Raw genomic sequence first — 115343 nt, 5'->3', positions numbered from 1 at the left:
GCCGCCGCCGGTTACGGCGTTCCCGCCGACCCCGAGGGCGACGCGGGTGCCTATCTCTCCATCAAGGGGGTCAGGGACGGTACGTTCGGCCTCGTGGGGCTCGCGCTGCTGGCCTTCGCCGGCGCGCAGGCCGAGGCCTGGTTCATGCTCAGCGTGGCACTCGTGCCGCTCGGGGACACGCTGATAGTGCTGCGCAACGGCGGGGCGCGCGCCGTCGCGTTCGGGATCCACTTCGCCACCGCGGTCACCGTGCTGATCAGTGCCGCGTTGCTCTTCCTCGTCTGAACCGCGCATCCATCAACAGGGGGCAGTGAAATGTCGTTGTTCGTGCCGAAGTTCGACGATTCCGTGATCGTGCGGGAGGCCGACGCCGAGGTCGTCGGCGGTGACCCGACCCGCGTCCGGCTGCTCGCCGACAGCAGGGCCAGCGGTGGCGCGCTCTCCACCGTGCGCGTCACCCTCGGGAAGGGCGCCGACGGTGCCGTACCGCATCTGCACCGCAACTCCGCCGAGCTGTTCTACCTGCTCGACGGCGCCGCCGAACTGCTCTCCGGCGACGACGTCGTCACCGCCGAGCGCGGCGACCTGGTCATCGTCCCGCCCGGGAAGCCGCACGCCTTCGCCGCCGTTCCCGGCAGCACCGCGGACATCCTGATCGTCATCACACCGGGCGTGGAACGCTTCGAGTACTTCCGCCACCTCCAGCGCCTGCGCCTCGGCGAGGCCACCCTGGAGAGCCTCCTGGAGGTGCAGGAGCTGTACGACAACCACTACCTGCGGAGCGAGGCCTGGGACACCCGTCACTGAAACCGTTTAACGGCTACCCGCCCCCGCCCCATAGGATTGGCTCCAAACCACACACACTCACCCCAGAGGAACGCTGCATGCCTGGCATCACGCGCGAGGAGGTCGCCCACCTCGCCCGGCTGGCGCGTCTGGAGCTGAAGCCCGAAGAACTCGAACACTTCGCCGGCCAGCTCGACGACATCATCGGCGCGGTCGCCCGCGTCAGCGAGGTCGCCGACCAAGACGTACCGCCGACCTCGCACCCGCTGCCGCTGACGAACGTCATGCGCGCGGACGAGGTCCGTCCCTCGCTCACCCCCGCGCAGGCGCTCTCCGGCGCCCCGGCCCAGGAGCAGCAGCGTTTCAAGGTGCCGCAGATCCTGGGGGAGGACTAGACAGCCATGACGGACATCATCAAGCTCACGGCCGCCGAGACCGCCGCGAAGATCGCCTCCGGTGAGCTCACCGCGGTGCAGGTCGCCGAGGCCCACCTCGCCCGGATCGAGGCCGTCGACGAGAAGGTGCACGCCTTCCTGCACGTCGACCGCGAGGGTGCCCTGGCGCAGGCGCGCGCCGTCGACGAGAAGCGGGCCAAGGGCGAGAAGCTCGGTCCGCTGGCCGGCGTCCCGCTCGCGCTCAAGGACATCTTCACCACCGAGGGCATCCCGACCACGGTCGGCTCGAAGATCCTCGAAGGCTGGATCCCGCCGTACGACGCCACGCTCACCAAGCGGCTGAAGGCCGCCGACGTGGTCATCCTCGGCAAGACCAACATGGACGAGTTCGCCATGGGGTCCAGCACCGAGAACAGCGCCTACGGGCCGACCGGCAACCCCTGGGACCTGACCAAGATCCCCGGTGGCTCCGGTGGTGGCTCCTCCGCCGCCCTCGCCTCCTTCCAGGCGCCGCTCGCCATCGGCACCGACACCGGCGGCTCCATCCGCCAGCCGGCCGCCGTCACCGGCACGGTGGGCGTCAAGCCGACGTACGGGGCCGTGTCCCGGTACGGCATGGTCGCCTTCTCCAGCTCCCTGGACCAGGGCGGCCCGTGCGCCCGTACGGTCCTGGACGCGGCCCTCCTCCACGAGGTCATCGCCGGGCACGACCCGCTGGACTCCACCTCCATCGACACGCCGGTGCCGCCGGTCGTCGAGGCCGCCCGCAACGGCAGCGTCGAGGGCATGCGCGTCGGTGTCGTCAAGCAGTTCCGCGGCGAGGGCTACCAGGCCGGCGTCCTCCAGCGCTTCGACGAGTCCGTCGCCCTCCTCAAGGACCTGGGCGCCGAGATCGTCGAGCTGGACTGCCCGTCCTTCGACCTCGCGCTGTCGGCGTACTACCTCATCGCGCCCAGCGAGTGTTCCAGCAACCTCGCCCGCTTCGACGGCCTGCGCTACGGCCTGCGGACCGGCGACGACGGCTCGCACTCGGCCGAGGAGGTCACCTCCCTCACCCGTGAGGCGGGCTTCGGCCCCGAGGTGAAGCGCCGCATCATGCTCGGCACCTACGCGCTGTCCAGCGGGTACTACGACGCGTACTACGGCTCCGCCCAGAAGGTCCGCACGCTCATCACGCGGGACTTCGAGAAGGCCTTCGAGCAGGTGGACGTCATCGTGTCGCCCACGACGCCGACCACGGCCTTCCCGATCGGCGAGCGCGCCGACGACCCGATGGCGATGTACCTGGCCGACCTGTGCACCATCCCGACGAACCTCGCGGGCAACGCGGCCATGTCGCTGCCCTGCGGTCTCGCCCCGGAGGACAACCTCCCGGTGGGCCTGCAGATCATCGCCCCGGCGCTGAAGGACGACCGGCTTTACAAGGTCGGCGCCGCCGTCGAGGCCGCCTTCGTGGAAAGGTGGGGCCACCCGCTCCTGGAGGAGGCTCCGTCGCTGTGAGCAACGCACTGTCGAAGGCCAAGGGCTTCAAGAAGTCGAAGTCCGGCACGTACCTGTCCATGGCCACCACCGCCTTCGGTGCGGTCGGTGTCGCCAAGCAGATCAAGAAGGCCCGGTCCGAGCACGACACGCTCCGCCTGATCGACGCCACCGTGTCCGCCGTCGCCATCGTCACCGGCCTCGCCATCCTCTACCGCGAGCTGAAGCGGCTGGGCGACGACGACGTCCTGCTGGGCTGAGAGGGAAGTTTCACCGTGACCACCACGACCGACCTGGTGTCGTACGAGGACGCGCTGGCGTCGTACGACCCCGTCATGGGCCTCGAGGTCCATGTCGAACTCGGCACCAAGACCAAGATGTTCTGCGGGTGTTCGACCGAGCTGGGCGCCGAGCCCAACTCGCAGACCTGCCCGACCTGCCTCGGCCTGCCGGGCGCGCTCCCGGTCGTCAACGCGACCGGCGTCGAGTCCGCGATCAAGATCGGTCTCGCGCTGAACTGCGAGATCGCCGAGTGGTGCCGCTTCGCCCGGAAGAACTACTTCTATCCGGACATGCCGAAGAACTTCCAGACCTCCCAGTACGACGAGCCGATCGCCTTCAACGGCTACCTCGACGTGCAGCTGGAGGACGGCGAGTCCTTCCGCGTTCAGATCGAGCGCGCCCACATGGAGGAGGACACCGGCAAGTCCACCCATGTGGGCGGCGCGACGGGCCGTATCCACGGCGCCTCGCACTCGCTGCTCGACTACAACCGCGCGGGCATCCCGCTCATCGAGATCGTCACCAAGCCGATCGAGGGTGCGGGCGAGCGCGCTCCCGAGGTCGCGCGGGCGTACGTCCGTGAGCTGCGCGAGGTCATCCGGGCGCTCGGCGTGTCCGAGGCCCGCATGGAGATGGGCCAGATGCGCTGCGACGTGAACCTGTCGCTGCGCCCGAACGGCACCGAGAAGTTCGGCACCCGCTCCGAGACCAAGAACGTGAACTCGCTGCGGTCCGTGGAGCGTGCGGCCCGTTTCGAGATCATGCGGCACGCGGCCGTGCTGAACGGCGGCGGGACGATCATCCAGGAGACCCGGCACTTCCACGAGGACACCGGGTCGACGACCTCGGGCCGCGTGAAGGAGGAGGCCGAGGACTACCGGTACTTCCCGGAGCCCGACCTGGTCCCCGTGGCGCCCTCGCGCGCGTGGGTCGAGGAGATCCGCACGGCGCTTCCGGAGATGCCGCTGGCCCGCCGTACCCGGCTGCTCGCCGAGTGGGGCATCTCGGCGGTCGAGATGCAGGCGATCCAGAACGCCGGTGCGCTGGACCTGATCGTCGCCACCCTCGACGCCGGGGCCGACGCGGCCTCCGCCCGCAAGTGGTGGATGGGCGAACTGGCCCGCAGCGCCAACGAGTCGGGCACCTCGCTCGACGAGCTGGCGATCACCCCGGCGCAGGTCGCCCGGGTCACCGAGCTGGTCTCGAAGGGTGACCTCAACGACAAGCTGGCCCGTCAGGTCATCGAGGGCGTCCTCGCGGGCGAGGGCACCCCGGACGAGGTCGTCGAGAAGCGCGGTCTGAAGGTCGTCTCGGACGAGGGCGCGCTGACCACGGCCGTCGAGGAGGCCATCGCCGGCAACCCGGGCGTCGCGGACAAGATCCGCGGCGGCAAGGTGGCCGCGGCCGGCGCCCTGGTCGGCGCGGTCATGAAGGCGACCCGCGGCCAGGCCGACGCGGCCCGCGTCAAGGAGCTGATCCTGGAGAGGCTGGGCGTCAGCGAGGGCTGAGCGGCAGCATGCACCTGGTACGGCCCCGGAGGCGCTGCCTCCGGGGCCGTACCGCGTCACAGGCGGCGGCCCACGATCCGGGCGAAGCCGAGCAGCTGCCCCCGGTCCGCCTTCACCAGCTCCACCGACTCCCGGGCCATCCGGGCCATCTCCGGGTCCGGGCTCTCCGCGGCGCACACCTCGCTCCACAGCAGCCAGTCGCGCCAGCCGTCCTCCAGCCAGTCGGCGGCCTCGACCTGTACGGCCCCGCTGCGCGTCCAGTGGCGGTGCCACCAGCCGGCGGAGTGGAACGCCCAGAAGCCGGGGTCCCAGTGCGCCCTCAGGTGCTCGGGCGGCTCGGCGCCGTCCAGTTCCTCGCTTACTGCGGGCACGACGATCCCGATCCGCCCGCCGGGCTTCAGCAGCCGGGTGAGCGTGGGCAGATAGAGGTCGGCGGTGCCGAAGTACTGGTACGCGTCGACCGAGACGATCGCGTCGAAGCTGCCCTCGGCGAAGGGCAGGTCGTGCGCTTCCACGTGCACCGGCTGCACGCGGTCGGCGAACCCCGCCTCGGCGATGCGCCCGGCGTTGTCGTCGGGCTTGACCCACAGGTCGGCCGCGGTGACCTGGGCGTGGAACTCCCTGGCCAGGAAGATCGAGGTCATCGCCCGGCCGCAGCCCAGGTCGAGCACGCGCGCGCAGGGGCGCAGCGCGCCCAGGCCGAGGGCGGGGGCCAGCCATTCCAGCAGCCACAGGGCGTGCGGGCCCATCTGGTTCTCGACGGCCCAGCGGGCGTCGTAGGTGCTGCTGAGCGGGTAGCGGGGAAGGTTCAGACGGTCGGTGAGAGAGGAGTCATTCGACGGTGCGGGAGAGACGGCGTCGGACATGACTGAACGGGCTCCTTGTGATCTTCGTAGTGGAAGGCGATGCGTAGGAGCTCGGTCGAACCGTCAAACAATGCACCCGCTTCGGTCGTCGGCGAGGGGCCGGTCAGGGCTGACCAGCGGAAGCTAGCAGTTGTCCACCTGGCTCGCAGCCGGTTTTCTCAGGTGCGGGTACTACGCTCGCCCGCCATGACCGCGCACGCCGAATCCGACACCGAACCGGAGATAACCGAGGTGGAGGCCGCGGACGACGAGGACCTCTACGAGGACGCCCGTCGGGCCCGCTGGACCGCCACCGTGACCGGGGCGCTGCTGGCCCTGATGGGGGTCACCGCCGCGCTGATGAGACTGAGCGGGGTGCCCGCGCTGGTACCGGCCGCCTATGGCTCCGGAGCCGCCGTCTGCGTGGCCGCGTCGGCGCTGGGGGCCCGGGGCCGTACCCGCTGGGCCCTCTGGCTGATGATCCTGGGCACCATGGTGATGGCGCTCGGGGACCAGTTCGACTGATGCGGCCGAGGTGCCGGGCCGGTGCGGGAACGGGAGAAGGAGGGCGGGACGATGTATGTGACATCCCTGGGTGACGGTGCCGAGCTGCGGCCCCTGGAGGTCTGGCACGCCGGGGAGCTGCTGGCCAACATCGACCGGGGGCGCGAGTTCATCGGCCGGCACATCGGGCTGCCGGACGTGATCGGGGACCTGGAGCAGGCCCGCGCCTATCTGCGGTCCTACGCCGAGAAGCGTGCCGTCGACGGCGGCAGCCTGCACGGGGTGTGGCTGGACGGGAAGCTGGCCGGCGGCCTGCTGTTCCGGGTCTGGGACACGCCCACCGGGGTCTGCGAGGCCGGCTGCTGGCTGGAGCCCGCGGCCGCCGGGCGGGGACTTGTGACGCGTGGGATGCGTGTGCTTCTGGACTGGGCGTTTGACGAGCGTGGCATGCACCGTGTGGAGTGGCATGCGTCGTCGGCCAACGAGGCCAGTGTCAACGTGGCCCGGCGGCTGGGCATGACCCGCGAGGGCGTGATGCGGGAGAACTACCCCCACCGGGGTGTGCGCACGGACACCGAGGTCTGGTCGGTGCTCGCCCCCGAGTGGCACGCGGTACGCGCCCGTACCGCCGAGCACGATCATTAAGAGACCTCTCAGACAGCGTCCGTACGGTGCGAGGTATGGGAACGAAGACTGTGGACGGAGCCGGGACCGGCGCCGAGGCGAAGAACGACGAGACGGCTACCGAGGAGACGGCGGTGAATGTCACCAAGGCCTCCGACGAGGCCGGTGAGCCGGAGACGGCCGAGGCGTCCGAGGCGGCGGCGTCCGCCGAGGCGAGCGACGAGCTCGCCGACGACGAACCGGCCGACGGCGAGGAAGCGCTGCTGCTGGACGAGGAGCCGGAGGGTCCCTCCGGTGTCGGCCAGGGCGCCGCTGCCGTCGTCTCCGTCGTGCTCGGCCTGGTCTCCCTCACGGGTGGCTGGATCGGCACGGTGGCCGCGGCCCGCGAGACCCTCATCGGCCAGCTCCAGACCTCGTCGACCGCGAGCGTCGCCAAGCAGGTCAAGGAGGTGTACGGCGACGCGTGGCAGACCACCGCGCTGTGGGCCGGCCTGTTCGCGCTGGTCGCGTTGATCACCGGGGTCGCGGTGCTCGCCCGGCCCGCCTTCGGCGCGCCCGGCAAGGCGCAGGCGCCGTGGATCAAGTCGGTCGCCTGGGCCGGTGTCGCGCTCGGCGTCATCGGACTGCTGCTGGCGGTCCTCAAGTACTCCGACGCACTCCTCGGGCTGCCCTCGACCAGCTGAGACAGCGCAGGTCAGAAGGGGCCTTAGGGCGTCCGTAAGCACCTTACGGACGACCTAAGGCCCCTTACGCGTGTCCGGGGTCCGGCGGCCGCCCGAAGATGCGGAACTCTCCCGATGTGGCGCACCCCCCTGGGAGACGAGAGTGGAGACATCGCAGAAAGCGAAGCCCAACCACCCTCTCTCACAAGGGAAACACCATGTTCGAGTTCGAACTCCACCAGATCCGTTCCGCCGAGCTGCGCCGGCAGGCCGAGCAGGACCGGCTCGTCCGCGAGGCCGTCCGCTCCCGCCGCGCCGCCCGCCGCGAGGAGGCGGCCCGGCAGGCCGCCGTACCGGCGGAGCCGCATACCGGCCGTCGCGGCCGGCGCCGGCTCCCGCGCGCCGCGTGACAGGGCGGCCGGGCGGCGCCGGCCGCCCGGAGACCGAAGACGCGCAAGCCGGTGGCCGTACGGGGGTCGGTCACCGGCTTGCGCCACGACAGTCGGAAGGTACGACATCGGTGCGTATGACAAGCGCACCGGCACTGTGGAAAACCGCTGCCCTGTGCGACGGGCCGCGTGCGATGCTCTGGCCTGTGGAAACCAGGTCCGTGAGTCCCGTGTTCGTAGGCCGCAGCGACGAGTTGGACACACTGAACAGGGCGCTCGACCGCGCCGAGGCGGGGGAGCCGCAGGCACTGGTGGTCGGCGGGGAGGCCGGGGTCGGCAAGACCCGGCTGGTCGAGGAGTTCGCCACGGCCGCCTGCCGCCGGGGCGCGGTCGTCGCCCTGGGCGGCTGTGTGGAGATCGGCGCCGACGGGCTGCCGTTCGCCCCGTTCTCCACCGCGCTGCGCGCGCTGCGGGCCGCCCTGCCGGAGGAGCTGGCCACGGCCGCCGCCGGTCAGGAGGACGAGCTGGCCCGGCTGCTGCCCGAACTCGGCGAGGCCACCGCCGGCCGCCACGACGAACAGGGCATGGCCCGCCTCTTCGAACTCACCGCACGGCTGCTGGAACGGGTCGCCGCCGAGCGCACGGTGGTCGTCGCCCTGGAGGACCTGCACTGGGCCGACGCCTCCACCCGCCACCTCCTCGCCTACCTGCTGCGCACCCTGCGCACCGGCCGCCTCGTGGTCCTCGGCACCTACCGCGCCGACGACATCCACCGGCGCCATCCGCTGCGCCCCCTGCTCGCCGAACTCGACCGGCTGCGCACCGTCCGCCGGCTGGAACTCGCCCGGTTCAACCGCGAGGAGGTCGGCCGCCAGATCGCCGGCATCCTGGCCGCCGAACCCGACCCCGCCCAGGTCGACGACATCTTCGAACGCTCCGACGGCAACGCCTTCTTCGTCGAGGAACTCGCCGTCGCCGCCACCGAGGGCTGCTGCGCCGGACTCACCGACTCCCTGCGCGACCTCCTCCTGGTCCGGGTGGAGGCGCTGCCCGAGAGCGCCCAGCGGGTCGCCCGGATCGTCGCCGAGGGCGGCTCCACCGTCGAGTACCGGCTGCTGGAGGCCGTCGCCCAGCTCGCCGAGGACGACCTCATCGAGGCGCTGCGGTCCGCCGTCGGCGCCAACATCCTCAACCCCACCCCGGCCGGCGACGGCTACCGCTTCCGGCACTCCCTGGTCCGCGAGGCCGTCGCCGACGACCTGCTCCCCGGCGAACGCTCCCGGCTCAACCGGCGCTACGCCGAAGCCCTGGAGAGCGACCCGACGCTGGTGCCGGCCGACGCCCGCGTCACCCGACTGGCCAGCTACTGGTACCAGGCCCACGACCCCGCCAAGGCCCTGCCCGCCGTCCTCGACGCCTCCGTGGTGGCCCGCGGCCGGCACGCCTACAGCGAGCAACTGCGGCTCCTGGAGCGGGCGATGGAGCTGTGGGACACCACCCCCGAGGAGATCCGCGCGGCCCTGCGGCCCGTCGACTACACCGACGTCTACCCGCCCTGCGGCTGTGATCCCGCCACCACTCCGCTGCGCTACCTCGACCTGATGGCGGAGGCGGCGGTCGCGGGCCGCTTCTGCGGAGAGCGCGAACGCGCCCTGAAGATCACCAAGAAGGCGCTGCGGCTCATCGAGGAGGAGGGCGACCCTCCCCCTGGCTCTCAACTGCGTTCGAGCCGGGGGGACCCCCAGCGCGCCGCCTGGTTCTGGGTGCAGCGCTCCCGACTGGTCCAGGCCCTGGCCCGGGGGGACGGCTGGCAGGAACTCGGCACCGCCCAGGACCTGGTGCGCGGCCTGCCGCCCTCGGAGGTGCACGCCGACGTGCTGGCCAACGCGGCCGCCTGGTCCATGCTCCACGAACCCGGTCCCGGTGCCTTCGCCGCCGCCGAGCGGGCCGTGGAGTACGCACGGATGGTGGGCGCCCGCGAGATCGAGCTCAACGCGCGCATCACCCTCGGCAGCCTCATGGTCAACGCCGGTGACGTCGAGAAGGGCCTGGCGGAGCTGCACCGGGTCAAGGACACCGCCCTCCAGGAGGGCGTGACCCATGTCGCGGGCCGTGCCTATGTGAACCTCCCCTCCGAGCTGGACTCGGTCGGCCGCTCCCGGGAGTCCGTGCCGATCCTGCGGGAGGGCCTCGTCTTCGCCCGCCGGTACGGCCTGCTGGACTCCGAGGTGTGGATCTGGGGCAACCTCTCCGAGTCGCTCTACGCGCTCGGCCAGTGGGACGAGGCCGCCGAAGCCGCGGCGGGTGCCCTCGGCTCCGCGGCCAGCGCCAAGCCCCGGGGCGCCGGCGCCCTGCGCCTCGCCCATATCGCCCTGGCCCGGGGCGACGCCGCCGAGGCCGCCCGCCAACTGGCCATCTCCGCGGCCCACTACGGCACCCACGACCCGATGCCCCAGGCCCAGCTGCCCGTGGCCCGGATCGCCATCGGTGTCGCGGCCGAGGAGGGCCGGCTCCTCGACGCCCGCGCCGAGCTGGACCGCGCCCTGGCGGCCGGGTTCCCGCCCGGCACCCAGCGCTACGGCTGGCCCCTGCTGCTGGCCGCCGCCACCGCCGAGGCCGACGCCCGCGCCCTGCCCGTGGCGGCCGACGGCCGCGCCGACGTCCTCGACCGGCTCGCCGAAGCGGTCCGCAGGCTCACCACCGGCGCCCCCGTCTGGCAGGCGTACGAGCGCTGGACCCGCGCCGAACTGCACCGCGCCCGGGGCACCGACACGGCCGAGCTCTGGTCGGACGTGGTCACCGACTTCGAGCGCCTGGACCGCCCCTACGACCTCGCCCGGGTCCGGCGCCGCCTGGCCCAGGTCCTGCTCGAAGAGGCGTCGGGCGACGACGACCGCGACCGCGCCACCGAACTCCTGCGGCTGTCCGGGGCGGTCGCCGAGCACCTGGGCGCCCGTCCGCTCGCGGACGCCGTCGCCCTGCTCGCCCAGCGCGCCCGCCTCACCCTCACCGCCACCGCCCCGCGCCAGGCCCTCGACCCGGCCGAGAACCTCGGCCTGACCAGCCGCGAGCGGGACGTTCTGCGCCTGGTCTCGGCCGGCCGCACCAACCGTCAGATAGCCGAGGAGCTGTTCATCTCCCCGAAGACCGCGAGCGTGCACGTCTCCAACATCCTCGGCAAGCTCGGCGTCTCGGGCCGCGGCGAGGCGGCGGCGGTGGCGCACCGTCTGGAGCTGTTCCCGCCCGGCCGCGGCGCCGCCGCCGGGCGGTGAGGCGCCGCTACCGGACCTGAAGCTCCAGGATCCTGTCGTCCCCCGACTTCGGCCTGCCCCGCCCGTCCGTGTTGCTGGTCACCAGCCACACCTTGTCGCCGCCCGCCGCCACGACCGTGCGCAGCCGGCCGTACTCACCCGTGAGGAAGGCCTGGGGCGCGGCCGCGGCGGTCGTGCCGTCCAGCGGGATGCGCCACAGCCGCCGGCCCTTCAGACCCGCCATCCAGATCACGCCGTCGACATACGCGATGCCGCTGGGGGACGCGTCGTCGGTGTGCCACTGGGCGATCGGGTTCACGTACTTGGCGTCGGCCGACTTCCCCTCCGCCTCCGGCCAGCCGTAGTCGGCGCCGGGCTTGATGGCGTTCAGCTCGTCCCAGGTGTCCTGGCCGAACTCCGAGGCGAACAGCCGCTGCTTGTCGTCCCAGGCCAGGCCCTGCACATTGCGGTGGCCGTACGAGTAGACCGGGGAGTCGGGGAAGGGGTTCCCGGGGGCCGGCTCGCCCTCCGGGGTCAGCCGCAGGACCTTCCCGCCGAGCGACTTCTTGTCCTGGGCCAGACCGCGCTGTCCGCTCTCGCCGGTGCCGGCGTAGAGCATGCCGTCCGGGCCGAAGGCGATCCGGCCGCCGTTGTGGATGAACCCCTTGGGAATCCCCTTGAAGATCGTGTCGGGAGCGCCCAGCTGCTCCCCGGCCGGCTTGCTCTCGTCCCAGAGCAGGCGCACGATCCGGTTGTCGGAGGCCGAGGTGAAGTACGCGTAGATCATGTGGTCCGAGGCGAAGTCGGGGGAGAGCGCGATCCCCAGCAGACCCCCCTCACCGGCCGCGGACACCCCGGACACAACCCCCAGCTCGGTGATCTTCCCCGTCTTCTCGTCCACCTTCACGATCGTCCCGTCGTCCCGGTCCGACACCAGCAGCCCGGCCCCACCCGGCAACGGCGCCAGCCCCCACGGCGACTTCAGCCCCGTGGCGACCGTCCGCACCACCTTGACCGACCCCTTGGCGGGAGCAGCGGACTCACCGACCGAGGCAGAGGAACCGCCGGAGGCACTCCCGGCCCACGACGGCGTGGGCAGCCCCTCCCCACCACCCCCGGACGAACACCCCACCACCACCAGGATCCCGACCGCGACCAACACAGCGGGAACAACTCGACGTTGCACGATCATGACCCCTTCGACGGCCCCTCCTTGCCGACGTTAGTACAGCGCCCCGCCAGGGGCACGGGGCTGTATCGATGTGCGGCTCCGCCGCGTGGGCGCGACCAGCCACGACGGCGCCGTACCCATCCGACGACAGGCCGCGCCACCTCCCCACCCACTCAGTCCCACGACCCGAGCGCGGCAGGCAGCTGCCCCAGCTCCGCCAGATCCTCCGCGCTCAGCCCCACATCCACCGAGCCGGCGTTCTCCGCCACCCACCGGCACTGCTTCGCCCCCGGCACCGGCACCACGTGCCGCCCCTGCGCCAGCACCCACGCCAGCGCCACCTGAGCCGCGGTGACCTCGTCCCCCTGTCGGCGGGCAACCCTCCGCAGCCCCGCCACGATCGGCTGGTTCGCCGCCATCATCTCCGCCGTGAACCGCGGATGCCGCGCCCGCAGATCGTCCGGCTCGAACCCCTCACCCGGCGTGAGCGTGCCCGTCAGGAACCCGTTGCCCAGCGGCATCGCCGCCAGGAACCCCACGCCCCGCGCCTCGCACCACGGCAGCAGCGCCTCCAGCGCCTCCGGCGACCACACCGACAGCTCGGCCTCCACCGCACTGACCGGAAACACCTGCTGCACCCGCTGCAACTGCCGAAGGGTCGCGTCGTGCAACCGCGCGCCGGACCTGCGCCCCCCGCGCGCCCCCACGGCGCACAACCCCAGCGCCCGCACCTTCCCCGCCTGCACCAGTTCCGCCATCGCGCCCCAGGTCTCCTCGACCGGTACCTCGGGGTCGGCGCGGTGCAACTGGTAGAGGTCGATCACATCGGTCTGCAGCCGGCGCAGCGACGCGTCGCACGCCCGCTTCACATAGCCGGGCCGGCCGTTCGCCACGATGTGCTGGTCGCCGACGAGCAGCCCCACCTTCGTCGACACGAACGCCTCGGCACGCCGCTCCTTGAGCACCCGCCCCAGCAGCAGCTCGTTCGTGAACGGCCCGTACATGTCCGCCGTGTCAAGCAGCGTCACGCCCAGGTCCAGCGCCCGGTGCACCGCCCTCACCGACTCGTCACCCCGTTGCCGCGACCCGCTGTACGCCCAGCTCATCGGCATGCACCCGAGTCCGACGGCCCCCATCGCGAGCGCCCCCGCGCCGATCGTCCTGCGCTCCACCAGCCCGTGAACCTCCTTCTCCGGACCCCAACCTAACCCGCTCGCCGCCATACCCCTGACATAGCCTCCTGACCATGACCCACGACGCATGGCTCCCCATCCCGCTCGACGAGTTCACGGACCTGCCCGAAGGGCTCAATTACCTCTTCTGGGACGGTGACCAGGACTTCCCCGGCGACCCCGCCGACTGTGCCGTCTACGTCGTCCCCTACATGAAGCGGCAGAACGTGAAGGCGCGGCCGCTGCCGGAGATGCGGAACGTCCGGCTCATCCAGACCCTCACCGCCGGTGTCGACGACATGATCGCGGCCCGTGACCTCATCGTCCCCGGGGTGCCCCTCTGCAACGCGCGCGGCGTGCACGACGCGAGCACCGCCGAACTCGCGCTCACCCTGACGCTGGCGTCCCTGCGCGGCATCCCGGGGTTCGTGCGGGCCCAGCGGCAGGAGCACTGGGAGAGCGGCTTCCACCCCGCCCTCGCCGACAAGTCCGTCCTCATCGTCGGCTACGGAGCGATCGGTTCCGCCATCGAGGACCGGCTCGTGCCCTTCGAGGTTGCGCGGGTGGCGCGCGTCGCGCGCTCCAGGCGCGCCTCGGCGCGCGGTCCCGTGCATCCGCTCACCGAACTGCCGAATCTGCTTCCGGAAGCCGATGTCGTCATCCTCTCCACGCCCCTCACGGACACCACGCGTGGCCTGGTCAACGCCGAGTTCCTCGCACGGATGAAGGACGGCGCACTGCTCGTGAACATCGCGCGCGGGCCCGTCGTGGACACCAAGGCGCTCCTCGCCGAACTGGAGAGCGGCCGCCTCACCGCCGCCCTGGACGTCACCGACCCCGAGCCGCTGCCGGCCGGACACCCCTTGTGGCAGGCGCCCGGCGTGCTGATCAGCCCTCATGTCGGCGGCCCCACCTCGGCCTTCCTGCCGCGCGCCAAGCGCGTCGTCGTCGAGCAGTTGAACCGCTTCGTGAACCGGGAGCCGTTGCGAAACGTGATCCTTACGACGGGATCCACCGACAACTGACAATCCCCGCAACACGCGTGTAATCCGCTTCCGGTACGGTCCGCGACCTTCCGGGTGCGGTGCGTGCGCGTATTGCCGCTGGTCGTCACGGAGCGTAGAGAAGCTATGTCCCTGAGTGACGAGACTGGTGTATCGTCCCGACAGGGGCTGCGCCGCGCACCGTTCGGCGCCGGGGATGGACATTTCAGATTTGTGAGGGGGGCGACGGGCGATGCACGGCCTATGGACGAACGATCCGACGCGGCGGAGCCGCCGGCGGCGACCCTGGCGCACAGCTGCGCGCAGACGCGGCCACCACACCAGCCATCACCACCACCGCAGGCACAGCGGGCGCGGGCGGCACCCTCACCCGGCGCACCGGGATCCGAGGGACCCGGGAACGGCGCGGGCCGGGAGCATCCGGTGACAGCGCCGACCTCTGTGACGACCACACTCCCCGGAGCGCTGCGGGCACAGCCTCCGGCGGGGATGCCGCACCCCCGGCCGCCGGTCACGGGCGGCGGGACCGGCGTGGTCCGCCAACTCGTCCTGGCCCTGGTCTGCGCGGGATACGCCGTCGGTTCCGCGTTCGACTGGGGCTCGAACCAAGTGGCCCTGTTCATGGGTGACTTCGGTCTGACCGCGGCCGCCGGCACCGCCGCCGTGTCGTGCCTCTTCTACGCCCGCTCCCCGCGGGTCCGCTTTCGACCTGCCTGGCTGCTGTTCGCCCTCTCCTCGGCGATGGCGGCCCTCGGCAACGCGGTCTGGGGGTGGTACGAGGTCGTGCTCCAGCGGCCGGTGCCCAGCCCCAGCTACGCCGACCTGTTCTTCCTGTGCTTCGCGCCGCCCGCCATCGTCGGCCTGCTGGTGCTGGCCAAGCGGCCGGTGAGCAAGGCCGGCTGGATCTGCCTGGGCCTGGACGCCTGGCTGATCGGCGGCTCGCTGCTCACCCTGTCGTGGAGCCTCGCGCTCGCCCAGGCCGCCCGGTTCGACGGGCCCAGCGTCGCGCACACCGCGCTCTCGCTGGCGTACCCGCTGCTGGACATCGCCCTGGTCAGCATGGTGCTCGCGCTGCACTTCCGGCGCTCGCCGGGCAACCGCACCGCGGTGAACACCGCGATCGGCGCGCTCGCCCTGACCGTGATGTGCGACGCCCTGTTCACCTCGCCGCTGCTGCACAGCAGCTACCGCTCCGGGCAACTGCTCGACGCGGGCTGGTTCGCCGGTTCGCTGCTGCTGGCGTACGCCCCATGGGCCGCGCCCCGGTCGCAGGGCGCCCTGGAGTCCGACGGGCACACCCGCGTGGTCCACGAGCACGTGCCCGGCGCCCGGGCCACGGCGCCCAGGCAGGCGCCCGCGCCCACCCCGGGAGGTGATCACAGCCGGTACCCCTCGGGCCGCCCGCTGACCGGCTCCCTGGCCGCGCTCACCCCGTACCTGGCCGCCGCCGTGTGCACCCTGGGCATCCTCTACAACGTCCTCAACGGCCGCAGCCCCGACCACGTCGTCCTGATCACCGCCGGCTGCGTCGTGCTCGCGCTGGTCGTGCGCCAGGGCATCATGCTGCTCGACAACATCACCCTCACCCAGGAACTGGCGCACCAGGAGAACCACTTCCGTTCCCTGGTGCAGGGCTCCAGCGACGTCATCATGATCGCCGCGCCCAGCGGCGTCCTGCGGTACGTCTCCCCGGCCGCCGCCGGGGTCTACGGACGGCCCGCCGACGACCTGGTGGGCTCGGAACTGGCCAGCCTCATCCACCCGGAGGACCTGGGCTGCGTGGTGCACGAGGTGCGCCGCTTCCTCGCCGCCCGCCCCCAGGAGGAACCCACCACCCGTATCGAGTGCCGATTCCGGTCCGGCGAGGGCGGCTGGCTCAATGTCGAGTCCACCGTCAACCGGCACCACGGCGGCCTCATCTTCAACAGCCGGGACGTGACCGAAAGGGTGCGGCTGCAGGCGCAGCTCCAGCACAACGCCGAGCACGACCCGCTCACCGACCTGCCCAACCGCGCCCTGTTCACCCGGCGCGTCCAGCAGGCCCTGTCCGGCCGCCGCTCCTCCGACCGGGGTCCCGCCCTCAGGAACACGGCGGTGCTCTTCATCGACCTGGACGGGTTCAAGGCCGTCAACGACACGATCGGGCACCAGGCCGGGGACGAACTGCTCGTCCAGGCCGCGCGCAGACTCCAGGACGCGGTCCGCCAGGGCGACACCGCCTCCCGGCTGGGCGGCGACGAGTTCGCGGCGCTGATCGTCGGAGACGGCACCCGTGACCGCAGTGCCCGGGAGCGGCACATCCTGGAGCTCGCCGACCGCCTCAGGGTGACCCTCTCCCAGCCGTATCTCATTGACGGCAACGATGTCCGTGTCAACGCGTCCATCGGTGTCGCCTTCGCCGAACCGGGTCTCGGCGCGGGCGAGTTGCTGCGCAACGCCGACCTGGCGATGTACCGCGCCAAGTCGGCCGGAAAGGGCCGCGTCGAGCTGTACAAGCCACAGATGCAGCAGGACGTCGTACGCAAGGCGGAACTGGCCACCCGGCTGCGGGCCGCTCTGCACGACGGCGAGTTCGCGCTGCTGCACCAGCCCGCGGTGTGCCTGGAGAGCGGCCGGATCGAATTGGTCTCCGCACAGGCGCGCTGGCGCTCGTCCCAGGGGGTGCTGTTCACCCCGGCCGAGTTCCTGCGGGTGGCCGAGGACAGTGACAAGACCGCCGAACTGGACCGGTGGATCTTCCAGGAGGCGGTCGAACAGGCCGCCGAGCGGGCCGCCAACGGGCTGGTGGTGCCGATCGCCGTCCGCACCAGTGCCCGGCGGCTGCTCGACCGGTCCTCGCCGCTGGGCTCCGTGGAGTCCCTGCTCGCCCGGCACGGACTGCCCTCCGGGGCGCTGGTCCTGGAACTGTCCGACACCGACCCCAGAATCCCGCTGGACGAGCTGGAGCGGCGCCTGACCGCGCTCAACCGGCACGGTGTCCGGATCGCGCTGGACGGCTTCGGCAGCGGCTTCGCGGCGATCACGGCCCTCAGGAAGCTCCCCGTCGACGTGCTCAAGCTCGACCGCAGCCTGGTCGAGGGCGTCGTCGAGTCGCCCCGGCTGCACAAGATCACCAGCGGGCTGCTGCGGATCGCCGGCGACCTGGGCCTCCAGTCGGTGGCCGAGGGTGTCGACCTGCCCGAGCAGGTCACGGCGCTGCGCACGATGGGCTGCACCCACGGGATGGGCATGGCCTTCTCCGGCCCGGTGGACGAGTACCGGCTGCGCCGGGCGCTCGGATCCGGCCACTACCCGGTTCCGCACGCATCGGCCGAGCCGGCGTTCGCGGGCAGTGGTGCGGGCGGCGGCGCGGGGGTGTACACCAGTGGTGTGCCCGCGGTGCTCGGAGGCGGTAGTGCCCTTCGCTCACATAATGAGACTCCCGTCCCACCCACTTGACACGTGGTGCGCGTCGGAGGGAGGGTCAGTCCCATGCGCACCCGAATTCTCGTACTTGGACAGCGCGTCGGCTGAGCTGGGACCCACCGGAGATGGCTCCGGAAACCCCAGCGACCACACCGGCGCGCTCCCCTCGCTTGCCTTTTGGCACGAGGGGTTTTTTGTTGCACCAGCACCACTCGTACAGCATGCGTACGGCAGCAGAAATCCGTACGAACCTCGCAAAAACCCTCAGCATCGAGAAGAGAATGCCGATGACCGAGCAGAGCGCCGCGGCCCACCATCCGCAGCCGCGGCCCCGTTCCGGAGGACAGCAGCCCGCCCCCGTCGAGCACGTCACGGGTGCGAAGTCCCTCATCCGCTCCCTTGAGGAGGTCGGCGCTGACACGGTATTCGGCATCCCCGGCGGCGCGATCCTGCCCGCCTACGACCCGCTGATGGACTCCACCCGGGTGCGCCACGTCCTGTGCCGGCACGAGCAGGGCGCCGGCCACGCGGCCACCGGCTACGCGCAGGCCACCGGCAAGGTCGGCGTCTGCATGGCGACCTCGGGCCCCGGTGCCACCAACCTGGTGACGCCGATCGCGGACGCGCACATGGACTCGGTGCCGCTCGTGGCGATCACCGGGCAGGTCGCGTCCTCCTCGATCGGCACGGACGCCTTCCAGGAGGCGGACATCGTCGGCATCACCATGCCGATCACCAAGCACAACTTCCTGGTCACCAAGGCCGAGGACATCCCCCGGGTGATCGCCCAGGCGTTCCACATCGCCTCCACCGGCCGCCCCGGCCCGGTCCTCGTCGACATCGCCAAGGACGCCCTCCAGGCGAAGACCACCTTCTCCTGGCCGCCGGTCATGGACCTGCCCGGCTACCGCCCGGTGACCAAGCCGCACGCCAAGCAGATCCGCGAGGCCGCCAAGCTGATCACCTCCGCGAAGCGGCCCGTCCTGTACGTCGGCGGCGGTGTCATCAAGTCGCACGCCACCGCCGAGCTCAAGGTCCTCGCCGAGCTCACCGGAGCGCCCGTCACCACCACCCTGATGGCGCTCGGCGCGTTCCCCGACAGCCACCCGCTGCACGTGGGAATGCCGGGCATGCACGGTGCGGTCACCGCCGTCACCGCGCTGCAGAAGGCCGACCTGATCGTCGCCCTCGGAGCCCGCTTCGACGACCGCGTCACCGGCAAGCTGGACAGCTTCGCGCCGTACGCCAAGATCGTCCACGCCGATATCGACCCCGCGGAGATCGGCAAGAACCGCGCCGCCGACGTGCCGATCGTCGGTGACGCCCGCGAGGTCATCGCCGACCTGATCCAGGCGGTCCAGAAGGAGCACAGCGAGGGAAACCAGGGCGACTACACCGCCTGGTGGAAGGACCTGAGCCGCTGGCGCGAGACCTACCCGCTGGGCTACGACCTGCCCGACAACGGCTCGCTCTCCCCGCAGCAGGTCATCGAGCGCATCGGGCAGCTCGCCCCGGAGGACACGATCTTCGCGGCGGGCGTCGGCCAGCACCAGATGTGGGCCGCGCACTACGTCCAGTACGAGAAGCCCGCCACCTGGCTGAACTCCGGCGGCGCCGGAACCATGGGCTACGCGGTCCCGGCCGCCATGGGCGCCAAGGCCGGCCGGCCCGGGCGGACCGTCTGGGCGATCGACGGCGACGGCTGCTTCCAGATGACCAACCAGGAGCTCACCACCTGCGCCCTGAACAACATCCCGATCAAGGTCGCCATCATCAACAACGGCGCCCTCGGGATGGTCCGCCAGTGGCAGACCCTGTTCTACAACCAGCGGTACTCCAACACCGTCCTGCACTCCGGCCCCGACGACGTCAACCCGGACGCCCGCGGCACCCGGGTCCCCGACTTCGTCAAGCTGTCGGAGGCCATGGGCTGCCACGCGATCCGCTGCGAGTCCCCGGACGACCTCGACAAGGTCATCGAAGAGGCGAACTCCATCAACGACCGCCCGGTCGTCATCGACTTCATCGTCCACGAGGACGCCATGGTGTGGCCGATGGTCGCCGCCGGCACCTCCAACGACGAGATCCTGGCCGCCCGGGACGTCCGCCCCGACTTCGGCGACAACGAAGACGACTGAGCGAGAGAGACGCAGAAGAAAATGTCCAAGCACACGCTCTCCGTCCTGGTGGAGAACAAGCCGGGCATCCTCGCCCGGATCGCCGCGCTGTTCTCCCGCCGCGGCTTCAACATCGACTCGCTCGCCGTCGGGGTCACCGAGCACGCCGACATCTCCCGCATCACGATCGTGGTGAGCGTCGAGGCGCTGCCGCTGGAGCAGGTCACCAAGCAGCTCAACAAGCTCGTCGAGGTGCTGAAGATCGTCGAGCTGGAGCCGGGTTCGGCCGTTCAGCGGGAACTCGTTCTGGTGAAGGTGCGCGCCGACAACGAGACGCGCTCCCAGATCGTCGAGATCGTCCAGCTGTTCCGCGCCAAGACCGTCGACGTCTCCCCGGAGGCCGTCACCATCGAGGCCACCGGCAGCAGCGACAAGCTGACCGCCATGCTCAAGATGCTGGAGCCCTTCGGCATCAAGGAGCTGGTGCAGTCCGGCACCATCGCGATCGGCCGCGGCGCCCGCTCGATCACCGACCGGTCGCTGCGCGCGCTCGACCGTTCTGCGTAAGGCTTGACACGGGCGGCCGAGGATCCGGTCCGGCTCACCGGCCGCCCGTATACCGAGACCCCGAGACTTCCCTTCCGCCCGCCGTCATACGGTGGGACGCACCATCTGCACACCAAGGAGAGAACCCAAAGTGGCCGAGCTGTTCTACGACGCCGACGCCGACCTGTCCATCATCCAGGGCCGCAAGGTCGCGGTCATCGGCTACGGCAGCCAGGGCCACGCGCACGCCCTGTCGCTGCGCGACTCCGGTGTCGACGTCCGTGTCGGTCTGCACGAGGGCTCCAAGTCCAAGGCGAAGGCCGAGGAGCAGGGCCTGCGCGTGGTCACCCCGGCGGAGGCCGCCGCCGAGGCCGACGTCATCATGATCCTCGTCCCGGACCCGATCCAGGCCCAGGTCTACGAGGAGCACATCGCCCCCAACCTGAACGACGGCGACGCGCTGTTCTTCGGCCACGGCCTGAACATCCGCTTCGGCTTCATCAAGCCCCCGGCCGGCGTCGACGTCTGCATGGTCGCCCCCAAGGGCCCGGGCCACCTGGTGCGCCGTCAGTACGAGGAGGGCCGCGGCGTTCCCTGCATCGTGGCCGTCGAGCAGGACGCCACGGGCAACGGCTTCGCGCTCGCCCTGTCGTACGCGAAGGGCATCGGCGGCACCCGCGCCGGCGTCATCAAGACGACCTTCACCGAGGAGACCGAGACCGACCTGTTCGGCGAGCAGGCCGTCCTCTGCGGTGGTACCTCCGCCCTGGTCAAGGCCGGTTTCGAGACTCTGGTCGAGGCCGGATACCAGCCGGAGATCGCCTACTTCGAGTGCCTGCACGAGCTGAAGCTGATCGTCGACCTCATGTACGAGGGCGGCCTGGAGAAGATGCGCTGGTCGGTCTCCGAGACCGCCGAGTGGGGCGACTACGTCACCGGCCCGCGGATCATCACCGACGCCACCAAGGCCGAGATGAAGAAGGTCCTCGCCGAGATCCAGGACGGCACCTTCGCCAACAACTGGATGGCCGAGTACCACGGCGGTCTGAAGAAGTACAACGAGTACAAGACCGCGGACTCCGAGCACCTCCTGGAGACCACCGGCAAGCAGCTCCGCAAGCTGATGAGCTGGGTGAACGAGGAGGCGTAAGCCTCAGCCGACGGGGCCGGAGCGCACTGCTCCGGCCCCGTTGTCCACCCTGTCGAATCTCGGACGGGTGATCCTTCCGCAGAGGCGCAGGACGACTCCTGCCGCGCCACTACACTGCCGTACTACATACGCGTCAGGCCCACAGCGTCGTGCGTCTCCACGCGGCTAGCCAACCTCCACCGCCTGCGGCCGTCGGGACGGCCGTCCGCATTGGACCTGTGAGGACTCACGTGAGCTCGAAACCTGTCGTACTCATCGCTGAAGAGCTGTCGCCCGCCACCGTCGACGCGCTGGGCCCGGACTTCGAGATCCGGCACACCAACGGAGCAGACCGGGCCGAGCTGCTCCCCGCCATCGCCGACGTGGACGCGATCCTGATCCGCTCCGCCACCAAGGTCGACACCGAGGCCATCGCCGCGGCCAAGAAGCTGAAGGTCGTCGCACGAGCCGGCGTCGGCCTGGACAACGTCGACGTCTCCTCCGCCACCAAGGCCGGCGTGATGGTCGTCAACGCCCCGACCTCCAACATCGTGACCGCCGCCGAACTGGCCTGCGGTCTCCTCGTCTCCAGCGCCCGCCACATCCCGCAGGCCAACGCCGCGCTGAAGAACGGCGAGTGGAAGCGCAGCAAGTACACCGGCGTCGAGCTCGCCGAGAAGACCCTCGGTGTCGTCGGCCTCGGCCGCATCGGCGCCCTGGTCGCGCAGCGCATGTCCGCCTTCGGCATGAAGATCGTCGCCTACGACCCCTACATCCAGCCCGCCCGCGCCGCCCAGATGGGCGTGAAGGTGCTGTCGCTGGACGAGCTGCTCGAGGTCGCCGACTTCATCACCGTGCACCTCCCGAAGACCCCCGAGACGGTCGGCCTGATCGGCGAGGAGGCGCTGCGCAAGGTCAAGCCGTCCGTGCGCATCGTCAACGCCGCGCGCGGCGGCATCGTCGACGAGGAGGCGCTGTACGCGGCGCTGAAGGAGGGCCGGGTCGCCGGCGCCGGCCTCGACGTGTACGCGAAGGAGCCCTGCACCGACTCCCCGCTCTTCGAGCTGGACCAGGTCGTCTGCACCCCGCACCTCGGCGCCTCCACCGACGAGGCCCAGGAGAAGGCCGGTATCGCGGTCGCCAGGTCCGTCCGCCTCGCCCTCGCCGGCGAGCTGGTCCCGGACGCGGTCAACGTCCAGGGCGGTGTCATCGCCGAGGACGTCAAGCCGGGCCTGCCGCTCGCCGAGCGCCTCGGCCGCATCTTCACCGCGCTCGCGGGCGAGGTCGCGGTCCGTCTCGACGTCGAGGTCTACGGCGAGATCACCCAGCACGACGTGAAGGTGCTGGAGCTCTCCGCGCTCAAGGGCGTCTTCGAGGACGTCGTCGACGAGACGGTGTCGTACGTCAACGCGCCGCTGTTCGCGCAGGAGCGGGGTGTCGAGGTCCGCCTCACCACCAGCTCCGAGGCGAGCGAGCACCGCAACGTGGTGACCGTGCGCGGCACGCTCGCGGACGGCGAGGAGGTGTCGGTCTCCGGCACGCTGGCCGGCCCGAAGCACCTCCAGAAGATCGTCGCGGTCGGCGACTACGACGTCGACCTCGCCATCGCCGACCACCTGCTGGTGCTGCGCTACGAGGACCGTCCGGGCGTCGTCGGCACCGTCGGCCGCATCCTCGGCGAGGCGGGCATCAACATCGCCGGTATGCAGGTGGCCCGTGCGGTCGCCGGCGGCGAGGCGCTGGCCGTGCTGACCGTCGACGACTCGGTCCCCGCCGGTGTGCTGGCCGAGGTCGCCGAGGAGATCGGGGCCACCTCGGCCCGTGCGGTCAACCTCGTCTGACCCCGAGATCCACAGACGCCGGCCGGGCTGAGAGTCCTCAGCCCGGCCGGCGTTCTGCTGTCTATGCGCTCTTCCGCAGCGTCACCCCCGCCCCCACCGCCGCCAGCACCAGCAGCACCGCCCCCGCGATCGCCGCCCCCTGCATCCCGCTGGTGAACGCCTCCCGCGCGGTCCGGACCAGGGCTTCTCCCGTGTGCCCCGGCAGCCGGCCCGCCGTGGCCAGCGCGCCGCCCAGCGTCTCCCGGGCCGGTGCCGGAGCCGTGGCCGGCATCTCGTGGCGGTAGACCGCCGTACCGATCGACCCCAGCACCGCCATCCCCAGCGCGCCGCCGAACTCCGCGCCGGTCTCCAGCAGCGAGGAGGCCGTGCCCGCCCGTTCCACCGGCGCTCCGCCCATCGCGAGGTCGGTCAGCTGGGACATGATCGCGACCATTCCGCAGGCGAGGACGCCGGCCCCGGTCAGCACCAGCCACAGCGAGTCGGTGCCGACGAGGGCGAGCAGCACGAACCCGGCCGCCATGGCCGCGAAGCCGCCCGCCACCACGTAACCCCGGTCGGCGCCCCGCTGGACCAGCTGGGCCGTGACCGGTCCGGCGACCCCGATGAACACCGAGGGCAGCAGGCTCCACAGCGCCGCCGCGAGCGGGCTCATCCCGAGGACCGACTGCAGGTACTGCGTGGTGAAGATGGCCGAGCCCATCATGGCGAGCGAGGCGACGAGGGTGAGGACCAGCGCCGGGGTGAAGCCGCGGCCCTTCAGCAGGGCCGGCGGGATCAGCGGGGAGCCGGTGGTGCGCTGGCGGTGGACGAAGAGGGCGGCGAAGAGCAGGCCGACGGTGACCGAGACGACGTACAGCGGGTGCCAGCCCTCGGAGGGGATCTCCTTCAGGCCGTAGATCACCGGGAGCACGGCGGCCAGCGAGAGCGGGACGCTCAGCCAGTCGAAGCGGCCGGGGGAGGGGTCGCGGGACTCCGGGAGCAGGAACGGGCCGAGGAGCAGGAGCAGCGCCATCGCCGGGAGGTTGACCAGGAAGACCGAGCCCCACCAGAAGTGCTCGACGAGGATCCCGCTCATCACCGAGCCGAGCGCGATCCCGCCCGTCATCACCCCGGACCACAGGCCGATCGCCTTCGCGCGCTGGCCGGGGTCGGTGAACATCGTGCGCAGCAGGGCCATCGTCGACGGCATCAGGGTCGCGCCGCCGAGGCCGAGCACCGCGCGGGCGGCGATCAGGGTCCCGGCGCTGTCCGCGTACGCGGCGAGCAGCGAGGCGCCGCCGAAGGCGGCGGCGCCGAACAGCAGCAGGCGACGGCGGCCGATGCGGTCGCCCAGCGCGCCCATGGTCATCAGCAGACCGGCCAGGACGAAGCCGTAGATGTCCAGGATCCACAGCTGCTGGGTGCCGCTCGGACGGAGGTCCGCGCCGATCGCCGGGAGGGCGAAGTAGAGGACCGAGACATCCATCGAGACCAGCAGCAGCGGCAGCATCAGCACGCCGAGCGCGGTCCATTCGCGGCGCCCCGCAAGGGAGTTGGTCCCACATGGGGTGGTGGTCGTGCTCGTCGGGTTCGTCATGCCAAGGAATGTACGGGCGTCTTAAACGCTTGTCTAGAACGAATGTATAAGTCAATCGTCTAGGACGGTTGTATGGATCTCGGGGTAGGCTGGCCCGCATGGGACACCGTGAGGATCTGCTGGAAGGCGCCAAGCGCTGCCTGCTGGAGAAGGGGTTCGCGCGGACGACGGCGCGCGACATCGTCAGGGAGTCGGGGACCAACCTCGCCTCGATCGGCTACCACTACGGCTCCAAGGACGCGCTGCTCGCGCAGGCCTACATCGCGCTGGTGGAGGAGCTGTCCTTCGACGGCGGCGACAGCGGGCTGACCGGCGCGCCCGGCTCCCTCGAGCGGTTCCGCGAGGTGTGGTCGAACATCGTCGGCAGCATGCGCGAGCCCGGCACGATGTGGCGGCTCAGCGTGGAGATCATGGCGATGGGCGATCAGATGCCGGAGGTGCGCGACCAGTTGGCCCGCGCCCAGCGCGAGGGCGGCCGTGGGCTGACCTCGCTGATGATGGGCGTACCGGAGGAGGAGGTCTCCGACGAGACCGCCGACACCCTCGGCCGTTTCTACATGACCCTCATGTCCGGCCTGATCTCGGCATGGACCTTCGACCCGAAGACCGCGCCCGACGGCGACGCGCTCACCGAGGGGCTGCGCCAGATCGTCGAGGCCGCCACCCGCACCTGATCGCGGGGACCGGCCGGGTGCCTCATCGGGCAGCCGACGCTGCCCCGGAGGATCTGGACCTTCGCCGGCGCCGGCGGCTATCGACGTCAGGAGAACCGTTTCTGATCCCGGCGGAAGGTACCCCATGCACGCCCACGGCCGCACCGGTGCGCGAGAGACCCGGAGGGAGCGTCCGCCGGTGCGGCCGACGGTCCGTCAGGAGCGGTCGCCGTCACCGGGGTTGCTGGGCATGATGAGCACCGCAGGCAACGCCGCCGTGGCGGAGATGTTCCGCCGCTCCGGGCAGTCCGCCGGGCCGTCCGGCCCGTCCGTGCAGCGCCAGACCGACGGGGACGGGAAGCAGCTGGTCATCCAGGGCGACGACGGCCCGGTGACGGTCCGTTCCGCGTCCGATCTGCTGGTGTGGCTGATGAGCCATCCGACCCGCCCGGCGCCCGCGAACTACGCCGAACCCGACGTCCTGCGCCGGGTCCTGGCCCGGCTGGAGGGGGCCGGGGGTGCCGTCGGCCCGGGGGCGGTGTGGGCCGCGGTGCGCGCGGTCGTCACCCGGGTGGCGACGACCGCCGGCACCAGCAGCGAGAGCGACAGCGACGACGAGGGCGGGTTCTTCCGCACCGCCCCGGCCCGGCGGAACACCGACAGCAGCAGCGACGAGGAGTCCGAGACGGCTTCCGAGACCGCCTCCGAGACCGGCGAGGACTGGGACGCGGGGCACTGGGACACCGACGAGTTCGGGGCGCCCGAGGCGGCCGAGTTCCGGCGGGAGATGCCCGAGGGCGACATCGCCGAACAGCAGCGGACGCTGAGCGCGTCGCTGTCCGGCTACCGGTTCGTGGGCTTCCACGGCACCAACGCGGAGAACGTCGGCGGTCTGATCGTCGACGGCCCGGACGTGGCCCGGATCGCCTCCGGCCACGGCATCGGCAAGGGGCGCGGCTTCTACGTCGCCCCGGTCGTCGGCCCGCCCGGCGCGAAGGCCCCGGGCACCGCCGCCGCCAAGAAGGAGGCCAGGCTGTGGGGGCGGTTCCTGGTCGCGGTCTATGTCGCCGACGACGTCACGGTGGGGCACCACGCCGACGAGTCCGACGGCGGGGTCGAGTTCGAGGGCGGCGGTGCGTCGGGCAGCGGGCCGGAGATGGCCTACCACGGCTCCGACGAACTCGTCGTCCCCGAGGAGCTGTTCGGCAAGATCAAGCTGGTCCGCAACGTGGACGACGTGACCATGCTGACCGCCTCCCGGCAGGCCGGCGCGGTCCCCTACGAGGACGGCGTCAGCAACTACCGGAAGACCGCGAAGGGGAAGGGGCGGAAGTAGGCCCACCGCTGGAAGGAGCCGTACAGCCCGGAAACGGCCTACAGGCGCGCCCCCTTCAGCGCCATGTGCAGGAGCAGTCGGTCCTCGCCGTCGTCCAGGTCGAGGCCTGTGAGCTGTTCGACGCGGGAGAGGCGGTAGTAGAGGGTCTGTCGGTGGATGCCGAGGGCGGCCGCCGTGCGGCCCGCCTGACCCGCGCAGTCGAGGTAGGCCTCGGCGGTGCGGGCCAGTTCGCGGTGGGCCGGGGTGAGCAGCGGGCTCACGGCCCGGTCGTGGGAGGCCTCCGGTCCCAGCGCGGTGAGCAGCCGGTACGGGCCGATGTGGGCCCACTCCGCGACCGGCCCGAACCGGGGCTCGGCCAGCGCGGCGCGGGTCGCCGCGGCGGCCTCCTGCCAGATCGCGCCCAGGCCGGCGAGGCCGGTCCGGGCCTCGCCCACCCCCGCGGCACACCCCGGGGCCACCGGGGCAGTCGTCCCCGCGAATCCCGCGGCCACGGCGGCGGCCGTCCGCGCCCCGGCCCCGCGTGCCGCCGCCGAGCGGGCCTCCTCCGCCTCCCTGAGCAGCCGGGCGGCGGCCGTCAGGGCGGGGGTGACCAAGTCGGTGCTGCGCAGCCGGACCAGTACGGCCAGGCTGTGCCCCGCCGTGCCCCAGGGCAGCGTGCACAGCGCGGTGGCGTGCGGGACCGTCCGCGGGGAGGGGGCGTCGTCCGGGTCGGCGGAGGGCCAGGGGGCGACGCAGACCAGGGTGTGCGGGACGTCCGCGCGAGCGCCGAGGGCGGTCCGCAGCTCGGCCACCGCCGCGTCCCGCTGCCAGCCGGGCTCCGCCGTGAGCACCGCCCGCAGCTCCCGGCCCAGCCCCGCCCCCGCCTGCGCCTCGTCCGCGAGCAGCGCGCCGATCCGCCCGGCCACCCCCATGGCCGCGACCAGCTGGGCGTCCGTCGGGCCCGGATCGTCGTCGAGCAGCCACACATAGCCGAGGACGACGCCCCGATGGCGTACCGGCAGACAGATCCGTCCCCGGTACACCCCCGCCTCCGGGGTCGGCGGGATGCGGACCGGTCCGGTCGCCCGGGTGATGCCGAAGCCCTCGAACCAGGCACGGACCGCCGACGTGGAGCGCCGGGTCAGGATCGAGCGGGTGCGGACCGGGTCCAGCGCCGACGGATCCAGGTCGCCCTCACTGTCGTACGCCCCGAAGGCGATCAGCTCGAAGTCGCGGTTCTCCAGGGTCGCCGGGACGCCGAGGAGCTCCGAGATCTCGTCGACCAGCTCCTGGTAGTCACCCTTGAATTCCGACGTCACCCGGGCATTCTCCCGCAATTCACGGACGCCTTCATACATCTGTCTGAGATCCGTGGCACGGATGCGTGACAGCTGTCGATGGCCCACGATCGAAGGGATCCTTAACTTTCACGGTGGTTCCCCGTGCCGTATCCAAATCGTCGGATCGCGGCCGTTACGGCATGTGTTGTGGAGGTGCCCCGTGCTGGGTCCCGTGATTCTCGCCGCGTCGCGCAGCGACCGGATGCGCCGTCTGATCTCGGCGGCCCCGGTGACGAAGCAGGTCGTCGACCGCTTCATCCCCGGTGAGACGGTCGCCGACATCGTCCCGATCATCGAGGAGCTCACCGGCCGCGGCCTGGAGCTGACCATGGACGTCGTCGGCGAGGACATCACCACCCCCGAGCAGGCCGCCGCCGCCCGGGACGCCTACCTCGAGCTCGTCGAGCGGCTGAAGGACCTCGGCCTCGGCGAGCGCGTCGAGATGTCGGTGAAGCTGTCCATGTTCGGCCAGGCCCTCCCGTCGCCCACCACCGCCCTGTTCGAAGGGCCCTCCGGGCCCGCCCCCACATTCCACGGCGGCCACGAACTGGCCCTCGCCAACGTCCGCCCGGTCGTCGAGGCCGCCGCCGCCATCGGCACGACCGTCACCCTCGACGCCGAGGACCACACCACCCTCGACTCGATGTTCGCCATCCACGAGGAACTGCGCCGGGACTTCCCGCAGACCGGCTGCGTCATCCAGGCCTACCTCTTCCGCACCGAGGCCGACGCCCGCCGCCTCGCCGCGGCCGGCAGCCGGGTCCGCCTGGTCAAGGGCGCCTACAAGGAGCCCGCCGAGGTCGCCTACCAGCAGAAGAACGAGATCGACAAGGCGTACGTCCGGATCCTGCGGACTCTGATGGAGGGCGAGGGGTACCCGATGGTCGGGTCCCACGACCCGCGCCTGATCTCCATCGCCCAGGAACTCGCCCGGCGCGCCGGGCGCAAGCCCGACGAGTACGAGTTCCAGATGCTGTACGGCATCCGCAGCGACGAGCACCTGCGGCTCGCCGCCGAAGGCCACCGGATGCGCGTCTACACCGCCTACGGCACCGACTGGTACGGGTACTTCATGCGCCGGCTCGCGGAGAAGCCGGCGAACCTGCGATTTTTCGTCCGCTCGATGATCAGCAAGAGCTGAGCCCCACCTGAGCCCCACCAGGCCCCCCCACGAAGCCGCGACAAGCCTCACCACCCGCTCAAGTTCAAGGAGTACGGATCTCATGGACGCTGTGACCCAGGTCCCCACGCCCGTCAACGAGCCGGTGCACGGCTACGCCCCCGGCTCGCCCGAGCGCGTCCGGCTGGAGGCCAAGCTCAAGGAGCTGGCCGAGAACCCGATCGAGCTGCCGATGACCATCGGCGGCGAGCGGCGCCTCGGCGGCGGCGAGCCCTTCCAGGTCGTGCAGCCGCACCACCACAAGGCCGTCATCGGCACCGGGCACCACGCCACCCAGCAGGACGCCCAGGACGCGATCGACGCGGCCCTCGCCGCCGCGCCCGCCTGGCGCGCGATGTCCTTCGACGACCGCGCGGCCATCATCCTGCGCGCCGCCGAGCTGCTCTCCGGCCCGTGGCGCGAGACCATCGCCGCCTCCACCATGCTCGGCCAGTCCAAGACCGCCCAGCAGGCCGAGATCGACTCGCCCTGCGAGCTGATCGACTTCTGGCGCTTCAACGTCCACTACGCCCGCCAGATCCTGAGCGAGCAGCCCCCGGCCAACTCCCCGGGCGTCTGGAACCGCATGGACCACCGTCCGCTTGAGGGCTTCGTCTACGCGATCACGCCGTTCAACTTCAGCGCGATCGCGGGCAACCTGCCGACCGCCCCCGCCCTCATGGGCAACGTGGTCGTCTGGAAGCCGTCCCCGACCCAGACCCACGCCGCCGTGCTGCTGATGCAGCTGCTGGAGGAGGCCGGTCTGCCCAAGGGCGTCATCAACCTCGTCACCGGTGACGGCATCGAGGTGTCCAAGGTCGCCCTTGAGCACCGGGACCTGGCCGGCATCCACTTCACCGGCTCCACCAAGACCTTCCAGTACCTGTGGAAGACGGTCGGCAACAACATCGAGAAGTACCGCTCGTACCCGCGTCTGGTCGGCGAGACCGGCGGCAAGGACTTCCTGGTCGCCCACCCGAGCGCCGACCGTGCCGTCCTCAAGACGGCGCTCACCCGCGGTGCCTTCGAGTACCAGGGCCAGAAGTGCTCCGCCACCTCCCGCGCCTACCTCCCGGCGTCCATCTGGAACGACGGCTTCCGCGAGGAGTTCGCCGCCGAGGTCGACTACCTGACCATGGGTGACGTCACCGACCTGTCGAACTTCATCGGCGCCGTCATCGACGACCGCGCGTTCGCCAAGAACAAGGCCGCGATCGACCGCGCGAAGACCGACCCGGCCTGCGAGATCGTCGCGGGCGGCTCCTACGACGACTCGGTCGGCTACTTCGTCCGCCCGACGGTCGTCGTGTGCGACGACCCGGAGAACGAGGTCTTCCGCACCGAGTACTTCGGCCCGTTCCTCGCCGTGTACGTCTACGAGGACGACCAGTACGACGAGATGCTGACCCAGATGGAGTCGGTGTCCGACTACGCGCTGACGGGCTCGGTCATCTCCAACGACCGCGCCGCCGCCGCGTACACGATGGAGAAGCTGCGCTACGCGGCCGGCAACTTCTACATCAACGACAAGTCGACCGGCGCCGTCGTCGGCCAGCAGCCCTTCGGCGGCGGCCGTGCCTCCGGCACCAACGACAAGGCGGGCGCCCCGCAGAACCTCCTGCGCTGGACGCTGACCCGCGCGATCAAGGAGACCCTGGTCCCGCCGACCGACTACGCCTACCCGCACATGGGCTGACCGCACCCCGCGGCCCACCGAGCACGGGCCGGGAAGCCTGACCCACGAGCAGGCTTCCCGGCCCGTTCCCATGGGGTGAGGGGGAGGGTCGGCAGATCGGGGGCGTCCGGTACGTCGGAGGGTTCCGGCAGGTCGGGCATGCTGCCATTGGAGTCGGTCACCGGCGGGCCGCGCAGGGGTCTTTCAGGTCCTCCGCGCGGTCAGGGCGTCCTTGAACCGTGAGGCGGCCGCGCTGCCCGGTGCCGCCGACAGGATCACGATCTTCAGCTCCGAGTCGCCGTCCGTCAGGACGTCGCAGTCGATCTCCACCGGCCCGACCCTCGGATGCTCGACCGTCTTGCGGTCCTCGCGGTGGGCCGCGACCGTGCCGCCGGCCCACATCCGGGCGAACCGCTCGTTGCCCTCGGTCAGCTCCCGGACCAGCTCGGCCAGCCGGGCGTCCCGCGGGAAGCGGCCGGTCGCGCGGCGCAGGTCGGAGACGACGGTCAGGTCCGAGTGGTCGGGGTCGTCGACGCGCACCGGCCACCCCGTGACCCGGGCCGCCCCGGCGCCCACCGGGAACCGTTCGCGGGCGAAGTTGCGCAGCTCCGTCGGCGTCGCCGCCGGATCGCCGAGGAGCGCGGCCCAGCCGGCGTTCCACCAGAGCAGCTGCCAGTGCGCGGTGAACACGGCGACGGCCACGTCCCCGAGCCGGTCCAGCACCCGGCGCACGCCCGGCGGAAGGGTGTCCGGGACCGGGCCGCCGTCCGGCGGGACCAGCCCGGCCATGCGGTGGAGGTGCTCGCGCTCGGCGCCGGTCAGCCGCAGGGCGCGGGACAGCGCGGCGACCACCTGCCCGGAGGGCGCCGTCGCCCGCCCCTGCTCCAGGCGGACCACGTAGTCGACCGACAGCCCGGCCAGCTCGGCGAGTTCCTCGCGGCGCAGCCCGGTCGCGCGACGCGTCCGGCCGGTCACCGGCAGCCCCAGGTCCGACGGCGACAGCCGCTCCCGCCAGACGCGGATCGTCGGCCCCAGCTCGGTCCCCTCTTTCCCGTCTCTCCCGGTCATGCCCCCATCCTGCCTCCTCGGCGATCCTGGTACCGCCGTTCCTACGGTCGAGGCGTCCCTGGCAGCGGGCCCGCGCCGGGCAGACGATCGACGCATGACCATCACCTTCATCACCGGGGCCAACAAGGGCCTCGGCCGCGAGACCGCCCGCCGTCTCACCGGGCTCGGCCACACCGTGCTCGTCGGCGCCCGCGACCCGGAGCAGGGCGCCGCGGCCGCCGCCGCGCTCGGCGCGCGGTTCGTCCGGATCGACGTCACCGACGACGCCTCCGTGGCGGCCGCGGCCGCCGACGTCGCCGCCCACGAGGGCCGGATCGACGTACTGATCAACAACGCCGGTGTCTCCGGCCCGCACGGCGACCCGGCCGAGCTCACCGCCGCGGACGCGTTCGGCGTCTTCGACGTCAACGTCTTCGGCGCCATCCGCACGACGACCGCCTTCCTCCCGCTCCTGCGCCGCTCGCCGGACCCCGTCATCGTCAACGTCAGCAGCGGCATGGGGTCGTTCGCGCTCACCCACGACCCGGAGCGCGTCGAGTCCTCCGTCGTCGCGCCCCTCTACACCGCCTCCAAGTCGGCCCTGACCATGCTCACCACCCAGTACGCCAAGGCCCTGAAGGACATCCGCGTCGACGCCGTCGACCCCGGCTACACGGCGACCGACCTCAACGCGCACAGCGGTCCGCAGACCGTCACCGAGGGCACCGACGCGATCGTCCGTCTCGCCACCGAGCCGCCCGGGGCCGGCACGGGCCGCTTCGTCGACCGAAACGGACCCGTCAACTGGTAGCTCCCGATACTGGGTTCATGTCACTTCGTATCGCGCACACCGCCGACCTCGACCCCGCCGAGCTCCGGGCCGCCCGTGACCTCCTGCACGGGGCCTTCGGCGGGGACTTCGAGGACAGCGACTGGGATCACGGGCTGGGCGGCCTGCACGCCCTCGTCCATGACGACGCCGGACTCGCGGCCCACGGCTCGGTCGTGCTGCGCCGCGCCCGGTACCGCGACCGCTGGCTGCGCGTCGGGTACGTGGAGGCGGTCGGCGTCCGGTCCGACGCCCGCCGCAGAGGACTGGGCGGGCAGGTGATGGCGGCCCTGGAGAGAATCGTCGACCGGGCGTACGACCTCGGTGCGCTCGGCGCCAGCGACGACGGCGCCCGTCTCTACACCGCCCGGGGCTGGCAGCTCTGGCCCGGCCGGATCTGCGCCCTGTCCCCGGACCGGGGCATCGTGCGCCTGCCGGAGGAGGAGGGCTGTGTGTTCGTGCGTCCTGCCCTCGCGGGCGCCCTGGACCCGGCCCACGAGCTGGTCTTCGACTGGCGCGACGGGGATGTCATGTAGTCCGTTGATCCGACTGCAGCAGTCGCCCCATCTATCAAAACCCCAGTTCACAGCCGTGTGACTCACTCCACCGTCTCAGATAGTAGGAAGTCCGAGTAATTGTGCAGACAGATGCGGGCGGCTCCCTTACTTTTGTAGGAGCCGAACGTCTCGCTCGATCAAGCGAATGGCGGTCGTGAGCCGGGCCCCGTGCAGGCAACCCCTGCGGCACCGCTCCCCGCCCCTTCCGGCGTCTCGTAACCCCCCTGCCGTACTCCACGTATGTGCTGAAGGAGTCGATTCCCATGGCCGAGACGACCGTCCGCCGCCGAGTCCGCCACGTGTCCCGCACGAGCGAGTCCGACCGCAAGAACGCCGCCGCCGCCCTGCAGCGCGCCCTCGACCGCCGCGACAACGGCGGCGAGACCGGCCACTGAGCCGGACCGCCCCTCAGATCGGGAGCCGCACCCGCACGGGGTACGGCGCGGCCGGGACAGCCGCGCCGTACCCTGCGGATCACTGCCCGCGCCGTACCTCGAAGTGGTCGATCCGCGCACCGCTCTGCGCGAGCGCCGACACCTTCAGCCTCGGGGCCGTACCGGTCTCCGCCTCGACCTTGAGGAAGGAGAAGCCGGTGTACCGCACCCGGGACCACTCCACCGTCTCCGCCACGCTGTGCTGCCCCTTCGTCCAGTGGGAGCTGTCCACCGCGCCGTGCCGGGTGACGTGCCCCTCGTAGCTGTCCTTGACCCCCGAGGGGAACCCGTACAGGCCGCGTCCGCCGCCGCCCGCGGTGACGTGGACGATGCCGTCCCGGGTCGGGTCGGTCGAGCCGCCGATCGGGACCGCGCGGCCGACCTCGCCGCCCCGCACCGCGTCCGTGCGTTCGTAGACGTGGTTGTGCCCGTTGATGACCAGGTCCACCTGGTACCGGGTGAACAGCGGCAGCCAGGCCGCCCGGATCCCGCCGTCGGAGGCGTGCGAGGACGTCGAGTACGCGCAGTGGTGGAAGAAGACGACCACGAAGTCCACGCCCGGCGCCGCCCGCAGCTCCTTCAGCTTCCTCTCCAGCCACCGGGTCTGCCGGCCGCCGCTGTAGCCGAGGTTGGCGGGGATCTCGTACGACACGTCGTTCGCGTCCAGCGCCACGAAGCCGACGTTACCGTAGGTGAACGCGTACACGCCCGGTGCCCCGTGCGGGTCGAAGCCGTTGTCCGGGAGGGCGAAGCGGGCGTACTGGCCGCCGTAGCCGTCGGGGGAGTACCAGGCCTCCATGTCGTGGTTGCCGGTCGTCACCATCCACGGGACCGAGCGGGCCACCGGGTCGTTCTGCTTCAGGAACCGGTCCCATTCGCGGGCGTCGTAGCCGTCCGAGGTCTTCCCGGCGCCGTTGCCGTCCGCGTAGCAGATGTCGCCGGCGTGCAGGTGGAAGGCCGGTTTCTGCTTCAGCAGCGCGCTGTCACTGGCGCGGCCGGCCTGGCTGACCCCCTGGTCGCCGAAGGCCGTGAACACGAACCGCTCCGGACGCGCGGGCGCGGTGCGGAAGGAGGCGATGGCGGAGCGGTGGGCCGGGGCGGCCGGGTCCCAGCCCTCGTGGCCGACGCCGTAGTAGTACGTCGTGCCGGGCGTGAGGTCGTCCAGGGCCGCGTGCACGTAGTACTGCTCGACCACCGGGCGCACCCCCTGCACCCCGGGCGTGTGCAGATGCCGGATCTCCGCCGCGACCTTCTGGCCCAGGGCGTCCGGCCGCGACCCGATGCGCACGAACGGCTTCCGCACCGCGAACGGCACCTGCCAGGAGACCCGCATCCGCGTCCGCGGGTCGGAGCCGAAGGCGAGATGGCGGCCGAACGGCACGACCGCCGCGCCGCGGACCGCCGAGGTCGCCGGAGCCGGGTCCGCCGACTTCGCCGTCCGCGCGCAGCCGGCCAGCAGGCCACCGCCCGCCAGAGTGCCCGCCATCGCACCCGCCGACACCAGCGTGCGGCGGCTCACCAGCCGCGTGCGCAGATACTCGTACTGCTCGGCCATGCTCATCCGGGCGGCGAGCCGCGGCGGAATGCCGAAGTCGGGGATGTCCATACCGGGGACGATGCCCAGCGCGGGCCAACACCGGTCACACGTACGGGTGAACGCCGGGCGACGGAACGACGCGCCATGTCCGTATGACGGACAGCGTGTGTCATCCCATGGGACGAGGAGTAGGGTGCCGACATGTCTCGCAGCATCAATCTCGCAGTGATCCCCGGTGACGGCATCGGGCAGGAAGTCGTGGCCGAAGGCCTCAAGGTCCTCTCCGCCGTCCTCCCCGAGGACGTGAAGCTGGAGACCCAGGAGTACGACTTCGGCGCCAAGCGCTACCACGCCACCGGTGAGACCCTCACCGACGCCGACCTCGACGCGCTGAAGAAGCACGACGTCATCCTGCTGGGCGCGATCGGCGACCCGAGTGTCCCCTCCGGCGTCCTGGAGCGCGGCTTCCTGCTCAAGCTCCGCTTCGCCTTCGACCACCACGTCAACCTGCGCCCGTCGAAGCTCCTGCCGGGTGTCGCCACCCCGCTGGCCGGCGAGCCGGAGATCGACTTCGTCGTGGTCCGCGAGGGCACCGAGGGCCCGTACACCGGCAACGGCGGCACCATCCGCAAGGGCACCGAGCACGAGGTCGCCACCGAGGTCTCCGTCAACACGGCGTTCGGTGTCGAGCGGGTCGTCCGGGACGCCTTCGCCCGCGCCCAGGCCCGCCCGCGCAAGAAGCTCACGCTGGTCCACAAGAACAACGTGCTGACCTTCGCCGGGCACCTGTGGACGAACATCTTCAACAAGGTGGCCGCGGAGTTCCCCGAGGTCACCACGGACTACATCCACGTCGACGCGGCGACCATCTACCTGGTCACCGACCCCGGCCGGTTCGACGTCATCGTCACCGACAACCTCTTCGGCGACATCATCACCGACCTCGCCGCGGCCGTCTCCGGCGGCATCGGCGTCGCGGCGAGCGGGAACATCAACCCGAGCGGCGCGTACCCGTCCATGTTCGAGCCGGTCCACGGTTCCGCGCCCGACATCGCCGGCCAGGGCAAGGCCGACCCCACCGCCACGGTCCTGTCCGTCGCCCTGCTGCTGCGCCACCTCGGCTACGAGGCCGAGGCCGCGCGCGTCGAGGAGGCCGTCACTGCCGACCTCACCGAGCGCCAGGGCAAGCCCGCCCGCTCCACCTCGGAGATCGGCGACGCGCTCGCCGTACGAGTAGCCGGCTGACCCGAGCCACTCGAAGCACGACTTCGAAGCCGCCGGGTCGCACACGTGCCCGGCGGCTTCCCCATGCCTGCCGCCGGGTGTCACCATCTACCCCGGTCCGCTTTCACCCCGATTCCATCCATCCCGGCCCCCGCGCGATAATCGAACGCGGAGCCGCGGTATGAGGGAATGCTCGGACGTCCTACGAGACAAGGGTGTGAGCGCGGCCCATCACTACAACCGGTGAAGGACTACCACTCATGACGACGCCCACGATCGAGCTCAAGCCGTCCGCGCACCCGACCGCCACCGCCGAGCGCGAGGCGATCCTGGCCAGCCCCGGATTCGGCCGCCACTTCACCGACCACATGGTGACGATCAAGTGGACCGAGGGCCGCGGCTGGCACGACGGCCAGCTCGTTCCGTACGCGCCGATCCCCCTCGACCCGGCCACCAACGTCCTGCACTACGCCCAGGAGATCTTCGAGGGTCTGAAGGCCTACCGCCGCCCCGACGGCACGGTGGCCACCTTCCGCCCCGACCAGAACGCCAAGCGCTTCCAGCGTTCCGCCCGTCGGCTCGCCATGCCCGAGCTGCCGGTGGAGACCTTCATCGAGGCCTGTGACGTGCTGGTCCAGCAGGACAAGGACTGGGTCCCGGCGCACGGCGGCGAGGAGTCCCTCTACCTGCGCCCCTTCATGATCGCCACCGAGGTCGGCCTGGGCGTCAAGCCGGCCAACGAGTACCTCTTCCTGGTCATCGCCTCCCCGGCCGGCGCCTACTTCCCCGGCGGGGTCAAGCCGGTCTCCATCTGGGCCTCCGAGGACCGCGTCCGCGCCGTCCCCGGCGGCATGGGCGACGCCAAGACCGGCGGCAACTACGCGGCCTCCCTGCTCGCCCAGGCCGAGGCGGCGGCCCAGGGCTGCGACCAGGTCTGCTACCTCGACGCGGTCGAGCACAAGTGGGTCGAGGAACTCGGCGGCATGAACCTGTACTTCGTGTACGGCGACAAGATCGTCACCCCCACCCTCACCGGCTCCATCCTGGAGGGCGTCACCCGTGACTCCCTCCTGACCGTCGCCCGCGACCTCGGCTACGAGTCCGAGGAGGCCCGCGTCTCCATCGAGCAGTGGCAGCGCGACTCCGAGAACGGCACCCTCACCGAGGTCTTCGCCTGCGGCACCGCCGCCGTCATCACCCCGGTCGGCACGGTCAAGCGCACGAACGCCGAGTGGCAGCAGTCGGGCGGCGAGCCCGGCGCGGTCACCCTCCGGCTCCGCGAGGCGCTGCTCGACATCCAGCGCGGCACGGCCGAGGACAAGCACGGCTGGATGCACCAGCTCGGCTGACCGATCTTCGGCTGTCCGTTCGACGCGTATCACCTCCCCCGTACGGGTATCTCCTGATTCCACACGGGGGAGGGAACACGCGTGAGCGGACGATCGCCGATGCCACGACTGCGCTGGCTGATGCGCACGTTACGCACACCGCGCCGCCCGCAGAGCCTCACCGTGCTCGCCCTGCTCACCGCCGTCGCGGGTCTGCTGCTGTGGCGGGCCTCGACGATGGACAACTACGGGCAGAACCTCGCCCTCAACCTCGGCACCGACATCGTCGGCGTGGTCGTCACCGTGTTCGTCATCGGCCCGCTGATATCCCGGGCGCAGGAGGGCCGGGTCCGCGAGCACACCCGGCTGGACTACGAGTGGTTCGCCGCACAGGTGTACGGCTCCACGTCCAACGTGAAGGTCCTGGACACCTTCTCCAACCTGTTCGGCCCGCAGTTCTCCGAGCGGCTCTTCCGGGGCGTCAGATCCGCCACCGCGAGCGGCACCCGCGTCCAGATCCTGCTCCTGGACCCCGACTCGCTGGCCGTCATCCTGCGCGGCCGTGAACTGGGCGAGCAGAGCGCCGACATCCGCCGCGACATCATGCGCAACCTGCGCACGCTCGACGAGTTCGCGCGCCGTCTGGACGCCACCTCCCGGCAGCTGCTCGAGGTACGGCTGTGCGCCACCTCCCCCGGTGTCACCCTCTACCGCTGGGACGAACGCTGTCTGGTCTCCTTCCTCACCGTCGGCCGGCTCTCCGGCGAGGGCGTCCAGCTGGAGGTCGCGGTCCGCTCCCCGCTCGGCACCTTCGTGGAGCAGCGTTTCGACGAACTCTGGCAGCAGGGCAAGCCGATGGAACGCTTCACCCACCTCCCCGTCACGCTCGTCGACGCCACCGACGGGCGACGGGAGTTCACCTGCCGCTTCGTCTTCCTGGAGGACCGGCTGTACGTCGCCGCCCCCGACCTCGTCACCTACCTGGCCCGCCGCCGGCTCGACCAACTCAGCGCGTACAGCGCGGCGCTGGACGCCACCGGGGCGCACGAAGTGATCGTCGTCGACGACGAGAGCGAGCTGCACCGGCGGCTCATCCACCACTTCGGGGAGAAGTACGATGCGCACGCGGCCGCCTTCGTGGAGTTGCGGCCGTCCACGGTCCTGGTCACGGAATAGAGGGCCCCCGCACCATGAGTTCAGCGCACCACCCCCGCTTTCGCGCCTTCACGCCCCGTGACCTGGACGGTCTGCTGCGGCGTGTGACCCTGACGGACGATCAGCGACTGGCGCTGCGGGCCGTCTCCTCGGTCCTGCCGTTCCGTACGAACGCGTATGTCGTCGAGGAGTTGATCGACTGGTCGGCCGTACCCGAGGACCCGGTCTTCCGGCTGACCTTCCCGCAGGCCGCGATGCTGCCCGCCGCCGACGTCCGCCGGATGGCCGGGCTGCTGGCCGGGGAGGCGCCCAAGGCCGAGGTCCTGCGCGCCGCGCACGAGATCCGGATGCGGCTCAACCCGCACCCCTCGGGCCAGCTCGACGCCAACGTCCCCGTGCACGAGGGCCGCCGGCTCACCGGACTGCAGCACAAGTACCCGGAGACGGTGCTGGTCTTCCCGCGCCAGGGCCAGACCTGTCACGCCTACTGCACCTACTGCTTCCGCTGGCCGCAGTTCGTCGGCGAGGCCGACCTGCGCATCGCGACCGACGACATCGACGCCACCACCGGCTATCTCCATGCCCACCCCGAGGTGAGCAGCGCGCTGATCACGGGCGGCGACCCGCTGGTGATGAGCACGGAGGTGCTGCGCCGCTATGTCGAGCCGCTCCTCGCGATCGACACGATCCGCTCGGTCCGCATCGGCACCAAGTCGCTCGCCTTCTGGCCGTACCGCTTCACCGCCGACCGGGACGCCGACGACCTGCTCCGGCTCTTCGAACAGGTCGTGGCGAGCGGCCGCCATCTCGCGCTGATGGCCCACTTCACCCACCCGCAGGAACTCCGCCCGCCGGTCGTCCGGGAGGCGATGCGCCGGGTCCGCGACACCGGGGCCGTGATCCGCTGCCAGGGTCCGCTGGTGGCCGGGATCAACGACAGCGCGGACGCCTGGGCCGAGCTGTGGGAGCAGACCACCACGCTCGGCGCCGTGCCGTACTACCAGTTCGTCGAGCGGGACACCGGCCCCCAGGGCTACTTCGGCGTCCCCCTCGCCCGCGGCCACGCGATCTTCCGGGACGCCTACGCCCGCGTCTCCGGCCTCGCCCGCACCGTCCGCGGCCCGGTCATGTCGGCGATGCCCGGCAAGGTCTGCGTGGACGGCGTCGCAGAGGTGGCCGGCGAGAAGGTCTTCGTCCTCCACCTGATCCAGGCCCGTGACCCGGCGCTGGTCGACCGCCCCTTCTTCGCCGCGTACGACGAGGGCGCGACGTGGTTCACGGACCTCAAGCCGGCGTTCGGCGCGACGTCGTTCCTGCCGGGGCTGGAGCCGGGGTGACGGTGCTCACACGCCGGACGAGCTGGTCAGTGGTGCGGACCGGCTTTCGTCCTCGTGGTCGATACCCGTCCGGCGCGTGGTGAGCAGCAGGTAGACCGCCCCGCCCACGGCTCCCGACAGCAGGAAGCTGCAGTCCACCCCGCCCGTCAGCGACAGCAGCGGGCCCTCGTACGACGGGAGGGAGACCGCCAGGAGGCCGACGCCCGCGCCGATCGCCCAGGATGCCGTCGCCTGGATGTTCCAGCCGGACCGGTACCAGTAGATCCCGCCCCGCGAGCGGCGGTTGAAGACCTGGAGGGCGTCCGCGTCGTAGACGCCCCGGCAGCGGGCGAAGCCGATCAGGGTGATGACCGCCCACGGGGTGCCGATGGCGGTGAGCAGGAGGACGAAGGACGTCATCGCGGACTGGGCGTTCCAGGCGATGGGGGTCCCCCCGGGCGCGAGCGAAGCCGAGCGTTTGGGGGAGGCCGACGAAGACGCAGGCGGTGGCGACGAGGGCGACCGTGCAGGTGGCGCGGGCGCGGGACGCGCGGGGCAGGATCGCGTCCAGGTCGAGGCCCATGGAGTAGAGCATCAGGCCGGCGTTGCCGACCGAGCCGGCGGAGGCGGAGAGGAGCAGGGGGACCAGGTACCAGGTGGGGGAGGTCGAGACCAGGGGGCCGGCGTAGTCCGTCGCCGCCCGGGCCGCGTACGCGGTGAAGGTGCCGAAGAGCTGGGGGACCCGGAGGCCGAGAACCAGGCCCAGCCAGGTGCCGTGCAGGACCCGGCGGGAGGAGTGGCGGGCGGGGGAGATGTAGCGGGTGTAGTCGCCGAGGAGGGTGATGAAGGCGACCGGGCCGGTGAGGCCGGCGGCCACGGCCGCCAGGCACCACGTCGGCCAGAAGCCGCCCAGGAGGTAGCCGCCGGCCTCCGGGAGCGCGGAGGTGGTGAAGTGCGGGGCGTAGGCGAGGACGCCGAGGAGCAGGAGGGCGGTCATGCCGACGGCGAGGACCTTGGACATGGCGAGCAGCACCCGGTAGCCGTAGACCGCGCCCGCCACCGTCGCCGCCGCGAGCACCGTGTAGACGACGGCGTACGACCCGCCGTTCGCCGGGAGACCGAACAGCCGGCCCAGCACGCTCACCATCACGTCGCCGCCGATCCAGACGGTGAGCGCGGTGTAGCCGAGGGCGAGGAGCAGGCCCACCACCGAGCCGACCAGCCGTCCGCGCACCCCGAACTGGGCGCCGGAGGAGGTGGAGAGGTTGGTCGCGGTGCGCAGGGAGACCAGCGCGAGCGGCGCGGTGAACACCGTGCCGACCAGCGTGCCCGCCACGATCGCGCTCACCGACGACCACCAGCCGAGCCCGAAGGACGGCGGCAGCCAGCCGAAGATGATCACGCCGAGGCAGAGGTTGGAGCCGAGCAGGATCGAGACCAGGTCCTTGGGGCCGCTGGTGCTCCCCCACGCTCTCAACTGCGTTCGAGCGCGGGAGGTACCCCCATCCCGTCCGGGATGGTGTCGACTCCGCGTTGTTCTATCGGCATGGCTGGCTCCCTCGGATCACACTGCGTTTAGAACGGCATTCAATGTGGGTCTGACGTGCCGGTCGTCAAGGCTTTCCCTCGGCGAAGTCTTTGATTAGAGTGGCGTTCCAAATGAAGGGAACGAGATGCGGCTGACCCCCACGGAACGTGACCGGCTGCTGCTCTTCGGAGCCGCCGAGCTGGCCCGTGCCCGCCGTGCCCGGGGCCTGAGGCTCAACGTGCCGGAGGCCACCGCGCTGATCGCGGACACCGTCTGCGAGGCCGCCCGGGACGGCAGGCGGCTCGCCGAGGCGATCGAGGCGGCCCGCTCCGTCCTCGGCCCGGCCGACGTGCTGCCCGGCGTCGCCGACATCGTCACCGAGGTGCATGTCGAGGCCGTCTTCGACGACGGGTCGAGGCTCGCGGTCGTCACCGACCCGATCGGGGGCGGCGGACTGGGGGAGGAGGGTCCGGGCGCGCTGCTGCCGGGGCCCGAGCACGCCGACCCGGAGGCGGTCGTACGGCTGACCGTCACCAACACCGCGTCCGTCCCCGTCTCCGTCACCTCGCACTTCCACTTCTTCGAGGCCAACCCGCGCCTCGACTTCGACCGCGGCGCGGCCTACGGTCTGCGGCTCGCCGTGCCCGCCGGGTCGTCCGTGCGGTTCGGGCCGGGGGAGTCGCTGGAGGTCGGTCTGGTGCCGATCGGCGGCGCCCGGGTCGCCATCGGTTTCGCCGGGCTCGTCGACGGACCGCTGGACGCCCCCGGCGCCCGCGAGGAGGCCCTGCGCCGGGCGGCCGCCTGCGGATACCTGGGCATTCGAGAGCAGGAGACCGAGCGATGAGCCGCCCCGGAGGCCACCCCGCCGAGGCCCGCCGCCTCACCCCGCACGAGTACGCGGCCACCCACGGCCCCCGGGCCGGTGACCGGATCCGGCTCGGCGACTCGGGGCTCGTGATCCGCGTCGAGGACGACTCCCAGCGCTACGGCGACGAGTTCCTGGCCGGTTTCGGCAAGACGGCCAGGGACGGGCTGCACCTCAAGGCCGCCGCCGTCCGGGAGACCTGTGACCTCGTCGTCAGCAACGTCGTCGTGATCGACGCCGTGCTGGGGATCCGGAAGGTGTCCATCGGCATCCGCGAGGGGCGGATCTGCGCGATCGGACGGGCCGGGAACCCCGACACCCTCGACGGGGTGGACGTCGTGGTCGGCACTGGGACGTCCATCGTGTCGGGGGAGGGGCTGATCGCCACCGCGGGGGCCGTCGACACCCACGTCCATCTGCTGTCGCCGCGGATCATGGAGGCCTCGCTGGCCTCCGGTGTCACGACGATCATCGGGCAGGAGTTCGGGCCGGTGTGGGGCGTCGGGGTCAACTCGCCCTGGGCGCTGCGGCACGCGTTCGGCGCCTTCGACGCCTGGCCGGTCAACATCGGCTTCCTCGGGCGGGGTTCGTCCTCGCACGCGGCCCCGCTGGTCGAGGCCCTCGCCGAGGGGGGCGCCTCCGGCTTCAAGGTGCACGAGGACATGGGCGCCCACACCCGCGCCCTGGACACGGCCCTGCGGGTCGCCGAGGAGCACGACGTCCAGGTCGCCCTGCACAGCGACGGGCTGAACGAGTGCCTCTCGGTGGAGGACACCCTGCGGGTGCTGGAAGGCCGCACCATCCACGCCTTCCACATCGAGGGCTGCGGCGGCGGCCATGTGCCCAACGTGCTGAAGATGGCCGGAGTGCCGAACGTCATCGGCTCCTCCACCAATCCCACCCTGCCTTTCGGCCGGGACGCGGTCGCCGAGCACTACGGGATGATCGTCTCCGTCCACGACCTGAAGACGGACCTGCCCGGCGACGCCGCCATGGCCCGCGACCGCATCCGCGCCGGGACCATGGGCGCCGAGGACGTGCTGCACGACCTGGGCGCGATCGGCATCACCTCGTCCGACGCGCAGGGCATGGGCCGGGCGGGGGAGACCGTCCGCCGTACCTTCGCCATGGCCGGGAAGATGAAGGCCGAGCTGGGCGCCCCGGACGACGGGCACGACAACGAGCGCGTACTGCGCTACATGGCCAAGCTGACCATCAACCCCGCGATCGCCCACGGGCTCTCGCACGAGGTCGGCTCGATCGAGGTCGGCAAGCTGGCGGACATCGTGCTGTGGAGCCCCGAGTACTTCGGCGCCAAGCCACAGCTCGTCCTCAAGTCCGGCTTCCCCGCGTACGGCGTGACCGGCGACCCGAACGCGGCCACCGACACCTGCGAACCCCTCGTCCTGGGGCCGCAGTTCGGCGCCCACGGCGCGACCCCCGCCGAGATCTCGGTGGCCTTCGTCGCCCAGGCCGCCCTCGACCAGGGCCACGACACGATGCCCACCCGGCGCCGCCGGGTCGCCGTCCGCGGCACCCGCGGCATCGGCCCCGCCGATCTGCGGCTCAACTCCCGTACCGGAGCGGTCGACGTCGACCAGCGCACCGGCCTGGTCACCCTCGACGGCGAGCCCATCCGCTCGCAGCCCGCCGACTCCGTCTCCCTCAGCCGTCTGTACTTCCTGTAAACGTCACCTTCTGTGAGGACCCCCATGAACAAGGCAGCCTCCGACGGCTTCCGGATGCCCGCCGAGTGGACTCCGCACGAGCGCACCTGGATGGCCTGGCCGGGCCCCAACCCCACCTTCGACGACCCGGACGACCTCCTCGCCTCCCGGGTGGCCTGGGCCTCGGTCGCCCGGGCCGTCCTGCGCTTCGAACCGGTGACGGTGGTCTGCGGCCCCGGCCAGTCGGCGCACGCGCGGACGCTGCTCGGCCCCGGCGTCGACACCGTCGAACGGGACCTCGACGACGCCTGGATGCGGGACATCGGTCCCACCTTCCTGACGAACGGGCGTGAACTCGCCGCCGTGGACTGGACGTTCAACGGCTGGGGCGCCCAGCACTGGGCCCGCTGGGAGCACGACGCGAAGATCGCCGCGTACGTCTCGGACCTCGCGGGCGCGAGGACGTACGCCTCGAAGCTGGTCAACGAGGGCGGCGCGATCCACGTCGACGGCGAGGGCACCGTCCTGCTGACCGAGACCGTGCAGCTGGGTCCCGAGCGCAACCCGGGCTGGACGAAGGAGGAGGTCGAGGCGGAGATCCACGGGATGCTCGGCACCCGCAAGGCGATCTGGCTGCCCCGCGGCCTCACCGGCGACTACCCCCCGCACGGCTTCGGCACCCTCGGGCACGTGGACATCGTCGCCGCCTTCGCCCGCCCGGGAGTCGTGGTCGCGCACTCCCAGCCGGACCCCGCGCACCCGGACCACGAGGTGACCCAGGAGGTCATCGGCCTGCTGCGGTCCCAGACCGACGCGCGCGGCCGCACGCTGGAGGTGGTCGAGGTCCCGGCCCCCACCGTCCTGGAGGCGGACGGGCACTGGGCCGACTACTCCTACATCAACCACTACCTCTGCAACGGCGGAGTCGTGCTCTGCGGCTTCGACGACCCGCGCGACGAGATCGCCGCCGGCATCTTCCGCCGTCTCTTCCCCGAGCGGACGGTGACCCTGGTGGACGCCCGTACGATCTTCTCCGGCGGTGGCGGCATCCACTGCATCACCCAGCAGCAGCCGAGGGTCTAGGAGCCCGACCATGGCCGGTGCGCGCCGGAACGCCCCGCCCCGTGAGGACGTGCTCGCCGCCGCCATGACGATGATCGCCGGACGCGGCCTGGAGAAACTCACCATGGCCGCCCTCGGCCGCGAGGTCGGCATGAGCAGCGGCCACCTCCTCTACTACTTCCACTCCAAGGACGAACTGCTGCTCCAGACCCTGGAGTGGAGCGAGGGCCGGCTGGGCGCCGAACGCGGCCGGCTCCTCACCCGGCGCGGCACCGCCCGCGAACGCCTCGACGCGTACGTCGACCTGTACGTCCCCGAGGGGCACCGCGACCCGCACTGGACTCTCTGGCTGGAGGTCTGGAACCGCTCGCAGAACGCCGACGAGGCCGCCCGCGACCGGCAGGCCGCCATCGAGGGCGCCTGGCACCGCGACCTGGTGGCGCTGCTCGCGGAGGGCGTCTCCGCGGGCGAGTTCCGCCCGGTCGACCCGGACCGCTTCGCCGCCCGCCTGCGCGCCCTGCTCGACGGCTTCTCCATCCATGTGGCGATCGGGCTGCGCGGCACCGGCAGGGTGCAGGTTCTCGGCCACGTACGGGAGTTCCTGGAATCCGATCTTCTCGCGGACGCGTGACCTTCCGACCGGGTTGTACGCAATATGGGTGATTGACCCGGGTTGTGGGGTGCGGTTGCATCGTGTTCAGCCCTCGGCGCAGGGCCGGGGGAAACGCGTCCGAATCCACTGGGGGACAAGCCATGGGGGAGAAACACGGCTCGGCAAGGCCGTCCGGGAGCCTCTTACGCCGCACCGCCGCCACCGTCACCGCTACCGCCGCGCTGGCCGTCGCTGCCTTGCTGACCGCGATACCGGCCGCGTCGGCGGCGGCGGCGGACCAGGACGCCGTCCGGCGGGTCAGCGGTGAGGCCGACGGGACACAACTGGCCACGGCGTCGCGGGGCGCGAGCCTGAGCGCCGACGGCCGCTATGTGGCGTACGGGGTGAAGGGGCCGCGGGACGGCTGCCCGCTGTCCGTGTCCACCTGTCTGTTCGTGAAGGACCTGCGCACGGGCCGGCAGACGCAGGTGCCCGGCACCAAGCGCCTCGCGGGGAACCCGGTGCTCAGCGCCGACGGCCGGCTGGTCGCCTTCTTCACCGGCGACGGTGACGTGCGGCCCTACCTCTACGACCGCACCACCGGCGACCTCACGCTCCTGTGGCCCGGCCCGCCGCCGTCGCCCTTTGACTTCGGCTACGACGGCGTGGTGAACGCCATCAGCGCCGACGGCAGGCAGGTGCTGTACACCGTGACCTACAGCCACCCGGGCGAACCCACCCGGACCCGGCTGCTGGAGCGCGACCTGGCCACCGGCACCGACACGGTGGTCGTACCGGAGGGCACGGCGGACTTCGTCTCCGGCGGCGGCCTCAGCGCGGACGGCCGGTACGTCGCCTACGGACTGGTCAGGGAGTCGGCCGGCTACCAGGGGCTGTTCGTCAAGGACCTGCGGACGGGTGCGGTCAGGCGCGTCGACACCGCCCGCGACGGCACGCCCGGCGACGCCGACTCCTCGCTCGTCCGGCTCTCCGACGACGGCCGCCGGGTGGTCTTCAACTCCAGGTCGGCCAACCTCACGCCCGAGAGCCCGGCTGGCGACCAGTGGCACCCGTACGTGCGCGATCTGCGCACCGGCCGTATCGAGGCGTTCGGGTCGGCCGGCCGGACCGTCTCCGCGGCGGACGGCACCGCCCGCCACGTGGTGCTGCAGGAGCCGGACGCCCTGGTCCTGCGTGACCTGCGCACCGGCAGGCAGCGGGCCATCGCCCCTCAGACCGCCGAAGCCACCCTCGGCGCGGTCACCCGCCACGGCCGCGAGGTCGTCTTCGCCTCGTCCGAACTCGACCTGGTGCCGGACGACACCAACGGCGTCTCGGACGTGTTCCTCGTCCACTCCTGACCGCACACCGGCTCAGCAGCACACCGGCCGACCGGCACACCACGGGGGATCACTACCTTGAACGTCCGTACCCGCACCGCCCTCGCCACCGCCCTGGTCGCCGCCGCCCTGGCCGCGACCGGGGCGGCGGCCACCGCCGCACCCGCCGTGCACGCCGCCCCGCGCACCGAACCGGTCAGCGTCACGCCCGCCGGAAAGGCGGGCGACGGCGCCTCCACCGGCGCGGTCATCAGCCGCGACGGCCGCCATGTCGCCTTCTCCTCCACCGCCACAGACCTCCTCCCCGGCGCCTCGCACGGCGGCCTCTTCGTGCGTGACCTGCGCACCGGAAAGCTCACCCACGCGGCCGACGGCACCGATCCGTCGCTCAGCAAGGACGGCCGCTTCCTCGCGTACACCGACGCGGGCCTGCACCTGCTGGACCGCCGCACCGGACGCACCGAACGCCTCGACACCGGCCTCCCGGCGGGCTTCGGCCCGGGCGGCCACGCCTACCTGAGCGGTACCGCCCGCTACGCCGTCTTCACCGCCACCGGCGACGCGGACGGCCCGGTCGTCTTCCTCCGCGACCGCGTCAAGCACACCACCGAGCGGATCAGCCCGCCCAGGCCCACCTGGGAGCCGCGCGCCGCGGGCCACGCCACCGTCAGTGACGACGGACGCCGGGTCGTCTACCAGTACACCTACTCCAACGGCCCGCGCGGCGACGACTGGAGCGACATCTGGCTCCACGACCGCTCCACCGGCGCCCGCACCCAGCTCGACCGCTCCACCGACGGCTCGCCCACCACCCGCGAGTCCCTGAACCCCGCGCTCAGTGCCGACGGCCGTACCGTCGTCTTCGAATCGGCCGACACCCATCTGGTTCCGGACGACACCGACAACGGCTGGAACGTGTTCGTCCACCATCTCGGCACGGGCCGCAACGACCGCGTCCAGGGCTACGGACGGGACGCGGCGGTCAGCGCGGACGGCCGGTACGTCACCCTCACCACCCACGAGGGCTCGGCATATCCCCTGTATGTACGGGACTTGAGGAACGGCACCCGCGCCCTGGTCGCCACCGGGGGACAGGTGGCACCCGGGGGAGTCTCGGCCCGCCGGATCGCCTTCACGTCCTACGACGGCACCCTCAACCCGCGCGGCGACGACAACAACGAACAGGACGTCTTCGTCAGGCATTTGCAGTAAAGGAATTCCCCGTTCGCCCGCCGGGCAGGAACGGCCCATGGGACGACAACACTGGAAGAAGATCTGGGTCGGCTCGGCAGGCAACATGGTCGAGTGGTTCGACTGGTTCGTGTACGCGAGCTTCGCCACCTACTTCGCCGGGGCGTTCTTCCCGAGCGGGAATCCCACCGCGCAGCTGATGAACACCGCGGGCATCTTCGCCGTCGGGTTCTTCATGCGCCCGGTGGGCGGCTGGCTCCTGGGCCGGGTCGGCGACCGGAAGGGCCGCAAGGCCGCGCTGACCCTCACCGTCACCCTGATGTCGGTGTCCGCGCTCCTCATCGCGGTCGCCCCGACCTACGACGTCGCCGGGTACGGCGGCGCCTTCGTGCTGCTCGTCGCCCGCCTGCTGCAGGGACTCTCGGTGGGCGGCGAGTACGCGGCCAGCGCCACCTATCTGACGGAGGCCTCCGACCCCCGCCGGCGCGGCTTCGCCTCCAGCTTCCAGTACGTGTCGATGACGGTGGGGCAGCTCGCCGGCCTCGGCCTGCTGATCATCCTCCAGCACACCCTCTCCGACACCGCGCTGCACGACTACGGCTGGCGGATCCCCTTCGCCGTCGGCGCGCTCGGTGCCGCCGTCGTCTTCTATCTGCGCCGGACCATGCTGGAGACCGAGGTCTACGAGGAGGACACCTCGCACGCGGCCGAGCGCGGCACCCTGCGCGCGCTGTGGCAGCACCGGCGGGAGGCGTTCCTGGTCATCGCGCTGACCATGGGCGGCACGGTGGCCTACTACACGTACACCACCTATCTGACGAAGTACCTCTCCAACTCGGCGGGCCTGTCCAAGGAGACCGCGACCCTCGTCTCCTTCACCGCGCTCACCGTCTTCGCCTGCCTCCAGCCGCTCGCCGGCGCCCTGTCCGACCGCATCGGCCGCCGCCCCCTCCTGATCACCTTCGCCGTCGGCTCCACCGTCCTCACCGTGCCGATCCTGACCCTCCTCAAACACGTGAACGGATACTGGCCCGCCCTCGGGCTCTCCCTGCTCGCCCTCGTCGTGGTCACCGGGTACACCTCGATCAACGCCTGCGTGAAGGCGGAGCTCTTCCCGACCGGCGTCCGCGCCCTGGGCGTGGCCCTGCCCTACGCCCTCGCCAACGCCCTGTTCGGCGGCACGGCCGAATACATCGCCCTGTGGTTCAAGGACGCCGGGATCGAGTCCGGCTTCTCCTGGTACGTGGCGGGCTGTGCCGCCGTATCGCTTGTGGTCTACGTCACCATGCGGGAGACGAAAGACCTGGATCTGGCGCGGGTGGCGTCCCGCGAGGCACCCAGTGTGACGACCGCATCCTGAGACGGTGAGTGAGCCGGGGGCGGGGCTGTGCCAGACTGCCTCCGTGCTCTCGTTCGCCACGATTATTGGCAGCAGGCGCGCCGGTCCGCAGTGACCACCACGTACGACCAGGTACGGGTGGCCATCGTCGTCCTCGACCCGCGCGCAGACCTCTCGCACCCGCGAGGGGTTTTTTCGTTTTCCGGCCCACCTTCAGTCGGACGGCGAGGCGCGAGGGACCATGGAGGGACGGTGGAGCCGGTTATTCCGGTACGACCGAGATCAGACATCAGGAGCCTTGAGACCATGACCGAGACGGAAACCCACGAGCTGGACGACTCGTTCCACGTCTTCGACACCACGCTGCGCGACGGCGCGCAGCGCGAGGGCATCAACCTCACCGTCGCGGACAAGCTGGCCATCGCCCGGCACCTGGACGACTTCGGCGTGGGCTTCATCGAAGGCGGCTGGCCGGGCGCCAACCCCCGCGACACCGAGTTCTTCGCCCGCGCCCAGCAGGAGATCGACTTCAAGCACGCCCAGCTGGTCGCCTTCGGCGCGACCCGCCGGGCGAACGCCAAGGCGGCGGACGACCCCCAGGTCAGGGCGCTGCTGGAGTCCGGCGCCCCGGTGATCACACTGGTCGCCAAGTCCCACGACCGGCATGTCGAGCTGGCGCTGCGCACCACCCTCGACGAGAACCTGGAGATGGTCCGGGACACGGTCTCCTTCCTGAAGGGCCAGGGCCGCCGGGTCTTCGTCGACTGCGAGCACTTCTTCGACGGCTACCGCGCCAACCCCGAGTACGCCAAGGCCGTCGTCCGCGCCGCCTCCGAGGCCGGCGCCGATGTCGTCATCCTCTGCGACACCAACGGCGGCATGCTCCCCGCCCAGGTCAACGCCGTCGTCTCCACCGTCCTCGCGGACACCGGCGCCCGGCTCGGCATCCACGCCCAGGACGACACGGGCTGCGCGGTCGCCAACACGCTGGCCGCCGTGGACGCGGGCGCCACCCACGTCCAGTGCACCGCGAACGGCTACGGCGAGCGGGTCGGCAACGCCAACCTTTTCCCGGTGGTCGCCGCCCTGGAGCTGAAGTACGGCAAGAAGGTGCTGCCGGACGGCCGGCTCCGCGAGATGACCCGCATCTCCCACGCCATCGCCGAGGTCGTCAACCTGACGCCCTCCACCCACCAGCCCTACGTCGGGGTCTCCGCCTTCGCCCACAAGGCCGGTCTGCACGCCTCCGCGATCAAGGTCGACCCGGACCTGTACCAGCACATCGACCCCGAGCTGGTCGGCAACACCATGCGGATGCTGGTCTCCGACATGGCCGGCCGCGCCTCCGTCGAGCTCAAGGGCAAGGAACTCGGCATCGACCTCGGTGGCGACCGCGAGCTGGTCGGCCGGGTCGTCGAGCGGGTCAAGGAGCGCGAGCTCAAGGGCTACACCTACGAGGCCGCCGACGCCTCCTTCGAGCTCCTGCTGCGCGCCGAGGTCGAGGGCAGGCCGCGCACCTACTTCCGCGTCGAGTCCTGGCGGGCCATCGTCGAGGACCGCCCCGACGGCACCCACGCCAACGAGGCCACGGTCAAGCTCTGGGCCAAGAGCGAGCGCATCGTCGCCACGGCGGAGGGCAACGGACCGGTCAACGCCCTGGACCGCGCCCTGCGCGTGGCCCTGGAGAAGATCTACCCGCAGCTGGCCAAGTTCGACCTGGCCGACTACAAGGTCCGCATCCTGGAGGGCAAGCACGGCACCGAGTCCACCACCCGGGTGCTGATCTCGACGACCGACGGCAGCACCGAGTGGTCCACGGTCGGCGTCGCCGAGAACGTCATCGCCGCGTCCTGGCAGGCCCTGGAGGACGCGTACACCTACGGTCTGCTGCGCGCGGGTGTGGAGCCGGCGGAGTAGGCCCGCTGGTTCAGCAGGAGTCCTCGGCGAGCCTCTCGAACTCGCCGAGGCTCATCGCCCGGCCGTCGGCCCAGACCTGGCCGGGCTTCAGCGCGGTGATCTGCTCGGTGGTGAAGTCGGCGATGCCGTTGTACGAGTCACCGGTCACGTAGTGCCCGAAGCCCAGCGTGTAGTGATGCCGGGGCAGCAGCTTCTGGGCCCCGCGATGCCGGGCCCGCCACTTCGCGGGCGGTGAGAACAGCGGGAACCCGGCGTCCCCGGCGCGCTCGCCCTTGATGTCCCAGCCGGTGGTGACCGGTCCGTCCGCCGCGCCCCGGGCCCGGCCGTCGAGCGAGAGCCCCTGGTAGTGGTCGTCCCCGCACGGCCGGATCAACGCGTACGGCGCCCCGTCCGCCCCGGCCCGCACTGCGGCCAGCGGGAGGTCGACCGCCCCGCAGCCGCTCAGCAGCAACGCACCGGCGACCGTGCCCAGCACGGCCGCCGCCCCCGTCGTACGCCTCATGGCACTCCTACCGCCCTACTGCAGCTGCCACTTCTGGTTGGCGGCCCCCGTGCAGGACCAGATCTGCGCCCGGGTCCCGTTCGCCGACGAGTTGCCCGTGACGTCCAGACACTTGTCGGCCACCGTATTCACGACATCACCGGTGGAGGAGTTGTACGACCACTGTTGCGCACCGGTTCCGTTGCAGTCGTACAACTGCACCTTCGCCCCGTCCGCCGTCGAACCCGAGGTCACGTCCAGGCACTTGCCGAGCGCCCGGACCGTGCCGTCGGACTGGACGGTCCACTGCTGGGCGGTGGAGCCGTTGCAGTCGTAGAGCTGGACGGCCGTGCCGTTGGTGCTCGAACCGCCCGCCACGTCCAGGCACTTGCCCGCCAGCCCCACGAGGGCCCCCGTCCGGCTGCCGCCGCCCGACTGGGTTCCGGACCAGGTGAAGGTCGCCGAGGTCTTGCCGGGGAGGGAGTAAGTGGCGTGCTGCGAGCCCCAGTTGATGGTCATCGTCTTGGCGCCGGCCGAGTCGTTGTAGGCGATCAGGGCCTTCGAGCCGTCCGGGTTGCGCCAGGCCACGTTCGGCACCGAGGCGGACGCCGTGGAGGCGATCCGCTGGGCGCCCGGCCGGACGAACTTGGTGAGGTGGCCCATCGTGTAGTACTCGACGGTGTAGTCGACCGTGCCGCTCGCGCCGTCGCCGTTGTGCACGGTGATCAGGCCGGTGCAGGTGCCGCAGCCGCCGTTGTGCGGGCCCATGTTCTGGTCCACCGCGAGCGACCACTTGGTCACCGACTTCGCCCAGTTGCGGGTGTAGTCGATGATGTTGTTCATGTCCTCGCGCTGCTGGTCGGCGATCCAGGTGCCGCCCGAGTGCTCGGTGCCGAAGGCGTCCAGCGTGGGGTACTGGTTGTGCACGGTGGTCTGCTTGGTGACGTCACCGCCGTAGCCGTGCCAGGCGATCCCGCCGAAGTTGGGGCTGTTGCGGATCGTGGCGTCGTCGACGGACGCGGCCGCGTAGGAGTCGTAGACGTCCCAGTTCCAGTCGTGGGCGAGGACCTTGGTGGACAGCCCGGCCGCCTGGAGCTTGGGCAGCAGCTCGCTCTTGAGGAAGTACTGCAGGCCCGAGGCGTTCCAGCTCATCGACGGGTAGCCGGAGCAGCAGGTGGGCTCGTTCTGCGGGGTGACGTAGGAGACGTTGACGCCCTGCGCCTGGTACGCCTGGAGGTACTTCACGAAGTACGAGGCGTAGGCCCCGTAGTCCTCCGCCTTCAGCCAGCCGCCGTTGAGCGAGCCGCTGTCCTTCATCCAGGCCGGCGCCGTCCATGGCGAGGCCATGACAGTCAGAGAGGGGTTGAGCTGGAGCGCCTGCTTGGTGAGCGGCACGACGTCCGCGAGGTCGTGCGAGATCGAGAAGCTGGTGAGGTTCGGGTCGGTCTGCCCGGCGGGTACATCGTCGTACGTGTACCCGTACCGGGCCAGGTCCGAGGCGCCCATCGGATTGCGCAGGAACGACAGTCCGATGCCGTCGGTCGGCGAGAACAGCTTCTTCATGGTCGCGTCCCGGGTGGCCTGGGACAGCGCCCCGCTGCTGTTCATCAGCCAGGCCGCGGTGTCCGTGAAGGACGCGCCGCCGCCGGTGAAGGTCTGGTAGCGGGTGTTCTCGTCGACGGTGATGTTGTCGCCGCTGCCACCCGTCCCGGCGGAGAAGGCGAACGGCGTCTGCGCCTGGAGTCCGCGCGTGACATGGCGCCCGGCGGAGTCGTCGGTGGTGGTGAGGTACGCGGTGACCTGTTCGCCGGCCGCGTGCGCCGGCGGTACGACCGCGCTGAAGCCGGCCGCGGTGAGCAGCCCGGCGAGCACCAGACGCAGGGTGTGGGGGGTTCTTCTCATCGACACATCGCCCTTCCTGACGGGACGTCTTGACGGGTGTGCGAGCCGTTAGTTAACTCACGTCGTGATCTAAGCCATGAGTGAACTGTGAGAGCCCCGAGTGAACCAGAGAGTCGAGGGAAGGTCCATGCCAAGAGCCGCCCTGCTCGTCTCCACCGCCCTACTCGCAGCCCTGATGCCCCTCTCCGCGGCCCGCGCCGCGGACGATCCGAGCCCAACTCCCGTGGACCGCTTCGAAGGTGAGGTCCCCTTCGCCTCCCAGCCCGCCGACGGCATCTTCACCTGGGGCGGCGACAGCGACGACCCGCCCGCCCTGCAGCTGGCCGACCGCGCGGACGCCCCCGAGGGCGCCAAGGTCCTCGCCGGGACCTACGACATCAGCGGCTACGGCGGCTTCACCCACGACTTCGCCGCCACCGAACCCGCCCACGACTGGTCCGCCCACAAGGGCATCCGCTTCTGGTGGGACGGCCAGGACAACGGCAAGAAGACCGCCTTCGAGATCAAGGACGGCGGCGCCGACGGCGAGGCCTCGGAGCTCTGGACGACCTCCTTCACCGACGACTTCACCGGCTGGAAGCAGATCGAGATCCCCTTCACGGACTTCGCCTACCGCACCGACTACCAGCCCGTCGGCGGTATCGACCACGTCCTCGGCCTGACCCGGATGTGGGGGTACGCGGTCACCCTCCCCGTAGGGGTCCAGGGCCGGTTCGCCATGGACGACGTGGAGCTGTACGGAAAGGCCGACCAGTCCCTGCGGGCCTCCGTCACCACGGACGCGGCCGTCTACCCGGTGCGGGAGGGCGGCACGGCGTCGGTGAAGGTCTCGGTCGCCACCACCGGCTCCGCGCCGATCGACGAACCGGTGACCGTCACCTACGAGACGGCCGGCGGCACCGCCGAGTCCGGCAAGGACTACCAGCCGGTCTCCGGCACCCTCACCTTCCCGGGAGGCACCGCCTCCGGGGCCACGCAGACCATCAAGGTGCCGACGCTGAAGGACCGTTCGGCCGAATCCGCGGAGACCGTCCCGCTGAAGCTCACGGTCACCGGCGCCAAGGCCCCCGCCGAGACCCCGCAGGTCGTCATCGACGCCCACGGACTGCCGTACCTGAACAGCAAGCTGCCCGTGAAGAAGCGGGTCGCCGACCTCCTCTCCCGGATGTCCCTGGAGGAGAAGGCCGGACAGATGACCCAGGCCGAGCGCGGCGCGGTCGGGACCGGCGGTGACGTCACCGCCTACGACCTCGGCTCGCTGCTCTCCGGCGGCGGCTCGACCCCCACGCCCAACACGGCCGCGGCCTGGGCGCAGATGATCGACTCCTTCCAGCTCCGGGCACAGGCCACCCGGTTCCAGATCCCGCTGGTCTACGGCGTCGACGCGGTGCACGGCCACAACAACCTGGCCGGCGCCACGATCATGCCGCACAACATCGGCATCGGCGCGACCCGCGACCCCCGACTGGCCGAGCAGGCAGGCGCGGTGACGGCCTCCGAGGTCCGCGCCACCGGCGTCCCCTGGGACTTCGCCCCCTGCCTCTGCGTCACCCGCGACGAGCGCTGGGGCCGCTCCTACGAGTCCTTCGGCGAGGACCCGGCCCTGGTGAAGTCCATGGAGACGGTCATCCAGGGCCTCCAGGGACGCGCGGACGGCCGTGACCTCAAGGACAACGACAAGGTCCTGGCCACCGCCAAGCACTTCGTCGGTGACGGCGGCACCGCGTACGGCTCGTCCACGACCGGGTCGTACACCATCGACCAGGGTGTCACCACGGTCACCCGGCAGCAGCTGGAGGCGATCCATCTGGCGCCGTACCAGACCGCCGTGGACCGGGGCATCGGCACGGTCATGCCGTCGTACTCCTCGCTCGACATCGTCGGCGACGGCCAGGGCCCGGTGAAGATGCACGCCCGCGCCGACATGATCAACGGGGTGCTCAAGGACCGGATGGGCTTCCAGGGCTTCGTGATCAGCGACTGGAACGCCATGGACCAGCTCCCCGGCGACTACGCCTCGCACGTGCGCACGGCCGTCAACGCGGGCGTCGACATGATGATGGTCCCGTACGGCTACAAGGACTTCACGACGAGCCTGATCGACCAGGTCAAGGCGGGCACCGTCAGCGAGCAGCGCATCGACGACGCGGTCTCCCGCATCCTCACCCAGAAGTTCAGGCTGGGCCTCTTCGAGCACCCCTACGCCGACACCAGCGGTGCCGCGCAGATCGGCTCCGCCAAGCACCGGGCGGTGGCCCGGCAGGCGGCCGCCGAGTCACAGGTGCTGCTGAAGAACGACGGCGACGTGCTGCCGCTGAAGAAGTCGCAGAAGGTGTACGTCGCCGGGTCCAACGCCGACGACCTCGGCAACCAGACCGGCGGCTGGACCATCACCTGGCAGGGCCAGTCCGGCACCCACACCACCGGCACCACCATCCTCCAGGGCATGAAGAACGCCGGGGGAGACGTCACCTACTCCAAGGACGCCTCCGCGCCGACGAGCGGGTACGACGTGGGCGTGGTCGTGGTCGGCGAGACCCCCTACGCCGAGGGCGTCGGGGACGTCGGCAACGGCAACGACCTCACGCTGACCCCCGCCGACCAGGCCGCCGTGGACAAGGTGTGCGCGGCCATGAAGTGCGCGGTGCTGATCGTCTCCGGGCGCCCGCAGCTGGTCGGGGACCGGCTCGGCGAGATCGACTCCCTGGTGGCGTCCTGGCTGCCGGGCACCGAGGGCGACGGCGTGGCCGACGTGCTCTACGGAAAGAAGGCCTTCACCGGGCAGCTCCCGGTCACCTGGCCGAAGTCCGAGGCGCAGCTGCCCATCAACGTGGGCGACGCGTCGTACGACCCGCAGTACCCCTACGGCTGGGGTCTGACGACCCTGACCAGGGCCCCCAAGGGCGGCGAGGCCACCCTGAAGTCGCTCGGCGTGGCCGCTGAGGCGGCCGACCGGGCGGGCGCCGACGCGGCCGGCCGGAAGCTGGTCGCCAAGGCGCGGCTGCTGGTCCAGGCGAAGGTCGGGCAGTCGATCACGGCCGCCGTCTCCAAGCCCTTCGCCGACGCGGACCACCTGCTGCTCACCGGCAGGTACGCGGCGGCGGTGGAGAAGCTGACGGAGGCGTACCGGGCGGCGTAGAGGGACAGCACTCCCGGGGAGGCTTCAGGGTAGTTTCGAAGCATGAACGCGGTGCGACGGACCACCCGAAGTCTCCCGGGGCTGCTGCTCATGGCGTGTGCGCTGGCGCTGGTCGCCCTGACCGCGCTCGCCCCGCGGGCGGCCGCGGTCACCGGCGTCTCGGCGATCGCGGACGCCCTCCGCAAGAACCCGGTGTACGTCGACCCGGCGGCCGCCGCCCAGCTCTCCACGGCCGACGCCGACACCCTGGCCCGGCAGATCAAGGACGCCGACAAACCCCTGTTCATCGCCGTCCTGCCATCCGGCTACCCCACCCAGAACCTCTTCACGGACCTGCGCACCGCCACCGGCATCACCGGCCTCTACGCGATCCGCCTCGGCGACCGCTTCGACGCCCGCGCCGACTCGTCGGTGCTCTCCCGCACGGCCGTGCAGAACCTGGTCACCAGCGTCCAGGGCGAGAGCGCCAAGGCCCAGCTGACCGACTTCACCGACCGAGCCCTGACCAACATGGGCGGCAAGGCCCCCTCGGCCTGGGGCGGCGGCAGCACGGGCGGCTCGGGAGTGTCCAGTACGGCGCTGATCGCGATCGGAGCCGTGCTGGTGGCGGGCGGGGCGGGCGCGTACGCCCTGGTCCGCCGCAACCGCCGACGCCACGAGGAGGAGCAGCGGGCCGCTCTGGACCGGCTCCGGGTGGTCGTGGACGAGGACATCACCGCGTTCGGCGAGGAACTGGACCGCCTCGACTTCCACCCGGCCGAGCCGCGCGCCGACGACGCGATGCGCGCCGACTACGAGCGTGCGCTGAACGCCTACGACCAGGCGAAGTCCGCGATGGCCGACGCCCGCAGACCGGAGGACGTCCGGGCGGTCACCCAGGCACTGGAGGACGGCCGCTTCTCGCTCGCCCAGCTGGCCGCCCGCCGCGAGGGCCGCCCGCTGCCGGAGCGCCGCCCGCCCTGCTTCTTCGACCCCCGGCACGGCCCCTCGGTCACGGACGCCACCTGGACCCCGCCCGGCGGCGCGCCCCGCGAGGTCCCGGTCTGCGCGGCCGACGCCGCCCGCCTCGCCGACGGCCGCGATCCCGCGATCCGCGAGGTCGACACCGACTACGGCCGCCGCCCCTACTGGGACGCGGGCCCGGCCTACGGCCCCTGGGCGGGCGGCTACTTCGGCGGCGGCATCCTCCCCGGCCTCCTGCTCGGCACCGCCCTGGGCGGCTGGATGTCCGCGCCCGCCTACGCGGCCGACTACGGCACCGGGTACGGAGACTTCGGCGCCGGCGGCTACCAGGGCGGCGACGTGTCGGGCGCGGACTTCGACCCCGGGGACTTCGGGGACTTCGGCGGGGGCGGCGACTTCGGCGGCGGGGGCGGGGACAGCGGGGACTTCGGCGGCGGTTTCTGACCTACTCGGCATCTCCCAGCCGCTCCATCACGGCGGCGGCGAGCAGCAGCACCCCGCGCTCGGTCTCGCTCAACGCCCCGAACGCCCCGGCCAGCCAGGCGTCCCGCTGGGCCATGTCGGCCTCCAACGCGCTCCGCCCCGCCCCGGTCAGGCTCAGCACGGACTGCCGCCGGTCGGACGGGTCCGGCGCCCGTCCGACCAGTCCCTCCGCCTCCAGCTCCGCGAAGACCCGGGTCAGTGACTGCGGACGCTGCCGCTCGGCAGCCGCGACCTCGCCGGGCGTGGACGGCCCGTGCCGGTACAGATGCCCGAGCACCGTCAGCTGATTGGCACTGAGGCTCCCGTCCCCGCGTTCCTGCCGCAGCCGACGGTTGAACCGGAGGACGGCACGACGGACACGGGCGGCTTCGGCGAGGTATTCCATAGGCCAGATAGTACGCGACTACTTACTACCCACTGCTCCTTTTCCCGTACCCTCGGTCGCGTGACCGCCAAACTCATACGCAACGCGTACGAAGCAGGGTTGACGATGACCGCCGTTCTGCTCTCCTGGGGAGCCGCGCTGGCGCTGGAGGGGGCCGCCGGGCTGCACACCGACGTACTGGTCCTCGCGGTCGCCCTCACCCTGACCCTCGCCGCGACCCAGCGCACCGCCGGCACCCGCCGACGACTGATGTCACTGATGCTGCTGCCCGTGACAGCCGCCGCCTCGATCTTCGTCGGACGCCTGCTCGCCTCCCACTACGCGGCGGGCGCGGCCGTCTTCACGGCCGGGATGGCCCTGGCCATCTGGATCCGCCGCTTCGGCCCGGCCGCCACCAAGGCGGGCACGCTGATCGCCCTCCCCCTGGTGGCCCTGCTGGTGGTCCCCGGCCCCGCACTGCCGGCCGAGGCGCAGAGCGGGCTGGTGACCTGGGGCTGGTCCGCGCTGATCGGGTTCATGGCCTGCTGCTCGGTCTGGCTGGTGCAGGCCCTGGGCGACCGCTACGGCCCCTGGCGCGCGGCCCCGACCCCCGACCCGCCCCCACGCCGCTCCCGCCTCCACCCACGCCCCAGCACCCGCATGGCCCTGCAGATGGCGGCGGCCATCGCAACCGCCTTCGTGCTGGGCCGTTTCCTCTTCGACGACCACTGGCCGTGGGCCGTCCTGACCGCGTACGTCGCAGCGAGCGGCAACCGAGGCCGGACCGACGTCCTGCGCAAGGGGGTTGAGCGCCTGGCCGGAGCGTGCGTGGGCACGCTGCTGGCGACGGGGGTGGCGGAGGCGGGCGTCACGGGCCACACCGCCGTGGCCCTGATGTTCGCCGTCCTGGCCGTCGCCCTGTGGCTGCGCCCCCTCAACTACGCCTACTGGGCAGCCGGCATGACCACGGCCCTCTCCCTCCTCCTCGGCTACTTCGGCCAGGACGCGCAGTCCCTGCTGCCGACCCGCCTGGAGGGCATCGCGGTGGGCGCGGCCCTGTCGGTGGCGTCAGCCTGGTGGCTGCTCCCGGTCCCGAAACGCCCTGGGGCGAGTGCGGCACGGCTGACGGTGCCGGGCTAGTGGTGCCAGGCCTGCCCGCCGGTGTTGTGGATGAAGCGTTGCAGCACCTTGAGGGTGATGAGGTACTCCTCGTCGGAGATGCCCGCGTGCCGTTCCGCCCGCAGCTTGTCCTGGACGGATGCGGCCCTGTCGAAGAACGCCCCGCCCTCGGCCGTGATGCTCAGGCGGCCCTCGGCGTCCTCGGTGATCCACCCCTGGGCGATGACCGTATCGATCTCGGACTCCATGCTCTCCGGGCCCGTGTCGAGGTAGTTCCGCAGGAGGCGGGACACCTCGTCGCGGGTCTTGACGTCGTCGGCGCGCGCGACCTGTGCGAGGACCCACCACTGCGGCTGGGTGGTGCCGATCCCGGCGAGCGCCGCGCGGGTTCGGTCGACGACGGCCTTGAACGCGGCCCAACTCCAGTAGCCGATGGGCTGCTGGATCAGTTCGGCGTCGGTGTGCGAGTACTCCACGGCCGGTCCCTCCGTCTTCACCTGACCTGCTTCGACGAGACCGACCGTAGAAACTCAACCTCGCTTGAGGTCAAGGCCCTTCCGCTGGATCCGGAGTCTTTCCCTCTGGACACGCCGTGGCATAACGCAGCCCGGCGGCATGCCACCAGGCGGGCGGGGACGGCCCGTTGACGACGAAGGAGGATTGGTCCGGGTGCAGGCCGAGCCGCCTCAAGGCGCGGGCCTCGACCGACAGGCTGATCCACCCCCGCCAGTGCCCGCTGACCTCACGTCGGCACGCGAGGTCCCACCGGAATTCTTCTTCCGCGAATGGCATCCAGTCGATGCCGCGTTCACGCAGTCAAGCGCAGAGGGCGGCGAAGGGGTGAGGGCGCCCCGGGACGTTTTCGTACGAGGCGATGAGGACCCAGTCGATCTGCTCAGTCGCGGGTGACGCGGTCAAGGAACTCACTCCAGGGGGAGGGGGAGACGGCGAGTATGGGGCCGTCGGAGCTCTTCGAGTCACGGATATGGATGACGGAGGAGAGGACGGCCACCTCCACGCAGTCGCCCCCTTCGTTGCTGCTGTAGCTGGACTTGAACCAGGCAAGCGATGCTGCGGTGTTCATGACTCTCCTAGCAGTCCATTCAAGTAGCGCGCGCTCTCCTCGGGCGAGAGGGCCTGTGACCGCAGCATTCCATACTTGTGGTGATAGTCGCTGACCTCGTCGGGATCGTCGACGAGAAAGCTCGCTCGCTGTACCTCCAGGTAGACAAGGTAGTTGTGTTCGGGCGTCTCCAGCAGTGTCATGGGGCCCGCGAGCCCCGCGTGCGGCATCCGGTCCATGGGCATGATCTGCACGCTCATATGGATCGGTTCGGTGTACTCCAGGATCTGCCGAATCTGAGCCCGCATCACTTCGCGGCTGCCGACCTCTCGCCTGAGGATGCTCTCCTCCAGGATGAAGTGCCCCACGGGCGGGCGGTCCCGCTGCCAGATCAACTGTCGCTCCATACGAGCCTCCACCCACTGCTCGGCCGTCTCGCTCCCGAGCGCGGGATAACGGGAGTCGAAGGTGGCGCGGCAGTACTCCCTGGTCTGCAGCAGTCCAGGCACCATCTGGATCTGGTACGACAGAACCCCCATCGCCTCCTGCTCGTGATCGACCAGCCCCTGCGCGAACTGCACGATCCGCTCCCGGACCGGCATCTTCGCCACCAGCACGGTCAATGCCCCGCCCGTTCCCAGCAGTTCGTCGAACTGTTCCGCCCGGTCCGGCTGAAGGGCAAGCCGCCCCTGCTCGATGGAGCCCACCGTGTCGACGTGCAGGTTCGCAAGCTCTGCGAACCGCTCCTGCGTGAGCCGCGCCTGTTTCCGGTAGTGGGCGACGAGCCCTCCGACCGCGTGCCACGAACCGAGCCTCTTGGGCTTCCTCGCCACATGCATGCGTGCCCCTTTCCCCCGTGCGCGCCCGAACCGCTCGTAGTGGACTCGTAGAAGTCAGAACTACGACCTCACTCACTGATCCATGATAGTCACTCACGGTGACACTCGCCTCATGAACCCGGAACCTCAAACCCCCCACACTCGCGAGGCGTTCTACCGCCGGGACCGCAGATCCGTCGGCGTGGCAAGCGAGTTCACGCGCGCGGCCCTCGCCGACTGGGCGGTGGCCGGGCGCGAGGACGACGTAGTGCTCTGCGTGAGCGAACTGGCCACCAACGCCGTGCTCCACGGCGTACCCCCGGGCCGGGGCTTCCGCCTCCGGCTGGCCCTGCATTCCGACGGAGTCCTCCGCGCCGAGGTCCACGACAGCGGCCCAGGCGAACTCCGCTACGGCGACATGTCACCGGAGTCGGAACACGGCCGGGGCCTGCTGCTGGTCAGCCTGCTCGCGGACAAGTGGGGGGTGGGGGAGCGGGAGCCGGGGAAGGCGGTGTGGTGCGAGTTCGCGGTCAGGGGGATCCAGGAGTCTTCTGCAGAGCCGAAAGTCGAAGGCCGGGCGGATCGCCTTCGGGAGCCTGCGTCGCCCCGACGACGTGGGGAGCGACAGAGGTCGGGTCCTCGGCGGTGACCGTGAAGGCGGCCGTGCCGTGCTGCTGCTTCTCCGGCACCCCGCCCGGTGACAGACGCGGCCCGAAAACTCCGTGGACCGTCCGACCCGTCTCGGTCATGATCCTCACGTGACCACCTACCTGGAGTCCGAGCGCCTGATCCTGCGCCCCTTCGCCGCCGGCGACGCGGACCTGCTGATCGAGCTGGACAGCGACCCGGCGGTGATGCGCCACCTGACCGGCGGCGTGCCGACCCCGCCGGAGGAGGTCCGCGACCTCGTCATCCCCAGCATCCTCGCCGGCTACGAGCGTTGGGATCACGACCTCGGTCTGTTCGCGGCGCACGAGAAGGACGGCGGCGCGTTCGTCGGCTGGTTCTGCCTGCGTCCGCTGCGCAGCGGCCCGCGTGAGGAGGCCGAGCTCGGCTACCGCCTGCGCCGGGCGGCCTGGGGAAGGGGCTACGCCACGGAGGTCTCGCGGGCGCTGCTGGCGAAGGGGTTCGCCCAGCTCGGCATCCGCATGGTCTGGGCCGAGACGATGACCGTGAACCGCCCTTCGCGCAACGTCATGGAGAAGCTCGGGATGACGCTCGCGGAGACCATCCCCACGCCGGACGACATGATGGCGGTCGATGGTTCCGAGCACGGGGGTGTGCGGTACGAGATCACGAAGGAGCAGTGGGAGCGGCTGCAGGCGCAGGCGGTGTGAGGCGCGGCGCCCGTGGATGTGAAGTCATCGGCCTGCGCGGCCTTGTCTCATCGTGCCCTGTAGGGCGTATCCCGACAGCTCGACGGGCGGATCCAGGCGATCCGCACCGTGAACAACCCCCACAAGCCAGGGCGTGTCGGGGTTGTGGCGGACGCCTGGGAGGCCTTCCGTGAGGCGGAAGGGGCACAGCGGCCCGGGGAACGACCGAAGGGCGGACGGCGGCGGCGATGCCGGAACGCCGCTCACTGCAGCCAGCCGCGGCGGGCGGCCTGGGCCGCCGCCTGGAAGCGGGTGGCCGCGCCCAGTTCGGTCATCAGGCGGTGGATGCGGCGCTGGGTGGTGCGCTCGCTCCAGCCCTGGGTGCGGGCGATGGCCGCGTCCGTGCAGCCGGACGCGAGCAGGCCCAGAAGGGCACGCGTGTCGGCGTCCGGGCCGTCGCTCCGTGCGGCCGGCGGGCTGGTGTCCCGCAGCGGGGTGGCACGTTCCCACTCGGCCTCGAAGAGTGCAGTTCTCCTACTGACCGGGGCCACCGGTCGGCCATCAGGGTCCGCGGGCGGCTCGGCGCGCCCGCGGACCCGCCGCACAGCGGCGAGCGTACGGCTCGCCGCTGTCCGGGTGGGGCGACGGTCAGGGCACGATGTACTGGGCGGCGCGGAACAGTTCGTACCACTCCGCACGGGTCAGGGGGACGTCCGATCCGAGGGCGGCGTCCGCGACGCGCTGCGGGGTGGTCGTGCCGATGACCACCTGCATCCGGGCGGGGTGGCGGGTGATCCAGGCCGTCGCGATGGCAAGGGACGGCACCCTGTACTTCGCCGCCAGGCGGTCGATGACGGCGTTGAGTTCGGGGTGGCGCTCGGAGCCGAGGAAGGGCCCGTCGAAGAAGCCGGCCTGGAACGGCGACCAGGCCTGCACGGTGATGTCGTGCAGTCGGCAGTAGTCCAGGAGCCCGTCGTCACGGCTGACCGACTGGTCCAGGCCCTGCATGTTGGCCGCGACGCCCTGCGCGACGAGCGGGGCGTGCGTGATCGACAGCTGGAGCTGGTTCGCCACCAGCGGCTGACTGACATGGCGGCGCAGCAGGTCGATCTGGCGGGGGGTGTGGTTCGAGACGCCGAAGGCCCGCACCTTGCCCGCCGCGGCCAGGTCGTCGAAGGCACGCGCGACCTCCTCGGGTTCGACCAGCGCGTCGGGACGGTGCAGCAGCAGGATGTCGAGGTAATCGGTGCCGAGAGCCTTGAGTGAACCGTCCACCGACTCGACGATGTGCTCGTAGGAGAAGTCGAAGTACGGGCCTTCGCGGACGATGCCCGCCTTCGACTGGATGATCAGCTTTTCGCGCTGCGAGGGGCTCAGCCGCATCGCCTCGGCGAAACGGCGCTCGCAGCCGTGCAGTTCGCTGCCGTACACGTCGGCGTGGTCGAGGAACGTGATGCCGGCGTCCATCGCGGTGGCGAGGAGTTCGCGCACCTCGGCGTCGCTCTTGTCCTGGATGCGCATCAGGCCGAGCACGATGTTCGGGACGACCATGTCGGTGCCGGGCAGTTTGAACGTCTTCACGATCGGGTCCTTGTCCATAAGTGGGTAGGCGGTGCGGTACCGGGCACCTCAGGCCGCCGACAGGCGGGAGATCTGCTCCGGAGTGAGCTCGACGTCGGTGGCGGCCGCCGAGTCACGGATGCTTTCGGGGCGGGAGGCCCCGGGGATCGGGACCACCACGGGCGCCAGGGCGAGCTCCCAGGCCAGGGTCACCCGGTAGACGCTGACGCCGACCTCGTCCGCGACCTCGCGGAAGGCGGCCTGCTGCGCCGAGAGTTCGGGCGCGTTCGCGATGCCGCCCAGCGGGCTCCAGGGCAGGAACGCGATCCCGAGTTCGGCGCAGTGCTCCAGCTCGCGCAGACTGGAGCGGAACCTGGGCGAGAACTGGTTCTGGACCGAGGCGAGGCGACCGCCCAGGATCTGGTTCGCCTCGTCGATCTGGTCCACGGTCGCGTTCGAGATGCCCGCCATGCGGATCACGCCCTCGTCGAGCAGGTCACGGATCGCGCCGATCGAATCGGCGTACGGGACGCGCGGGTCGGGGCGGTGGAACTGGTAGAGGCCGATCGCCTCGACGCCGAGGCGCTTGGCCGACTCCTTGGCGGCCCGCTTGAGATGGGCCGGATCACCGTTCACGGTCCAGCTGCCGTCGCCGGGCCGCAGGTGGCCCCCCTTCGTCGCGACCAGCACCTCGTCCGCTCCCCGGCCGTACGTGCGCAGAGCCCCGGCGATGAGCTCCTCGTTGTGTCCGACCTCGGCGGCGTCGCGGTGGTACGCGTCCGCCGTGTCGACGAACGTGACACCGGCGTCCAGCGCGGCGTGGATCGTCGCGATCGATCTGCGGGCTTCGGGGCGGCCCTCGATGGACATCGGCATGCCGCCGAGCCCGATCGCCGAAACCGTCCGTCCGCCGATCGTGCGTTGCTTCATTGGACGTCTCCTCCGGGTGTGGAAGACAGGTGGTCGAGGTCTTCCCGTACGGAAGGCCTGCTCGGCCGAGCCTAGGAATCGATGATTCAGAGGTCCAACAGTTGTTGGTCATGGCATTGAGAAAGGGAATCGATGAGTGTGTCCGGCGCGTACACCTCGCCGCCCCTGCCGGACGCCCGGACGGTGTGTGCGGCACCGTCCCGACGCACGGGTACGGATCGTCGCGTGAGGAGTGATCGAGGCCGCCGTCCTAGACTCGAAGACGGCTACGGGGGACGCCTGCCCCAGGAGGACGCGATGGTGCGGCAGACCAGGCTGGTCGGGGAGTCCGAGGAGTATGTCGGTGCCCGTGAGGAGCTGCGGCTGGCCGAGATCGGGCTGATGCGGCGCCGCGAGGAGGTCGCGGCGCTGCGGCGGGCGCTCCCGCAGGGGCCGGCCGTCGACGACTACGTCTTCCTGGAGGGGCCCGGCGACCTCGACGCCGGTGACGCCCCGGTCCGTGAGGTCGCGTTGAGCGAGTTGTTCTCCGGGCCCGGACGGCCGCTGATCGTCTACCACTTCATGTACGGCAAGCTCCAGACCAGTGCCTGCCCGATGTGCACGCTGTGGATCGACGGCTACAACGGGATCGCCCACCACGTGGCCCGCAACGCGGACTTCGTCATCGCCGCGGCCGCCGACCCGCCCACCCTCCGGACGTACGCCCGCGATCGCGGCTGGCACCGGCTGCGGCTGCTCAGCTGTGGTGACAGCACGTTCAAGTACGACCTGGGGAGCGAGGACGAGGACGGCGCGCAGGACTCCACGGTCTCCGTCTTCACCCGCGACGGCGACGGCACGGTCCGGCATACGTACTCCGCCCATCCACGTATGGCCGACGACATCCAGGAGCGCGGCATCGACCTGCTGACGCCCGTCTGGCACCTGCTCGACCTGACCCCGCAGGGGCGAGGGGACTGGTACCCGACCCTCGACTACTGACTAGGACGGGTGCTGACCTACTCCCTCCCTACGGTGTCGCCATGACCGCACGCGACACCGCCGAGACATCCCCCGCCCTGGCCTTCGCCTCGGCCTCCGGTCTGGACGACTGGCTCGCCGCCCGGCCCGCCCCGCACCCCGGCCTCTGGGTGAAGGTCGCCAAGAAGGGCTCCGGGCTGGTCTCCGTCACCTGGGCCGAGGTCAACGACGTCGCCCTCTGCCACGGCTGGATCACGGCGCAGCGCAAGGCGCTGGACGCGACGTACTTCCTGCAGAAGATCACCCCGCGCAGGCCGGGCAGCCTCTGGTCCCTGGTCAATGTGCGCAGGGTGGCGGAGCTGACCGAGGCCGGCCGGATGCGGCCCGCGGGGCTCGCGGAGGTGGCCGCCGCCCGGGCGGACGGGCGGTGGGACGCGGCGTACGAGCCGCAGAGCGAAGCCCATGTGCCCGAGGACCTGGCGGCGGCTCTGGAGCGGAACCCCGAAGCCGGGGCGGCCTTCGACGCCCTCGGGCGGACGGACCGGTACCAGGTGATCTTCGGGCTGCTCACGGCCCGCACCGCGCAGGGCCGGGCGGCGAGGCTGGCGGCCGCCCTGGCCGAGCTGTCCTCCCGACCCAGGGCACGGCCCCGGACATGACCGAGCGCCGCCCTCAGGGGAGTGGAGGGCGGCGCTCAGCGGGCGTGATCGGGGCCGGCGGTCCGGCGCCGCGGGCTCACGCGTTCTTGATCGCCGAGATGTCGAAGTTCAGCTTGATCTTGTCGGAGACGAGGACGCCACCGGTCTCCAGCGCCGCGTTCCAGGTGACGCCCCAGTCGGAGCGCTTGATCTCGGCCTTGCCCTCGAAGCCGACGCGCTCGTTGCCGAACGGGTCCTTGGCGACGCCGTTGAACTCCAGGTCGATGGTGACCGGCCGGGTGACACCGAGGATCGTGAGGTCGCCGGTGATGCGGTAGTCCTCGCCGCCGAGGGCCTCCGCCTCGGTGGAGCGGAAGGTCATCGTCGGGAACTCGTCGATCTTGAAGAAGTCCGCCGACTTCAGGTGACCGTCACGGTCGGGGCTGCCGGTGGTGATGCTGTCCATCTTGATGTCGAGCGAGGCGGTGGACTTCGACGGGTTCTCGCCGTCCAGGTGCAGAGTGCCCTCGAACTCCTGGAAGCTGCCCTTGACGTTGGTGACCATCGCGTGGCGGGCCACGAAGCCGAGCGTGGTGTGCGCCGGGTCGATCGTGTAGTCGCCGGTCAGCGCGGCCGTGTCGGCGCCGGTGCCGGCGGCGGTCGTCTCGTCGTTCTTGCGGCCGAAGATGCCCATGAGGTGCTCCTTGGGGGACGGGTCGCGGCTTCGAAGCGGTGGATGCGGAAGGCGCGGACTTGATGTTTAACGTTCAACGAACTCAACGAGAGACACCGTAGACCTATTCCATTCAACCTTCAACATCATCCGTCCGCGTGTCGCGGTCATTACTCACCGTAACGTCGGGTACCGCACAGCGCGACGCGACGGGACGGTGCGGCGGCGGGTGCGGATAGGGTGCGGGTGGCGCCGTCCGGAGCCCGCATCACCCGGCGGGTGGTATGGGCCACCTGCGAATGTGAGCCGGGTCTCAGGTGGCGCCTTTGTGGCACCCCTACAAGGGCGAAGCCCCCTGAGCAGTCGGAACGGCTGCATGCCGTTCTGGTTCTGTTCAGTGCTTCCAGGAAAACGCGTCGGAGACTGTACGGAGTCGACGTCTCGCATTCCTTGGTGTCCTTCGTAAGGTCGCTACATGACCGTTTTGGAAGAGACGACGGGCGAGCCCACCGGCGAACCGACGGACGCGCGCGGGCGGGTCGCCGAGCTGCATGAGATCCGTGCGGCGGCTGTGGCGGGCCCCAGCGAGAAGGCGACCGAGGCACAGCACGCCAAGGGCAAGCTGACGGCCCGGGAGCGCATCGAGCTGCTCCTGGACCCGGGTTCCTTCCAGGAGGTCGAGCAGCTGCGCCGGCACCGTGCGGTCGGCTTCGGCCTGGAGGCCAAGAAGCCGTACACCGACGGTGTCATCACCGGCTGGGGCACGGTCGAGGGTCGTACGGTCTTCGTCTACGCCCATGACTTCCGGATCTTCGGCGGCGCGCTGGGCGAGGCCCACGCCACCAAGATCCACAAGATCATGGACATGGCCATCGCGGCCGGGGCTCCGCTGGTGTCGCTGAACGACGGCGCGGGCGCCCGTATCCAGGAGGGCGTCAGCGCGCTCGCCGGCTACGGCGGCATCTTCCAGCGCAACACCAAGGCGAGCGGTGTCATCCCGCAGATCTCCGTGATGCTCGGCCCGTGTGCCGGCGGCGCGGCCTACTCGCCCGCCCTCACCGACTTCGTCTTCATGGTCCGCGAGACCTCGCAGATGTTCATCACCGGCCCGGACGTCGTCAAGGCGGTCACCGGCGAGGAGATCACCCAGAACGGGCTCGGCGGCGCCGACGTCCACGCGGAGACCTCCGGCGTCTGCCACTTCGCGTACGACGACGAGGAGACCTGCATCGCGGAGGTCCGCTACCTCCTCTCCCTCCTCCCGCAGAACAACCGCGAGAACCCGCCGCGCGTCGAGTCCACGGACCCCGTCGACCGCCGCAGCGACGTCCTCCTGGACCTGGTCCCGGCCGACGGCAACCGGCCGTACGACATGGCCAAGGTCATCGAGGAGATCGTCGACGACGGCGAGTACGTGGAGGTCCACGAGCGTTGGGCGCGGAACATCATCTGCGCGCTGGCCCGGATCGACGGCCAGGTCGTGGGCATCGTCGCCAACCAACCGCAGGTGCTGGCGGGCGTCCTGGACATCGAGGCGAGCGAAAAAGCTGCGCGCTTTGTCCAGATGTGTGACGCTTTCAATGTTCCGATCGTCACCTTCCTGGACGTACCGGGCTTCCTCCCCGGCGTCGACCAGGAGCACGGCGGGATCATCCGTCACGGCGCGAAGCTCCTCTACGCCTACTGCAACGCGACCGTGCCGAGGATCTCGCTCATCCTGCGCAAGGCGTACGGAGGTGCCTACATCGTCATGGACTCCCAGTCGATCGGCGCCGACCTCACGTACGCGTGGCCGACCAACGAGATCGCGGTGATGGGCGCGGAGGGCGCGGCCAACGTGATCTTCCGTCGGCAGATCGCCTCCGCCGAGGACCCCGAGGCCATGCGGCAGAAGATGGTCAAGGAGTACAAGGCCGAGCTCATGCACCCCTACTACGCGGCCGAGCGCGGTCTGGTCGACGACGTCATCGACCCGGCCGAGACCCGCGAGGTGCTCGCCAAGTCGCTGGCGATGCTGCACACCAAGCACGCCGACCTGCCGTCCCGTAAGCACGGCAACCCCCCGCAGTAATCCTGCGGAAACCTCTCTCACGGAGACTGACACCCATGAACGTGCCTGACATCCGCGTCGAGAAGGGCAACGCCGACCCGGAGGAAGTCGCCGCCATCACGGCGGTCCTCCTGGCCCGCGCGGCCGCCCGGCCGACCGCCGACACCGAGCAGACCCACCGAGGCCGCGCCAAGGCCGGCTGGCGCCGCCTGGAGCGCGAGAACGGCTTCCGCGCCCCGCACAGCTGGCACTGAGCCCTTCACGCACGTGACCACGGCCCCGCTCCTCCTTCCGGGAGAGCGGGGCCGTGGTGTGTCCGGAGAGGTCCCTGGGCGGCACCGGGTACAGGTACGACAGAGGGGCCCCTCCCGGACGGGAGGGGCCCCTCTGGGGAGATCGTCGCTAGCGCAGGCGCGCCATGAGCGCGTGTTCCACCAGGGTGATCAGGGCCGACTTGGCGTCCGCGCGGTGGCGGGCGTCGGTCGTGATGATCGGGGTGTCCGGGCCGATCTGGAGCGCCTCGCGGACCTCTTCGGGGTTGTACGGCTGGCTGCCGTCGAAGCCGTTGAGGGCGACGACGAACGGCAGGCCGCTGTTCTCGAAGTAGTCGACCGCGGGGAAGCAGTCGGCGAGGCGGCGGGTGTCGACCAGGACGATCGCGCCGATGGCGCCGCGTACCAGGTCGTCCCACATGAACCAGAACCGGTCCTGGCCGGGCGTGCCGAACAGGTACAGGATCAGGTCCTGGTCCAGGGTGATACGGCCGAAGTCCATGGCGACCGTGGTGGTCGTCTTGTCCCCGGTGTGGGTGAGGTCGTCGATGCCGGCAGACGCGGACGTCATCACGGCCTCTGTGCGCAGCGGGTTGATCTCCGAGACGGCGCCGACGAACGTGGTCTTGCCCACGCCGAAGCCGCCCGCCACCACGATCTTCGCTGAGGTGGTGGAGCGGGAAGGACCGCCGCTAGAGCTTGCGAAGTCCACTGAGCACCCTTTCGAGCAGTGTCACGTCTGGCTGGCCGCCGGCGTTCTCGTCGCCGCCGGGCTGATGGATGGCGACCAGGCCCGCCTCCGCCAAGTCGGCGACGAGGATCCTGGCCACGCCGAGAGGGATCGACAGCAGGGCCGAGACTTCGGCCACCGACTTGATCTCCCGGCAGAGGTTGCAGATCCGCTGATGCTCGGGCAGTTGGCCCTGCATCTGGTGCGGCTGCGCGGTGGTGTGCACCAGCGCCTCGATGGCGAGCTGGTACCGCGGGCGGGTCCGGCCACCGGTCATGGCGTACGGACGCACCAGGGGGTTGTTCGACCCCGAGGCCGGCGCCGGCTCGGGACGGCGCTGCGGCTGTACCGGCTGGATGCGCGGCGCCGGCGGCTGGTCGTACGGCGAGGGACCAGGGCCCTGCGGTGCGTACGGCTGCCGGTGGCTCGGCGCGGAGGGGAAGTTGTACCGGTTCGCGGAACCGTCGCCCTGGCCCTGGGCAGGACCGTACGACCAGTTGCCGTTATTCGAACCGCCTGGGGGTGTTGCCACTCTCTCCTCCTCCGACCGTGCCGGGCACCCATCCTTGTGGAGCCGCGTCCCGAAACCTTACGGCCCCGGGACGCCAAAACGCACCGCCTGACTGTTAGTTGAGCAGGCTTCCTTGGAGTTCCTGACGCAGATCCGGGGTAAGAACTGTGCCCGCGCGGTCCACCAAAAGGGCCATCTCGTACCCAATCAGGCCGATGTCGGCCTCCGGGTGGGCGAGGACCGCCAGCGAGGAACCATCAGAAACGGACATGATGAAGAGGAATCCCCGCTCCATCTCCACAACCGTCTGGTTCACGCTGCCACCCTCGAAGATCCGGGAGGCGCCTGCCGTCAGAGACGTCAGACCGGAGGCGACGGCCGCGAGCTGGTCGGCACGGTCGCGGGGGAAGCCTTCGGACATCGCCAGAAGGAGTCCGTCGGCGGAGACCACCACCGTGTGGGACACCCCCGGGGTGTTGTCCACGAAGTTGGTGATCAACCAGTTCAGGTTCTGTGCCGCCTGGCTCATCGGGCTCACACTAACGCTCCTGGTTGTAGGTGCTGTCAGGACCGAAGCCCTGGCCGTTCGTTTCACTGCCTGCGTTGCGCCCGCGCTCGACGCCGCGACGCAGGTTGCTCAGCCTGCCCCGGATGTCCTCCGGGGCGCGGGAGACCTGTGGGCCTCCCTGAGGGGTGCTCTCGGCGGCTCCCTCGACCAGGTTGGCCTTGGGCACCCGCCTCGGCAGGCCGGAGGAGGTGACCCCGCCCGCCTTGGGCTTCCGCAGCTGCGAGGCCTGCTGCCAGCGCTCGTCGTTCTGGGAACGCCAGCTGCTGTCGCCGCCCGTGGCCGGAGCCGGTGCCGCCGGAGCCTGCTGTGCGGCCGGTGCCGGTGCCTGCTGTGCGGGACCCGCGCCGTTCGCGTGGCCCGTGCCGCCGCCGGTGGAGCCCCGGCGGGGCAGCCCGGCATCGGTCAGCTGGTGGCCTGCGGAAGGGGCCGCTCCGGGACGGTCGAAGCCTACGCGGTTCCGCTCGTCCACGTCACCGGCCTGCGTCGACTCCGCTTCCGGAGCGTACTGGGCCGGGTAACCGTTCTGGTAACCGTTCTGCTGCGGCCAGTCGTCCTGGTAGGACTGCTGCTCGCCGAAGGCCGGGAAGGACTCGGAGGCGGCGGAGTGCGCGGCCGCGGGCTCCTCCTGGACCGGCTCCGGATAGGCGGGCTCGGGGTAGCCGCCGCCGGTGGCGAAGGCGTCCGGCGAGAACGGGTCGTTCTGCGGCAGGCCGCCGTTCGGCGCGTAGTACTGCTCGTCGTACGCGCCCTGTGACTGCTCCTGGTACGCCGACGGGGACTCGAAGTCCGCGGGCTGCTCCCGGAAGGCCGTAGCGGCGCTGTCGTAGCCCTGCGGGCCCCTGTCGAACTCGTCGACGTACGCCGGGATCTCAGCGGTCTCCTGGGGGCTCTGCGGGGCCTCTGCGGCCTGCGAGGGCCCCGCCTGGGCCTCCAGGGCCGCACGGCGCTCCTCGCGCATCAGGGAGCGGCCGACGGGGTCCAGGTCGCGGATGTCGTCCGGGACCTCCACGTAGCGGCTGTCGTCGAAGCCGAGTTCGGCCGCCGTACGCATCGGCTGGACCTGCGGCTGCTGGAAGCTCTCACCCTGGAACTGCCGCTCCGGGATGATCTGCGAGACGGTGAACTCCTCGCGCTCCATGGGCTGTTCGCCGCCACCGCCGTGCGTGATCGCGTCCGGCAGCATGACCAGCGAGGTGGTGCCGGCCTGCTCGCCCGAGGGGCGCAGCTGGACCCGGATGCCGTGCCGGTCGGACAGCCGGCCGACCACGAAGAGACCCATGCGCTGGGAGATCGCGGCGTCCACGGTCGGCGGGTTGGCCAGCTTGTGGTTGATGTCCGCGAAGTCCTCGGCGGTGAGGCCGATGCCCTTGTCGTGGATCTCGATCATGATGCGGCCGTCGGGGAGACGGGTCGCGGTGACGCGGACCTTGGTCTGCGGGGAGGAGAACGTCGTCGCGTTCTCCAGGAGCTCGGCCAGCAGGTGCACGAGGTCGGTGACCGCGCGGCCGTGGATCTCGGCCTCCGGGACGCCGGACAGCTCGACGCGCTCGTACTGCTCCACCTCGGAGGAGGCGGCGCGCAGCACGTCGACCAGCGGGACCGGCTGGTCCCAGCGGCGGCCCGGCTCCTCGCCGGCGAGGACCAGGAGGTTCTCGCCGTTGCGGCGCATACGGGTCGCGAGGTGGTCCAGGCGGAAGAGGTTCTCCAGCTGGTCCGGGTCGGCCTCGTTGTTCTCCAGGTCGGTGATCAGGGTCAGCTGGCCCTCGATCAGCGACTGGTTGCGGCGCGACAGGTTGGTGAAGATCGCGTTGATGTTGCCCCGCAGCAGGGCCTGCTCGGCGGCGAGCCGGACGGCCTCGCGGTGGACCTGGTCGAAGGCGCGGGCGACTTCGCCGATCTCGTCGGTCGAGGTGATCGGGATCGGCGCCACCCGGGTGTCGACCCGGCCGGGGTCGGTGCGGGAGAGCTGGTCGACCAGCATCGGCAGGCGCTGCTCGGCGATGCCGAAGGCGGCGTTGCGCAGCTGGCGCATCGAGCGGGACATCTGGCGGGCCACCATGCCGGCCAGGATGAACGCGGCGAGCAGCGCGACCACGACCGCGGCACCGGTGATGAACGCGGAGGTCTTGGCGTCGTCGGCGATACCGGAGGCCTCGCTCACCGCCTTGTCGGCCATGTCCGACTCGATGGTGCGGTAGGCCTGGTACTTGAGGGTGTTGACCGCCCACCAGTTCTCGGCGGTGATGCCCTTGGTGGCCAGCGCCTGCCGGGTGGACGGGTCGGTGTCCTGCAGCGTCGCGAGCGCCGAGACCATCGCGGTCGAGTTGGACGGCGGGGCCACGTAGTTCGGGTCCTTGGCCTTGGCCTGCTGGACCATGGCCGCGCCGTCGCTCTTGATCTTCTTCTGGAGATCGGTCAGCTTCTGCGCGTCCGCCTCGGTACCACCGCCGATGTACTCCTCGACGGCGATGCCTTCGAGGTAGGCGTACGAGGAGAGGGCGACGCGCTGCGAGGCCAGGTTGCCGGCGTCCGGGCCGGGCTTGATCAGCAGGTGCATGCCGATCGAGCGCTCCAGCGACAGCGCCGCCTTGGTGAGCGAGATGGCGTAGACGGTACGGCCGTAGGACGTGATGTTTCCGGTGCCCAGGCCGAGCTCGTTGGCGAACTCCATCAGGGGGTGCGCGATCTGCGTGTACCCCTCTTCGGTCTGCACACCGGTGAGCTTGGTGGTGTACGCGGCCGCACGCAGGTTCGTGAGCTTGGGCTCCGCCTCGCGGAACAGCTTCAGACGGCGTTCCAGACCGGCCTTCTGCGGCATGTTCTGCGCCGCCGCGTCGAAGGCGTCGGCGGCCTTGTCGGTCGTCGCGCGTGCATCGGTGACCGTGGCCTTGTCCTTGTTCAGGAGCAGCGGCGCCGCGGTGACGTCACGTTCGTTGTAGAGGGCGTCGCCGTAGCTGAGGGCGGCGCGGACCAGACGCGCGGTGTTCTCCGCGTCCTGGGCCTCCTGCCAGGTGTCGATGGAGCTCTTCACCTGGAAGCCGCCCATCACCAGGCCGACGACCACGGGTATGAGCAGAATCGCGTTCAGCCTGGTCGGCACGCGCCAGTTCCGCGGGGAGAATCGGCCGCCGCTCTTCGCGGGCGCGGCCGGTGGTTCCGCGGCTGGCACAGGGGTGGGCGCCGCAGCTCGCGGCGGCGGGGTGAAGTTGCCCCGTGCCGACGGCTCGGGACCGTTCTTGCTTCGCCTCACTCGACCAACAACCTCTCGGCGGCGGGCACCTGTCGTCGTGCCGCAGTCTCTCAGAGCCCGGTGTGTCACAGACCACTACTCAGTACGTCTTTGACTATTGGGCAGTTCAGGCATTCCAGCACGGGGGCCTGCGCACTTCCAAACACCGGAAACCGGCGTAGTGCGCGGATGTAAGCCCCAGATAAAACGGTCATAAAGAGCGAGCCCCGCCAAAAGGCGGGGCCGTTGTGAGCGCAGCGGTACCGCGCGACCGCGACGCGTGGCGATACCACTGGATTCCTCTGCCGAAACGTTATGAACACCGGAGCCGACCGTGTCAAAGGCCACAGTCGGCTCCGGTTTCCTTACGGCAACTGCCGTATGCGACGACGGACTTGCCTACGCCTACTACCGCAGTCGTGCCATGAGCGCGTGCTCCACCAGGGTGATCAGCGCGCTCTTCGCGTCCGCGCGGTGCCGGGCGTCCGTCGTGATGATGGGCGCGTCCGGGCCGATCTGCAGTGCCTCGCGTACCTCTTCCGGGGTGTAGGGCTGGTGCCCGTCGAAGCCGTTGAGGGCGATGACGAACGGCAGGCCGCTGTTCTCGAAGTAGTCGACCGCGGGGAAGCAGTCGGCGAGGCGGCGGGTGTCGACCAGGACGACGGCACCGATGGCGCCGCGTACCAGGTCGTCCCACATGAACCAGAACCGGTCCTGGCCGGGCGTGCCGAACAGGTACAGGATCAGGTCCTGGTCCAGGGTGATACGGCCGAAGTCCATGGCCACCGTGGTGGTGGTCTTGTCCCCGGTGTGGGTCAGGTCGTCGATGCCCGCCGAGGCGGACGTCATCACGGCCTCCGTGCGCAGCGGGTTGATCTCGGAGACCGCTCCCACGAACGTGGTCTTGCCGACGCCGAAGCCGCCCGCCACCACGATCTTCGCGGAGGTGGTGGCCCGGCCTCCGTCAGAGCTTGCGAAGTCCACTGAGCACCCTTTCGAGCAGCGTCACGTCCGGTGCGCCGCCGTTGTTCTCGTCGCCGCCCGGCTGGTGGATGGCCACCAGGCCGGCCTCGGCGAGGTCGGCCACCAGGATCCGGGCCACACCGAGCGGCATGGCGAGCAGGGCCGAGACCTCGGCCACCGACTTCACCTCACGGCACAGGTGGCAGATGCGCTGGTGCTCCGGGAGCAGCCCCATGAGTGCTGCCGGGTCGGCCGTGGTGCTGATCAGCGCCTCGATGGCGAGCTGGTAGCGCGGCCGGGTCCGGCCGCCGGTCATCGCGTAAGGACGTACCAGCGGCTGGTCGCCCTCGTCCCCGTACGGCTCCGCGTACGGATCATGAGAGGCGGTGGGCGGGGTCATCGTTCCTCCGGGCGGGACAGCAAGTCGGTCAGTCGTGCCGTCGGACGTGGCCGGTGGGGGGATTGTGGCGGCCGGACGGTGATTTGGTGAGGTGGGTTGGATCCGGGCGGTCAGTGGAGCAGACTGCCTTGCAGTTCGGCGCGCAGATCGGGCGTGAGCACCGCGCCCGCGCGGTCGACCAGCAGTGCCATCTCGTAGCCGACGAGGCCGATGTCGCACTCCGGGTGGGCCAGTACGGCGAGGGACGAGCCGTCGGAGACGGACATCAGGAAGAGAAAACCGCGTTCCATCTCGACGACCGTCTGCGCCACGGTGCCGCCCTCGAAGATCCGGGAGGCCCCGGCCGTCAGCGAGGTGAGCCCGGACGCGACGGCCGCCAGCTGGTCGGCACGGTCGCGGGGGAAGCCTTCGGACATCGCCAGAAGGAGACCGTCGGCGGACACGACGACGGTGTGGGACACCCCCGGGGTGTTGTCCACGAAGTTGGTGATCAACCAGTTGAGGTTCTGTGCCGCCTGGCTCATCGGACTCAACTAACGCTCCTGCTGGTGAGTGGGGTTCGGGAAGCTGCCGGTCTGCTGGCCGGGTGCGGCCTGCCTACCCTGCGCGATACCCCGACGGAGATTGGTCAGCCGGCCGCGGACGTCATCAGGCGCACGCGAGACCTGCGGACCGGTGTGGTGCTGTTGCTGCTGCGCCGTGCCCGGCACGAGGTTCGCCCGGGGCACCCGGCGAGGCAGACCGGAGGTGGTGACACCGCCCGCCGCCGGCTGCCGTACACGCTCCGCCTGCCGGACGAGGTCGTCGTTCGGAGAGGTGCGCCAGGCTGCCTGGGCGGGACGCTGGGGGGCCGCGGCCGCGGGGGCCGGCGACTGGGAGGGCAGCGGCGGAATCGACGCCGGGCCGTTGCCGTTGGCGCTGCCGTTGCTCTGGGGCCGCTGCTGCTGCTCCTGCTGACCGCCGTGGAACCAGTTGGTCTCCAGCGTGTCGTACAGCGGGGTACGGCCGTCACCGGGACCGCTGGCCGGCGGCAGCGCCTCGGGCTCCTGGCGGACCGGCGGGACCGGCGGACGCTGGGCGGCGCCGAAGTCGGCACCGCGTCCGTTGGTCTGCGGGCGCTCGAACTGACCCGTGGTGTGCTGGCCGTTGCCGTTCTGGCCGTTGTTCCCGTAGCCGTTCTGGCGGCCGGGCAGGGAGTGCTGCCCGGTGGAGCCACCGTCGAAGGACGGTGTGGCGAACTGGCCGGTGGAGCCGATGTCGTAGGCCTGCGGGGCGGCGTACTGCCCGGTGTCCTGGGCACCCGCCTGCGGGCCGCCCGATCCGCCGAAGACGTCGGAGCGGACGAACTGGCCGGAGTCCTGCTGGCCGTTGACGTTCGGGCGGGGGAACGACCCCGTGTCCTGCGGGCCGTTCGCGCCGGGCCGCGGGTACGAGCCGGTGCTCTGCGGGCCGGTCGTGCCCGGTCGCGGGTACGAGCCGGTGTTCTGCGAGCCGTTCGGCGCGTTGAAGTCCGGGCGGGGGAACTCGCCGGTCGACGAAGCCTGCGGGATCGCCGGCATCTGCGAGGTGGCGCCGAGATCCTGCCGGTCGTCGATGCGGGGCATCTGCGCGGTGTGGCTCGGGTCCTCGTCGTGGCCGCGCGGGGTGTCCAGCGAGGCACGGGAGAGCGGCGGCTGGGCGTTGTCGTCGCTCCAGCTGGGCCGGCCCTGCGGCGGGTTGCCGCCGGGCAGTTCGGCCCGCGGGCCACCGCGCGGCGGGAGCTGGGGCTGACGGCCCTGGTCCGAGGAGTTCGCGGAGCGCTGCGGCGGGACCGGGCCGCGGCTGCCGAAGGCGTCCTGCGGGTTGCCGAACGCGTCCTGGCCGCCGAAGGCACCGCCACCGGACCGGCCGCCCTGCTGCGGGGCCTGCGGTCCACGCGGCCCGCCGCCCTGGGCGCCGCCGGGACGGCCGCCGTTCTGGCCCGCGCCGGGCAGCGCGGCCCGGGGACCCTGGCCCGCGCCGACCTGGCCGCGCGGGCCGGCACCGGCACCGAGCAGTCCGCCGCCGGAGGGCCCGCCGGAACCGAGGGCACCGCCGCGCCCGCCGGCCGTGCCGGCACCGCCGAGGGCCGGGGCGGGGGCACCCGCGCCGAGCGATCCGCCGGCACCGCCCTGGCCGCCTCCGCGACGGGCGGCGGCCGCACCGGCCGCGGCCTGCGCGGCGGCGGGACCACCGGCGGCCGCCGGGGCGCCGGGCTTGCCGGGAGCGGGCTTCTTGCCGCCCTGGGCGACGTCGACCGGGAGCATGACCAGCGCGGTCGTACCACCGGAGTCGGACGGGCGCAGCTGGATGCGGATGCCGTGCCGCTGCGAGAGACGACCGACCACGAAGAGGCCCATGCGGCGGGAGACCGAGACGTCCACGGTGGGCGGCGAGGCGAGCCGCTCGTTGATCGCCGCGAGGTCCTCGGGGGAGAGGCCGATACCGGTGTCGTGGATCTCGATCAGCACCCGGCCGTCGGGCAGGGCGTGACCGGTGACCTTGACCTTGGTCTGCGGCGAGGAGAACGAGGTCGCGTTCTCGAGCAGCTCGGCGAGCAGGTGCACGAGGTCGTTGACCACGCGGCCGGCCACTTCGGTGGTCGGCACGGCGGCCAGTTCGATGCGCTCGTACTGCTCCACCTCGGACGCGGCGGCGCGGAGCACGTCGACCAGCGGGACCGGGCGGGTCCAGCGACGGCCGGGCTCTTCACCGGCGAGGACCAGGAGGTTCTCACCGTTACGGCGCATACGCGTCGCGAGGTGGTCGAGCTTGAAGAGGGAGGACAGCTGGTCCGGGTCGGCCTCGCGGGACTCCAGTTCGGAGATGAGCGAGAGCTGACGCTGGATGAGGCCCTGGGAGCGGCGCGAGAGGTTGGTGAACATCGCGTTGACGTTGCCCCGCAGGAGGGCCTGCTCGGCGGCGAGGCGGACCGCCTCGCGGTGCACGTCGTCGAAGGCCGCGGCCACCTGGCCGATCTCGTCCCGGGAGTGCACACCGACCGACTCCACGGACGTGTCGACGTCCTGCGGGTCGGACTCGGAGAGCTGCTTGACCAGCTCGGGCAGCCGGTCCTGGGCGACCTTGGTGGCGGTCTCCTGGAGGCGGCGCAGCGAGCGGATCATGGAGCGGGCCACGATGAAGGCGCCGACCAGCGACACACCGAGGACGAGCAGGATCAGCGCACCGGAGATGATCGCTTCCCGCTCGGAGGAGGAGCGCAGCTCGCGGGCCTTCTGCTCCATGTCCTCGAGCAGGGTGTGCTCGATCTTCTGCATCTGGTCGATCTTGGTCGAGCTGTCGTCCACCCAGTCGCGGTACGACCGCTTGGAGAGCTCGTTCAGACCGTTCTGGGCGCCGAGCGCACGCTTGGCGTAGGTGTCCGCGGCCTCGATCGTCGGGTTGTTCCCGTCGATCGGGCTGAGCAGGTCGGCCGCGTTGCCGGCGTAGATCTTCCGGAAGATCGTCAGCTCGGAGGTCTCGCTCTCCTGGGCGGACTCGCCGTACAGGCGGTCGTTCTCGGAGAGGTCGCCGGCGCTCGTGCCGTTGGCGGGCAGGGCCGCGGCGATGACGGCGCGCTGCACGGACGCGTACTCCTTGGCGGTGGAGAACGCCGCCAGGGCGCGGGTGCGCTGGATCATCTCCGGGTTGCTGGAGGCCTGCGCCATGTCCTGCGAGAGGTCGATCAGCTGGGTGATCAGCCGGTGGTAGGCCTCGACCGTCTGGGTCGAGTTCTCCTTCTGCTGATAGGCGTCCTTGCGGATCTTCGCCAGGTCGTCCAGCTGGCCGGCCAGACCGACGAGGCTGTCGCGGACGCCCTGGAGCTGACCGTTCTTGCTCGCGGTGTCGATTTCCTCGGAGGCGTTGAGGAAGTTCTCGCGGGCCTGGTCGGTGGCCTCCTCGAGGCCCTTGACCGTGACGTCGTTGGTCGACGCGCCGTGCGCCAGCAGACCGGCGGACTTGTCACGCTCGTTCTGGAGCTCCTGGGCCAGCTCGGTGGCCTGCGTGGTCATGTCCGTCAGCAGCTTCATGTTGTCGAGCTGCTGGATGTCGTCGAGCGACGTGTTGATGCGCACCGCGCCGAGCGTCGTCGCCGCCACCACGGGGAGCGCGAGCAGCGACACCAGGCGCGTGGAGATGCGCCAGTTGCGCAGGGCCATCCGCGAGCCGGGGTTCGACGGGCCCTTCGGGGGCTTGACCGTGGGCGTCGGTGTCGCGGCCGGCTGGGGGCCCGTGGACCCCGAAGACGCCGACACGGCGGGGCGCCCGGAGCGCTCACCGCCGTCACCACCACCGCCGGCCGGGGCCGTGCCCGGCCCCAGGTTCTGGGCGTGCTGGGGGGAGGAACCGCGGTCGGTCCCGCCGTGCGCCTCCGGCTCCGCCGGAGCGCTGCCATCCCTCTTGAATCGTCCCTGCACTAGCGTCGCAACCTCTGGACCAGGCGCCCCTCCGCTGAACGGAGGGACACGGTGTCGGCGTTGTACGGGGAGCGCCCTGAATGCGCCCCCTGTTGGTCGTGAGTGTGACCGGCGCTGGCTCCCCCTGTCTCGCCGCCACTCGGCGCTGCGTTGCGCCCCCTGCGCGCCGGCTCGATCCTGCGGCGGTTCCGTGGAATTCCAGCACAGTGCCGGATCTCCAACAAGGGCCGTGGGCCGAGCTGTGACCTCCGTGACAGCGTGTGAGTGACACGTTACGAGATGTCGAAGCCGAGCACGTACATACCGGACGTATCCCTGCCAGTCGCGGGCATGCGAGGCGTGTCCCAGTCGCCATGATCAGGAGCGGAATGACAGCTTCAGTTCGCCAATGTCCGTTTCGTTGCGCTGACTTGTCGGCCTGGAATGACCGGTTTGCCCTCAGCTTCGTGAGCAAACTCACACGCAGATCACAGCCGCTCGGCGCCTTCCGTCGGGAATTCGATGTTTAGCCTGGCGCTTTACAAGAGGGAAGTCTCTGCCAACCCACACACGACGGGGTCTCGTACAACCGTGAAGACGACGATGATGTTCCGCAACATAGCCAACCCCCGGCGCACCACCCTCGCCCACCTCAAGGACGCCGAGGAACTGCAGACCCCCGAACTGCCCGAGCACTCCCTCGACCTCCCCGCCCAGACCGCCAACCCCCGGCGCACGATCCTCATGGAGATCCCGGCCGGGACCTCGGTCGCGGAGTAGTACGAGGTACGGCCGCCGTTCACTCACCCACCCGGTCACCGGGTTATTCCACGGCGGCCACCCCTCACCACGTTAGCCTGGAGCGTCAGACTCCAGCCGGTTCAGTGAGGGGCGCAGGATCCCGTGCGCATCGCCAGATTCTCCATCGACGGGAACGTCGCCTTCGGCGCGGTCGAGGGCGACAAGCAGGACGAACTCGTCCTCGACATCATCAAGGGCATTCCGTTCACGGACTTCGAGCTCTCCGGGACCAAGGTCCCGCTGAGCAAGGTCCGTCTCCTCCCGCCGGTGCTCCCCAGCAAGGTCGTCGCCTACGGCCGCAACTACGCGGAGCACGCGAAGGAGCTGGGCAACGAGGTCCCGGACGCCCCCTTCGCCTTCTTCAAGCCGTCCACCTCGGTGACCGGCCCCGGCGACGAGATCCAGTACCCGTCCTTCTCCCAGGACCTCCACCACGAGGCCGAACTGGCCGTGGTCATCGGCCGGCTGTGCCGAGAGGTCCCGCGCGAGCGCGTGGCGGACGTCATCTTCGGCTACACCTGCGCCAACGACGTCACCGCCCGCGACGTCCAGAAGCGCGAGAAGCAGTGGGCCCGCGCCAAGGGCTTCGACACCGCCTGCCCGCTCGGCCCCTGGGTGGAGACGGACCTGGACCTCGCCACCGCGTCCGACCTGACGATCCAGCTCACGGTCAACGGCGAACAGCGCCAGCTCGGCCGTACGAGCGAGATGATCCACTCCATCGAGGACCTGATCGTCCACATCACCGAGGCCATGACGCTGCTCCCCGGCGACGTGATCCTCACCGGCACCCCGGCAGGGGTCGGCCCCCTGAACGTCGGCGACGAGGTCGCCGTCACCATCGAAGGCATCGGCACTCTCACCAACAAGGTTGTCAAGCGTGGCTAGCGCACCCGTCCGCGTACGTTTCTGCCCCTCGCCCACCGGTAACCCCCACGTGGGCCTGGTCCGCACCGCCCTGTTCAACTGGGCGTTCGCCCGGCACCACCAGGGCACTCTGGTCTTCCGCATCGAGGACACCGACGCGGCCCGCGACTCCGAGGAGTCGTACAACCAGCTGCTCGACGCGATGCGCTGGCTCGGCTTCGACTGGGACGAGGGCCCGGAGGTCGGCGGCCCGCACGCGCCGTACCGCCAGTCGCAGCGCATGGACATCTACGCCGACGTCGCCGCCAAGCTCCTCGACGCCGGTCACGCCTACCACTGCTACTGCTCCCAGGAGGAGCTGGACACCCGCCGCGAGGCCGCCCGCGCCGCCGGCAGGCCGTCCGGCTACGACGGTCACTGCCGCGACCTCACCGAGGAGCAGGTGGCGGAGTACAAGGCCCAGGGCCGTGCGCCCATCGTCCGCTTCCGGATGCCCGACGAGACGATCACCTTCACGGACCTGGTCCGCGGCGAATTGACCTTCACCGCGGAGAACGTCCCGGACTACGGCATCGTCCGCGCGAACGGCGCCCCGCTCTACACGCTGGTCAACCCGGTCGACGACGCCCTGATGGAGATCACCCACGTCCTGCGCGGCGAGGACCTGCTCTCCTCCACCCCCCGCCAGATCGCCCTCTACAAGGCGCTGACCGAGCTGGGCATCGCCAAGCAGACCCCGGCCTTCGGCCACCTCCCCTACGTCATGGGCGAGGGCAACAAGAAGCTGTCCAAGCGCGACCCGGAGTCGTCCCTCAACCTCTACCGCGAGCGCGGCTTCCTCCCCGAGGGCCTGCTCAACTACCTCTCCCTGCTGGGCTGGTCGCTCTCCGCCGACCAGGACATCTTCTCGATCGGCGAGATGGTCGCGGCCTTCGACATCGCCGACGTCCAGCCCAACCCGGCCCGCTTCGACCTGAAGAAGTGCGAGGCGATCAACGCCGACCACATCCGCATGCTGGACGTGAAGGACTTCACGGAGCGCTGCGTCCCCTGGCTGAAAGCCCCCTTCGCGCCCTGGGCGCCGGAGGACTTCGACGAGGCGAAGTGGCAGGCGATCGCCCCGCACGCGCAGACCCGCCTGAAGGTCCTCTCGGAGATCACCGACAACGTCGACTTCCTGTTCCTCGCCGAGCCGGCCGAGGACGAGGCGTCCTGGACCAAGGCGATGAAGGAGGGCAGCGACGCTCTCCTGGCCACGGCCCGCGAGAAGCTGGAGTCCGCCGACTGGACCTCCCCGGAGTCCCTGAAGGAGGCCGTCCTGGCCGCCGGTGAGGCTCACGGCCTCAAGCTCGGCAAGGCCCAGGCCCCGGTCCGGGTGGCCGTCACCGGCCGCACCGTCGGCCTGCCGCTCTTCGAGTCCCTGGAGGTCCTGGGCAAGGAGAAGACGCTGGCGAGGATCGACGCGGCCCTGGCGAAGCTGGCCGCGTAACGCACGCGCGCGGGGGAGGGGCGGCTCCGGTTCATGCCGGTGCCGCCCCTTCGTCGTACCCACCCGGTACCGTCGGCGGTATGACGATCAGGGCCGTGGTCTGGGACGTGGACGACACTCTCTTCGACTACACCAGCGCCGACCGCGAGGGCATGCGGGCGCATCTGGTGGCGGAGGGGCTGCTGTCGGCGTACGGGAGCGCGGAGGCGGCGCTGGTGCGGTGGCGGGAGATCACCGACCGGCAGTGGGCCCGGTTCTCGGCGGGCGAGACGAGCTTCGAGGGGCAGCGGCGGGACCGGGTGCGGGTCTTCCTGGACGCGGAGCTGGGCGACTCCGAGGCCGAGGCCTGGTTCGGCCGCTACCTGACGCACTACGAGGCCGTCTGGTCCCTCTTCCCGGACGTCCTGCCCGCCCTCGACGCGCTCGCGGCCAGCCACCGGCACGCCGTGCTCTCCAACTCCAGCATCCACGTCCAGGACCGCAAACTGCGCACCCTCGGGGTGCACGACCGCTTCGAGGCCGTCCTCTGCGCCGCCGAACTGGGCGTCTCCAAGCCCGCGGCCGGCGCCTTCCTCGCGGCCTGCGAGGCGCTGGAACTCGCCCCGCACGAGGTCGCGTACGTCGGCGACCATCCGGAGATCGACGGGCGCGGTGCCGCCGACGCCGGGCTGCTGTCGGTGTGGATCGACCGCCATGGGCCGGTGACCGGCGCCGACGCACCCACGGGGCCGCACCGGATCGCCTCGCTCGCCGAACTGCCCGCGATCCTCCGCGCGGATACCCGTTTTGGAGCCCCGTCCACCTTCAGGTAATGTTCTTCCTGCGCCGCCGGGGAGCGGGCCGAAAGGCCGGAACCGGAGGAGCAAAACTAGAACAAGATCCCTTCAGGGGCTTGCGTTCCAGTGGCCTATGGTGTAATTGGCAGCACGACTGATTCTGGTTCAGTTAGTCTTGGTTCGAGTCCAGGTAGGCCAGCTCGCAGAGCTCATCTGCAAAGCCCCCGTTGTGTAGCGGCCTAGCACGCTGCCCTCTCAAGGCAGTAGCGCCGGTTCGAATCCGGTCGGGGGTACGGTGATCGCCAGATCGCTAGGGCCCCCGTTGTGTAGCGGCCTAGCACGCCGCCCTCTCAAGGCGGTAGCGCCGGTTCGAATCCGGTCGGGGGTACGAACTGGTCTAAACCATCATTGGTCTATGGTGTAATTGGCAGCACGACTGATTCTGGTTCAGTTAGTCTTGGTTCGAGTCCAGGTAGACCAGCTCGGATCTGCGGAAACGTAAGATCCACGCCCCCGTTGTGTAGCGGCCTAGCACGCCGCCCTCTCAAGGCGGTAGCGCCGGTTCGAATCCGGTCGGGGGTACTTCCAGAGGGCCCTTCGCTTCGGCGGAGGGCCTTGTCTGTGGCCTACGGCGCCCTACTCGAAGCCGTACCGCCGCGCCGTCTCCTCCTCCTGCGCCAGCCGGTGCAGCGCCTGGAGCATCGGCTCCACCAGCACCGCGCTGGCCACCGCGGCCTCCACTCGTTCCTCCTCCGTCGGATGCGTCTCCAGGAAGTCCAGATCGGCGATCGCCGCCTGGTGCATCAACTTCGCGCGCGATACGAGGAGTTCGGCGTCCCAGTCGTAGCCGAGCCGACGGAACGCGGCCACCGCCACCACCAGCTGGCGATAGGCGGGGGAGATGGTCGTGAGCTGCTTGGCGTTCTCCCAGCCGAGGGTGTCCAGCAGCGCCGCCACCTCCCGGTGCGCGGCCTGCACGCACTCGTCGTCCTCGTCCGGCTCCGGCACCTGCGGCAGCGCCCACAGGGCCGCGCCCACCCGGATCGTGCGGCCCAGCGAGTCGTCGTCGACATGGCCCAGCACCTCGCGGACCGTCGCGACGGGAATCCGGCCCACCTGGATCATCGCCCGCACCAGGCGCAGCCGGCGCAGATGCCCCTCGTCGTACTCCGCGGTCGTGGCGTTGACCTGGCGGCCCGGCGGCAACAGCCCTTCGCGCAGGTAGTACTTGATCGTCGCGGCGGACACCCCGCTGCGCTCGCTCAACCGGGCAAGCCGCATGTCTTGCAGGCCTCCTTGGTGAGTGCCACTATCCAAGCATCCAACAGAAGGATAGTGCTGCTATCCGACCGATCCGGGGGTGGTGTCGTCATGTTCGCCAAACCGATTCCGGGGCGTACCACCGCGGCGCGCGAGGGCGACGCGGTGGTCCTGCTGATCGGCATGCGCATCAACCACTTCTGGGCGGTCCACCAGTGGTTCCCGGTGATGCTGTCGATGTTCCGCATGCTGGCCGAGCTGGCACGGGACCCCGGCCGGGGGCTGCTGGGACGCATCCTGCTGACGGCCTCGCCGCGCACGTACTACGTCGTCCAGTACTGGGAGTCGAAGGAGAAGCTGTACGCGTACGCGAGCGAGGTGGGCCTGCTCCACCACAAGGTGTGGGGCGCCGTGAACCGCAAGGAGAAGGCGGGGAAGCTGCGCGGGCACGTGGGTCTCTGGCACGAGACGTACATCGCACCCGAGGGCGCCTACGAGTCCATCTACTTCGACATGCCGGAGTTCGGCCTGGGCGCGGCGAGCGGGGTGGTCCCGGTCGAGAAGCGAGGGCGCTACGCGAAGGACCGGTTCGCTCACCGAAGCGCCCCGTAGGGGCGCGGGCGCTGACGGCCGGTGGGGGCAGGTTCTGCGCCGTGGGGGCTTCGGTCGCTGATCGGGCGCGGGCAGTGCGTGGCTGGTCGCGCAGTTCCTCCCCCAGCCTTCGGCCGGGGGTACCCCCAGCGCCCCTGGGTATCTCCGCTCCCGTCGGGAAGAAGCCTGCCGCGGCGTTGAGGCCGGCCTCTCCTTGACGGGAGCTCTGTTTGTCAGCCTGTGCGGCGCAGGGCCTCGGAGAGGCGGGCTGCCGCGTCGATGACGGCCTGGGCGTGCATGCGGCCGGGGTGGCGGGTCAGGCGCTCGATCGGGCCGGAGACGGAGACGGCGGCGACCACGCGGTTGGAAGGGCCGCGTACCGGCGCCGACACCGACGCGACGCCCGGCTCGCGTTCGCCGATGGACTGGGCCCAGCCGCGGCGGCGGACGCCGGACAGGGCCGTCGCCGTGAAGCGGGCACCCTGGAGGCCGCGGTGGAGACGCTCCGGCTCCTCCCAGGCCATCAGGATCTGCGCCGAGGAACCGGCCTTCATCGTGAGCGTGGAGCCGACCGGCACCGTGTCCCGAAGGCCGGACAGGCGTTCCGCCGCGGCCACGCAGATCCGCATGTCGCCCTGCCGGCGATAGAGCTGCGCGCTCTCGCCGGTGATGTCCCGCAGGTGCGTGAGCACCGGGCCCGCCGTCGCGAGCAGGCGGTCCTCGCCGGCCGCCGCGGCCAGTTCCGCGAGTCGGGGGCCGAGAATGAAACGGCCCTGCATGTCGCGTGCCACCATGCGGTGGTGTTCCAGAGCCACGGCCAGCCGGTGGGCCGTGGGTCGTGCCAGTCCGGTGGCCCCGACCAGACCCGCGAGGGTGGCCGGACCGGACTCCAGGGCGCTCAGGACAAGGGCCGCCTTGTCCAGAACGCCGACGCCGCTACTGTTGTCCATGCAACGATACTCGCGTCTCACTCTGTGAAACGCAAGTTCAATTTTCCGTGGAACGCGCCACCCTGGAATCACACAGTGGCCCGCGGACCAACGGGCCCGGCGGCGGACGCCCGGAACCACGACTTCAGGGGCCCGGAACACGGGCAGCCGCTTCCTCAAGATCTCTAGTTGGGCCGGTGCACGTCTGCCGGCCGGAGGGAAAGCGATGGGTAGGACACTCGCGGAGAAGGTCTGGGACGACCATGTCGTCCGGCGCGCCGAGGGCGAGCCCGACCTCCTCTTCATCGATCTGCACCTGCTGCACGAGGTGACCAGCCCGCAGGCCTTCGACGGGCTGCGCCAGAACGGCCGCCCGGTGCGCCGTCTCGACCTCACCATCGCGACCGAGGACCACAACACCCCGACCCTCGACATCGACAAGCCCATCGCGGACCCGGTCTCCCGGGCCCAGCTGGAGACGCTGCGCAAGAACTGCGCCGAGTTCGGGGTGCGTCTGCACCCGCTGGGCGACGTCGAGCAGGGCGTCGTGCACGTCGTCGGCCCGCAGCTGGGTCTGACGCAGCCCGGTACGACCGTCGTCTGCGGCGACTCCCACACCTCCACGCACGGTGCCTTCGGCGCCCTCGCGTTCGGTATCGGCACCTCCCAGGTGGAGCACGTGCTGGCCACCCAGACGCTGCCGCTGGCCCGCCCGAAGACCATGGCCATCACGGTCGACGGCGAGCTGCCCGACGGCGTCACCGCCAAGGACCTGATCCTGGCGATCATCGCCAAGATCGGTACCGGCGGCGGCCAGGGCTACATCCTGGAGTACCGCGGCTCCGCCATCGAGAAGCTCTCGATGGAGGCCCGGATGACCATCTGCAACATGTCGATCGAGGCCGGCGCCCGCGCGGGCATGATCGCCCCCGACGAGACCACCTTCGCGTACATCAAGGGCCGTGCCCACGCCCCCGAGGGCGAGGACTGGGACGCCGCCGTCGCGTACTGGAAGACCCTGAAGACGGACGAGGACGCCGTCTTCGACGCCGAGGTCCACATCGACGCCGCCGCCCTCTCCCCGTTCGTCACCTGGGGCACCAACCCGGGCCAGGGCGCACCGCTTTCGGCGGACGTCCCCGACCCGGCTTCGTACGAAGACGCTTCGGAGCGCCTCGCCGCCGAAAAGGCCCTGGAGTACATGGGGTTGGAGGCCGGCCAGCCGCTGCGCTCCATCAACGTGGACACCGTCTTCGTAGGTTCCTGCACCAACGGCCGCATCGAGGACCTGCGCGCCGCCGCCGAGATCCTCAAGGACCGCAAAGTCGCCGACGGCGTACGGATGCTGGTCGTCCCCGGCTCCGCCCGGGTCGGTCTGCAGGCCGTCTCCGAGGGCCTGGACGTCGTCTTCAAGGACGCCGGCGCCGAATGGCGGCACGCGGGCTGCTCGATGTGTCTCGGCATGAACCCCGACCAGCTGGCCCCGGGCGAGCGCTCCGCGTCCACCTCCAACCGCAACTTCGAGGGCCGGCAGGGCAAGGGCGGGCGTACCCACCTGGTGTCGCCGCAGGTCGCGGCCGCCACGGCCGTCCTGGGCCACCTGGCCTCCCCGGCCGACCTGTCCGACGCCCGTACGCCCGCTGGAGTCTGATCAGCCATGGAAGCATTCACCACGCACACCGGCCGGGCCGTCCCGCTGCGCCGTTCCAACGTCGACACCGACCAGATCATCCCTGCTCACTGGCTCAAGAAGGTGACCAGGGACGGCTTCGAGGACGGTCTGTTCGAGGCCTGGCGCAAGGACGAGAACTTCATCCTCAACCGCCCCGAGCGGCAGGGCGCGACCGTCCTGGTCGCCGGCCCCGACTTCGGCACCGGCTCCTCCCGTGAGCACGCCGTCTGGGCGCTGCAGAACTACGGCTTCAAGACCGTGATCTCCTCCCGCTTCGCCGACATCTTCCGGGGCAACTCGCTGAAGAACGGCCTGCTCACGGTGGTCCTGGACCAGAAGGTCGTGGAGGCGCTGCAGGAGCTCTCCGAGAACGACCCCGAGGCCGAGATCACGGTCGACCTGGAAGCCCGCGAGGTGCGCGCCGAGGGCATCACCGCCTCCTTCGAGCTGGACGAGAACTCCCGCTGGCGGCTGCTGAACGGCCTGGACGACATCTCCATCACCCTCCAGAGCGAGGCCGACATCGCCACGTACGAGGCCAAGCGGCCGTCGTACAAGCCGCGGACGCTCCAGGTCTGACCCGGCCCGCCCCCAGGGGTGCCGCCACAACTGAACACGGCTGTTTTCAGCCACCGCAGCACCCCGCCTGTACCCCCGATCGCCACGATTGGGGGTACAGCCATGTCTGCACCCGAACGGACGCTCGCGTTGTCGCAGCTCTTGCCAACTCCCCACGTTAGGACGGATGTTGTGGGGGTACGTGAGTGCTGTGTCCGTGGCTTCCGCAAGTGCCCGGAAGGCCATTTGAGGCGGCAGTTGCACCCTGCGCAGGCGACAACTCGCCCCAGATGGCACAATCTGTGCATGGAACACGACGGCCAACTCCAGCTCTATGCGGCGGTCGCGGGCCAACTCAAGGAAGCGCACACAAAAGTGCGCGCACTGCAAGTCCCGGAGGGCGTACGGATGGCGCTGACCCGGAAGCTGCTGGTCATTACGGCCGCGGCCAAACACGACGTCGCCGACGCGGCACGGCGGCTCGAACGGTTCAATGCGGACCTCGACGCGGGTCGAATCCCCGAAGGGGAACGCTGACTGGACCGCCCGAGCCGACCGAATCCGTTGCGGCACAAGGGTGATAAGCCCGTTTCGTGTTTGATTTGCGGTATATATCTGCCTAACGTGCGAAAAAGCTTGAACACATTCGTTCTGGCGATGTCTCCGAAGGGGAAGACGTGAACAAGGCGCAGCTCGTAGAAGCGATTGCCGACAAGATGGGCGGCCGCCAGCAGGCCGCCGAGGCTGTCGACCATGTCCTGGACGCCATCGTCCGCGCGGTCGTCGCAGGTGAGCGGGTCTCGGTCACCGGCTTCGGGTCCTTCGAGAAGGTGGACCGCCCCGCCCGCTACGCTCGCAACCCCCAGACGGGCGAGCGGGTTCGGGTCAAGAAGACCTCCGTGCCGCGCTTCCGTGCCGGCCAGGGCTTCAAGGACCTGGTGAGCGGCTCGAAGAAGCTGCCGCGCGGCGGCGAGGTCGCGGTCAAGAAGGCGCCCAAGGGCAGCCTGACCGGCGGCGCTTCGGCGACGGTCAAGAAGGCGGCGGCGAAGAAGACCACCGCCAAGAAGGTGACCGCGAAGAAGGTCACGGCGAAGAAGGTGACCGCCAAGAAGACCACGGCCGCGGCGAAGAAGACCACGGCGACGGCGAAGAAGACGGCCGCCAAGAAGACCACGGCCACGGCCAAGAAGACGGCCGCGAAGAAGGCGCCGGCCAAGAAGGTCACCGCCAAGAAGGCGCCGGCCAAGAAGTCGACGGCCCGCAAGGCCGTCGCCAAGAAGGCCGCCGCTCGCTGAGCTGCGGAGACGTCGGGTTACTCACGCGACGGGCCGGACTCCCCTGGGGCGTCCGGCCCGCGGTGTGTTCGGCGACAGAGGTGGGTTCTCGCCTCAGAGCGTCTGCAAAGTCACCAGGGTGATCCGGAGGTCTCCTCCAGCCCCCTCCGTCTCGATCCGCACCCGCTGCCCCGGCCTGAGCAGGCGCAGGCCGCCCGCGTCGAAGGCCTCGCCGTCGAACGGCACCGGGGTGCCGTCGTCGAGGAGTACCTGGCCGCTGCGGGTCTCGGGGTCGTACGTGTATGCGGTCGCCTGCATGAAGGGCAGCCTACTGGTCCGGGATCAGCAGGCGGGCGGCCACCGCGGCGGTGCGGGGGCCCACGCCCAGGGCGAGCGCCGCGCGCAGGTCCGCGCCGGTGTCCACGTCCTGGCGTACCGAGTCCACGCCGACCAGGCGTAGTTCCTCGGCGCCCGAGCCGCGGTGGCGGGCGCGGGAATCCGGGCCGAATGCGGGCGCCAATTCATGGCCGGGGGTCGCCGCCAGCAGGGTGGTGCCGATTGCCGCGGTGTCCGGGAGAAAAGCCCGCGGGAATTCCGCGGCCGCGTCGAGCACCCGGGACAATTCCAGGGGGCGCAGCGCCGGGAGATCGGCGTTCAGGGCCGCCACGGGGCTTTCCGGTCGCGATGCCCGGACGGCCGCCGCCCCGTGCCGCAGCGCCGCGTTCAGGCCGCTTCCCGGCGGGTCCGGGACGATGCGCGCACCCAGCGCCGACAGTTCGCGCCCGGCCAGCGTGTCGTCCGTGACGACCGCCACATCCTTCACGGACTGGCAGGCCAGGGCCGCCGCCACCGTGTCCTGGGCGAAGGCGAGGGCCAGTGACGGACGCACACCGTCCGCCGCGGTGTCCGCGAGCCTGCTCTTGGCACGGGCCAGAGGTTTGAGCGGGATGACCAAGGTCCACTGCACAGTCGTACCGTCCCTCCCTTGTTGCCTCATTGTCACCCGGGCCCACGGGGCGGTCGCGACACCGAGGCGTACGGTGTTCTCGACAGGCCGGCGGGCCGGGGCCACACTTCTTCCCGATCCCAGGCCGGGAAGAAGTCCTAGAGGAAGGTGTCCGCGTGCCCCGCCGGAGAATCGGCTTCTGGTACCGCTTCGCTGCGGTGCTCTGCAAACCTCCGCTGGTGGTTCTGATCAAGCGGGACTGGCGTGGAATGGAGAACATTCCGGCCGAGGGCGGTTTTATCACCGCGGTGAACCACAATTCCCACATCGACCCCTTCGCCTACGCCCACTATCAGTACAACACCGGCCGCGTTCCGCGATTCCTGGCGAAGAGCGGGCTTTTCAAGAAGGGATTCGTCGGCGCCGCCATGCGGGGCACCGGCCAGATCCCCGTCTACCGCGAGTCCACCGACGCGCTCAGCGCCTTCCGGGCCGCGATCGACGCCGTGGAGCGCGGTGAGTGCGTCGCCTTCTACCCAGAGGGAACGATCACCCGCGACCCCGACCAGTGGCCCATGACCGCCAAGACCGGCGCCGCCCGGGTCGCCCTGCAGACCAGGTGCCCGGTGATCCCCGTCGCCCAGTGGGGCGCCAACGAACTGCTGCCGCCGTACGCGAAGAAGCCCAGCGTGCTGCCCCGCAAGACGCACCACGTGCTGGCCGGCCCGCCGGTCGACCTCACCCGCTTCTACGACAAGGAGATGACCCAGGACCTCCTCAAGGAGGCGACCGAGGTCATCATGGCCGCCATCACCCGCCAGCTGGAGGAGATCCGCGGCGAGAAGGCCCCCGAGACCCCCTACGATCCACGCCAGGTGCGGATCGAGCAGCGGCGCCGGACGCGTGCGTTGCAGAGCGGTCTGGAAGAGTCGCAGAGCGGTCTGGAAGAGGAGAGCGGCAAGTGAGCAAGCCTGCCAAGGCGGCGGTCTTCAGCGCGGGTTCGTGGGGTACGGCCTTCGGGATGGTGCTCGCCGACGCCGGGTGCGACGTCACCCTGTGGGCGCGGCGCGCGGAGGTGGCCGAGGCCATCAACTCCGGCCGTACCAACCCCGACTACCTGCCCGGCGTGGAACTCCCCGAGAACCTGCGGGCCACGACCGACCCCGCCGAGGCCGCGGCCGGCGCCGACTTCACGGTTCTGTCGGTGCCCTCCCAGACCATGCGGGCCAACCTCGCCGACTGGGCGCCGCTGCTCGCGCCCCACACGGTCCTGGTGTCCCTCATGAAGGGCGTCGAACTCGGTACGACCATGCGGATGAGCGAGGTCATCGCGGACGTCGCCAAGGTCGGCCAGGACCGTATCGCCGTGGTCACCGGCCCCAACCTGGCCCGTGAGATCGCCGCCCGGATGCCGGCCGCCGCCGTGGTCGCCTGCACCGACGAGACGGTCGCCCAGCGGCTCCAGGCCGCCTGCCACACCCCGTACTTCCGGCCGTACACCGAGACCGACGTGATCGGGTGCGAGCTGGGCGGTGCCGTGAAGAACGTCATCGGCCTCGCCGTGGGCATCGCCGACGGCATGGGGCTCGGCGACAACGCCAAGGGCTCGCTCATCACGCGCGGTCTGGCGGAGACCGCGCGGCTGGGCAGCGCGCTCGGCGCCGACCCGCTGACCTTCTCCGGACTCGCCGGTCTCGGCGACCTGGTGGCCACCTGCTCCTCGCCGCTCTCCCGCAACCACACCTTCGGCACCAACCTCGGCAAGGGCATGACCCTGGAGGAGACCATCGCGGTCACCCGGCAGACCGCGGAGGGCGTCAAGTCCTGCGAGTCGGTGGCCGATCTGGCCCGCAGGCACGGTGTGGAGATGCCGATCACCGAGACGGTCGTCGACATCGTGCACGAGGGCAAGCCGCCGGTGGTCGCTCTCAAGGAGCTGATGTCGCGCAGCGCGAAGCCCGAGCGACGCTGAGCGAACCCGCACGGCGGACGCTGTCTCGGGGCCCTACCACCGGGTACTCTCAACGCGATATGAGCACCGAGAACCTCCCCCAGAGCCCTGAGCAGCCCGCTCGTAAGCCGCGTGTGGCCGTCGTGTTCGGCGGGCGCAGCTCCGAGCACGGGATCTCCATGGTCACCGCCGGCGCCGTCCTCGCGGCCATCGACCGGACGAAGTACGACGTCCTGCCGATCGGTATCACCCGGGAAGGCCGCTGGGTGCTCACGGCCGACGCACCGGAACGCATGGCGATCTCCGACCGCCGTACGCCCGAGGTCGGCGACCTGGCCGAGTCCACCGAGGGCGGCGTGGTGCTCCCCGTCGACCCGGCCAACCGCGAGGTCGTCTACAGCGAGCCCGGCTCGGTGCCCAAGGCGCTCGGCGAGGTCGACGTCGTCTTCCCGATGCTGCACGGCCCCTACGGCGAGGACGGCACCCTGCAGGGCCTCCTGGAGCTCTCCGGCGTCCCCTACGTCGGCTCGGGCGTGCTCGCCTCGGCCGTCGGCCAGGACAAGGAGTACATGAAGCGGGTGTTCACCACCTTCGGGCTCAAGGTCGGCCCGTACCTGGTGATCCGCCCCCGCGAGTGGCAGCAGGACGAGTCCGCGGCCCGCAAGCGGATCGTCGACTTCGCCGGCGAGCACGGCTGGCCGCTGTTCGTGAAGCCCGCCCGCGCGGGCTCGTCGATCGGTATCACCAAGGTCGACGACCTCTCCGGCCTGGACGAGGCGATCGCCACCGCCCAGGCCCACGACCCGAAGATTTTGGTCGAGGCGGCGCTGCGGGGCCGGGAGATCGAGGTCGGCGTCCTGGAGTTCGAGGACGGCCCGCGCGCCTCGGTCCCGGCCGAGATCCCGCCGCCCTCCGAGCACGCGTACTACGACTTCGACGCCAAGTACATCGACTCCACCCCCGGCATCGTCCCGGCCCCCCTCACCCCCGAGGAGACCGCCGAGGTCCAGAAGCTCGCGGTGGACTCCTTCGAGGCCGCCTCCTGCGAGGGCCTGGTCCGCGCCGACTTCTTCCTCACGGAGGACGGCGACTTCGTGATCAACGAGATCAACACGATGCCCGGCTTCACGCCCATCTCGATGTACCCGCAGATGTGGCAGGCATCCGGCATCAGCTACCCGGACCTGATCGACCGCCTGGTCCAGGCAGCCCTGAACCGTTCAACAGGGCTTCGCTGAAGCGCCCCGCCAGGGGCGCTGGGGGTACCCCCGGCCGAAGGCTGGGGGAGGAACTGAGCGAGCAACCACAACGCACGTGCGCCGACATACAACCGCTCCACTCACGGCGATCAGTCGGCAATCCCCTCAGGCACCGCTTCCTTGACGGCAGGCGCCAAGCTGACCAACGGCGCCATGCCATCGGCACTCCGCCCCGCCGGAATCGTCACCTCGACATACGCCTTCCGCAACGTCGTCGTGAACCGGAACGACTTGTCGGACCGCTGCTCCAGCAGCCACCCCACCCCGTTCACCTCGACCCCGTCGGCCTCCGGATCGGCCATCTTCGCAGGCCGCTCGACACCGCACCGCAGTATGATCGCCGGGTCCCCCCAGCCCGCGGTCAGCGCGGACGAGGGCTCGGGGTCACGGCGCGTGAGCCCGTCGACCTTCTTCGGCAGCACCCCGTCGAGGCGATCGCACCACTTGGTGATCGCCGCACCCGGAGTGGGAACCGCCGCCGACGGAGCGTCGTCTGCTGATGAGCAGCCCGCGGCCGCGATCAACAACAGAGCGAACGCGGGCAGACCGAATGGCCGGTGACGGAAGAAGTTCACCGGCCAAGCGTAGACGGGGGCTACAGATGGACGACCGGGCAGGTCAGGGTACGCGTGATGCCGTCCACCTGCTGGACTTTCGCGACCACGAGCCGACCGAGTTCGTCGACCGTCTCCGCTTGCGCGCGCACGATGACGTCGTACGGTCCTGTCACATCCTCGGCCTGGAGGACTCCAGGGATCTTGCTGATGATCTCGGCGACGGTCGACGCTTTGCCGACCTCCGTCTGGATCAGGATGTACGCCTGTACCACGGAACCTCCAGGGCGGCCACGAGGATCATGTGGGGAAAAGGAACGCCACGGTATCGCGTCGTCGCTCACCGCGGGGAGACCTGCGCGGACAGGGGCTTGCGCGCCAGGGTGCAGGCACGACAGAAGTTGACGGTCACCTCGACCGTATCCAGGACGACGATGACGCGCGAGCGGGCACGGCAAGGCAGAGAAGGGGCGTAAGGGCAATGAAGGGCACTGTTGGTGAGCTGGGGGAGTTCGGGCTCATCAGGGAGCTCACCTCCCGTCTCACCACCACTCCGGCGGTCCGGGTCGGCCCCGGCGACGACGCCGCGGTGGTCGCCGCGCCCGACCGCCGGGTCGTGGCGAGCACCGACATCCTGCTGGAGGGCCGGCACTTCCGCCGCGACTGGTCCACCGCCTACGACGTGGGCCGCAAGGCCGCCGCGCAGAACCTGGCCGACATCGCCGCCATGGGCGCCGTGCCGACCGCCCTGCTGCTTGGCCTGGTCGTCCCCGCCGAACTCCCGGTGACCTGGCCCAGCGAGCTGATGGACGGCATCCGCGACGAGTGCCAGGTGGCCGGCGCCTCGGTGGTCGGCGGCGACGTGGTGCGCGGCGACACGATCATGGTGTCGATCACCGCGCTCGGTGATCTGCGCAACCAGGAGCCGGTCACCCGGGCCGGCGCCCAGCCCGGCGACCTGGTGGCCGTCACGGGCTGGCTGGGCTGGTCCGCGGCCGGTTACGCGGTGCTCTCCCGCGGCTTCCGCTCGCCGCGCGCCTTCGTGGAGGCCCACCGCCGCCCCGAGCCGCCGTACCACGCGGGCCCGGCCGCCGCGGGGCTCGGCGCGACCGCGATGTGCGACGTCAGCGACGGGCTGATCGCCGACCTCGGGCACATCGCCGAGGCCAGCAAGGTGCGGATCGACATCCGGTCCGGCGCGATCGACGTCCCGACCCAGATGAACGACATCGGCCAGGCCGTCGGCGTCGACCCCATCCAGTGGGTGCTGACCGGGGGAGAGGACCACGCGATCGTGGCCACCTTCCCGCCGGACGTGAAGCTGCCCGCCCGCTGGAAGGTCATCGGCGAGGTACTCAACCCGTCCGCGCTGCCCCAGGTGACGGTCGACGGGGCGCCCTGGACCAGCAAGGGCGGCTGGGACCACTTCGGGGACATCGAGTCATGAGCGTCCCGCGCGTGCTGACGGTCGCGGGCTCCGACTCCGGCGGCGGCGCCGGGATCCAGGCCGACCTGAAGACGATGCTGGCGCTCGGCGTGCACGGCATGAGCGTGATCACCGCGGTGACCGCGCAGAACTCCCAGGGCGTGCAGGGCGCTTGGGAACTTCCGGTCGAGGCCGTCCGCGCCCAGTACCGCAGCGTGGTCGACGACATCGGCGTGGACGCGGTGAAGACCGGGATGCTGGCCTCCGCCGAACTCGTCGAGGCGGTCGCGGAGTTGATCGCCGGGACCGACGCGCCCGTGGTGGTGGACCCGGTCGGCGTCTCCAAGCACGGCGACCCGCTGCTCGCCGCCTCCGCCCTGGACTCGGTCCGCACCAAGCTGCTCCCGGTCGCCACCGTCGCCACCCCCAACCTCGACGAGGTGGCCCAACTCACCGGCGTACACGTCGAGTCGGAGGCGGATCTACGACGGGCCGCGGCGGCCGTGCTGTCGTACGGACCGCGGTGGGTGCTGATCAAGGGCGGTCACCTGCCCGGCGAAGCCGTCGACCTGCTCACCGACGGCAGGGACGAACACCTGCTGCGCGCCCCCCGGCACGACAACCGGCACACCCACGGCACGGGCTGCACCCTCGCGTCCGCGATCGCGTCGCAGCTCGCGAAGGGGCGGTCCGTGCCGGAGGCGGTGGCGGCGGCCAAGGAGTACGTCACCGGGGCGATCGCGGCCGGGTTCGCGCTCGGCGCCGGGATCGGGCCCGTGGACCACGGCTGGGCCCTCGGGGCGGAGGCCGGGGCGGGGCTCAGAAGGGGTACTCCCGCAGCTTGATGTCGGTCGCCGCCTTCTCCGTCATCTTCTTGAAGAAGCGGGCCAGCGGCCGGGAGGCGAGCACCCGGTACATCCGGTCCCGGCTGCGGATGCGCCGTTCGGTCGGCGGGGCGAAGAACGGGCCCGCGTTCCCGGAGATCTTCTGGCAGCCCTTGGCGAAGTCCCGGATCCGGGACTCGTACTCGGCGAACGCGGTGCGGTGGTCGCCGCCCGCGAGCGCGAGTTCGCCCGCGAGGACGTACGCCCCGACGATCGCCACCCCGGTCCCCATCCCGCCCATGGTCGCGCCGTACCCGGCGTCCCCGAGCAGCACCACCCGCCCCTTGACGAGCCGGTCGACGTGGATCTGGGCGATCCCGTCGAAGTACAGGTCGTCGGCCTCCTCCAGGGCCTTGAGGACGGCCGGGACCTCCCAGCCCATCCCGGCGAAGCGGTCCCTCAGGATCCGCTTGATCGCCGGGACGTCCCTGCGGTCGTACGACAGCTCCTGCGAGCGGAAGACCAGCAGCGCGCCCGCGCGGTCCGGATCGCCGTCGTAGTTGCCGATGACGACCGCGCGGCCGGGCTCGCTGTAGACCCGGCCGGTGCGGTCCAGGCCCAGGTGGTTGGGGACGTCGAAGCCGGCCACGTAGTGGTCGAAGAAACGCAGGTAGCGGGACTCGTCGCCGAAGACGAGCCGGCGGGTGTTCGAGTGCAGCCCGTCGGCGCCGACGACCAGGTCGAAGCGGCGGGGCGCGCCCTTCTCGAAGGTGACGTCGACACCGTCGGCGTCCTCGGTGAGCGTGGCGATCGAGTCGCCGAAGACGTACTCGACGTCGTCCTTGGTGCGCTCGTACATGAGCAGCGCGAGGTCGCCGCGGAAGATCTCCACGTCGCCGCTCATCAGCTCGGCGGGCAGGTCCACGCGCGGGCTGCCGTCCGCGTCGACGACCGTCTGGCGGCCCATGTGGGTCTGGCGGGCGTGGACCTCGTCCCAGAGGCCCATGGCGGTCAGGACCGTGCGGTGGACATGGCCGCGGAAGTCGACCGCGAAGCCGCCGCCGCGCAGCTGTGGGGCCCGCTCGACGACCGTGACGCGGGCGCCGCGCCGGGCGAGGCCGAGGGCGAGGGCGGGACCGGCGACACTGGCGCCGGAGATCAGGACGTGGAGGTGGGAGAGGTTCTTCGTCTGCTGCGTCTGCTTCGTCATGCGACGAGCCTCGGCGGGGGCGCTGACCGTCCCCCTACCGTTCGCTGACCGCCGCTGACCGTTGCCGCAGGCCCTGCCGGAACGCCTCTTCGTAGGCCTCGGGCGACAGCCGCGCCCGGACCTCCTCCTCGACGCGTACGACGTCCGGGTCGCCCCCGCCGCGGGCGCCCCGCAGCCCCGTCCCGGCGCCCAGCAGCACGGCGGCCCGGTCGGCCGAGCCGGCGACGGAGGCCAGCGCCTCGGCCGCGTCGGCGAGTTCCAGGTCGCCCGGGCCGTCGACGGCAAGTTCGGCGGCCTGCCGGAACCAGTCGCGGGCCTCCTCGGTGTCCCCCTCGGCGGCGGCCGTCCGGCCGAGCCCGATGAGGATCCGGACGGTCTCGCCGACGCTGAACCAGTTGGCGGCACACTCCCGCAGGGCGGTCTCGTACCGCGTACGCGCGCGTGCCGTGTCCCCGGCCAGCCGGGCCGCGTCACCGAGGCCGCGCCGCGCGGCGGCCACCTTGTCGGGAAGACCGGCGCCCCGGGCGAGCGTCAGGGCCTCCTCGAAGTGGGCCTCGGCGGCGGCCGTGCCCCCCTGGTGCAGGAGCACGGTGCCCCGGGTGCGCAGCAGGTCGGCGGTCTCCTCGGGGGCAGCCAGCTCCCGCATGTACGCCAGTCCCTCGTCGAGCAGCTCCAGGGCCTGCCGGGAGTCCCCGCGCGCGTGGGCGAACGCGCCGAGCGGGTCGAGGCAGTTGGCCATGCCCCAGCGGTCGCCGGCGGCCCGGTAGCCCTCCAGCGCCCGGGCGAAGTACTCCTCGGACTCCTCGGGGCGGCCGGCGAACTGCGCCCGGAAGCCCAGGCCCACGTCGAGCAGGGCGCGCGCCCAGGGGGAGGTGCCGGCCAGGGTGAGGGCGTGCGGGTCGGCGGCGGGCCGCGGACCGGCCGCGACCGCCCACAGCACCAGGATGTACGGCAGCCGCAGCGGCTCCCGGTACGCGTTCAGGACGGCGTCCACGCGCGCGATGAGTTCCGGTTCCTCGCCCGCGCCGGAGAGCGCGTTGATCACGCACAGCACGTACTCCTCCTCCAGGCCGGGCGGCGGCGCGTCGCCGACGGCGGCCAGCAACTCCCGCGCCGTCCCCACCCGCTCGCCGTGCAGTCCGCGCAGCCGCCAGAACCAGGAGAGGGGGCCCATCAGGCGCAGGGCGCCGTCCGTGTCACGGCGCACCAGGTGGCGCAGGGCCGCGTCCAGGTTGTCGTGCTCGGCGGCCAGCCGGGCCAGCCAGGGCAGCTGTCCGCCGCCGCGCAGCCGCGGCTCCGCCCGCTCGGCCAGCCGCAGGAAGTACCCGGCGTGGGCGTCCCCGAGGGCCTCCGGGTCCGGCAGGCTCTCGGCGGCGAAGGCCCGGATCGTCTCCAGCATCCGGTAGCGCCCCTCGGACGCCCCGGGGGACTCCGCGAACTCCACGAACGACTTCTCGACCAGCGAGGCCAGCACGTCCTCCGGGTACGGCAGCCCGCACACCGCCTCGACGGCCGCCAGCGTCGCGCCCCCGGAGAACACCGTCAGCCGCCGGGCCAGCTCCCGCTCCTCCTCGTCCAGCAGGCCCCAGCTCCACTCCACGACCGCGCGCAGGGTGCGGTGCCGGGGCGCCTTGGAGCGGTCGCCGCGGGAGAGCAGCCGGAAGCGGTCGTGGAGGCGGTCCGCGAGCTCGTCGGGGGTGAGGGTGCGCAGCCGGGCCGCCGCCAGCTCGATGGCCAGCGGCAGCCCGTCGAGGGCGGCGCAGATCTCCGCCACGCGCGCGTGGCCGTCGAAACCGGGGCGCACGGCGCGGGCCCGGTCCTGGAAGAGCCGCACCGCGGGTTCCGACGGCAGCGGGGGCACCGGGACCAGGATCTCGCCGGTGATGCCGAGCGCCTCCCGGGTGGTGGCGAGCACCCGGACACCCGGGCAGGCGGCGAGCAGCAGGGCGGCGGTCCTGGCGGCCGCTTCCACCAGATGCTCGCAGTTGTCGAGGACGAGCAGCAGCTCGCGGTCCTCCAGGGCGGCCAGCAGCCGGTCGGCGGTGTCGGCGGCGGGACTGCGGAAGCCCTCGCGGACTCCGAGCGCGGCCAGGACGGCGTACGGGACCCGGGAGCCGTCGGTGAGGGGCGCCAGCTCGACGAAGCAGGCGCCGGGGTGGTGCTGGGCCGCCTCGACCGCCAGCCGGGTCTTGCCCGCGCCGCCGGGACCGGTCAGCGTGACCAGCCGGGCGTCGGCCAGGAGGGCGGCGATCCGGCCGAGCTCGGGCTCACGGCCGACGAACCGGGTGAGCTGGACCGGCAGCCGGGGCCGCTCGGGTTCCGTGCCCCGCAGCAGCTCCAGGTGGAGCGCGGCCAACTCCGGCGAGGGATCGGCGCCCAGCTCGTCCGCGAGCGTGCGGCGGGCCTCCTCGTACACGGTGAGCGCCTCGGCGGGCCGCCCGCCCGCGTGCAGGGCCCGCATCAGCTGCCCGTACAGCCGCTCGCCCAACGGCTGGGCGGCGAGCAGCGCGCGCAGCTCCGGTACGAGCTCGGAGCCGCCGCCGAGCGCCAGATCCGCCTCGATCCGGTCCTGTACGGCGGCCGTCCGCAGCTCGTCCAGCCGCGCGGCCTCGGCGGACGCCTCCGGGAGGTCGGGCAGCGCGGGGCCGCGCCACAGGGCGAGGGCGTCCCGGAGCAGGGCGGCCGCCTGCGCGGGGTCCCCGGCGGCGAGGGCGGCACGTCCGGCCGCCGACCGTTCTTCGAACTGGTGTACGTCTACGGAGTCGGGGGTGACGGCGATGCGGTAGCCGGTGGACGTGGCCTCGATCTCGGCGTGCGGGGCCAGCCGCCGACGCAGCCGGGAGACCTGGGACTGGAGCGCGTTGGCGGCCCCGCCGGGCGGCTCGGCGCCGTACAGGCCGTCGGTGAGGCGCTGTGCGGAGACCGCGCGGCCGGCGTCCAGGAGCAGCAGGGTGAGCAGCGCGCGGGGGCGGGGGCCGCCGGGGTCGACGGGGGTGCCGTCGTCGGTGCGTACGTCCAGGGGACCCAGGATGCCGAAGCGCATCCCGGCATTTTAGATACGGCAAAAAGCCGGCCCACCCTGAGGTGGACCGGCTCTCTGCAGCGAACCAGCGGTGGCCGCGCGCTCAGCGACAGTGCGTCAGCGCGAGACCTTGCCGGCCTTGATGCACGAGGTGCAGGCGTTCACGCGCTTCGGCGTCCCGCCGACCACGGTACGCACACGCTGGATGTTCGGGTTCCAGCGGCGAGACGTACGGCGGTGCGAGTGCGAGATGTTGTTGCCGAAGCCCGGCCCCTTGCCGCAGACGTCGCAGTTGGCAGCCACGGGTCACTCCAAAGACTTCAGATGCACTTACGGTTGGATCCCGGCGTGCCGGGATCGAGATCCTGAGGATCAGAGATCTTGAGTGGCGTTGCCAGGGGAATGGCCCGATCAGATCGGGCAACCGGAGCAGCATACAACGGCTGCGTCGGTTAGACGAAACTAGCATGGCTGCTCAGGGGCCGACTCCCGGCCCACTTCCGGTGGACACCCCTTCGGGGTCTACGCTGCGTCCCACGTCCGGCCAGCTCAAGGAGGCGCAGGTGGCGCAGGTGCCGCAGACATTCTTCGATGCTCTGGCGGTACGCACCTGGTGCGGCCTGTCGCTCGGGGCGCTCGGCCGGGCACGCGAGGAGATCGACGCGATCAACGTCTACCCGGTGGCCGACGGCGACACGGGCACGAACCTGTATCTGACCCTGGAGTCGGCCACGGGCGCCGTGGAGGCCGTCTTCGCGGGCTATGAGCTGGGCGAGGAGATCCCGACCCTGGCCGACGCCGTCCGCGCGATGGCGCACGGCGCCCTCATAGGCGCGCGCGGCAACTCCGGCACGATCCTCGCCCAGCTGCTGCGTGGCATGGCCGACGTCCTCACCGAGGGCGGGGCGACGGGTGAGGCGACTCACATCGACGGTGACGGGCTGCGGCTCGCCCTGCGGCACGCCGCAGACTCCGCCCGCCGGGCCGTGGCCCACCCCGTGGAGGGCACGGTGCTGTCGGTCGCGGCGGCCGCCGCGGACGCGGCCGACACGGCGGAGGGCGACTGCGGGGCGATCGCCCGGGCCGCCTACGAGGGCGCGTGCAAGGCGCTCGCGGCGACCCCCGGCCAGCTGGCCGCCCTGGAGCGGGCCGGAGTGGTCGACGCCGGCGGCCGGGGCCTGGTCGCGGTGCTCGGGGCGCTGGTGGAGGCGTTCACCGGGGAGGCGGTGGTCTTCGACCCGCACGCGTACGCGGCGGTCCCGACCGCCTCCGCGCGCGTGGACGCCGTGTCCGACGCCCGGGCCGCCGCCTGCGCCGAGGCCGCCACCGGTCCCGCCTTCGAGGTCATCTACCTCCTGGAGGCCGGGGACGGCGCCGTGGACCGGCTGCGGGCCCGCCTCGACACCCTCGGCGACTCCCTGGTCGTGGTCGGTGGCGACGGCCTGTGGAACGTCCATGTGCACGTCGACGACGCCGGCGCCGCCGTGGAGGCCGGCGTGGAGGCCGGGCGGCCGTACCGGATCCGGATCACCCACTTCGGCGCCGGGGACGCGCACGCCGGCGGGGAGCGGCCGCCGCGCGAGCGGGTGCAGCGGGCCGTGGTGGCCGTCGTACCGGGGGAGGGGCTGGCCGCGCTGTACGCCGAGGCCGGCGCGACCACCGTGCTCGCGCGCCCCGGGGAGCCGCCCGCCAGCGGGGAACTGGTGGACGCCGTACGCCGCGCGCACGCGCGCGAGGTGGTGCTGCTGCCCAACGACGCCGACCTGCGGCACACGGCGGCCGCGGCGGCCGAACAGGTCCGCGCGGAGGGCATCCGGGTCGCCCTCATCCCGACCCGCTCGGCGGTCCAGGGCATCGCCGCGCTCGCCGTGCACCTCCCGGACCGCCGCTTCGACGAGGACGTCGTCCAGATGACCTCGGCCGCCGGCGCCACCCGCCACGCCGAGGTCGTGGTCGCGGAACGGCAGTCCTGGACCATGGCCGGCATCTGCCAGGCAGGGGACGTGCTGGGCCTGATCGACGGCGACGTGGCGGTCATCGGCTCGGACGTGACGGCGACCGCCGAGACCGTCCTGGACCGCATGCTCCAGGCCGGCGGCGAGCTGGTCACCCTGGTCCTCGGCGACGAGGCGCCCGCAGGCGTCGCCGAGCGCCTGGAGGCACGCGTGCGCGAGGCGTACCTCGCCGTCGACACGGTGGTCTACGCCGGCGGCCGGCAGGAAGCCCCGCTCCTCATCGGCGTCGAGTAGACCGGCCGCTCACTCCTCGGTGGGCTCCAGCAGTTGCCGGGCCTCCGCCCGCCGGGCCCGGACCGTCTCGTCGGCCGGGTCGGCGCCCTCGTAGGCGTCCAGCACCGCACGCGCGCGTGCCGCCGCGTCCGCCGGCCGGCTCAGATCGGCCTCCAACCAGCCCGCCGCGAGTTCGGCGCCGGTACGGCTGTGCAGCCCGTCCTCGCCCAGCGCGGCGAACACCGAGACCGCCGCCGCCATCTCGGCGAGCGCCGCCTCGAACGCCTCCTGGATCGCCACGTCCTCGGCGTCCTCGGGGACCGACCGGGCCAGCAGGTCACCGAACTGCCGGTGCGTGTGCCCGAGTTCGGCGGCGAGGCGCTCGGCCGCGGCCGGTTCGGCGACGGTCTCCAACGCCGACTCGCACTCCCCGACCGCGTCCGCCATCAGCCTCCGCGCGCCTGCCGGCCCCGCCTCGGTACGCAGCGCCAGCCACGCGCGGGCCCGCAGTGAGCGGACCAGGAAGTGCACATTGCCCACCGCCCGCCACAGCTCGCCCGCGCGCGTGTACGCACGGTCGGCCTCGACGGGCAGGTCCGCGTTGCCCAGCGACTCGGCGGCCAGGTGCGCGAGGGTGGCGTGGTCGTGCTGCTCGGGCCAGTGCCGGGCGATCTCGGCCGCCTGCAGCCGCCGTTCGGCCGCCGCGTGGTGCTCGCCGAGCTCGCTCAGACAGTCCCCGAGCCACCACTGCGTCTGCACCACGGCGCCGTCCCCGTGCTTGTCGGCGCTCAGGTCGCCCAGCGCCGACTCCAGCACCTCGGCGGCCTCCGCGAACCGCCCCTGGCGCAGCAGGAAGCCGCCCAGCTGGTGCCGGGCCCAGGCACCCAGCGTGCCGCTCTCCCCGGCCTCGTCGGCCCAGTGCGCGGCCTCCAGGGCGTGCTCGGCGGCCTCCTCGGCCGCCCCCCGCCCACCGATCACCTCGGCGAGCTGGAGATGCAGCTGGGCCCGCCCGACCGGCTCCACATACGGCCCGCCGTGCTCCAGGGCCGAGCGCAGCGCCCGCTCCGCCTCGGCCAGGTCGCCCTGCTCATGGGCGAGCGCGGCCGCCCGCACCTCGTACTCGACCGCGAACCAGGGCAGCTCGGCACCGGCGAACTGCGTCGCCGCCTGCCGGAACAGCTCGCCCGCCCGCTCCCCGTCCCCGGCGTGCTCGGCCAGCTCGGCGAGCATCGCCCGCCCCTCGGCCGCCCGGGACACCAGCCGTACGTCGGCCCCGCCGCGCCCGCCGACCAGCGCCAGCAGCTCCCGCACGGCCTGCTCGGCGTCGCCCGCGCCCTCGGACCGCTCGTGCACCAGCCGCATCAGGATCCGCGCCCTGCTCATCAGCACGGACGCCGTCTGCCGCACCCCGGTGGCGTCGTCGGCGTACAGCGCGAGGATCCGGTCGTACGGGTCGGTGATCGCGGCCAGCGCCTCGTCCAGTTCCCCGGCCAGCGCCCGTACGTACGCGGCACGCCCGCGTGCCGCGATCGCCTCGCCCTCGTCGCCCGCCTCCGCGTACAGCTCGGCGGCCCGCTCGAACAGCTCCACGCCCTCCGGGCCGCGTCCCATCGCCGTGTGATCGGTGATCTCCGCGCGGACGTAGGTGTCCACCTCGGTCTCCTCGGCGGCCTCCGCGACCGCCGCCCACGCCTCCAGGGCGTGCGGCTGGAGAGTGTCCGACAGCCGCCGGGCCTCGGCGAGCAGCGCGGGCAGCTCCGGACGCTCCTCCGGCTCCTTTGGCGCGGGCGCCCGCAGCACCGGCGCGACCGGCCCGGCGGGCGCCGTCCGGGCCGCCCGCACACCCAGCGGCAGCCGCTCCACCAGCGGCCGCTGCGCCATGCGCTCGCGCACCTGGTCGCCGACATGGGAGGTGCCGTTGCGGGCGTCGAACCGCGCGGCCAGCTCCAGCGCCTCCGCGCGCGCGTGGACGGCGAGTTCCCCGGCGGTCCACGTCCGCCCGGCGGGCCCCGGCACCCGCTGCCCGTCCAGACCCAGCCCGGTCAGCCGGTCCATCAGCAGCGTCACCACCGCCATGAAGTCCATCCGGCTGCGCGGCTGCCCGGTGTCCGTGAAGTAGGCGGGACGTTCCGCCAGCAGCTCCAGACCGCGCGCCTCGTTGCCGGTCAGCGCGCAGAACTCCACATGGTCCGCGTAGGCGCCCCGCATGCTCTCCATCGGCCGGACAAGCCGGAACCCCCGCAGGTGATGCGCACGGGCCTCGTCGACCCGGCCCAGCCGCAGCAGCGGGACCAGGGAGGAGGCCAGCACCGTGTGCGGCTCATGGGCGCAGCTGTACTCGCCCTCCAGCACCGGCCGCCACAGCTCCAGCGCCTCCTCGTCCCGGCCGTTCTTCAACTGCCAGCCGCCCTGCCCGTGCAGCTCGCACGCGTGGCAGTCGGCCATCCGGTCCCGGTCCGCCGCCAGCCAGGCCGCGTACGCCCGCTCCGCGCGGGCCAGGTCCCCGATGTGCCCGGCGACACTGAACTCCGCACTGCGCACCGCCCGCTCCGAGTGCCCGGCGAGCCGGTAGCGGTGCTCCATCTCGCCCAGCCACTTCTCGATCGAGGCGAGCGGGATGTGCGGCTGGTCGAGCATGCCGGCGGACATCCACTTGAAGACCCAGTGCAGCGAATGCGTCTCGTACTCGTCGAAGTCCTCGGGCCGCTCGTCCCACAGCCGCAGCAGCCGCGCGAACGGGACGAACATCTTGTCCTTCTCGGAGCTGTAGTTGTAGACCTTCAGCTGGTGCCCGAGCGCCTCGATCACGGCGAGCGGGATGTTCAGCTTCTCGGCCTCCAGCAGCAGCAGCTCCGCGCGCGCATTGCGGGCGGGCCCCTCCGGCTCCTCGGAGTTCTCGGCCATCGCGCGACGCAGCGAGTCGAAGTCGGTGATCTCGCCCATCAGCGGTCACCCTCCCCATGAGTGGCCCATTCCAGGAGGCCGATGAACGAGCGGTTGATCAGCGCCGAGTCGGCGGGCCGCAGCGGGCGCTGCGCCATCAGCAGCGCCTGCCCGTACAGCGATTCGGTCGCGGTGCCGATCAGCTCCGGGTCCTTCAGGGAACTGATCCGCCGGATCAGCGGGTTGAGGTGGTTCAGCACCAGCCGCGCGCGGGGCGCACTGCCGCGCAGCGAACCCAGGATGCCCGCCCACAGGTCGTCCGCCTGTTCCTCGGCCTCCGCGCGGGCCTGCTCATGGCGGGCGGCGCGGTCGTCGAGGTGGAGGGCGGGGACGGAGAGGGGGTGGAAGGCGCGGAGCACTATGTCACATTGCAGTGGGTCCAGCTTGGCCCGCGCCGCCGCCAGGAACCCCGCCACCGCCAGCTCCTCCGCCGGGTCCACCGTGTCCAGATGCGCGGTCACGGTGTCCGCGTCCAGCTCCGCGACCACCGTCCCCGGCCGCACCGACGGCAGCGCCTCGACCAGCTCGCTGTCGTACGTGTAACCGCCGTTGATCACCCCGATGCCCTGCGCGGAGGCGATCGGCGCGACCTGCCGGTACTCCTCGACCGACCGCGTGAAGTGCACCACCGGGTGCCGCTGCGCGAACTCCTCCAGGGACAGCTGCCCGTCGGTGGTCTCGAAGGGGAGCCACGGCAGCATCGTCCGCAGCATCTCGCCGTCGTGCCGGGCCAGCGACTTCACGCCCAGATGGTGCACGGACAGGAACGCGGAGAGCCGTTCCGGATCACCCGCCGCCAGCCCGGTCAGCCAGGACCGGATCCTTTCGCCGAGCGCCTCCCGTACGGCGGCCAGCGTCTCGTCCTCGTACAGCGACTCGCGCGAGGCGGTCGGCCGCAGACTGTCCGTGTCCAGCACACAGCGCACGAAGAACGCCCAGTCGGGCAGCAGCTGTTCGGCCCGCTCGGTCAGCAGCATGCCCTTGAGGTGCACCCGGTGCGTGGCCCGCTGGGCGGGGCTCACCGCCGACGGCAGCACATACGCCACCCCCCGGATCCCGGCCAGCGGAACGTCGAGGGCGATCGAGTCCAACGGCGTGAACCCGAACAGCTCCTGGCAGTGCCGGGCCAGCGCCACCCGCCGGGTGCTGGGGGAGGGGTACGACCGGTCCCAGGGCGCCGGCAGGTCGGTGACCGCCTCGTCGCCCACCCGGACGTCGTACGGCAGCAGCGAACCGAAGTCCCGCGCCAGCGCCAGCACCCGCCGCTCGTCCAGCCACTCCGCCGCACCCGCCCGTGCCACCAGATGCACGGTGGTGCCGGGCTCCGGACGGGCCTCGGGCGCCAACGTCCGCACGGTGTACGACCCGTCGTCCCGCGCCGTCCACTCCACGGGCGGCGCGTCCGGCGTCCGGGCACTGCGGCTGACCACCCGGATCCGCTCGGCGACCACGAAACAGGCCAGCAGCCCGATGCCGAACTGCCCCAGGAAGTCGGAGCGGGCCTCCTGCAGCCCGTCCCCGCGCTTGGAACTCCGCCCGATGGTCGCGAGCAGGGTGTGCACGTCCGACTCGGTGAGCCCGACGCCGCTGTCCTCCACCCGCAGCGAACTGCCGTCCGCGTACAGCCGCACCCGCGCCGGGGCGTCGGGCTGCTCGGCCCGTCTCGCGGTGATCGCGTCCACCGCGTTCTGCAGCAGCTCGCGCAGGTAGACCTTGGGACTGGAGTACAGGTGATGGGAGAGCAGGTCCACCAAGCCACGCAGGTCGACCTGGAACGTATGGGGTGACTGTGATGCCTGGGATGACTCTGAGGTCTGGGAATCCATCGTCGCTGCGCCGGAGGGGGGAAGACGTGGTCGGCGCGGGGTCGGGCGGTCCCTGGTGGGGTGGTGACCGCGGAAGGATGGCCGGAGCGCGCCATCCTATGACTCAAAACGACCGTCTGACCAGGGGTTTCCCGAACCGTATCCGGCATTGTCAGTGGTGTGGTGTGCAATGGATCTCGTGCCCGCACTGGAAGAACCACTGAAACAACCACTGAAGTCAGTGCTCGGCCCCGCCACCGCGAAGGTGATGGCCGAGCATCTCGGCCTGCACTCCGTCGGCGACCTGCTGCACCACTACCCCCGCAGATACGAGGAGCGCGGCCAGCTCACCCACCTCGCCGACCTGCCCATGGACGAACACGTCACGGTGGTCGCCATGGTCGCCGACGCCCGCCTGCACACGTTCGCCTCCTCCAAAGCCCCCCGCGGCAAGGGCCAGCGCCTGGAGGTCACGATCACCGACGGCAGCGGCCGGCTCCAACTGGTCTTCTTCGGCAACGGCGTGCACAAGCCCCACAAGGAACTCCTGCCGGGCACCCGCGCGATGTTCGCCGGCAAGGTCTCGGTCTTCAACCGCCGCCTCCAACTGGCACACCCGGCGTACGAACTGCTCCGCGGCGAGGACCCCGCCGAATCGGTCGAGACCTGGGCCGGCGCCCTGATCCCGCTCTACCCGGCCACCGCCAAGCTGGAGTCCTGGAAGATCGGCAAGGCGGTCCAGACGGTCCTGCCCAGCGCCCAGGAGGCCCTGGACCCCCTCCCCCCGAACCTCCGCGAGGGCCGCGGCCTCCTTCCGCTCCCCGAGGCCCTCCTCAAGATCCACCGCCCGCACACCAAGGCGGACATCGCGGCGGCCCGCGACCGCCTCAAGTGGGACGAGGCCTTCGTCCTCCAGGTCGCCCTGGCCCGCCGCCGCCACACCGACGCCCAACTCCCCGCGGTCGCCCGCAGACCCTCCCCCGACGGCCTCCTCACCGCCTTCGACGACCGCCTCCCGTTCACCCTCACGGACGGCCAGCAGAAGGTTTCCAAGGAGATCTTCGACGACCTGGCGACGGAACACCCCATGCACCGCCTCCTCCAGGGCGAGGTGGGTTCGGGAAAGGCGCAACCCCTCGATTCCTCGGTCCTCACACCCGCCGGGTTCCGTCGTATGGGGGACCTGGCGGTGGGGGACGAGGTTGTCGTGCCGGAAGGTGACATCGCACTGATCGACGGTGTCTTTCCGCAAGGGGAGCGCGACGTATGGCGCCTCAACCTCTCCGACGGAAGTTTCGTGGAGTGCGACGACGAGCACCTCTGGATCGTCGGTACCAGCCGCGCGTGGCATCGTGGCCAGGCCCCCAAGGTCATGACGACTCGGGAGATCCGCCTGGACACGCTCAAGGCAGACGGCTCCTCGAAGTGGTACATCCCTGCGGCGGCACCCGTAGACCTCGGATACGACACGGGCCTGCCCCTGGACCCCTACCTGCTGGGCCTTCTCCTCGGGGACGGCTCGTTCCGGCACAACCTGCGTCTCTCGACGACGGACGACGAGATTCGCGACGCCGTGGCTGCCGCTGTGACACCGGACTGCCGATGGGTGCCCGTGAAGGGCTCCTCCTGTGACTACACGATCCAGCTCGCGCAGCGCGCCGGTGGACTCCGCAACCCAGTGATCCAAGTGTTGCGAGATCTGAATCTGTGGGGCGAGACATCACACGGAAAGTTCGTTCCCGACGACTTCAAGAACACTTCGATCAAGAACCGACTCGCTTTGCTGCAAGGACTTCTGGACACGGATGGCACCGTTCAGGCGGACGGCATGAGCGTCTCGCTTCGTTCCGCCTCGCGCAGGCTCGCGGACGATGTCGCCTGGCTTGTGCGCTCACTGGGCGGCCGTGCCCGCGTGCTGTCGAAGGGGACCGCATTCAACGTCTCCGTGGCACTGCCTGACGAGTACCCCCCGTTCCGCCTGTCCCGCAAGGCCGCCCGAATCCGGCCCCGGCCGGAATGCGACACCTTCCGGCGCGGGATCCGCGCGGTCGAGTACGTCGGGCGAAAGCCGGTCCAGTGCATCAGCGTCGCTCACCCGAGCCACGCGTACGTCACCGACAACTTCACGGTCACGCACAACACCATGGTCGCCCTCCGCGCGATGCTCGCCGTGGTCGACGCCGGCGGCCAGGCGGCCATGCTCGCCCCCACCGAGGTCCTGGCCCAGCAGCACCACCGCTCGATCACCGAGATGATGGGCGAGCTGGCGGAGGGCGGCATGCTCGGCGGCGCGGACCATGCGACCAAGGTCGTCCTCCTCACCGGCTCGATGGGCACGGCCGCCCGCCGCCAGGCGATGCTGGACCTGGTCACGGGCGACGCGGGCATCGTGATCGGCACGCACGCGCTGATCGAGGACAAGGTCCAGTTCCACGACCTCGGCCTGGTGGTCGTGGACGAACAGCACCGCTTCGGCGTCGAGCAGCGGGACGCCCTGCGCGGCAAGGGCAAGCAGCCGCCCCACCTCCTGGTCATGACCGCGACCCCCATCCCGCGCACGGTCGCGATGACGGTCTTCGGCGACCTGGAGACCTCCGTCCTGGACCAGCTCCCGGCCGGCCGTTCCCCGATCGCCACCCATGTCGTCCCCGCCGCCGACAAGCCCCACTTCCTGGCCCGCGCCTGGGAGCGGGTGCGGGAGGAAGTCGGCAACGGCCACCAGGCGTACGTCGTCTGCCCCCGCATCGGCGACGAGGAGGACGACCCCAAGAAGGCCAAGAAGTCGGCCGAGGACGAGGCGGAGAAGCGCCCGCCGCTGGCCGTCCTGGAGGTGGCCGACCACCTCGCCAAGGGCCCGCTCGTCGGCCTCCGGGTGGAGGTCCTGCACGGCCGCATGCACCCGGACGACAAGGACGCGGTGATGCGCCGCTTCGCGGCAGGCGACACCGACGTCCTCGTCGCCACCACCGTCATCGAGGTCGGCGTCAACGTCCCCAACGCCACCGCCATGGTGATCATGGACGCCGACCGCTTCGGCGTCTCCCAGCTCCACCAGCTGCGCGGCCGGGTGGGCCGAGGCTCGGCCCCCGGCCTCTGCCTCCTGGTCACGGAGATGCCCGAGGCCAGCGCGGCCCGCCAGCGCCTCACTGCCGTCGCCTCGACCCTCGACGGCTTCGAACTCTCGCGCATCGACCTGGAGCAGCGCAGAGAGGGCGACGTACTCGGCCAGGCCCAGTCGGGCGCCCGCTCCAGCCTCCGCGTCCTGGCCGTGATCGAGGACGAGGAGATCATCGCGGAGGCGAGGGAGGAGGCGACGGCGTTGGTGGCCCGAGACCCCGACCTGACCGACCTGCCCGGCCTACGAACGGCCCTGGACGCCCTCCTGGACGAGGAGAGGGAGCAGTACTTGGAAAAGGGTTGAGCCGAAGCGCCCCGTCAGGGGCGCTGGGGGTACCCCCGGCCGAAGGCTGGGGGAGGAACTGCGCGAGCAACCACGACGCACCGACTGCCAAACTGAATCCGTAACCACCCCGAACCGAGGATTCAAGATGACCCGCGTGATCGCAGGCGCAGCCGGCGGACGTCGGCTCACGGTGCCACCAGGCACCGGCACCCGCCCCACCTCCGACCGCGCACGCGAAGGCCTCTTCTCCACCTGGCAGTCCCTCCTCGGCGGCCCCCTGGACGGCGAACGCGTCCTCGACCTCTACGCCGGTTCCGGAGCCGTGGGCCTGGAGGCACTCTCCCGGGGCGCCGGCCACACCCTCCTCGTGGAGGCCGACCCCAGAGCCGCCCGCGTCGTACGAGAAAACGTCAAGAATCTGGGCCTGCCCGGCGCCGAGGTACGGGCGGGCAAAGCGGAACAGATCATCCAGAACCCGGCGCCGGCGCAGCCGTACGACATCGTGTTCCTCGACCCGCCGTACGCGGTCACAGATCACGATCTTCGGGAGATTCTCCTCACACTCCACTCGGGGGGCTGGCTCGCGCCGGACGCGCTCGTCACCGTGGAGCGCAGCACCAGAGGTGGCGTTTTCAACTGGCCGGCCGGTTTCGAAGACCTCCGGTCCCGTCGCTACGGCGAGGGAACGTTTTGGTACGGTCGCGCCGCCTCTACGTGCGAAGACGCACGATGACCGGACCGGAGAGCGAGGGATCACAAGTGCGCCGCGCCGTCTGTCCCGGGTCGTTCGACCCGATCACCAACGGACACCTCGACATCATTGCCCGTGCGTCCCGTCTCTACGACGAGGTCTACGTCGCGGTGATGATCAACAAGTCCAAGAAGGGCCTGTTCGAGATCGACGAGCGGATCGACCTGATCCGCACCGTCACCGCCGACTACGGCAACGTCCGCGTGGAGGCCTTCCACGGCCTCCTCGTCGACTTCTGCAAGCAGCGCGAGATCCCCGCCATCGTCAAGGGCCTGCGGGCCGTCAGCGACTTCGACTACGAGTTGCAGATGGCGCAGATGAACAACGGCCTGACGGGCGTCGAGACGCTGTTCGTCCCCACCAACCCCACCTACAGCTTCCTCTCGTCCTCCCTGGTCAAGGAGGTCGCCCAGTGGGGCGGTGACGTATCCCACCTGGTTCCCGCGCCTGTTTTCGAGGCACTCAACAAGCGTATTCACAGGGACTGATGGGGCTACAGTCGTCCCGTCCGTCTCCAACACAGCTGTAGAGAGTGGCGAGCGCAGGGTGGACGTACAGAAGAAGCTCGACGAGGTCGTGGCCACGGTCTCCGGTGCCCGGTCCATGCCGATGTCGGCGTCATGCGTGATCAACCGCGCCGACCTGCTCGCGATGCTCGAAGAGCTGCGCCAGGCGCTGCCCGGCTCCCTCGCCCAGGCCCAGGAGCTCATCGGCGACCGGGACCAGATGGTCGAGCAGGCCCGGATGGAGGCCGAGCGGATCATCGAGACCGCGCACGCCGAGCGCGGCTCGCTGATCTCGGGCACCGAGGTGGCCCGCCGCTCCCAGACGGAGGCCGACCGGATCCTCGGCGAGGCCCGCCGGGAGGCCGAGGAGGTCCGCGCCGAGGCCGACGACTACGTCGACTCCAAGCTCGCCAACTTCGAGGTCGTCCTCACCAAGACCCTCGGTTCCGTCGGCCGGGGCCGCGAGAAGCTGCTCGGCACCGGCCCCGGCCTCGACGAGCAGGGCTACGAGGACGAGGACGCCCCCGAGCGCAGCCACGACCCCGAGACCCTGCGCCGGGACGCGGACGCCTACGTGGACGCCAAGCTGGGCGCCTTCGAGGCGGTCCTCGCCAAGACCCTGGAGGCCGTCGGCAAGGGCCGCGCCAAGCTGCACGGCCGGATCGCCACCGACGCCCTCGGCGCCCTGGCCGACGACAACACGACCTTCCAGCACTCCAGCGACGCCGACTACCTGGCCGACCTCGCGGCCCTCGCCGACCAGGACGACCGGGCGTCCCGGACGGCCCAGGGCGAGCAGCCGGCCGCCGCCCAGCCCCAGAGCCAGCCGCAGTACGACCAGCAGCCCGTGGCGCAGGATCCGTACGGCTATCCCCAGCAGCAGCCCGTCTACGCCCAGCAGGACGCGTACGGCTACCAGCAGGACCCCTACGGCTACCAGCAGGCCGACCCCTACGCGGCCTCCTACCAGGGCTACGACACCGGCCAGCAGCCCG

General features: G+C 71.2%; 99 protein-coding genes, 5 tRNA genes and 2 pseudogenes (2 of these 106 only partly in view). 69 read left to right on the top strand and 37 right to left on the bottom strand.

The window, feature by feature from the left end; genetic code table 11:
- The 6 genes from ACFZDK_RS32810 to gatB form a co-directional block, all read left to right on the top strand.
- Positions 1–285, top strand: the 3' portion of a protein-coding gene (locus ACFZDK_RS32810) for a DUF4267 domain-containing protein (protein WP_390977527.1). 87 nt of this gene lie to the left of the window's left edge; only the last 285 of its 372 coding nucleotides appear in the window; its start codon lies beyond the left edge, outside the window; its stop codon occupies positions 283–285.
- Between the two features lie 30 nt (positions 286–315).
- Positions 316–807, top strand: coding sequence for a cupin domain-containing protein (locus tag ACFZDK_RS32805; protein ID WP_390977526.1), 492 nt, complete (start codon positions 316–318; stop codon positions 805–807).
- Positions 808–884: 77 nt separating this feature from the next.
- A complete protein-coding gene (gene gatC, locus ACFZDK_RS32800) occupies positions 885–1181 on the top strand; it encodes an Asp-tRNA(Asn)/Glu-tRNA(Gln) amidotransferase subunit GatC (RefSeq protein ID WP_067164579.1) in 297 nt (98 codons plus the stop codon).
- Positions 1182–1187: 6 nt separating this feature from the next.
- On the top strand, positions 1188–2681 hold the full coding sequence (gene gatA / locus ACFZDK_RS32795) for an Asp-tRNA(Asn)/Glu-tRNA(Gln) amidotransferase subunit GatA (protein WP_390977525.1): 1494 nt from the start codon (positions 1188–1190) through the stop codon (positions 2679–2681).
- A complete protein-coding gene (locus ACFZDK_RS32790) occupies positions 2678–2920 on the top strand; it encodes a hypothetical protein (protein WP_365342860.1) in 243 nt (80 codons plus the stop codon). Before gatA ends, ACFZDK_RS32790 begins: the two co-directional genes overlap by 4 nt.
- A 15-nt stretch (positions 2921–2935) precedes the next feature.
- On the top strand, positions 2936–4450 hold the full coding sequence (gene gatB, locus ACFZDK_RS32785) for an Asp-tRNA(Asn)/Glu-tRNA(Gln) amidotransferase subunit GatB (RefSeq protein WP_390977524.1): 1515 nt from the start codon (positions 2936–2938) through the stop codon (positions 4448–4450).
- A 56-nt stretch (positions 4451–4506) separates the two neighbouring features.
- Here gatB and ACFZDK_RS32780 read toward each other — a convergent pair whose 3' ends face one another.
- Positions 4507–5316, bottom strand: coding sequence for a methyltransferase domain-containing protein (locus tag ACFZDK_RS32780; RefSeq protein WP_390977523.1), 810 nt, complete (start codon positions 5314–5316; stop codon positions 4507–4509).
- A 186-nt stretch (positions 5317–5502) separates the two neighbouring features.
- On the opposite strand from ACFZDK_RS32780, the gene ACFZDK_RS32775 reads away from it, so the two are divergent.
- The 5 genes from ACFZDK_RS32775 (at position 5503) to ACFZDK_RS32755 (ending at position 10746) form a co-directional block, all read left to right on the top strand.
- Positions 5503–5820 (top strand): hypothetical protein, encoded by a 318-nt coding sequence (locus ACFZDK_RS32775; protein ID WP_390977522.1) that lies wholly within the window; start codon positions 5503–5505, stop codon positions 5818–5820.
- A 51-nt stretch (positions 5821–5871) separates the two neighbouring features.
- Positions 5872–6444: a GNAT family N-acetyltransferase gene (locus ACFZDK_RS32770; protein WP_390977521.1), complete on the top strand. Its 573-nt coding sequence runs from the start codon at positions 5872–5874 to the stop codon at positions 6442–6444.
- Between the two features lie 35 nt (positions 6445–6479).
- Entirely contained in the window at positions 6480–7106 is a 627-nt protein-coding gene (locus ACFZDK_RS32765) for a hypothetical protein (protein ID WP_390977520.1), read from the top strand.
- 197 nt (positions 7107–7303) lie between these two features.
- Complete coding sequence (locus tag ACFZDK_RS32760) at positions 7304–7495, top strand: hypothetical protein (protein ID WP_355717119.1); 192 nt, start codon at positions 7304–7306, stop codon at positions 7493–7495.
- 173 nt (positions 7496–7668) lie between these two features.
- The gene (locus ACFZDK_RS32755; RefSeq protein WP_390977519.1) at positions 7669–10746 is read left to right on the top strand and encodes an AAA family ATPase; all 3078 of its coding nucleotides are present in this window, start codon (positions 7669–7671) and stop codon (positions 10744–10746) included.
- A 7-nt stretch (positions 10747–10753) separates the two neighbouring features.
- Here ACFZDK_RS32755 and ACFZDK_RS32750 read toward each other — a convergent pair whose 3' ends face one another.
- On the bottom strand, positions 10754–11917 hold the full coding sequence (locus tag ACFZDK_RS32750; RefSeq protein WP_390977518.1) for a PQQ-dependent sugar dehydrogenase: 1164 nt from the start codon (positions 11915–11917) through the stop codon (positions 10754–10756).
- Between the two features lie 152 nt (positions 11918–12069).
- Positions 12070–13068, bottom strand: coding sequence for an aldo/keto reductase (locus ACFZDK_RS32745; protein WP_390977517.1), 999 nt, complete (start codon positions 13066–13068; stop codon positions 12070–12072).
- Between the two features lie 74 nt (positions 13069–13142).
- Between ACFZDK_RS32745 and ACFZDK_RS32740 the strand changes: the two genes are divergently transcribed.
- The 6 genes from ACFZDK_RS32740 to serA all read left to right on the top strand — a co-directional run bounded on the left by ACFZDK_RS32740 (position 13143) and on the right by serA (position 23110).
- The gene (locus tag ACFZDK_RS32740) at positions 13143–14093 is read left to right on the top strand and encodes an NAD(P)-dependent oxidoreductase (protein WP_390977516.1); all 951 of its coding nucleotides are present in this window, start codon (positions 13143–13145) and stop codon (positions 14091–14093) included.
- Between the two features lie 402 nt (positions 14094–14495).
- Positions 14496–17510 (top strand): EAL domain-containing protein, encoded by a 3015-nt coding sequence (locus tag ACFZDK_RS32735; RefSeq protein ID WP_390977515.1) that lies wholly within the window; start codon positions 14496–14498, stop codon positions 17508–17510.
- Between the two features lie 254 nt (positions 17511–17764).
- Entirely contained in the window at positions 17765–19615 is a 1851-nt protein-coding gene (locus ACFZDK_RS32730) for an acetolactate synthase large subunit (RefSeq protein WP_390977514.1), read from the top strand.
- 21 nt (positions 19616–19636) lie between these two features.
- Positions 19637–20161, top strand: coding sequence for an acetolactate synthase small subunit (ilvN, locus tag ACFZDK_RS32725; RefSeq protein WP_355717132.1), 525 nt, complete (start codon positions 19637–19639; stop codon positions 20159–20161).
- Between the two features lie 130 nt (positions 20162–20291).
- The gene (gene ilvC, locus ACFZDK_RS32720) at positions 20292–21290 is read left to right on the top strand and encodes a ketol-acid reductoisomerase (protein WP_390977513.1); all 999 of its coding nucleotides are present in this window, start codon (positions 20292–20294) and stop codon (positions 21288–21290) included.
- A 230-nt stretch (positions 21291–21520) separates the two neighbouring features.
- Positions 21521–23110: a phosphoglycerate dehydrogenase gene (gene serA, locus ACFZDK_RS32715; RefSeq protein ID WP_390977512.1), complete on the top strand. Its 1590-nt coding sequence runs from the start codon at positions 21521–21523 to the stop codon at positions 23108–23110.
- Between the two features lie 61 nt (positions 23111–23171).
- Here serA and ACFZDK_RS32710 read toward each other — a convergent pair whose 3' ends face one another.
- Positions 23172–24686: an MFS transporter gene (locus ACFZDK_RS32710; protein ID WP_390977511.1), complete on the bottom strand. Its 1515-nt coding sequence runs from the start codon at positions 24684–24686 to the stop codon at positions 23172–23174.
- A 98-nt stretch (positions 24687–24784) separates the two neighbouring features.
- On the opposite strand from ACFZDK_RS32710, the gene ACFZDK_RS32705 reads away from it, so the two are divergent.
- Both ACFZDK_RS32705 and ACFZDK_RS32700 read left to right on the top strand, forming a co-directional pair.
- Positions 24785–25360 carry a TetR family transcriptional regulator gene (locus tag ACFZDK_RS32705; RefSeq protein ID WP_390977510.1) on the top strand — a complete coding sequence of 192 codons (576 nt, stop codon included), beginning with the start codon at positions 24785–24787 and terminating at the stop codon, positions 25358–25360.
- A gap of 229 nt (positions 25361–25589) precedes the next feature.
- The gene (locus ACFZDK_RS32700) at positions 25590–26675 is read left to right on the top strand and encodes a hypothetical protein (protein ID WP_390977509.1); all 1086 of its coding nucleotides are present in this window, start codon (positions 25590–25592) and stop codon (positions 26673–26675) included.
- A 38-nt stretch (positions 26676–26713) separates the two neighbouring features.
- Here ACFZDK_RS32700 and ACFZDK_RS32695 read toward each other — a convergent pair whose 3' ends face one another.
- Positions 26714–27973 carry a helix-turn-helix domain-containing protein gene (locus tag ACFZDK_RS32695; protein ID WP_390977508.1) on the bottom strand — a complete coding sequence of 420 codons (1260 nt, stop codon included), beginning with the start codon at positions 27971–27973 and terminating at the stop codon, positions 26714–26716.
- 181 nt (positions 27974–28154) lie between these two features.
- Between ACFZDK_RS32695 and ACFZDK_RS32690 the strand changes: the two genes are divergently transcribed.
- Positions 28155–29135, top strand: coding sequence for a proline dehydrogenase family protein (locus ACFZDK_RS32690; RefSeq protein ID WP_390977507.1), 981 nt, complete (start codon positions 28155–28157; stop codon positions 29133–29135).
- A gap of 82 nt (positions 29136–29217) precedes the next feature.
- Positions 29218–30849: an L-glutamate gamma-semialdehyde dehydrogenase gene (pruA, locus tag ACFZDK_RS32685; protein WP_390977506.1), complete on the top strand. Its 1632-nt coding sequence runs from the start codon at positions 29218–29220 to the stop codon at positions 30847–30849.
- A 183-nt stretch (positions 30850–31032) separates the two neighbouring features.
- On the opposite strand, the gene ACFZDK_RS32680 is transcribed toward pruA, so the two are convergent.
- Entirely contained in the window at positions 31033–31896 is an 864-nt protein-coding gene (locus tag ACFZDK_RS32680; protein WP_390977505.1) for a helix-turn-helix domain-containing protein, read from the bottom strand.
- A gap of 94 nt (positions 31897–31990) precedes the next feature.
- Between ACFZDK_RS32680 and ACFZDK_RS32675 the strand changes: the two genes are divergently transcribed.
- The 3 genes from ACFZDK_RS32675 to ACFZDK_RS32665 all read left to right on the top strand — a co-directional run bounded on the left by ACFZDK_RS32675 (position 31991) and on the right by ACFZDK_RS32665 (position 33656).
- Positions 31991–32686, top strand: a complete 696-nt coding sequence (locus tag ACFZDK_RS32675) for an SDR family NAD(P)-dependent oxidoreductase (protein WP_390977504.1) — start codon at positions 31991–31993, stop codon at positions 32684–32686.
- Positions 32687–32703: 17 nt separating this feature from the next.
- The gene (locus ACFZDK_RS32670; RefSeq protein WP_390977503.1) at positions 32704–33240 is read left to right on the top strand and encodes a GNAT family N-acetyltransferase; all 537 of its coding nucleotides are present in this window, start codon (positions 32704–32706) and stop codon (positions 33238–33240) included.
- 284 nt (positions 33241–33524) lie between these two features.
- Entirely contained in the window at positions 33525–33656 is a 132-nt protein-coding gene (locus ACFZDK_RS32665; RefSeq protein ID WP_015493350.1) for a hypothetical protein, read from the top strand.
- A gap of 79 nt (positions 33657–33735) precedes the next feature.
- On the opposite strand, the gene ACFZDK_RS32660 is transcribed toward ACFZDK_RS32665, so the two are convergent.
- A complete protein-coding gene (locus ACFZDK_RS32660; RefSeq protein WP_390977502.1) occupies positions 33736–35301 on the bottom strand; it encodes a fibronectin type III domain-containing protein in 1566 nt (521 codons plus the stop codon).
- A 132-nt stretch (positions 35302–35433) separates the two neighbouring features.
- Between ACFZDK_RS32660 and ACFZDK_RS32655 the strand changes: the two genes are divergently transcribed.
- From ACFZDK_RS32655 to ACFZDK_RS32640, 4 genes are all read left to right on the top strand, one after another.
- A complete protein-coding gene (locus ACFZDK_RS32655) occupies positions 35434–36477 on the top strand; it encodes a 3-isopropylmalate dehydrogenase (RefSeq protein ID WP_390977501.1) in 1044 nt (347 codons plus the stop codon).
- Between the two features lie 239 nt (positions 36478–36716).
- Positions 36717–37805: a branched-chain amino acid aminotransferase gene (locus tag ACFZDK_RS32650; RefSeq protein ID WP_390977500.1), complete on the top strand. Its 1089-nt coding sequence runs from the start codon at positions 36717–36719 to the stop codon at positions 37803–37805.
- Between the two features lie 81 nt (positions 37806–37886).
- Positions 37887–38960 (top strand): hypothetical protein, encoded by a 1074-nt coding sequence (locus ACFZDK_RS32645; RefSeq protein ID WP_390977499.1) that lies wholly within the window; start codon positions 37887–37889, stop codon positions 38958–38960.
- A gap of 14 nt (positions 38961–38974) precedes the next feature.
- On the top strand, positions 38975–40276 hold the full coding sequence (locus ACFZDK_RS32640; protein WP_390977498.1) for a KamA family radical SAM protein: 1302 nt from the start codon (positions 38975–38977) through the stop codon (positions 40274–40276).
- Between the two features lie 6 nt (positions 40277–40282).
- Here the strand turns inward: ACFZDK_RS32640 and ACFZDK_RS32635 are convergent.
- A pseudogene (locus tag ACFZDK_RS32635) lies at positions 40283–41803 on the bottom strand (cytosine permease).
- 125 nt (positions 41804–41928) lie between these two features.
- Between ACFZDK_RS32635 and ureA the strand changes: the two are divergent.
- From ureA to cimA, 8 genes are all read left to right on the top strand, one after another.
- Positions 41929–42627 (top strand): urease subunit gamma, encoded by a 699-nt coding sequence (gene ureA, locus ACFZDK_RS32630; protein WP_390977497.1) that lies wholly within the window; start codon positions 41929–41931, stop codon positions 42625–42627.
- Positions 42624–44336: an urease subunit alpha gene (locus tag ACFZDK_RS32625; RefSeq protein ID WP_390977496.1), complete on the top strand. Its 1713-nt coding sequence runs from the start codon at positions 42624–42626 to the stop codon at positions 44334–44336. The genes ureA and ACFZDK_RS32625 overlap by 4 nt, the downstream gene beginning before the upstream one ends.
- A gap of 24 nt (positions 44337–44360) precedes the next feature.
- Positions 44361–45398 (top strand): agmatine deiminase family protein, encoded by a 1038-nt coding sequence (locus ACFZDK_RS32620; protein WP_390977495.1) that lies wholly within the window; start codon positions 44361–44363, stop codon positions 45396–45398.
- 10 nt (positions 45399–45408) lie between these two features.
- Positions 45409–46008, top strand: coding sequence for a TetR family transcriptional regulator C-terminal domain-containing protein (locus tag ACFZDK_RS32615; RefSeq protein ID WP_390977494.1), 600 nt, complete (start codon positions 45409–45411; stop codon positions 46006–46008).
- Between the two features lie 122 nt (positions 46009–46130).
- Complete coding sequence (locus tag ACFZDK_RS32610; RefSeq protein ID WP_390977493.1) at positions 46131–47330, top strand: hypothetical protein; 1200 nt, start codon at positions 46131–46133, stop codon at positions 47328–47330.
- A gap of 57 nt (positions 47331–47387) precedes the next feature.
- The gene (locus ACFZDK_RS32605; protein ID WP_390977492.1) at positions 47388–48521 is read left to right on the top strand and encodes a hypothetical protein; all 1134 of its coding nucleotides are present in this window, start codon (positions 47388–47390) and stop codon (positions 48519–48521) included.
- A 37-nt stretch (positions 48522–48558) separates the two neighbouring features.
- The gene (locus ACFZDK_RS32600) at positions 48559–49860 is read left to right on the top strand and encodes an MFS transporter (protein ID WP_390977491.1); all 1302 of its coding nucleotides are present in this window, start codon (positions 48559–48561) and stop codon (positions 49858–49860) included.
- 285 nt (positions 49861–50145) lie between these two features.
- Positions 50146–51756 carry a citramalate synthase gene (cimA, locus tag ACFZDK_RS32595; protein WP_390977490.1) on the top strand — a complete coding sequence of 537 codons (1611 nt, stop codon included), beginning with the start codon at positions 50146–50148 and terminating at the stop codon, positions 51754–51756.
- A 10-nt stretch (positions 51757–51766) separates the two neighbouring features.
- Here cimA and ACFZDK_RS32590 read toward each other — a convergent pair whose 3' ends face one another.
- Entirely contained in the window at positions 51767–52258 is a 492-nt protein-coding gene (locus ACFZDK_RS32590; protein WP_390977489.1) for a hypothetical protein, read from the bottom strand.
- Positions 52259–52273: 15 nt separating this feature from the next.
- Positions 52274–54139 (bottom strand): lectin, encoded by a 1866-nt coding sequence (locus ACFZDK_RS32585; protein ID WP_390977488.1) that lies wholly within the window; start codon positions 54137–54139, stop codon positions 52274–52276.
- 127 nt (positions 54140–54266) lie between these two features.
- On the opposite strand from ACFZDK_RS32585, the gene ACFZDK_RS32580 reads away from it, so the two are divergent.
- On the top strand, positions 54267–57278 hold the full coding sequence (locus tag ACFZDK_RS32580; protein ID WP_390977487.1) for a glycoside hydrolase family 3 N-terminal domain-containing protein: 3012 nt from the start codon (positions 54267–54269) through the stop codon (positions 57276–57278).
- 42 nt (positions 57279–57320) lie between these two features.
- Positions 57321–58685, top strand: coding sequence for a hypothetical protein (locus ACFZDK_RS32575; protein ID WP_390977486.1), 1365 nt, complete (start codon positions 57321–57323; stop codon positions 58683–58685).
- Between the two features lies 1 nt (position 58686).
- Here the strand turns inward: ACFZDK_RS32575 and ACFZDK_RS32570 are convergent, their stop codons facing one another.
- Positions 58687–59109, bottom strand: a complete 423-nt coding sequence (locus tag ACFZDK_RS32570; protein WP_390977485.1) for a MarR family transcriptional regulator — start codon at positions 59107–59109, stop codon at positions 58687–58689.
- Positions 59110–59169: 60 nt separating this feature from the next.
- Between ACFZDK_RS32570 and ACFZDK_RS32565 the strand changes: the two genes are divergently transcribed.
- Positions 59170–60228: an FUSC family protein gene (locus ACFZDK_RS32565; protein ID WP_390977484.1), complete on the top strand. Its 1059-nt coding sequence runs from the start codon at positions 59170–59172 to the stop codon at positions 60226–60228.
- Here ACFZDK_RS32565 and ACFZDK_RS32560 read toward each other — a convergent pair.
- From ACFZDK_RS32560 to ACFZDK_RS32550, 3 genes are all read right to left on the bottom strand, one after another.
- A complete protein-coding gene (locus ACFZDK_RS32560; protein ID WP_390977613.1) occupies positions 60225–60683 on the bottom strand; it encodes a MarR family winged helix-turn-helix transcriptional regulator in 459 nt (152 codons plus the stop codon). The two genes, ACFZDK_RS32565 and ACFZDK_RS32560, sit on opposite strands and share 4 nt — an antisense overlap.
- A 419-nt stretch (positions 60684–61102) precedes the next feature.
- Positions 61103–61291, bottom strand: coding sequence for a DUF397 domain-containing protein (locus ACFZDK_RS32555; RefSeq protein WP_390977483.1), 189 nt, complete (start codon positions 61289–61291; stop codon positions 61103–61105).
- Positions 61288–62109 carry a Scr1 family TA system antitoxin-like transcriptional regulator gene (locus ACFZDK_RS32550; protein ID WP_390977482.1) on the bottom strand — a complete coding sequence of 274 codons (822 nt, stop codon included), beginning with the start codon at positions 62107–62109 and terminating at the stop codon, positions 61288–61290. Before ACFZDK_RS32550 ends, ACFZDK_RS32555 begins: the two co-directional genes overlap by 4 nt.
- Positions 62110–62221: 112 nt before the next feature.
- On the opposite strand from ACFZDK_RS32550, the pseudogene ACFZDK_RS32545 reads away from it, so the two are divergent.
- Together ACFZDK_RS32545 and ACFZDK_RS32540 are read left to right on the top strand one after the other, a co-directional pair.
- Positions 62222–62620, top strand: a pseudogene (locus ACFZDK_RS32545) (ATP-binding protein); the annotation flags it as partial.
- Between the two features lie 226 nt (positions 62621–62846).
- Positions 62847–63425 carry a GNAT family N-acetyltransferase gene (locus tag ACFZDK_RS32540; RefSeq protein WP_390977481.1) on the top strand — a complete coding sequence of 193 codons (579 nt, stop codon included), beginning with the start codon at positions 62847–62849 and terminating at the stop codon, positions 63423–63425.
- Positions 63426–63667: 242 nt separating this feature from the next.
- On the opposite strand, the gene ACFZDK_RS32535 is transcribed toward ACFZDK_RS32540, so the two are convergent.
- The 3 genes from ACFZDK_RS32535 to ACFZDK_RS32525 all read right to left on the bottom strand — a co-directional run bounded on the left by ACFZDK_RS32535 (position 63668) and on the right by ACFZDK_RS32525 (position 65894).
- On the bottom strand, positions 63668–63955 hold the full coding sequence (locus ACFZDK_RS32535) for a hypothetical protein (RefSeq protein WP_390977480.1): 288 nt from the start codon (positions 63953–63955) through the stop codon (positions 63668–63670).
- A 97-nt stretch (positions 63956–64052) separates the two neighbouring features.
- Complete coding sequence (locus tag ACFZDK_RS32530) at positions 64053–64985, bottom strand: aldo/keto reductase (RefSeq protein ID WP_390977479.1); 933 nt, start codon at positions 64983–64985, stop codon at positions 64053–64055.
- A 48-nt stretch (positions 64986–65033) separates the two neighbouring features.
- A complete protein-coding gene (locus ACFZDK_RS32525; protein WP_390977478.1) occupies positions 65034–65894 on the bottom strand; it encodes an aldo/keto reductase in 861 nt (286 codons plus the stop codon).
- Between the two features lie 225 nt (positions 65895–66119).
- Between ACFZDK_RS32525 and ACFZDK_RS32520 the strand changes: the two genes are divergently transcribed.
- Positions 66120–66875 carry a DUF899 family protein gene (locus tag ACFZDK_RS32520; protein ID WP_390977477.1) on the top strand — a complete coding sequence of 252 codons (756 nt, stop codon included), beginning with the start codon at positions 66120–66122 and terminating at the stop codon, positions 66873–66875.
- Positions 66876–66916: 41 nt separating this feature from the next.
- Positions 66917–67513 (top strand): YdeI/OmpD-associated family protein, encoded by a 597-nt coding sequence (locus ACFZDK_RS32515; protein WP_390977476.1) that lies wholly within the window; start codon positions 66917–66919, stop codon positions 67511–67513.
- 76 nt (positions 67514–67589) lie between these two features.
- Here ACFZDK_RS32515 and ACFZDK_RS32510 read toward each other — a convergent pair whose 3' ends face one another.
- Complete coding sequence (locus ACFZDK_RS32510; RefSeq protein WP_390977475.1) at positions 67590–68186, bottom strand: YceI family protein; 597 nt, start codon at positions 68184–68186, stop codon at positions 67590–67592.
- Positions 68187–68640: 454 nt separating this feature from the next.
- Between ACFZDK_RS32510 and ACFZDK_RS32505 the strand changes: the two genes are divergently transcribed.
- The gene (locus tag ACFZDK_RS32505; RefSeq protein ID WP_390977474.1) at positions 68641–70236 is read left to right on the top strand and encodes a carboxyl transferase domain-containing protein; all 1596 of its coding nucleotides are present in this window, start codon (positions 68641–68643) and stop codon (positions 70234–70236) included.
- A 35-nt stretch (positions 70237–70271) separates the two neighbouring features.
- Entirely contained in the window at positions 70272–70469 is a 198-nt protein-coding gene (locus tag ACFZDK_RS32500; protein ID WP_089098553.1) for an acyl-CoA carboxylase subunit epsilon, read from the top strand.
- Between the two features lie 148 nt (positions 70470–70617).
- On the opposite strand, the gene ACFZDK_RS32495 is transcribed toward ACFZDK_RS32500, so the two are convergent.
- The 8 genes from ACFZDK_RS32495 to ACFZDK_RS32460 form a co-directional block, all read right to left on the bottom strand.
- The gene (locus ACFZDK_RS32495) at positions 70618–71199 is read right to left on the bottom strand and encodes an ATP/GTP-binding protein (RefSeq protein ID WP_123973912.1); all 582 of its coding nucleotides are present in this window, start codon (positions 71197–71199) and stop codon (positions 70618–70620) included.
- Positions 71180–71749, bottom strand: a complete 570-nt coding sequence (locus tag ACFZDK_RS32490) for a DUF742 domain-containing protein (protein ID WP_390977473.1) — start codon at positions 71747–71749, stop codon at positions 71180–71182. Before ACFZDK_RS32490 ends, ACFZDK_RS32495 begins: the two co-directional genes overlap by 20 nt.
- A 94-nt stretch (positions 71750–71843) precedes the next feature.
- Positions 71844–72257 (bottom strand): roadblock/LC7 domain-containing protein, encoded by a 414-nt coding sequence (locus ACFZDK_RS32485; protein ID WP_093825739.1) that lies wholly within the window; start codon positions 72255–72257, stop codon positions 71844–71846.
- A gap of 10 nt (positions 72258–72267) precedes the next feature.
- Positions 72268–75546, bottom strand: a complete 3279-nt coding sequence (locus ACFZDK_RS32480; protein ID WP_390977472.1) for a nitrate- and nitrite sensing domain-containing protein — start codon at positions 75544–75546, stop codon at positions 72268–72270.
- 387 nt (positions 75547–75933) lie between these two features.
- Entirely contained in the window at positions 75934–76509 is a 576-nt protein-coding gene (locus ACFZDK_RS32475; RefSeq protein WP_046729249.1) for an ATP/GTP-binding protein, read from the bottom strand.
- Complete coding sequence (locus ACFZDK_RS32470) at positions 76490–76888, bottom strand: DUF742 domain-containing protein (protein WP_019058642.1); 399 nt, start codon at positions 76886–76888, stop codon at positions 76490–76492. Before ACFZDK_RS32470 ends, ACFZDK_RS32475 begins: the two co-directional genes overlap by 20 nt.
- A 110-nt stretch (positions 76889–76998) precedes the next feature.
- Positions 76999–77412, bottom strand: a complete 414-nt coding sequence (locus ACFZDK_RS32465; protein ID WP_023546525.1) for a roadblock/LC7 domain-containing protein — start codon at positions 77410–77412, stop codon at positions 76999–77001.
- A 9-nt stretch (positions 77413–77421) separates the two neighbouring features.
- The gene (locus ACFZDK_RS32460; protein WP_390977470.1) at positions 77422–81324 is read right to left on the bottom strand and encodes a nitrate- and nitrite sensing domain-containing protein; all 3903 of its coding nucleotides are present in this window, start codon (positions 81322–81324) and stop codon (positions 77422–77424) included.
- Between the two features lie 570 nt (positions 81325–81894).
- On the opposite strand from ACFZDK_RS32460, the gene ACFZDK_RS32455 reads away from it, so the two are divergent.
- From ACFZDK_RS32455 to ACFZDK_RS32415, 9 genes are all read left to right on the top strand, one after another.
- Positions 81895–82083, top strand: coding sequence for a hypothetical protein (locus tag ACFZDK_RS32455; RefSeq protein ID WP_217547523.1), 189 nt, complete (start codon positions 81895–81897; stop codon positions 82081–82083).
- A gap of 123 nt (positions 82084–82206) precedes the next feature.
- The gene (locus tag ACFZDK_RS32450; protein ID WP_390977469.1) at positions 82207–82992 is read left to right on the top strand and encodes a fumarylacetoacetate hydrolase family protein; all 786 of its coding nucleotides are present in this window, start codon (positions 82207–82209) and stop codon (positions 82990–82992) included.
- Positions 82976–84460 (top strand): glutamate--tRNA ligase, encoded by a 1485-nt coding sequence (gene gltX / locus ACFZDK_RS32445; protein ID WP_390977468.1) that lies wholly within the window; start codon positions 82976–82978, stop codon positions 84458–84460. Before ACFZDK_RS32450 ends, gltX begins: the two co-directional genes overlap by 17 nt.
- A gap of 80 nt (positions 84461–84540) precedes the next feature.
- On the top strand, positions 84541–85272 hold the full coding sequence (locus tag ACFZDK_RS32440; protein WP_390977467.1) for an HAD-IA family hydrolase: 732 nt from the start codon (positions 84541–84543) through the stop codon (positions 85270–85272).
- Between the two features lie 91 nt (positions 85273–85363).
- Positions 85364–85435: transfer RNA gene (locus ACFZDK_RS32435), tRNA-Gln, on the top strand.
- A 21-nt stretch (positions 85436–85456) separates the two neighbouring features.
- A tRNA-Glu gene (locus tag ACFZDK_RS32430) sits at positions 85457–85529 on the top strand.
- 22 nt (positions 85530–85551) lie between these two features.
- Positions 85552–85624 (top strand) — tRNA-Glu (locus tag ACFZDK_RS32425).
- Positions 85625–85645: 21 nt separating this feature from the next.
- Positions 85646–85717 (top strand) — tRNA-Gln (locus ACFZDK_RS32420).
- Between the two features lie 28 nt (positions 85718–85745).
- Positions 85746–85818, top strand: a tRNA-Glu gene (locus ACFZDK_RS32415).
- A gap of 54 nt (positions 85819–85872) precedes the next feature.
- Here the strand turns inward: ACFZDK_RS32415 and ACFZDK_RS32410 are convergent.
- Positions 85873–86517, bottom strand: coding sequence for a MerR family transcriptional regulator (locus tag ACFZDK_RS32410; protein ID WP_390977466.1), 645 nt, complete (start codon positions 86515–86517; stop codon positions 85873–85875).
- A gap of 90 nt (positions 86518–86607) precedes the next feature.
- On the opposite strand from ACFZDK_RS32410, the gene ACFZDK_RS32405 reads away from it, so the two are divergent.
- Positions 86608–87108, top strand: a complete 501-nt coding sequence (locus ACFZDK_RS32405; RefSeq protein ID WP_390977465.1) for a monooxygenase family protein — start codon at positions 86608–86610, stop codon at positions 87106–87108.
- Between the two features lie 212 nt (positions 87109–87320).
- On the opposite strand, the gene ndgR is transcribed toward ACFZDK_RS32405, so the two are convergent.
- Positions 87321–88037 carry an IclR family transcriptional regulator NdgR gene (gene ndgR / locus ACFZDK_RS32400; protein ID WP_089098541.1) on the bottom strand — a complete coding sequence of 239 codons (717 nt, stop codon included), beginning with the start codon at positions 88035–88037 and terminating at the stop codon, positions 87321–87323.
- Positions 88038–88242: 205 nt separating this feature from the next.
- Between ndgR and leuC the strand changes: the two genes are divergently transcribed.
- The 4 genes from leuC (at position 88243) to ACFZDK_RS32380 (ending at position 91541) form a co-directional block, all read left to right on the top strand.
- Complete coding sequence (gene leuC / locus ACFZDK_RS32395; protein WP_385678089.1) at positions 88243–89667, top strand: 3-isopropylmalate dehydratase large subunit; 1425 nt, start codon at positions 88243–88245, stop codon at positions 89665–89667.
- A gap of 6 nt (positions 89668–89673) precedes the next feature.
- Positions 89674–90267, top strand: a complete 594-nt coding sequence (gene leuD, locus ACFZDK_RS32390) for a 3-isopropylmalate dehydratase small subunit (RefSeq protein ID WP_390977464.1) — start codon at positions 89674–89676, stop codon at positions 90265–90267.
- A gap of 285 nt (positions 90268–90552) precedes the next feature.
- Positions 90553–90783: a hypothetical protein gene (locus ACFZDK_RS32385; protein ID WP_390977463.1), complete on the top strand. Its 231-nt coding sequence runs from the start codon at positions 90553–90555 to the stop codon at positions 90781–90783.
- Between the two features lie 140 nt (positions 90784–90923).
- Positions 90924–91541, top strand: a complete 618-nt coding sequence (locus tag ACFZDK_RS32380) for an HU family DNA-binding protein (RefSeq protein WP_365691085.1) — start codon at positions 90924–90926, stop codon at positions 91539–91541.
- A 93-nt stretch (positions 91542–91634) separates the two neighbouring features.
- On the opposite strand, the gene ACFZDK_RS32375 is transcribed toward ACFZDK_RS32380, so the two are convergent.
- A complete protein-coding gene (locus ACFZDK_RS32375; protein ID WP_390977462.1) occupies positions 91635–91838 on the bottom strand; it encodes a hypothetical protein in 204 nt (67 codons plus the stop codon).
- A 10-nt stretch (positions 91839–91848) separates the two neighbouring features.
- Positions 91849–92487 (bottom strand): 2-phospho-L-lactate guanylyltransferase, encoded by a 639-nt coding sequence (gene cofC, locus ACFZDK_RS32370; protein ID WP_390977461.1) that lies wholly within the window; start codon positions 92485–92487, stop codon positions 91849–91851.
- A 155-nt stretch (positions 92488–92642) separates the two neighbouring features.
- On the opposite strand from cofC, the gene ACFZDK_RS32365 reads away from it, so the two are divergent.
- Genes ACFZDK_RS32365 through ACFZDK_RS32355 form a run of 3 tightly spaced genes read left to right on the top strand, consistent with a single transcriptional unit; the run spans position 92643 to position 95655 of the window.
- Positions 92643–93431, top strand: coding sequence for a 1-acyl-sn-glycerol-3-phosphate acyltransferase (locus tag ACFZDK_RS32365; protein ID WP_390977460.1), 789 nt, complete (start codon positions 92643–92645; stop codon positions 93429–93431).
- On the top strand, positions 93428–94438 hold the full coding sequence (locus tag ACFZDK_RS32360) for an NAD(P)H-dependent glycerol-3-phosphate dehydrogenase (RefSeq protein ID WP_355714345.1): 1011 nt from the start codon (positions 93428–93430) through the stop codon (positions 94436–94438). Before ACFZDK_RS32365 ends, ACFZDK_RS32360 begins: the two co-directional genes overlap by 4 nt.
- A 59-nt stretch (positions 94439–94497) precedes the next feature.
- Positions 94498–95655: a D-alanine--D-alanine ligase gene (locus ACFZDK_RS32355; RefSeq protein WP_390977459.1), complete on the top strand. Its 1158-nt coding sequence runs from the start codon at positions 94498–94500 to the stop codon at positions 95653–95655.
- Between the two features lie 110 nt (positions 95656–95765).
- Here the strand turns inward: ACFZDK_RS32355 and ACFZDK_RS32350 are convergent, their stop codons facing one another.
- Both ACFZDK_RS32350 and ACFZDK_RS32345 read right to left on the bottom strand, forming a co-directional pair.
- Positions 95766–96251, bottom strand: a complete 486-nt coding sequence (locus tag ACFZDK_RS32350; protein ID WP_390977458.1) for a DUF3515 family protein — start codon at positions 96249–96251, stop codon at positions 95766–95768.
- Positions 96252–96271: 20 nt separating this feature from the next.
- Entirely contained in the window at positions 96272–96505 is a 234-nt protein-coding gene (locus ACFZDK_RS32345) for an Lrp/AsnC ligand binding domain-containing protein (RefSeq protein WP_355714353.1), read from the bottom strand.
- 206 nt (positions 96506–96711) lie between these two features.
- Here ACFZDK_RS32345 and ACFZDK_RS32340 point away from each other — a divergent pair, with 206 nt between their 5' ends.
- Complete coding sequence (locus ACFZDK_RS32340; protein ID WP_046733970.1) at positions 96712–97677, top strand: thiamine-phosphate kinase; 966 nt, start codon at positions 96712–96714, stop codon at positions 97675–97677.
- Positions 97674–98501, top strand: coding sequence for a bifunctional hydroxymethylpyrimidine kinase/phosphomethylpyrimidine kinase (thiD, locus tag ACFZDK_RS32335; protein ID WP_390977457.1), 828 nt, complete (start codon positions 97674–97676; stop codon positions 98499–98501). The genes ACFZDK_RS32340 and thiD overlap by 4 nt, the downstream gene beginning before the upstream one ends.
- Here the strand turns inward: thiD and ACFZDK_RS32330 are convergent.
- From ACFZDK_RS32330 to rpmB, 3 genes are all read right to left on the bottom strand, one after another.
- Positions 98476–99690 carry an FAD-dependent monooxygenase gene (locus tag ACFZDK_RS32330; protein WP_390977456.1) on the bottom strand — a complete coding sequence of 405 codons (1215 nt, stop codon included), beginning with the start codon at positions 99688–99690 and terminating at the stop codon, positions 98476–98478. The two genes, thiD and ACFZDK_RS32330, sit on opposite strands and share 26 nt — an antisense overlap.
- A gap of 34 nt (positions 99691–99724) precedes the next feature.
- A complete protein-coding gene (locus ACFZDK_RS32325) occupies positions 99725–102733 on the bottom strand; it encodes a BTAD domain-containing putative transcriptional regulator (protein WP_390977455.1) in 3009 nt (1002 codons plus the stop codon).
- A gap of 96 nt (positions 102734–102829) precedes the next feature.
- A complete protein-coding gene (gene rpmB, locus ACFZDK_RS32320) occupies positions 102830–103015 on the bottom strand; it encodes a 50S ribosomal protein L28 (RefSeq protein WP_003993230.1) in 186 nt (61 codons plus the stop codon).
- Positions 103016–103275: 260 nt separating this feature from the next.
- Between rpmB and ACFZDK_RS32315 the strand changes: the two genes are divergently transcribed.
- Positions 103276–104961 carry a DAK2 domain-containing protein gene (locus tag ACFZDK_RS32315; RefSeq protein WP_390977454.1) on the top strand — a complete coding sequence of 562 codons (1686 nt, stop codon included), beginning with the start codon at positions 103276–103278 and terminating at the stop codon, positions 104959–104961.
- A 9-nt stretch (positions 104962–104970) separates the two neighbouring features.
- On the opposite strand, the gene ACFZDK_RS32310 is transcribed toward ACFZDK_RS32315, so the two are convergent.
- Positions 104971–107883: a tetratricopeptide repeat protein gene (locus tag ACFZDK_RS32310; RefSeq protein WP_390977453.1), complete on the bottom strand. Its 2913-nt coding sequence runs from the start codon at positions 107881–107883 to the stop codon at positions 104971–104973.
- Positions 107883–109709 (bottom strand): HSP90 family protein, encoded by a 1827-nt coding sequence (locus ACFZDK_RS32305; RefSeq protein WP_390977452.1) that lies wholly within the window; start codon positions 109707–109709, stop codon positions 107883–107885. The genes ACFZDK_RS32310 and ACFZDK_RS32305 overlap by 1 nt, the downstream gene beginning before the upstream one ends.
- Before the next feature lie 169 nt (positions 109710–109878).
- On the opposite strand from ACFZDK_RS32305, the gene ACFZDK_RS32300 reads away from it, so the two are divergent.
- The 4 genes in view from ACFZDK_RS32300 to ACFZDK_RS32285 are tightly spaced (at most 58 nt apart) and all read left to right on the top strand, a layout consistent with a single transcriptional unit that may run on beyond the window.
- Positions 109879–113109, top strand: coding sequence for a helicase-related protein (locus ACFZDK_RS32300; protein ID WP_390977451.1), 3231 nt, complete (start codon positions 109879–109881; stop codon positions 113107–113109).
- A gap of 46 nt (positions 113110–113155) precedes the next feature.
- On the top strand, positions 113156–113824 hold the full coding sequence (gene rsmD / locus ACFZDK_RS32295) for a 16S rRNA (guanine(966)-N(2))-methyltransferase RsmD (protein ID WP_390977612.1): 669 nt from the start codon (positions 113156–113158) through the stop codon (positions 113822–113824).
- Between the two features lie 26 nt (positions 113825–113850).
- Positions 113851–114330 carry a pantetheine-phosphate adenylyltransferase gene (gene coaD, locus ACFZDK_RS32290; protein WP_355714369.1) on the top strand — a complete coding sequence of 160 codons (480 nt, stop codon included), beginning with the start codon at positions 113851–113853 and terminating at the stop codon, positions 114328–114330.
- A 58-nt stretch (positions 114331–114388) separates the two neighbouring features.
- Positions 114389–115343 carry the 5' portion of a cell division initiation protein gene (locus ACFZDK_RS32285; RefSeq protein WP_390977450.1) on the top strand. It continues 146 nt past the right edge of the window, so the window shows 955 of its 1101 coding nt (coding positions 1–955); the start codon lies at positions 114389–114391; its stop codon lies off the right edge, out of view.

This window comes from Streptomyces sp. NPDC007901 (genome assembly GCF_042959465.1).
In the GTDB taxonomy this organism is placed as follows: Bacteria; Actinomycetota; Actinomycetes; order Streptomycetales; family Streptomycetaceae; genus Streptomyces.
This window is presented reverse-complemented; position numbering and strand designations above follow the sequence as displayed.

What these genes read in the sequence shown, in the direction of transcription:
- ACFZDK_RS32805 (WP_390977526.1), top strand. Translation starts at nt 316, where the DNA reads ATGTCGTTGTTCGTGCCGAAGTTCGACGATTCCGTGATCGTGCGGGAG.
- gatC (WP_067164579.1), top strand. Translation starts at nt 885, where the DNA reads ATGCCTGGCATCACGCGCGAGGAGGTCGCCCACCTCGCCCGGCTGGCG.
- gatA (WP_390977525.1), top strand. Translation starts at nt 1,188, where the DNA reads ATGACGGACATCATCAAGCTCACGGCCGCCGAGACCGCCGCGAAGATC.
- ACFZDK_RS32780 (WP_390977523.1), bottom strand. Translation starts at nt 5,316, where the DNA reads ATGTCCGACGCCGTCTCTCCCGCACCGTCGAATGACTCCTCTCTCACC.
- ACFZDK_RS32775 (WP_390977522.1), top strand. Translation starts at nt 5,503, where the DNA reads ATGACCGCGCACGCCGAATCCGACACCGAACCGGAGATAACCGAGGTG.
- ACFZDK_RS32770 (WP_390977521.1), top strand. Translation starts at nt 5,872, where the DNA reads ATGTATGTGACATCCCTGGGTGACGGTGCCGAGCTGCGGCCCCTGGAG.
- ACFZDK_RS32765 (WP_390977520.1), top strand. Translation starts at nt 6,480, where the DNA reads ATGGGAACGAAGACTGTGGACGGAGCCGGGACCGGCGCCGAGGCGAAG.
- ACFZDK_RS32760 (WP_355717119.1), top strand. Translation starts at nt 7,304, where the DNA reads ATGTTCGAGTTCGAACTCCACCAGATCCGTTCCGCCGAGCTGCGCCGG.
- ACFZDK_RS32755 (WP_390977519.1), top strand. Translation starts at nt 7,669, where the DNA reads ATGCTCTGGCCTGTGGAAACCAGGTCCGTGAGTCCCGTGTTCGTAGGC.
- ACFZDK_RS32750 (WP_390977518.1), bottom strand. Translation starts at nt 11,917, where the DNA reads ATGATCGTGCAACGTCGAGTTGTTCCCGCTGTGTTGGTCGCGGTCGGG.
- ACFZDK_RS32740 (WP_390977516.1), top strand. Translation starts at nt 13,143, where the DNA reads ATGACCCACGACGCATGGCTCCCCATCCCGCTCGACGAGTTCACGGAC.
- ACFZDK_RS32730 (WP_390977514.1), top strand. Translation starts at nt 17,765, where the DNA reads ATGACCGAGCAGAGCGCCGCGGCCCACCATCCGCAGCCGCGGCCCCGT.
- ilvN (WP_355717132.1), top strand. Translation starts at nt 19,637, where the DNA reads ATGTCCAAGCACACGCTCTCCGTCCTGGTGGAGAACAAGCCGGGCATC.
- ACFZDK_RS32710 (WP_390977511.1), bottom strand. Translation starts at nt 24,686, where the DNA reads ATGACGAACCCGACGAGCACGACCACCACCCCATGTGGGACCAACTCC.
- ACFZDK_RS32705 (WP_390977510.1), top strand. Translation starts at nt 24,785, where the DNA reads ATGGGACACCGTGAGGATCTGCTGGAAGGCGCCAAGCGCTGCCTGCTG.
- ACFZDK_RS32700 (WP_390977509.1), top strand. Translation starts at nt 25,590, where the DNA reads ATGATGAGCACCGCAGGCAACGCCGCCGTGGCGGAGATGTTCCGCCGC.
- pruA (WP_390977506.1), top strand. Translation starts at nt 29,218, where the DNA reads ATGGACGCTGTGACCCAGGTCCCCACGCCCGTCAACGAGCCGGTGCAC.
- ACFZDK_RS32680 (WP_390977505.1), bottom strand. Translation starts at nt 31,896, where the DNA reads ATGACCGGGAGAGACGGGAAAGAGGGGACCGAGCTGGGGCCGACGATC.
- ACFZDK_RS32675 (WP_390977504.1), top strand. Translation starts at nt 31,991, where the DNA reads ATGACCATCACCTTCATCACCGGGGCCAACAAGGGCCTCGGCCGCGAG.
- ACFZDK_RS32670 (WP_390977503.1), top strand. Translation starts at nt 32,704, where the DNA reads ATGTCACTTCGTATCGCGCACACCGCCGACCTCGACCCCGCCGAGCTC.
- ACFZDK_RS32665 (WP_015493350.1), top strand. Translation starts at nt 33,525, where the DNA reads ATGGCCGAGACGACCGTCCGCCGCCGAGTCCGCCACGTGTCCCGCACG.
- ACFZDK_RS32660 (WP_390977502.1), bottom strand. Translation starts at nt 35,301, where the DNA reads ATGGACATCCCCGACTTCGGCATTCCGCCGCGGCTCGCCGCCCGGATG.
- ACFZDK_RS32655 (WP_390977501.1), top strand. Translation starts at nt 35,434, where the DNA reads ATGTCTCGCAGCATCAATCTCGCAGTGATCCCCGGTGACGGCATCGGG.
- ACFZDK_RS32650 (WP_390977500.1), top strand. Translation starts at nt 36,717, where the DNA reads ATGACGACGCCCACGATCGAGCTCAAGCCGTCCGCGCACCCGACCGCC.
- ACFZDK_RS32640 (WP_390977498.1), top strand. Translation starts at nt 38,975, where the DNA reads ATGAGTTCAGCGCACCACCCCCGCTTTCGCGCCTTCACGCCCCGTGAC.
- ureA (WP_390977497.1), top strand. Translation starts at nt 41,929, where the DNA reads ATGCGGCTGACCCCCACGGAACGTGACCGGCTGCTGCTCTTCGGAGCC.
- ACFZDK_RS32625 (WP_390977496.1), top strand. Translation starts at nt 42,624, where the DNA reads ATGAGCCGCCCCGGAGGCCACCCCGCCGAGGCCCGCCGCCTCACCCCG.
- ACFZDK_RS32620 (WP_390977495.1), top strand. Translation starts at nt 44,361, where the DNA reads ATGAACAAGGCAGCCTCCGACGGCTTCCGGATGCCCGCCGAGTGGACT.
- ACFZDK_RS32615 (WP_390977494.1), top strand. Translation starts at nt 45,409, where the DNA reads ATGGCCGGTGCGCGCCGGAACGCCCCGCCCCGTGAGGACGTGCTCGCC.
- ACFZDK_RS32610 (WP_390977493.1), top strand. Translation starts at nt 46,131, where the DNA reads ATGGGGGAGAAACACGGCTCGGCAAGGCCGTCCGGGAGCCTCTTACGC.
- ACFZDK_RS32600 (WP_390977491.1), top strand. Translation starts at nt 48,559, where the DNA reads ATGGGACGACAACACTGGAAGAAGATCTGGGTCGGCTCGGCAGGCAAC.
- cimA (WP_390977490.1), top strand. Translation starts at nt 50,146, where the DNA reads ATGACCGAGACGGAAACCCACGAGCTGGACGACTCGTTCCACGTCTTC.
- ACFZDK_RS32590 (WP_390977489.1), bottom strand. Translation starts at nt 52,258, where the DNA reads ATGAGGCGTACGACGGGGGCGGCGGCCGTGCTGGGCACGGTCGCCGGT.
- ACFZDK_RS32585 (WP_390977488.1), bottom strand. Translation starts at nt 54,139, where the DNA reads ATGAGAAGAACCCCCCACACCCTGCGTCTGGTGCTCGCCGGGCTGCTC.
- ACFZDK_RS32580 (WP_390977487.1), top strand. Translation starts at nt 54,267, where the DNA reads ATGCCAAGAGCCGCCCTGCTCGTCTCCACCGCCCTACTCGCAGCCCTG.
- ACFZDK_RS32575 (WP_390977486.1), top strand. Translation starts at nt 57,321, where the DNA reads ATGAACGCGGTGCGACGGACCACCCGAAGTCTCCCGGGGCTGCTGCTC.
- ACFZDK_RS32570 (WP_390977485.1), bottom strand. Translation starts at nt 59,109, where the DNA reads ATGGAATACCTCGCCGAAGCCGCCCGTGTCCGTCGTGCCGTCCTCCGG.
- ACFZDK_RS32555 (WP_390977483.1), bottom strand. Translation starts at nt 61,291, where the DNA reads ATGAACACCGCAGCATCGCTTGCCTGGTTCAAGTCCAGCTACAGCAGC.
- ACFZDK_RS32550 (WP_390977482.1), bottom strand. Translation starts at nt 62,109, where the DNA reads ATGCATGTGGCGAGGAAGCCCAAGAGGCTCGGTTCGTGGCACGCGGTC.
- ACFZDK_RS32525 (WP_390977478.1), bottom strand. Translation starts at nt 65,894, where the DNA reads ATGAAGCAACGCACGATCGGCGGACGGACGGTTTCGGCGATCGGGCTC.
- ACFZDK_RS32515 (WP_390977476.1), top strand. Translation starts at nt 66,917, where the DNA reads ATGACCGCACGCGACACCGCCGAGACATCCCCCGCCCTGGCCTTCGCC.
- ACFZDK_RS32510 (WP_390977475.1), bottom strand. Translation starts at nt 68,186, where the DNA reads ATGGGCATCTTCGGCCGCAAGAACGACGAGACGACCGCCGCCGGCACC.
- ACFZDK_RS32505 (WP_390977474.1), top strand. Translation starts at nt 68,641, where the DNA reads ATGACCGTTTTGGAAGAGACGACGGGCGAGCCCACCGGCGAACCGACG.
- ACFZDK_RS32500 (WP_089098553.1), top strand. Translation starts at nt 70,272, where the DNA reads ATGAACGTGCCTGACATCCGCGTCGAGAAGGGCAACGCCGACCCGGAG.
- ACFZDK_RS32485 (WP_093825739.1), bottom strand. Translation starts at nt 72,257, where the DNA reads ATGAGCCAGGCGGCACAGAACCTGAACTGGTTGATCACCAACTTCGTG.
- ACFZDK_RS32470 (WP_019058642.1), bottom strand. Translation starts at nt 76,888, where the DNA reads ATGACCCCGCCCACCGCCTCTCATGATCCGTACGCGGAGCCGTACGGG.
- ACFZDK_RS32465 (WP_023546525.1), bottom strand. Translation starts at nt 77,412, where the DNA reads ATGAGCCAGGCGGCACAGAACCTCAACTGGTTGATCACCAACTTCGTG.
- ACFZDK_RS32440 (WP_390977467.1), top strand. Translation starts at nt 84,541, where the DNA reads ATGACGATCAGGGCCGTGGTCTGGGACGTGGACGACACTCTCTTCGAC.
- ACFZDK_RS32410 (WP_390977466.1), bottom strand. Translation starts at nt 86,517, where the DNA reads ATGCGGCTTGCCCGGTTGAGCGAGCGCAGCGGGGTGTCCGCCGCGACG.
- ACFZDK_RS32405 (WP_390977465.1), top strand. Translation starts at nt 86,608, where the DNA reads ATGTTCGCCAAACCGATTCCGGGGCGTACCACCGCGGCGCGCGAGGGC.
- ndgR (WP_089098541.1), bottom strand. Translation starts at nt 88,037, where the DNA reads ATGGACAACAGTAGCGGCGTCGGCGTTCTGGACAAGGCGGCCCTTGTC.
- leuC (WP_385678089.1), top strand. Translation starts at nt 88,243, where the DNA reads ATGGGTAGGACACTCGCGGAGAAGGTCTGGGACGACCATGTCGTCCGG.
- leuD (WP_390977464.1), top strand. Translation starts at nt 89,674, where the DNA reads ATGGAAGCATTCACCACGCACACCGGCCGGGCCGTCCCGCTGCGCCGT.
- ACFZDK_RS32385 (WP_390977463.1), top strand. Translation starts at nt 90,553, where the DNA reads ATGGAACACGACGGCCAACTCCAGCTCTATGCGGCGGTCGCGGGCCAA.
- ACFZDK_RS32375 (WP_390977462.1), bottom strand. Translation starts at nt 91,838, where the DNA reads ATGCAGGCGACCGCATACACGTACGACCCCGAGACCCGCAGCGGCCAG.
- ACFZDK_RS32355 (WP_390977459.1), top strand. Translation starts at nt 94,498, where the DNA reads ATGAGCACCGAGAACCTCCCCCAGAGCCCTGAGCAGCCCGCTCGTAAG.
- ACFZDK_RS32340 (WP_046733970.1), top strand. Translation starts at nt 96,712, where the DNA reads ATGAAGGGCACTGTTGGTGAGCTGGGGGAGTTCGGGCTCATCAGGGAG.
- thiD (WP_390977457.1), top strand. Translation starts at nt 97,674, where the DNA reads ATGAGCGTCCCGCGCGTGCTGACGGTCGCGGGCTCCGACTCCGGCGGC.
- ACFZDK_RS32330 (WP_390977456.1), bottom strand. Translation starts at nt 99,690, where the DNA reads ATGACGAAGCAGACGCAGCAGACGAAGAACCTCTCCCACCTCCACGTC.
- ACFZDK_RS32325 (WP_390977455.1), bottom strand. Translation starts at nt 102,733, where the DNA reads ATGCGCTTCGGCATCCTGGGTCCCCTGGACGTACGCACCGACGACGGC.
- ACFZDK_RS32310 (WP_390977453.1), bottom strand. Translation starts at nt 107,883, where the DNA reads ATGGGCGAGATCACCGACTTCGACTCGCTGCGTCGCGCGATGGCCGAG.
- ACFZDK_RS32305 (WP_390977452.1), bottom strand. Translation starts at nt 109,709, where the DNA reads ATGGATTCCCAGACCTCAGAGTCATCCCAGGCATCACAGTCACCCCAT.
- ACFZDK_RS32300 (WP_390977451.1), top strand. Translation starts at nt 109,879, where the DNA reads ATGGATCTCGTGCCCGCACTGGAAGAACCACTGAAACAACCACTGAAG.